The 113,529-nt window shown below is 66.1% G+C and carries 103 protein-coding genes, 3 tRNA genes and 1 riboswitch (2 of these 107 running past the window's edge); of the genes, 52 read left to right on the top strand and 54 right to left on the bottom strand.

The annotated features are described in order from the left end of the window. A protein-coding gene (locus DZC73_RS01560) for a glycoside hydrolase family 94 protein (protein WP_235834952.1) crosses the window boundary here: on the bottom strand, positions 1–1,801 show its start. It extends 6,824 nt beyond the left edge of the window; 1,801 of the gene's 8,625 nt are visible here — the first part of the coding sequence; its start codon is at positions 1,799–1,801; its stop codon lies beyond the left edge, outside the window. A gap of 248 nt (positions 1,802–2,049) precedes the next feature. Between DZC73_RS01560 and DZC73_RS01555 the strand changes: the two genes are divergently transcribed. The 3 genes from DZC73_RS01555 to yjjJ all read left to right on the top strand — a co-directional run bounded on the left by DZC73_RS01555 (position 2,050) and on the right by yjjJ (position 4,702). Beyond that, positions 2,050–2,679 carry a DJ-1/PfpI family protein gene (locus DZC73_RS01555; protein WP_124538438.1) on the top strand — a complete coding sequence of 210 codons (630 nt, stop codon included), beginning with the start codon at positions 2,050–2,052 and terminating at the stop codon, positions 2,677–2,679. Between the two features lie 255 nt (positions 2,680–2,934). Further along, entirely contained in the window at positions 2,935–3,174 is a 240-nt protein-coding gene (locus tag DZC73_RS01550; RefSeq protein WP_124538437.1) for a hypothetical protein, read from the top strand. 148 nt (positions 3,175–3,322) lie between these two features. Next, positions 3,323–4,702: a type II toxin-antitoxin system HipA family toxin YjjJ gene (gene yjjJ / locus DZC73_RS01545; RefSeq protein ID WP_124538436.1), complete on the top strand. Its 1,380-nt coding sequence runs from the start codon at positions 3,323–3,325 to the stop codon at positions 4,700–4,702. 38 nt (positions 4,703–4,740) lie between these two features. Here yjjJ and DZC73_RS01540 read toward each other — a convergent pair whose 3' ends face one another. Next, the gene (locus DZC73_RS01540) at positions 4,741–5,859 is read right to left on the bottom strand and encodes a trypsin-like serine peptidase (protein ID WP_124538435.1); all 1,119 of its coding nucleotides are present in this window, start codon (positions 5,857–5,859) and stop codon (positions 4,741–4,743) included. Positions 5,860–6,282: 423 nt separating this feature from the next. Here DZC73_RS01540 and DZC73_RS01535 point away from each other — a divergent pair, with 423 nt between their 5' ends. Continuing rightward, positions 6,283–6,969 carry a ferritin-like domain-containing protein gene (locus DZC73_RS01535; protein ID WP_124538434.1) on the top strand — a complete coding sequence of 229 codons (687 nt, stop codon included), beginning with the start codon at positions 6,283–6,285 and terminating at the stop codon, positions 6,967–6,969. A 77-nt stretch (positions 6,970–7,046) separates the two neighbouring features. Beyond that, complete coding sequence (locus DZC73_RS01530; RefSeq protein WP_124538433.1) at positions 7,047–8,858, top strand: glycosyl hydrolase family 18 protein; 1,812 nt, start codon at positions 7,047–7,049, stop codon at positions 8,856–8,858. A 112-nt stretch (positions 8,859–8,970) separates the two neighbouring features. Here DZC73_RS01530 and DZC73_RS01525 read toward each other — a convergent pair. From DZC73_RS01525 to DZC73_RS01475, 11 genes are all read right to left on the bottom strand, one after another. Beyond that, positions 8,971–9,046, bottom strand: a tRNA-Asn gene (locus DZC73_RS01525). Between the two features lie 36 nt (positions 9,047–9,082). Continuing rightward, complete coding sequence (locus DZC73_RS01520) at positions 9,083–11,260, bottom strand: TonB-dependent siderophore receptor (RefSeq protein ID WP_235834950.1); 2,178 nt, start codon at positions 11,258–11,260, stop codon at positions 9,083–9,085. Beyond that, positions 11,251–11,352: riboswitch (TPP riboswitch) on the bottom strand. Its footprint overlaps the gene before it by 10 nt. Before the next feature lie 60 nt (positions 11,353–11,412). Further along, a complete protein-coding gene (locus DZC73_RS01515) occupies positions 11,413–12,486 on the bottom strand; it encodes an NAD(P)/FAD-dependent oxidoreductase (protein WP_124538432.1) in 1,074 nt (357 codons plus the stop codon). A gap of 15 nt (positions 12,487–12,501) precedes the next feature. Next, entirely contained in the window at positions 12,502–12,825 is a 324-nt protein-coding gene (gene fdxA / locus DZC73_RS01510; RefSeq protein ID WP_124538431.1) for a ferredoxin FdxA, read from the bottom strand. Positions 12,826–12,885: 60 nt separating this feature from the next. Continuing rightward, positions 12,886–13,653 carry a uroporphyrinogen-III C-methyltransferase gene (gene cobA / locus DZC73_RS01505; protein WP_124538430.1) on the bottom strand — a complete coding sequence of 256 codons (768 nt, stop codon included), beginning with the start codon at positions 13,651–13,653 and terminating at the stop codon, positions 12,886–12,888. A 17-nt stretch (positions 13,654–13,670) separates the two neighbouring features. Next, positions 13,671–15,041, bottom strand: coding sequence for a sulfate adenylyltransferase subunit 1 (locus DZC73_RS01500; RefSeq protein ID WP_124538429.1), 1,371 nt, complete (start codon positions 15,039–15,041; stop codon positions 13,671–13,673). Continuing rightward, a complete protein-coding gene (cysD, locus tag DZC73_RS01495) occupies positions 15,042–16,001 on the bottom strand; it encodes a sulfate adenylyltransferase subunit CysD (protein ID WP_124538428.1) in 960 nt (319 codons plus the stop codon). Beyond that, positions 15,998–16,747 carry a phosphoadenylyl-sulfate reductase gene (locus DZC73_RS01490; protein ID WP_124538427.1) on the bottom strand — a complete coding sequence of 250 codons (750 nt, stop codon included), beginning with the start codon at positions 16,745–16,747 and terminating at the stop codon, positions 15,998–16,000. Before DZC73_RS01490 ends, cysD begins: the two co-directional genes overlap by 4 nt. Then, complete coding sequence (locus DZC73_RS01485) at positions 16,744–17,277, bottom strand: DUF934 domain-containing protein (protein ID WP_124538426.1); 534 nt, start codon at positions 17,275–17,277, stop codon at positions 16,744–16,746. Before DZC73_RS01485 ends, DZC73_RS01490 begins: the two co-directional genes overlap by 4 nt. A gap of 5 nt (positions 17,278–17,282) precedes the next feature. Beyond that, entirely contained in the window at positions 17,283–18,986 is a 1,704-nt protein-coding gene (locus tag DZC73_RS01480; protein WP_124538425.1) for a nitrite/sulfite reductase, read from the bottom strand. Position 18,987: 1 nt separating this feature from the next. Then, on the bottom strand, positions 18,988–19,755 hold the full coding sequence (locus DZC73_RS01475; RefSeq protein ID WP_124538424.1) for a sulfite exporter TauE/SafE family protein: 768 nt from the start codon (positions 19,753–19,755) through the stop codon (positions 18,988–18,990). 140 nt (positions 19,756–19,895) lie between these two features. Here DZC73_RS01475 and DZC73_RS01470 point away from each other — a divergent pair, with 140 nt between their 5' ends. Beyond that, positions 19,896–20,834: a patatin-like phospholipase family protein gene (locus DZC73_RS01470; RefSeq protein WP_124538423.1), complete on the top strand. Its 939-nt coding sequence runs from the start codon at positions 19,896–19,898 to the stop codon at positions 20,832–20,834. 318 nt (positions 20,835–21,152) lie between these two features. Here DZC73_RS01470 and DZC73_RS01465 read toward each other — a convergent pair whose 3' ends face one another. Further along, positions 21,153–21,713, bottom strand: coding sequence for a phasin family protein (locus tag DZC73_RS01465; protein ID WP_124538422.1), 561 nt, complete (start codon positions 21,711–21,713; stop codon positions 21,153–21,155). Positions 21,714–21,904: 191 nt separating this feature from the next. On the opposite strand from DZC73_RS01465, the gene DZC73_RS01460 reads away from it, so the two are divergent. Genes DZC73_RS01460 through DZC73_RS01430 form a run of 7 tightly spaced genes read left to right on the top strand, consistent with a single transcriptional unit; the run spans position 21,905 to position 29,097 of the window. Continuing rightward, positions 21,905–22,846 carry a histone deacetylase family protein gene (locus tag DZC73_RS01460; protein ID WP_124538421.1) on the top strand — a complete coding sequence of 314 codons (942 nt, stop codon included), beginning with the start codon at positions 21,905–21,907 and terminating at the stop codon, positions 22,844–22,846. After that, complete coding sequence (locus tag DZC73_RS01455; protein ID WP_124538420.1) at positions 22,839–23,285, top strand: acyl-CoA thioesterase; 447 nt, start codon at positions 22,839–22,841, stop codon at positions 23,283–23,285. Before DZC73_RS01460 ends, DZC73_RS01455 begins: the two co-directional genes overlap by 8 nt. Next, positions 23,282–23,974: a nitroreductase gene (locus tag DZC73_RS01450; RefSeq protein WP_124538419.1), complete on the top strand. Its 693-nt coding sequence runs from the start codon at positions 23,282–23,284 to the stop codon at positions 23,972–23,974. Before DZC73_RS01455 ends, DZC73_RS01450 begins: the two co-directional genes overlap by 4 nt. Beyond that, entirely contained in the window at positions 23,971–24,966 is a 996-nt protein-coding gene (locus tag DZC73_RS01445) for a 2-hydroxyacid dehydrogenase (RefSeq protein WP_124538418.1), read from the top strand. The genes DZC73_RS01450 and DZC73_RS01445 overlap by 4 nt, the downstream gene beginning before the upstream one ends. After that, positions 24,963–26,489: an ABC transporter permease/substrate-binding protein gene (locus DZC73_RS01440; protein WP_124538417.1), complete on the top strand. Its 1,527-nt coding sequence runs from the start codon at positions 24,963–24,965 to the stop codon at positions 26,487–26,489. Before DZC73_RS01445 ends, DZC73_RS01440 begins: the two co-directional genes overlap by 4 nt. After that, positions 26,486–27,946, top strand: coding sequence for a DNA recombination protein RmuC (locus DZC73_RS01435; RefSeq protein WP_124538416.1), 1,461 nt, complete (start codon positions 26,486–26,488; stop codon positions 27,944–27,946). The genes DZC73_RS01440 and DZC73_RS01435 overlap by 4 nt, the downstream gene beginning before the upstream one ends. Next, positions 27,943–29,097 (top strand): MFS transporter, encoded by a 1,155-nt coding sequence (locus DZC73_RS01430; RefSeq protein WP_235834949.1) that lies wholly within the window; start codon positions 27,943–27,945, stop codon positions 29,095–29,097. The genes DZC73_RS01435 and DZC73_RS01430 overlap by 4 nt, the downstream gene beginning before the upstream one ends. A 6-nt stretch (positions 29,098–29,103) precedes the next feature. Here DZC73_RS01430 and DZC73_RS01425 read toward each other — a convergent pair whose 3' ends face one another. The 5 genes from DZC73_RS01425 to DZC73_RS01405 all read right to left on the bottom strand — a co-directional run bounded on the left by DZC73_RS01425 (position 29,104) and on the right by DZC73_RS01405 (position 35,948). Next, positions 29,104–29,721 (bottom strand): glutaredoxin family protein, encoded by a 618-nt coding sequence (locus DZC73_RS01425; protein ID WP_124538415.1) that lies wholly within the window; start codon positions 29,719–29,721, stop codon positions 29,104–29,106. A gap of 68 nt (positions 29,722–29,789) precedes the next feature. Further along, complete coding sequence (locus tag DZC73_RS01420) at positions 29,790–31,823, bottom strand: M3 family metallopeptidase (protein ID WP_124538414.1); 2,034 nt, start codon at positions 31,821–31,823, stop codon at positions 29,790–29,792. A gap of 25 nt (positions 31,824–31,848) precedes the next feature. Beyond that, a complete protein-coding gene (folD, locus tag DZC73_RS01415; protein WP_124538413.1) occupies positions 31,849–32,709 on the bottom strand; it encodes a bifunctional methylenetetrahydrofolate dehydrogenase/methenyltetrahydrofolate cyclohydrolase FolD in 861 nt (286 codons plus the stop codon). 72 nt (positions 32,710–32,781) lie between these two features. Continuing rightward, entirely contained in the window at positions 32,782–33,405 is a 624-nt protein-coding gene (locus DZC73_RS01410; RefSeq protein WP_124538412.1) for a response regulator transcription factor, read from the bottom strand. Next, positions 33,402–35,948 (bottom strand): PAS domain-containing sensor histidine kinase, encoded by a 2,547-nt coding sequence (locus tag DZC73_RS01405; protein ID WP_124538411.1) that lies wholly within the window; start codon positions 35,946–35,948, stop codon positions 33,402–33,404. The genes DZC73_RS01410 and DZC73_RS01405 overlap by 4 nt, the downstream gene beginning before the upstream one ends. Before the next feature lie 173 nt (positions 35,949–36,121). On the opposite strand from DZC73_RS01405, the gene aceE reads away from it, so the two are divergent. The 4 genes from aceE to lpdA are packed head-to-tail and all read left to right on the top strand — an operon-like array spanning position 36,122 to position 42,916. Next, positions 36,122–38,830, top strand: coding sequence for a pyruvate dehydrogenase (acetyl-transferring), homodimeric type (gene aceE, locus DZC73_RS01400; protein ID WP_124538410.1), 2,709 nt, complete (start codon positions 36,122–36,124; stop codon positions 38,828–38,830). Positions 38,831–38,857: 27 nt separating this feature from the next. After that, on the top strand, positions 38,858–40,540 hold the full coding sequence (gene aceF / locus DZC73_RS01395) for a dihydrolipoyllysine-residue acetyltransferase (RefSeq protein WP_124538409.1): 1,683 nt from the start codon (positions 38,858–38,860) through the stop codon (positions 40,538–40,540). 21 nt (positions 40,541–40,561) lie between these two features. After that, positions 40,562–41,134 carry an Ntn hydrolase family protein gene (locus DZC73_RS01390; protein WP_124538408.1) on the top strand — a complete coding sequence of 191 codons (573 nt, stop codon included), beginning with the start codon at positions 40,562–40,564 and terminating at the stop codon, positions 41,132–41,134. 15 nt (positions 41,135–41,149) lie between these two features. Further along, positions 41,150–42,916 carry a dihydrolipoyl dehydrogenase gene (lpdA, locus tag DZC73_RS01385; protein ID WP_124538407.1) on the top strand — a complete coding sequence of 589 codons (1,767 nt, stop codon included), beginning with the start codon at positions 41,150–41,152 and terminating at the stop codon, positions 42,914–42,916. A 113-nt stretch (positions 42,917–43,029) separates the two neighbouring features. Here lpdA and DZC73_RS01380 read toward each other — a convergent pair whose 3' ends face one another. From DZC73_RS01380 to DZC73_RS01355, 6 genes are all read right to left on the bottom strand, one after another. After that, positions 43,030–43,551 carry a hypothetical protein gene (locus DZC73_RS01380; protein WP_124538406.1) on the bottom strand — a complete coding sequence of 174 codons (522 nt, stop codon included), beginning with the start codon at positions 43,549–43,551 and terminating at the stop codon, positions 43,030–43,032. An 81-nt stretch (positions 43,552–43,632) separates the two neighbouring features. Then, the gene (locus DZC73_RS01375; protein ID WP_124538405.1) at positions 43,633–44,643 is read right to left on the bottom strand and encodes a ComEC/Rec2 family competence protein; all 1,011 of its coding nucleotides are present in this window, start codon (positions 44,641–44,643) and stop codon (positions 43,633–43,635) included. After that, positions 44,640–45,275, bottom strand: coding sequence for a hypothetical protein (locus tag DZC73_RS01370; RefSeq protein ID WP_124538404.1), 636 nt, complete (start codon positions 45,273–45,275; stop codon positions 44,640–44,642). Before DZC73_RS01370 ends, DZC73_RS01375 begins: the two co-directional genes overlap by 4 nt. Before the next feature lie 44 nt (positions 45,276–45,319). Further along, the gene (locus tag DZC73_RS01365) at positions 45,320–47,392 is read right to left on the bottom strand and encodes a sensor histidine kinase (RefSeq protein WP_124538403.1); all 2,073 of its coding nucleotides are present in this window, start codon (positions 47,390–47,392) and stop codon (positions 45,320–45,322) included. Next, on the bottom strand, positions 47,392–48,783 hold the full coding sequence (locus DZC73_RS01360) for an Eco57I restriction-modification methylase domain-containing protein (RefSeq protein WP_124538402.1): 1,392 nt from the start codon (positions 48,781–48,783) through the stop codon (positions 47,392–47,394). The genes DZC73_RS01365 and DZC73_RS01360 overlap by 1 nt, the downstream gene beginning before the upstream one ends. A gap of 149 nt (positions 48,784–48,932) precedes the next feature. Beyond that, the gene (locus DZC73_RS01355; RefSeq protein WP_124538401.1) at positions 48,933–50,741 is read right to left on the bottom strand and encodes a glutamine--tRNA ligase/YqeY domain fusion protein; all 1,809 of its coding nucleotides are present in this window, start codon (positions 50,739–50,741) and stop codon (positions 48,933–48,935) included. Positions 50,742–50,981: 240 nt separating this feature from the next. Between DZC73_RS01355 and DZC73_RS01350 the strand changes: the two genes are divergently transcribed. Then, positions 50,982–51,425: a hypothetical protein gene (locus tag DZC73_RS01350; protein ID WP_328589467.1), complete on the top strand. Its 444-nt coding sequence runs from the start codon at positions 50,982–50,984 to the stop codon at positions 51,423–51,425. A gap of 80 nt (positions 51,426–51,505) precedes the next feature. Here the strand turns inward: DZC73_RS01350 and DZC73_RS01345 are convergent, their stop codons facing one another. The 7 genes from DZC73_RS01345 to DZC73_RS01315 all read right to left on the bottom strand — a co-directional run bounded on the left by DZC73_RS01345 (position 51,506) and on the right by DZC73_RS01315 (position 56,209). After that, complete coding sequence (locus tag DZC73_RS01345) at positions 51,506–51,796, bottom strand: 2TM domain-containing protein (protein WP_124538400.1); 291 nt, start codon at positions 51,794–51,796, stop codon at positions 51,506–51,508. A 39-nt stretch (positions 51,797–51,835) separates the two neighbouring features. Then, complete coding sequence (locus DZC73_RS01340) at positions 51,836–52,261, bottom strand: DUF2306 domain-containing protein (protein ID WP_235834948.1); 426 nt, start codon at positions 52,259–52,261, stop codon at positions 51,836–51,838. Positions 52,262–52,441: 180 nt separating this feature from the next. Continuing rightward, complete coding sequence (locus DZC73_RS01335) at positions 52,442–53,272, bottom strand: LytR/AlgR family response regulator transcription factor (RefSeq protein ID WP_124538399.1); 831 nt, start codon at positions 53,270–53,272, stop codon at positions 52,442–52,444. 27 nt (positions 53,273–53,299) lie between these two features. Further along, the gene (locus DZC73_RS01330) at positions 53,300–54,391 is read right to left on the bottom strand and encodes a sensor histidine kinase (protein ID WP_124538398.1); all 1,092 of its coding nucleotides are present in this window, start codon (positions 54,389–54,391) and stop codon (positions 53,300–53,302) included. Between the two features lie 64 nt (positions 54,392–54,455). Further along, positions 54,456–55,013 (bottom strand): DUF6622 family protein, encoded by a 558-nt coding sequence (locus DZC73_RS01325; RefSeq protein ID WP_328589481.1) that lies wholly within the window; start codon positions 55,011–55,013, stop codon positions 54,456–54,458. Between the two features lie 102 nt (positions 55,014–55,115). Further along, on the bottom strand, positions 55,116–55,577 hold the full coding sequence (locus tag DZC73_RS01320) for a cupin domain-containing protein (protein WP_161974411.1): 462 nt from the start codon (positions 55,575–55,577) through the stop codon (positions 55,116–55,118). Next, a complete protein-coding gene (locus DZC73_RS01315) occupies positions 55,574–56,209 on the bottom strand; it encodes an RNA polymerase sigma factor (RefSeq protein ID WP_235835016.1) in 636 nt (211 codons plus the stop codon). The genes DZC73_RS01320 and DZC73_RS01315 overlap by 4 nt, the downstream gene beginning before the upstream one ends. 289 nt (positions 56,210–56,498) lie before the next feature. Here DZC73_RS01315 and DZC73_RS01310 point away from each other — a divergent pair, with 289 nt between their 5' ends. Beyond that, on the top strand, positions 56,499–58,226 hold the full coding sequence (locus tag DZC73_RS01310) for a M14 family metallopeptidase (protein ID WP_235834947.1): 1,728 nt from the start codon (positions 56,499–56,501) through the stop codon (positions 58,224–58,226). Positions 58,227–58,681: 455 nt separating this feature from the next. After that, positions 58,682–59,719, top strand: a complete 1,038-nt coding sequence (locus tag DZC73_RS01305; protein WP_124538393.1) for a sigma-54 interaction domain-containing protein — start codon at positions 58,682–58,684, stop codon at positions 59,717–59,719. Between the two features lie 12 nt (positions 59,720–59,731). Here the strand turns inward: DZC73_RS01305 and DZC73_RS01300 are convergent, their stop codons facing one another. After that, complete coding sequence (locus DZC73_RS01300; protein ID WP_124538392.1) at positions 59,732–60,235, bottom strand: hypothetical protein; 504 nt, start codon at positions 60,233–60,235, stop codon at positions 59,732–59,734. Beyond that, positions 60,232–61,029, bottom strand: coding sequence for an ornithine carbamoyltransferase (locus tag DZC73_RS01295; RefSeq protein ID WP_124538391.1), 798 nt, complete (start codon positions 61,027–61,029; stop codon positions 60,232–60,234). Before DZC73_RS01295 ends, DZC73_RS01300 begins: the two co-directional genes overlap by 4 nt. A 104-nt stretch (positions 61,030–61,133) precedes the next feature. Between DZC73_RS01295 and DZC73_RS01290 the strand changes: the two genes are divergently transcribed. Beyond that, positions 61,134–61,622 (top strand): hypothetical protein, encoded by a 489-nt coding sequence (locus DZC73_RS01290; RefSeq protein WP_124538390.1) that lies wholly within the window; start codon positions 61,134–61,136, stop codon positions 61,620–61,622. An 11-nt stretch (positions 61,623–61,633) separates the two neighbouring features. On the opposite strand, the gene DZC73_RS01285 is transcribed toward DZC73_RS01290, so the two are convergent. Continuing rightward, a complete protein-coding gene (locus DZC73_RS01285; protein ID WP_124538389.1) occupies positions 61,634–62,170 on the bottom strand; it encodes a DUF4114 domain-containing protein in 537 nt (178 codons plus the stop codon). A 190-nt stretch (positions 62,171–62,360) separates the two neighbouring features. Further along, positions 62,361–63,914, bottom strand: a complete 1,554-nt coding sequence (locus DZC73_RS01280) for a helicase HerA-like domain-containing protein (RefSeq protein ID WP_124538388.1) — start codon at positions 63,912–63,914, stop codon at positions 62,361–62,363. A 138-nt stretch (positions 63,915–64,052) separates the two neighbouring features. Between DZC73_RS01280 and DZC73_RS01275 the strand changes: the two genes are divergently transcribed. From DZC73_RS01275 to rlmH, 7 genes are all read left to right on the top strand, one after another. Then, entirely contained in the window at positions 64,053–64,778 is a 726-nt protein-coding gene (locus DZC73_RS01275; protein WP_124538387.1) for a YebC/PmpR family DNA-binding transcriptional regulator, read from the top strand. After that, complete coding sequence (gene purD, locus DZC73_RS01270) at positions 64,775–66,055, top strand: phosphoribosylamine--glycine ligase (RefSeq protein WP_124538386.1); 1,281 nt, start codon at positions 64,775–64,777, stop codon at positions 66,053–66,055. The genes DZC73_RS01275 and purD overlap by 4 nt, the downstream gene beginning before the upstream one ends. Positions 66,056–66,127: 72 nt before the next feature. Next, positions 66,128–66,667, top strand: a complete 540-nt coding sequence (locus DZC73_RS01265; protein ID WP_235834946.1) for a 1-acyl-sn-glycerol-3-phosphate acyltransferase — start codon at positions 66,128–66,130, stop codon at positions 66,665–66,667. Beyond that, positions 66,664–67,578, top strand: coding sequence for an oxygen-dependent coproporphyrinogen oxidase (gene hemF, locus DZC73_RS01260; protein WP_124538385.1), 915 nt, complete (start codon positions 66,664–66,666; stop codon positions 67,576–67,578). Before DZC73_RS01265 ends, hemF begins: the two co-directional genes overlap by 4 nt. Then, on the top strand, positions 67,575–68,171 hold the full coding sequence (nadD, locus tag DZC73_RS01255) for a nicotinate-nucleotide adenylyltransferase (RefSeq protein ID WP_235834945.1): 597 nt from the start codon (positions 67,575–67,577) through the stop codon (positions 68,169–68,171). Before hemF ends, nadD begins: the two co-directional genes overlap by 4 nt. Next, positions 68,172–68,879: a ribosome silencing factor gene (gene rsfS, locus DZC73_RS01250; RefSeq protein WP_124538383.1), complete on the top strand. Its 708-nt coding sequence runs from the start codon at positions 68,172–68,174 to the stop codon at positions 68,877–68,879. A gap of 15 nt (positions 68,880–68,894) precedes the next feature. Beyond that, the gene (rlmH, locus tag DZC73_RS01245) at positions 68,895–69,362 is read left to right on the top strand and encodes a 23S rRNA (pseudouridine(1915)-N(3))-methyltransferase RlmH (RefSeq protein ID WP_124538382.1); all 468 of its coding nucleotides are present in this window, start codon (positions 68,895–68,897) and stop codon (positions 69,360–69,362) included. A 9-nt stretch (positions 69,363–69,371) separates the two neighbouring features. Here the strand turns inward: rlmH and DZC73_RS01240 are convergent, their stop codons facing one another. Continuing rightward, positions 69,372–70,292, bottom strand: a complete 921-nt coding sequence (locus tag DZC73_RS01240; protein ID WP_124538381.1) for an ankyrin repeat domain-containing protein — start codon at positions 70,290–70,292, stop codon at positions 69,372–69,374. Positions 70,293–70,393: 101 nt separating this feature from the next. Between DZC73_RS01240 and DZC73_RS01235 the strand changes: the two genes are divergently transcribed. Genes DZC73_RS01235 through DZC73_RS01220 form a run of 4 tightly spaced genes read left to right on the top strand, consistent with a single transcriptional unit; the run spans position 70,394 to position 74,896 of the window. Then, entirely contained in the window at positions 70,394–70,999 is a 606-nt protein-coding gene (locus DZC73_RS01235; protein WP_124538380.1) for a Maf family protein, read from the top strand. Continuing rightward, positions 70,996–72,480, top strand: a complete 1,485-nt coding sequence (gene rng / locus DZC73_RS01230) for a ribonuclease G (protein WP_124539452.1) — start codon at positions 70,996–70,998, stop codon at positions 72,478–72,480. Before DZC73_RS01235 ends, rng begins: the two co-directional genes overlap by 4 nt. Before the next feature lie 30 nt (positions 72,481–72,510). Further along, on the top strand, positions 72,511–74,034 hold the full coding sequence (locus DZC73_RS01225; protein WP_161974409.1) for a glycosyltransferase family 39 protein: 1,524 nt from the start codon (positions 72,511–72,513) through the stop codon (positions 74,032–74,034). Between the two features lie 19 nt (positions 74,035–74,053). Continuing rightward, positions 74,054–74,896 (top strand): glycosyltransferase family 2 protein, encoded by an 843-nt coding sequence (locus DZC73_RS01220; protein ID WP_124538378.1) that lies wholly within the window; start codon positions 74,054–74,056, stop codon positions 74,894–74,896. A gap of 12 nt (positions 74,897–74,908) precedes the next feature. On the opposite strand, the gene DZC73_RS01215 is transcribed toward DZC73_RS01220, so the two are convergent. After that, positions 74,909–75,910 (bottom strand): glycosyltransferase, encoded by a 1,002-nt coding sequence (locus DZC73_RS01215; RefSeq protein WP_124538377.1) that lies wholly within the window; start codon positions 75,908–75,910, stop codon positions 74,909–74,911. A 59-nt stretch (positions 75,911–75,969) separates the two neighbouring features. Here DZC73_RS01215 and DZC73_RS01210 point away from each other — a divergent pair, with 59 nt between their 5' ends. Further along, positions 75,970–77,031 carry a class I SAM-dependent methyltransferase gene (locus tag DZC73_RS01210; RefSeq protein ID WP_124538376.1) on the top strand — a complete coding sequence of 354 codons (1,062 nt, stop codon included), beginning with the start codon at positions 75,970–75,972 and terminating at the stop codon, positions 77,029–77,031. Positions 77,032–77,052: 21 nt separating this feature from the next. Here DZC73_RS01210 and DZC73_RS01205 read toward each other — a convergent pair whose 3' ends face one another. Both DZC73_RS01205 and msbA read right to left on the bottom strand, forming a co-directional pair. Beyond that, complete coding sequence (locus DZC73_RS01205; protein WP_124538375.1) at positions 77,053–78,135, bottom strand: glycosyltransferase family 4 protein; 1,083 nt, start codon at positions 78,133–78,135, stop codon at positions 77,053–77,055. A 6-nt stretch (positions 78,136–78,141) separates the two neighbouring features. Next, the gene (msbA, locus tag DZC73_RS01200; RefSeq protein WP_124538374.1) at positions 78,142–79,881 is read right to left on the bottom strand and encodes a lipid A export permease/ATP-binding protein MsbA; all 1,740 of its coding nucleotides are present in this window, start codon (positions 79,879–79,881) and stop codon (positions 78,142–78,144) included. A 57-nt stretch (positions 79,882–79,938) separates the two neighbouring features. On the opposite strand from msbA, the gene DZC73_RS01195 reads away from it, so the two are divergent. The 7 genes from DZC73_RS01195 to DZC73_RS01165 all read left to right on the top strand — a co-directional run bounded on the left by DZC73_RS01195 (position 79,939) and on the right by DZC73_RS01165 (position 84,507). Next, complete coding sequence (locus DZC73_RS01195) at positions 79,939–80,733, top strand: glycosyltransferase family 2 protein (RefSeq protein ID WP_161974487.1); 795 nt, start codon at positions 79,939–79,941, stop codon at positions 80,731–80,733. Between the two features lie 32 nt (positions 80,734–80,765). Next, complete coding sequence (gene tolB, locus DZC73_RS01190; protein ID WP_124538372.1) at positions 80,766–82,052, top strand: Tol-Pal system beta propeller repeat protein TolB; 1,287 nt, start codon at positions 80,766–80,768, stop codon at positions 82,050–82,052. Between the two features lie 98 nt (positions 82,053–82,150). Next, the gene (gene pal, locus DZC73_RS01185) at positions 82,151–82,699 is read left to right on the top strand and encodes a peptidoglycan-associated lipoprotein Pal (protein WP_124538371.1); all 549 of its coding nucleotides are present in this window, start codon (positions 82,151–82,153) and stop codon (positions 82,697–82,699) included. 12 nt (positions 82,700–82,711) lie between these two features. Then, positions 82,712–83,491, top strand: a complete 780-nt coding sequence (gene ybgF, locus DZC73_RS01180; RefSeq protein ID WP_124538370.1) for a tol-pal system protein YbgF — start codon at positions 82,712–82,714, stop codon at positions 83,489–83,491. A gap of 3 nt (positions 83,492–83,494) precedes the next feature. Next, positions 83,495–84,265 carry a tRNA threonylcarbamoyladenosine dehydratase gene (locus DZC73_RS01175; RefSeq protein WP_124538369.1) on the top strand — a complete coding sequence of 257 codons (771 nt, stop codon included), beginning with the start codon at positions 83,495–83,497 and terminating at the stop codon, positions 84,263–84,265. Positions 84,266–84,316: 51 nt separating this feature from the next. Continuing rightward, a tRNA-Lys gene (locus DZC73_RS01170) sits at positions 84,317–84,392 on the top strand. Between the two features lie 39 nt (positions 84,393–84,431). Beyond that, positions 84,432–84,507: transfer RNA gene (locus tag DZC73_RS01165), tRNA-Lys, on the top strand. A 70-nt stretch (positions 84,508–84,577) separates the two neighbouring features. Here DZC73_RS01165 and DZC73_RS01160 read toward each other — a convergent pair. Then, entirely contained in the window at positions 84,578–85,390 is an 813-nt protein-coding gene (locus DZC73_RS01160) for a YdcF family protein (RefSeq protein ID WP_161974408.1), read from the bottom strand. 157 nt (positions 85,391–85,547) lie between these two features. On the opposite strand from DZC73_RS01160, the gene DZC73_RS01155 reads away from it, so the two are divergent. Next, positions 85,548–86,054, top strand: a complete 507-nt coding sequence (locus DZC73_RS01155) for a cupin domain-containing protein (protein ID WP_124538367.1) — start codon at positions 85,548–85,550, stop codon at positions 86,052–86,054. Between the two features lie 294 nt (positions 86,055–86,348). Here DZC73_RS01155 and DZC73_RS01150 read toward each other — a convergent pair whose 3' ends face one another. Next, positions 86,349–87,545 (bottom strand): acyl-CoA dehydrogenase, encoded by a 1,197-nt coding sequence (locus DZC73_RS01150; RefSeq protein WP_124538366.1) that lies wholly within the window; start codon positions 87,543–87,545, stop codon positions 86,349–86,351. A gap of 115 nt (positions 87,546–87,660) precedes the next feature. On the opposite strand from DZC73_RS01150, the gene msrA reads away from it, so the two are divergent. Continuing rightward, entirely contained in the window at positions 87,661–88,203 is a 543-nt protein-coding gene (msrA, locus tag DZC73_RS01145; protein ID WP_124538365.1) for a peptide-methionine (S)-S-oxide reductase MsrA, read from the top strand. A 79-nt stretch (positions 88,204–88,282) separates the two neighbouring features. On the opposite strand, the gene pdxH is transcribed toward msrA, so the two are convergent. Next, on the bottom strand, positions 88,283–88,921 hold the full coding sequence (gene pdxH, locus DZC73_RS01140) for a pyridoxamine 5'-phosphate oxidase (protein ID WP_124538364.1): 639 nt from the start codon (positions 88,919–88,921) through the stop codon (positions 88,283–88,285). A gap of 80 nt (positions 88,922–89,001) precedes the next feature. On the opposite strand from pdxH, the gene DZC73_RS01135 reads away from it, so the two are divergent. From DZC73_RS01135 to DZC73_RS01125, 3 genes are all read left to right on the top strand, one after another. Then, positions 89,002–89,460, top strand: coding sequence for a (2Fe-2S)-binding protein (locus tag DZC73_RS01135; protein ID WP_124538363.1), 459 nt, complete (start codon positions 89,002–89,004; stop codon positions 89,458–89,460). 11 nt (positions 89,461–89,471) lie between these two features. Then, positions 89,472–91,691 carry a xanthine dehydrogenase family protein molybdopterin-binding subunit gene (locus DZC73_RS01130; RefSeq protein ID WP_235834944.1) on the top strand — a complete coding sequence of 740 codons (2,220 nt, stop codon included), beginning with the start codon at positions 89,472–89,474 and terminating at the stop codon, positions 91,689–91,691. Positions 91,692–91,836: 145 nt separating this feature from the next. Continuing rightward, the gene (locus tag DZC73_RS01125; protein ID WP_124538362.1) at positions 91,837–92,466 is read left to right on the top strand and encodes a nucleotidyltransferase family protein; all 630 of its coding nucleotides are present in this window, start codon (positions 91,837–91,839) and stop codon (positions 92,464–92,466) included. Between the two features lie 44 nt (positions 92,467–92,510). Here the strand turns inward: DZC73_RS01125 and DZC73_RS01120 are convergent, their stop codons facing one another. Beyond that, entirely contained in the window at positions 92,511–93,116 is a 606-nt protein-coding gene (locus DZC73_RS01120; protein WP_124538361.1) for a gamma-glutamylcyclotransferase, read from the bottom strand. Between the two features lie 142 nt (positions 93,117–93,258). Between DZC73_RS01120 and DZC73_RS01115 the strand changes: the two genes are divergently transcribed. The 3 genes from DZC73_RS01115 (at position 93,259) to eda (ending at position 97,060) form a co-directional block, all read left to right on the top strand. Continuing rightward, the gene (locus DZC73_RS01115) at positions 93,259–94,530 is read left to right on the top strand and encodes an AsmA family protein (protein ID WP_124538360.1); all 1,272 of its coding nucleotides are present in this window, start codon (positions 93,259–93,261) and stop codon (positions 94,528–94,530) included. Positions 94,531–94,593: 63 nt separating this feature from the next. After that, complete coding sequence (gene edd / locus DZC73_RS01110) at positions 94,594–96,408, top strand: phosphogluconate dehydratase (protein WP_124538359.1); 1,815 nt, start codon at positions 94,594–94,596, stop codon at positions 96,406–96,408. Positions 96,409–96,433: 25 nt separating this feature from the next. After that, positions 96,434–97,060, top strand: coding sequence for a bifunctional 4-hydroxy-2-oxoglutarate aldolase/2-dehydro-3-deoxy-phosphogluconate aldolase (gene eda, locus DZC73_RS01105; RefSeq protein ID WP_124538358.1), 627 nt, complete (start codon positions 96,434–96,436; stop codon positions 97,058–97,060). A 180-nt stretch (positions 97,061–97,240) separates the two neighbouring features. Here eda and gloA read toward each other — a convergent pair whose 3' ends face one another. Both gloA and DZC73_RS01095 read right to left on the bottom strand, forming a co-directional pair. Next, positions 97,241–97,645, bottom strand: coding sequence for a lactoylglutathione lyase (gene gloA, locus DZC73_RS01100; RefSeq protein WP_124538357.1), 405 nt, complete (start codon positions 97,643–97,645; stop codon positions 97,241–97,243). A 3-nt stretch (positions 97,646–97,648) separates the two neighbouring features. After that, complete coding sequence (locus DZC73_RS01095; protein ID WP_124538356.1) at positions 97,649–98,191, bottom strand: PaaI family thioesterase; 543 nt, start codon at positions 98,189–98,191, stop codon at positions 97,649–97,651. Positions 98,192–98,241: 50 nt separating this feature from the next. Here DZC73_RS01095 and DZC73_RS01090 point away from each other — a divergent pair, with 50 nt between their 5' ends. Then, positions 98,242–98,715: a MarR family winged helix-turn-helix transcriptional regulator gene (locus tag DZC73_RS01090; protein WP_124538355.1), complete on the top strand. Its 474-nt coding sequence runs from the start codon at positions 98,242–98,244 to the stop codon at positions 98,713–98,715. Next, positions 98,715–99,953, top strand: coding sequence for an MFS transporter (locus DZC73_RS01085; protein ID WP_124538354.1), 1,239 nt, complete (start codon positions 98,715–98,717; stop codon positions 99,951–99,953). The genes DZC73_RS01090 and DZC73_RS01085 overlap by 1 nt, the downstream gene beginning before the upstream one ends. A gap of 115 nt (positions 99,954–100,068) precedes the next feature. Here the strand turns inward: DZC73_RS01085 and DZC73_RS01080 are convergent, their stop codons facing one another. After that, positions 100,069–101,046, bottom strand: coding sequence for an MBL fold metallo-hydrolase (locus tag DZC73_RS01080; protein ID WP_124538353.1), 978 nt, complete (start codon positions 101,044–101,046; stop codon positions 100,069–100,071). 81 nt (positions 101,047–101,127) lie between these two features. Here DZC73_RS01080 and DZC73_RS01075 point away from each other — a divergent pair, with 81 nt between their 5' ends. Continuing rightward, the gene (locus DZC73_RS01075) at positions 101,128–101,628 is read left to right on the top strand and encodes a hypothetical protein (protein WP_124538352.1); all 501 of its coding nucleotides are present in this window, start codon (positions 101,128–101,130) and stop codon (positions 101,626–101,628) included. Next, the gene (locus DZC73_RS01070) at positions 101,625–101,987 is read left to right on the top strand and encodes an ArsC family reductase (protein WP_124538351.1); all 363 of its coding nucleotides are present in this window, start codon (positions 101,625–101,627) and stop codon (positions 101,985–101,987) included. Before DZC73_RS01075 ends, DZC73_RS01070 begins: the two co-directional genes overlap by 4 nt. A 4-nt stretch (positions 101,988–101,991) precedes the next feature. Here the strand turns inward: DZC73_RS01070 and acnA are convergent, their stop codons facing one another. The 7 genes from acnA to DZC73_RS01035 form a co-directional block, all read right to left on the bottom strand. Next, positions 101,992–104,712, bottom strand: coding sequence for an aconitate hydratase AcnA (acnA, locus tag DZC73_RS01065; RefSeq protein ID WP_124538350.1), 2,721 nt, complete (start codon positions 104,710–104,712; stop codon positions 101,992–101,994). An 83-nt stretch (positions 104,713–104,795) separates the two neighbouring features. Beyond that, on the bottom strand, positions 104,796–108,242 hold the full coding sequence (locus DZC73_RS01060; protein ID WP_124538349.1) for an ATP-binding protein: 3,447 nt from the start codon (positions 108,240–108,242) through the stop codon (positions 104,796–104,798). A gap of 384 nt (positions 108,243–108,626) precedes the next feature. After that, a complete protein-coding gene (acnB, locus tag DZC73_RS01055) occupies positions 108,627–111,212 on the bottom strand; it encodes a bifunctional aconitate hydratase 2/2-methylisocitrate dehydratase (RefSeq protein ID WP_124538348.1) in 2,586 nt (861 codons plus the stop codon). 40 nt (positions 111,213–111,252) lie between these two features. Further along, positions 111,253–111,657, bottom strand: a complete 405-nt coding sequence (locus tag DZC73_RS01050; protein WP_124538347.1) for a type II toxin-antitoxin system VapC family toxin — start codon at positions 111,655–111,657, stop codon at positions 111,253–111,255. Continuing rightward, a complete protein-coding gene (locus DZC73_RS01045) occupies positions 111,654–111,887 on the bottom strand; it encodes an AbrB/MazE/SpoVT family DNA-binding domain-containing protein (protein WP_124538346.1) in 234 nt (77 codons plus the stop codon). Before DZC73_RS01045 ends, DZC73_RS01050 begins: the two co-directional genes overlap by 4 nt. Positions 111,888–112,026: 139 nt before the next feature. Further along, positions 112,027–112,464 (bottom strand): hypothetical protein, encoded by a 438-nt coding sequence (locus DZC73_RS01040; RefSeq protein ID WP_124538345.1) that lies wholly within the window; start codon positions 112,462–112,464, stop codon positions 112,027–112,029. A gap of 294 nt (positions 112,465–112,758) precedes the next feature. Continuing rightward, a protein-coding gene (locus DZC73_RS01035) for an HpcH/HpaI aldolase/citrate lyase family protein (RefSeq protein ID WP_124538344.1) crosses the window boundary here: on the bottom strand, positions 112,759–113,529 show its 3' portion. It continues 225 nt past the right edge of the window; only the last 771 of its 996 coding nucleotides appear in the window; the start codon falls outside the window, past its right edge — the gene reads right to left on this strand; the stop codon is at positions 112,759–112,761.

The following is a 113,529-nucleotide window of genomic DNA, read 5'->3' as shown; positions in this document are numbered from 1 at the left end:
GCTTGCGCTCGTAGCCCATCCATACCTTCTCCTTCGCGTTCCACAGCCTCGGCCGGTGGAACAGGAAGAAGCGGTCGCCGCCGTTGGCATCGCTGTGAGGCTCCTTGTACTTGCGGTTCAGTTCCTCGATGCGTGTGTGCGCGGCGCGGACCAGGGACTCGTCGCTGGGCAGGTGCTCGTCGTGCGCGTCGTGGAAGTCGGTGAGCAGCGCGAAGTGCAGCTGCGCATCGCGGTTGGCGAGGAAGCGCACCTCCAGGTCCTCGGCCAGGTGGTCGATGCATTCTTCGTTGTCCAGCATGGTGGGCACCACCACCAGCGTGCGCGCGCTTTGCGGGATGCCGAAGGAATAGTCCATGCGCGGCAGCGTCTTGGGCGCCGTGAGCACCGTGGCCAGCCAGTTCGCGAGCGATACCGACAACTGGCTCATGGCGATGAGCATCGTCAGGCCGGCTGCGGCAAGCCACCATCCCGGGGCGATCCGCGAGAAGGGCTGCGTGAAGCCGTCGGACGCCCACGCCGCCAGGCCCAGCGGCAGCAGCAGGCTGGCGGCGATGATCGCCCCCGAATGCCACAACAGCGGGCGATGGGCGACGGCGCGCCGCGTGCGCTCCCACAGGCCCAGGTGCGTGTCGACCTTGCGTTCGAGCAGCGGGCGGCCCTCGTCGATGAGGTAGTGGCCCACGTGCGCCTCGTGACGCCGGCCGGCTTCGCTTCGTGCAGCGGCTTCGGTGGCGAGGTCCACGGCGGCGCGCGCCACCTCGATCTCGGAGTGCGGGCTGTGCCGCGCGATGCGCTCCACCACGTGGCGGTAGTTGTCGCGCGTGGTGAAGTCCATGCGGGCATAGACGTCGGCCGGGTCTTCGCGCAGCACATGCTCGACCTTGGACAAGGTCTCCACGAACTCTCGCCAGTCCATCGAGCCCAGCAGGCGCAGGCTGCCGATGCTGTTGCTCACCGAGACCTGCGCGGCCGCCTGGTGCTGCGCTTCGAGCTGCACCAGTTGCTCGATGTTCTGGTGGTTCTCGCTCAGCCGCTGCTCGACCCAGCTCAGGGGCAGCGCCAACGATGCGCTGCGGCCGTGCAGCCGGCGCGCCAGCTCGGCCACGAAGGGCGCGGTCATGGGCGGATCGGAGCGGGCCATGTCGGCCACGACGAGGATCAGGCCCTTCGGGTCCTTGTCCGCCACCTCCAGCATGCGGTCGGCCCATTGCCCGGCCGTGTTGCGCTCGGCCCGGCTGTTGGCCACGCGCACGGCCACGCGGCGCAGGTTCTCGATGAGCGCCAGCCTGAGCATGATGGGAATGGCCCACAGCTCGCCCAGCAGCAGCGGCTTCACGGTCTGGTAGGACGCCACGAAACGCGTGAGGGTGCCGCGTCCGAGCCGGCCGTCGCCATGCGCCACCGCATGCAGTGCCAGGTCGTACACCCGCGGCAGGCCCGCCTGCGGGCCCGCGCGCAGGCGCGGCAGCTCGCGGCTGTAGCCCGGCGGCAGGTGCCGCTTGGCGGTGCGGATCTCTTCCTCGATGAGGTAGAAGTTGTCCAGCAGCCATTCGGCGGCCGGCGTGATGCGGCGGGGGCCTTCGGCGACTTGCGCGAGCTGGGAGCAGACGGCGACCAGCGTGTTCTCGTTGTCCGCCAGCCGCGCCAGCAGGCGGTCGGGCGCGCGCCCCAGGGTGAACTCGTGGGCAGCGGCCAGGCTCTTGCCGTGCTGCTCCATCTGGTCGGCGGTGAAGAGCTCCGAGCGCAGGGGCGCTTCGTCCGCGTTGTCACCGCCGCCGGTGTCCGGCAGAAGGCCGGACATGCCGGCCATGTGGCGGACCCATGCAGGGACCGATGCTTCAAGCCAGCTCGTCGCCTTCACAAGAAAGTCCTCCGTCCGGTGGTCTTTTGCGTGGCGTCGGCCTGAGGCCGGCGGAGGGTCAGTGTAGCCACGCGGTCTTGCGCGAGTCCAGTCGCCCTGCTGCCGTCGTTGGCAGGTGCCGGCCGGGCGAGGGTGCGCCGATTGCTGCGTTGCTGCAAGGCTTCCATGAACACCAGGAGATCGGCACCATGCAACAGCAAGAGACCGTGCACCTCTTCGTCTTCGACACCCTGTCGGACTGGGAGATCGGCTACGCCATCGCGGGCATCAACAATCCCATGTACCAGAAGCGTCCCGGGCGGTACCGGGTGAAGACCGTGTCGCTGGCCAATGAGCCCATCACGACGGCTGGCGGCTTGACCGTGCTGCCGAACATGCCGCTCGGCCAGCTCACGCCCGAACAGAGCGCCATGTTCATCCTGCCGGGCGGACGGCTGTGGGACGACGGCAAGGACCTGGAGGCGGCGTCCCTCGCCAAGCGCTTCATTGCGGCGGGCGTGCCGGTGGCGGCCATCTGCGGCGCCACCGCCGGCCTGGCGCGGGTGGGCGTGCTGGACCTGATGCGTCACACCAGCAATGCGCCCGAGTACCTCAAGTTCACGGGCTACCTGGGCGCGGCGCTGTACCAGAACGAGCGGGCAGTGGCCGACGGCAAGCTCATCACCGCCGGTGCCACGGCACCGCTGGAGTTCGCCCGGGAAATCTTCAGGCAGCTCGACGTGTACGACGACGATGTGCTGGACGCCTGGTTTGGCCTGTTCCAGACGGGCAACCCGGCGTACTACAGCGTGCTGGCGTCGGCGACCCAGGGCAGTTAGCGTACGCTTCGCCTGTATTGCAGGACCGGCGGTAGGCAGGCATTGCAAGTCAGTGCGGGTCCTCCCGGGCTCGGGCACTCGCCACTCCGTGTTTTTCAAGGTGATTGACGTTCGGCAAAACGCGTGCCTGCCCTATGCGTCACAATACGGGGTGGCGCCGTGTCTGCACACCGCGGCCCGCCTGATGGCCCTGGAACTATTCGTTTCCGGCACTATCTGCCCACAAGCTGTTGTTAGAAGGAGCTGTAAGAGACCATGGCCAAAGACGAAATCAAGACGTCCATCGATTCCGACGGACTTCGCTACCGCTCCAAGCCCGCAGGCTCGCCATTCGGCTCCGCCGGGGCTTTCACGACGGCCACCATGTCGTGTTTTCTTTGCGGCAAGCACCGTCCCCGCGCCTCGCTGAAGGGCAAGAAGCTCCTGGGCCGCACGCAGTTCGTCTGCGCGCCGTCCTGCAAGGAGCTGGCGGAAGCGGAGAAGGCGAAGGGCTGAAGCCCCCACCAAACCGGATTCCACAAGGGCCACGTTGAAGAACGTGGCCCTTTTTCATTTCAGGAATCTTCTCAAAACTGGTGATTATTTGAACGGTTTACCTGGGAGAGCATTTCGTTTAATCTTCTCAAAACTCATCTCATAACCTGTGCGCCCCAGACTCCAATCAGCCCGCGACCAGTTGCCGGCCGTCCTCGGCCGCCGGTCGGTTGCGACCGCGTCCGAGCTGATGGACGCCTTGCAGGTGAGTCGCGCCACCTTGCATCGCCTGCTCAAAGAGGCTGGTGGGCAGGTGGTGGCTGCTGGCAAGGCGCAGCAGGCGCGATATGCCTTGCGGCGGGCGATCCGCGGTGAGGCGGCGGACCTGCCGCTCTATGAAGTCGATGCCCAGGGGCGGGCCGAGTTGATCGCCGTCGTCGCACCGGTGTCGCCACAGGGCTGCCATGCGTCGCTGGTCGACGCGGGTTGGCCGGTGCCCGACGAGTCAGTCACGGGCTGGTGGGACGGGCTGCCTTATCCGCTGTACGACATGCGTCCCCAGGGCTACATGGGGCGGCAGATCGCGCGCGCTGAGCACCGGGCGCTGGGCGTCTCCGAGAACCTTGAAGACTGGACCGATGACGAGGTGCTCTTCGTACTCGCCCGCGTGGGCGCTGACGTGAGCGGCAGCCTCATCCTCGGCAATGCGGCGTATGAGGGCTGGCTTGCGCGCAAGCTGTCGCCCTTGCCGGCATTGCGTGATGAGCCTGGGCCGGCCTACGAGGCCTTGGCGGAACAGGCCATCGCCGCCGGCGTGCCGGGGTCGAGTGCGGCCGGCGAGTTTCCCAAGTTCGCGGCCATGCGTGATCTGCCTGATGCCCGAACTCCGCACGTGCTCGTCAAGTTCTCCGGCAACGATGATTCGCCGGCGGTGCGCCGATGGGCCGACCTGCTCGTGTGCGAGCACCTTGCGTTGCAATGCGCCGCGGCGCTTGCGGGCGTGCGGTCGCCGCCAAGCCGAATCGTTCGGCACGGTGGGCGTACCTTCCTCGAAGTCGAGCGCTTCGACCGTCACGGCCTGCACGGCCGTAGCCGGCTGGCCAGCCTCTTCACCCTCAACGCCGCGCTGATGGGCGATCCCTCCAGCGACTGGACACGCCTGACCACCCGGTTGGCGGATCGGCACCTGCTGCCAGCCAGCGACGCGCAAGCCATCGAGCGCCTGTGGTGGTTCGGCCGCCTCATCGCCAACAGCGACATGCACACCGGCAACCTGAGCTTTGTGCCGCAGCAAGGCCGACTGTCGCTCGCCCCCTGCTACGACATGCTGCCCATGGCCTACGCCCCTCTGCCCGGCGGCGAAGTGCCGTTGCGCGAGTTCCGTCCACCTGCGCCCTTGCCCACGCAGCGCGGGCCATGGACCGAGGCCTGCGATGCGGCCAGGCGCTTCTGGTCCATGGCAGGCGATGACGATCGCATCAGCCTCGACTTCAGATCGATGTGCATCGAGAACGCGCAATCGCTGGCCCACGTGGCGATGCAGGTGTGATCGCGCTTTCCCGATGCGCTCGTCAACAGTTCAGCTGATCAGCACGCCCACGCGTAGGCCGTGCACATGTTCGTGAGCATGGTCGAGATGCGCGAGTCGAACACCGCGCCGCCCTGGTACTTCGGGTCGGTGGCAATCGGACCGTAGGACACGACCGAGACCAGCCGGTTGTCGCCGTTGTCCGAGGGCAGCGGCGTGGAGCTGGTGTAGGCCTTGCTGAAGTTCAGCACGACAGCGCCGCCGCTGGAGCCGCCCGTCATGTCGGAGCCCCACAGGCCGGTGTTGTTCGAGCCCGAGGTCGTCTGCGCATCGATGCGGTGGTTGATGGCGCCGCCGTCCAGGTTTTGCGGGTAGCCCAGCACCGTGACGTGGCGGCCGACCAGCGACGGGTACTGCCAGCCCAGCCAGCCGGTGTAGTCGCCGATGCGGTAGCCGCTGCCGTTCTTGTTGAACACGATGAGCGCGTAGTCACCGCCATTGGGCACGCCGCCGCCGCCGCTGAACCATTCGCTGGTGGTGGTGGCCGTGGCCCAGCTCGTCCACGTGCCGTAGGGCGCGGCGCCGCTGCGGTAGCCCGGCACGAACTGGAAGCTGCCGTACCACGAGCCCGTGCCCGAGGTCACGCAATGGCCCGCCGTGGCCACGATGCCCGGCTTGATCATGCTGGCCGAGCACACCCACCAGCTGCCGCTGCCGGGTACCTTCTCGAACCACAGCTTGCCGGTGGCGCGGGTGGGGTAGGTGGTGTCCGCCTGCGCGGGGAAGACCTGCGAGGACGTGAACTGCAGGCCCTGCGTGCCCACTGCCATCGGCGTGGGGCCGCTCAGGTCGTCGAGCAAGCCGCCGCCCATCAGGCCTTCGGCGATGAGCTGCTTCGACATGCCTGCCGCATCGGCCGTGCCGCCGCGGTTGCCTGCTTCGCCGGCCGTGGGCGCCACGCGTGCGGTGGCTGCTGCCGCGTTGAAGTCGAGCGCTTGCGCGGGCATCGCTGTGCTGGAGCGCAGAAGAATGGTCTGGGCGTGGCGGTAGTCAGGCGTGCTCTTGGCCTGGGTGACGGCGGCCTGGCCGGCCGGGATGGAGACGACGCCTTGCGGAGCTGCGAAGGCGGAAGTGGCTGCGACCAGAACGAGCGCGGCCGGCCAAAGGGGTTTTTGCATGATGGTCCTCTCTGATTTCGGGTTTGGTGTCTTCGCACGGCCCGATGGAGAGAGTGATGGGCGTGCGAGACCCGACCAATATGCGCGATAGGCGCGCGTGCTGCCTCCCGCGACTTAGGGAATTGGCGCCTTGGGTCCCTAGGTGTGCAGCTAGGGATGGAGCGTTGGCGCAGTGAGGCTTTGGGTTGACTTCACGCGGTCTTCATGCGGTTGCCTCGCAGGCTTCGAACCCGCTTCATCGCTGGCACCGATGGTGTCGCCTTCTCCTCCCGGATGTCTTCAGGGAGCTCGCCGTGCCCGGTTCGCGAGGGCGGCTTCATCTTTCAGAGAAGGTTCATGTCGCAGCATCATTCCAAGTTCTTTGGGTCCTCGAACCGTTGGCAGCAATGGGAAGCATTCTTCGAATCGCGCAAGGCCCGGCCCTTGGCTTCATTGGGCGGCGATGCCTGTCATGCAAGCGTGCCGCCTTCGGTGGCTCGATCGCTGGCCGTGTTCCAGTTGGGTGAGACAGGTGGCGGCACGGTGGTGGAGCAGGCACGGCGCTCGGCCTTCGCGAAGAACAACCCGGGCTATGCGAGGGCGATGGAATTGTTCGTGCAGGAGGAACATCGGCATGCGCAGGTGCTGGCAATGTGCGTGTATGCGCTGGGTGGGCAACTCATCAGGAGCAACTGGACGGACAGCCTGTTCGTGGTGGTGCGCCGCGCGATGGGGCTGCGCCTGAAGGTGCTGGTGTTGCTCGCTGCGGAGGTGGTGGGCATCAGCTACTACCAGCGGATCGCGCAGGGCCTGGAGCCATCGCCGCTGCGCGATGCGCTGGAGGAACTGTGTGCAGATGAGCAGTCGCACCTGCACTTCCACTGCGAGTTCTTGCGGGTGCAGGCGGACGGCCCGATGAAGCGGTGGCTGTTCAAGGCCGCATGGCGCACGGTGACAGCGGTGGCGCAGCTGGCCGTCTACCTGGAGCATCGCGGCGCGCTCAAGGACATGGGTGTGCCTCGCAGCGAATTGTTCGCGCGGTGGAGGAAGACCGTCGAGCAAGCGCAGGCGCTGGTGCTGCTGGATGACGGCACGAAGACGTGCATGGATGCACGCAGCGACTGCCCCTGAAGCAACAACCGCTCACGGCATGTTGACCCGCTCGTCTGCAGAATCGCGCAGCCGTCAACTTCCGATCGAGCCTTCCCATGAAGCAACGCCTTGCGCGTCTTGCCGCACTTGCGACCCTGTTCGCCGCCTTTGTCTTGCCGGACGCAAGTGCTGCGCCCTTCGTCCTGGCCTATGCCGATGGCCAGGTGGCGAGTGCCTTCACCAATCTCAAGCAGTTCGCGCCGAACCTGAGCGCTGTTGGCCTCGGCTCGACCTATGCGCTGCTGGCAGACGGCAGCGTCAGCAGCGAAGGGATGACGTCGACTACCGAATCCATCATCGCGTTTTCGAAGTCGCGCGGGCTGCCGCTGTATCCCACCGTTTCTGACTTCAGCAACGATGTGGGCGGCTTCGACCCGGCGGTGTCGGATGGCATCCTCGCGACGCCGGCCAGCCGTGCCAATGCGGTGACGAACCTGGTCAAGCTGGCCACCACGAATGGCTTTGCAGGCATCAATGCCGACTTGGAAGCGGTGCAGCCCGTCAGCAAGGCCAACTACACGGCGTTCTTGTCATCCCTGGCTGCGGCGTTGCACGTCCATGCCCTCAAGCTCATCGTGAGCGTTCCGGCCAAGACCAGCGACAGCAGTGCTTCGTACCTCAACGGTTTCGACTACGCGGGCATCGGCTCTGCGGCCGACTACGTGCAGGTGATGACCTATGACGAAGTCGGTCCGGGCTGGAGCAGCGACAGCGGCAACGGCTTCACCTGGCCGGGGCCCGTTTCGGGCCTGGATTGGCAACGCCAAGTGTTGACCTATGCATTGTCGAAGATTCCTGCGGCCAAGGTGCTCTCCGGCATCCCGTCGTACGGCAACGACTTCAGCACCGGCCAGACGGTGCGCTGGTCCGACTTCCAGAAGGTGATTGCCTCCCACGCCAGCGCGACCCGTGGGCGTGATGCGGCCGCAGCCACACCGTGGGCCAGCTGGGGCACTGTCAAGCAGCAGGCGGATGGCAAGGCCTGGAGTTCGAGCACTCGCCAGCCCGCGCTGTGGTACGAGGACGCGCAGAGCGTGCAGGCGAAGGCGGGGCTCGTGACGAGCCTGGGCTTGGCGGGCACGAGCGTCTGGGCGATGGGCTATGAGGATGCGTCGTTCTGGGCGGCCTTGAAGTCCGGGCTGGTGTCTTCGACGCCGGTGCCGTCCTTCCAGGTCGTCGCCACGGCCAACGCGGGCGGCAGCATCTCGCCCAGCGGATCGGTGTCGGTGCTGCAGGGCGAGAGCGTGAGCTTCAGCATTCAGGCGTCGTCGGGCTACACCATCGGGTCGGTCACGGTGGATGGAAAGTCGATCGGTGCGGCGTCCACTTACACCTTCGCCAACGTGCAGGCGCAGCACTCGATCGCGGCGTCGTTCATTGCGCAGTCCACGGGGGATGGCCACCTCGAGCGCAGCGGCGTCGGCTACGTGTGGTCCAGGAACACCTCCGCCAGTTCGAATGCGAATCGCAGTGCGCGTCCGCAGATCAATGATGGCGTGCTGACGGTCGGCGCTGCCATCAATGCCGCCGGCGAAGATGGCAACGTGCGCTGGCAAGCCGCCGGTGTGCTGTGGGATTCACCCAGGACGGTGACGAGCGTGCAGTTCGTGAACGGCCAGATCGACGGCTATGGCAACGGCTATTTTCAGGGGAGCGTCGGCCTTCAGTTCACCACGGATGGAACGACTTGGACCAACGCGGGATGGTCGGTTGCGCCAGCCTATCCCGGCACTGCGGCGGCTGCTGGGGCGACCTTCACCTTCACCGGGACGGCTCGCGGCGGCATCCTCGGCGTTCGTGTGGTGGGAACAACCGGCAGCGACTCGTGGAGTGCCGCGATCAGCGAGGTGCTGGTGGTGGGCCAGTAGCCCTGGGGTTTGCGCTGTTCAGGCGTGGCACTGCGTGCGATGTCACGCAGTGGTTGGAGTCCGGACGTGAAAAAGGCCTTGCATCGCTGCAAGGCCTTTTCACTACAACTTTTGGCTCCCCGACCTGGGCTCGAACCAGGGACCTACGGATTAACAGTCCGGCGCTCTACCGACTGAGCTATCGAGGAACAGAGCCTTGCATTATAGCCACAGTTTTTGGCCCTCTACAAGGCGAGCTCCAATCCGACCCGAATTGTCCGCGCGGCAAGCGGGAACAAATACACATGCCCGAACTGGTAGGGCGACTCCCGCCAGGCGCGCCGGTCCAGCAGGTTGTCGATGCCCACGCGCCAGTTGATCAGGCCGGCGCTGGTCGGCTGGGCATAGCGCAGCGAAGCATCGATGCGCGCCCAACCGGGAATGCGCAGGCTGCCGTCGGTGGGCAGGAGGGTGCGGTCGCTCTCGGCGACGAAGTCGCCCTGCAGCGACAGGCCGCGCACCGCTTGCAGGTCATGCCGGGCCTGGAGCTTGAGGGTAGCGGCGGGCACGTTGGTCGGGCGCTGGCCGTTGACGGTGGCATCCTGGCTGCCTTCGCGTCGGGCGTGCAGGAACTGCGCGCCACCTTGCACGATCCAGCGGTCGTGCTGCCATGCCGCGTTGGCCTCGATGCCGCGGTGGCGCCGGCTGCCGTCGACGAAGTAGGCCGTGCCGGTGTCGGTCGCCTCGGGCTTGTCGATGTCGAACCAGGCCAGGTTCCAGGTGCCTTCGTCGAACCGGCCTTTGAAGCCGATCTCGATCTGCCGGCTCTTGAGCGCCTTCAGCGGCTGCCCTGCCTGCGTGCCATACGCAGGCAGGCCTGGCGTCACCAGCGATTCCACCGCCTGCCCCCAACTGGCATAGGCCACTTGGCCGCCCGCGTATTCGTGGCTGAGCGCGATGCCCGGGGTGTTGATCCCCTGCGAATAGCTCGGGCCCGAGTTGCCGCTGGTGTCCACGCTGCTGCGTGACAGGTGGGTGTGGCGCAGGCCCAGCCACACGGTGGTCATCGGGTTGAGCTTGATGGCGTCGCGCACGAACAGCTCGGTGCTGGTCTCGTCGCGGTTGGTGCTGTCGGCGGTCAGGCTCGGGTCGGCCGGCGTCACCGCCGTGCCTTGCACGTTGCCGCTGCCCACGTAGTTGAAGGCCTGCTGCTGGAAGCGTGCCTTGAACTGGCTGCGCAGCACGCCGGCGCTCAGGGTGTGGGCGATGCCGCCGGTATCGAGCTTGCCGTTCAAGGCCACCTGCAGCGCGTCGGTGGTGCGCTTTTCGTTCTCGCTGCGGTAGTCGTAGAGGTCGAAGGTGCCGTCGCTGCAGTAGCGGTCGAAGTTGCCTTCGGCGCCGCAGCCATAGGGGAAGGCGATGCGGTCGTCGGTGGTCAGCCGCTGTGTGGCGGCATGGGCCACCACGCGCCAGTCGGCATTCAGGCGCTGGGTGAATCGCACCGAGGCGGTCGTGCCGTCGAACACCACTGGCAGCGACCAGGGTTGGTTGTTCAGGTTGATGCGCGGGTCCACCGGCGCGGGCACGCTGCCGCCCAGCAGGCTGAAGCCGGGCACGCTGGGCTGGCTGCGGTGGCTGGTCTCGATCTCGGCCTCCAGCAGGCTGTCGGGTGCGATGCGCCAGTCGCCCGCCACCGACAGCAGCTGGGCGTTGCCCTTGGCCTCGTTCACGCGAGGGTCCAGGTGCTCCAGCGCTGCGTTCACGCGCACGCCGAAGGCATTGGACTCGCCGAAGCGCTGGCTGATGTCCACCGCGCCGCGTACCGTGCCGGCCTGCCGCCATTCGAGAGACACCGTGCGCAGTGCATCGTTGGTCGGACGCTTCACGACGAAGTTGGCCAGGCCGCCGGGTGCGGCGGTGCCGGCCTGCAGGCCACTGGTGCCCTTGAAGATCTCCACGCTGTCCTTGTTGGCCAGGGGGATGGACGTCTCCGCATTGATGGGCAGGCCATCGCGCCGGTAGTTGTAGCGGTTGTCCAGCACGAAGCCGCGGATGGTGAGGTAGTCCCAGTAGCCCTCGGTGTTGTAGGCGTCGCTCACGGCCGGGTCCACGCGCGTCACGTCAGCCAGGCGCTGCACGCCCAGGTCGCGCATCTGCTCGCGCGAGAGGACGCTGGCCTGGAAGGGCGACTTCGACAGCGGCACGTCGCCCCAGCCGCCGACGTCGATGACGGGGTCTCCGCGGCCGGTGATCGTCACCGGCTGCAAGGTGGTGGTCTGGGCCTGCGCGGCCGTTGCGAAGGCGAGAACCGCCGCCATGGCGACGGGTGAAAGCGAGAAACGGGCAATGGAAGATGCCATCGTGGTGTCCACAAGATTCGATGGCAGGTCGGCGAACGTGAAGCCCACGGGCGTGGGTGTCATGCATGCTTCCCTGCGCGAGGATTACCTCAGTCAGGTTCAAAGGGTCTGTTCTCAGTCGAACGCTGTCGCGTTCAACACCCCTAGCGAAGAGCGGCGATGAATGGCATCGCCGCGAGGCCGGATTATCTCGTACCCGGCCGGTAACTCATGGCTCAGTCGTCGAAGGTCGGCGTTTCCACGCCCAGCACCTTGTGCAGTTTCGGGCTGGTGGTCGTGTACTGCAGGTGGATGCGCTTGTCCGGGAAGATGTAGGGCGCCGCCGCGAAGGCCGCCAGCGCCGCCTCGTGGAAGCCCGAGAGGATGAGCTTCTTCTTCCCCGGATAGGTGTTCACGTCGCCCACTGCGAAGATGCCCGGCGTGCTGGTCTCGAACTTCTCGGTGTCGACCACGATCTGCTTGCGCTCCAGGTTCAAGCCCCATTCGGCGATGGGGCCGAGCTTGGGGCTCAGGCCGAAGAACACCAGCAGCACGTCCAGCGGCATCACGCGCGTCACGCCGTCGCTGCCGGTGATCTTGATGCTCGTGAGCTTGCCGGCCGCCTCCTCGATGCCCGTGACCTGCCCGACCACGAACTGCATCTCGTAGGCCTCGCACAGCTCGCGCATGCGCGCCACGCTGGCAGGCGCCGCCTTGAAGCCATCGCGGCGGTGGATGAGGATGACGCTCTCGGCCTTGTTGGGCCCGTCCTGCACGAAGTTCAGCGTCCAGTCGAGCGCCGAGTCGCCGCCGCCGACGATGACGAGGTTCTTGCCCGCGAACTGCGCGGGGTTCTTCACGCGGTAGAAGAGCTGGGTGTCGTCATACTTGTCCAGCCCCTCGACCTTCAGGAGCCGCGGCTGGAACGATCCCACGCCGCCGGCGATGAAGATGGTCTTGGTGAGGAAGCGCGTGCCCTTGCTGGTCTCGACGTGGAAGCGGCCGTCCGCCTGCTTGTCCACCACAGTCACTTCCTGCCCGAGGTGGAAGGTCGCGCCGAAGGGCTCGATCTGCTTGAGCAGGTTGTCGGTGAGCTCGCGCCCGGTGCACACCGGCACGGCGGGGATGTCGTAGATGGGCTTGTCGGGGTACAGCTCGATGCACTGCCCACCCGGGTAGGCCAGCGAGTCGATGATGTGGGCCTTGATCTCCAGCAGGCCCAGCTCGAACACCTGGAACAGCCCCACCGGCCCCGCGCCGACGATGACGGCGTCGGTCTCGATCACGGGGGCGGTGGTAGCAGTGTCCATTCGATGCGGATGCCCTTACTTGACCAGCTCAGGCAGCTTGCCCGTCTTGTCCTTCCACTCGTCCGCATCGGGCAGCGCGGGCTTGCGCTTGGTGATGCTGGGCCAGCTCTTGGACAGCTCCAGGTTCAGCTTGATCATGTGCTGCTGGTCGCCGGGCACGTCTTCCTCCGGCATGATCGCGTTGACCGGGCACTCGGGGATGCACACGGCGCAGTCGATGCACTCGTCGGGGTCGATGGAGAGGAAGTTGGGGCCTTCGCGGAAGCAGTCGACGGGGCAGACGTCAACGCAATCGGTGTACTTGCAGCGGATGCATGCTTCGGTGACGACGTGGGTCATGGCTCTCGCTCAGTGTTGTGGTGTGGAACAGGTGTCGCGGATGCCGCGAAACCATCGAGTTTAAGGCTTGGGACAGGGCTCGCAGGTCACGGCTGCGTCAGAGGCATTCCGCTTGGCGGGTTCTTGACATGCCTCAAGCGGGCGGGCCCCGGCGCCGACCGTGACGATGGTGGGGCGCCCGGCATGCAGCAAGCTGGCACGGGGCAGGGTGGCGACGTTGTGGTCGCTGTGGAGCTGGTCGGGCCAGCCTGCGCGGGAAACCACGCTGACAGGGGTGTCGCTCGGCCAGCCGGCTTCGATCAGCCGGCGTGACAACGCGCACAGCTGCTTGCCGGCCATGTAGAAGACCTCGGTGTCGGCGGTGCGCGAGGCGTGCATGTCGCCGGTTCGCGTCATGGCTGTGGTGAAGCTCACGCTTCGGCCGTCGCCGCGGCGGGTGAGGGGGCGCTGGGTGGCGGCAGCCGCGGCAATGGCCGCGGTGACGCCCGGCACCACCTCGCATTCAATGCCGGCTCGGGCCATCGCATCCAGCTCTTCTTCGAGCCGGCCGAAAATGCTGGGGTCGCCGCCTTTCAGCCGCACGACGAGCGCCACTTCGGCAGCATGCTTGACCAGCATGGCATTGATGAGGTCTTGCCCGGTGCTGTCGGAGAAGCCGCGCTTGCCGACGTGGATCCACCGCGCGCGCGGCGCGAATTCGCGCAGGGCGGGGTCGGTGAGCGCGTCGTGCAGCACCACGTCGGCGTCGCCCAGCAGCCGCGCGCCGCGCAGCGTGATGAGGTCGGCCGACCCGGGGCCGGCTCCGATGAAGACGACGCGTCCGGCCATGGCGCCTGCGTGGCGTTTCAGGCCGCGGCCTTCACCAGCAGCGCGCCGCTGGTGCGGTTGCTGGTCGGGTCCACGATGATCAGCGAGCCGCCCACGCGGTTGGATTCATAGGCTTCCACCGGCAGCGGCTGCTGGGTTTCCACCACCACGTGGCCGATCTCATTGACGGCCAGCTGGTGCGCTTCGCGCGGCTCCAGGCTGTGAATGTCCAGCGAGCTCTCGATGGCCGCGATGCGCGCCTGCACCCAGCGGTTGCCGTGGCGCACCCAGTACTTGCGGCCGACGATGGCGGGCTCGGTGTCCAGCCAGGCGAGCGTCGCGGAGAAACGCTGCGTCTCATGGATGGTCTTGGGCGTGGCAATCCAGTCGCCGCGCGACACGTCGAGTTGGCGGTCCAGCACCACGCCGGCGGACTGGCCGGCCTCTGCCTGCTCCACCGTGTCGCCCGCCAGGCGAACCTCGGTGACGATGGCGCTCTGGCCGCTCGGGAACAACTGCACTTCATCGCCAGCCTTCACGCGGCCGTGGGCGATGCGGCCCCACAGCGTGCGCGGCTGGTTGCCGGTGCCCTCGCCTTCGCGGGCCACGTACTGCACGGGGATCAGCAGGTCGCCATCCTTGCGCTCCTGCGTGGGCGGCAGGCTTTCCAGCAACTGCAGCAGCGAGGGGCCGTCATACCAGTCGGCATCCAGCGGCTGGGTCACGTTGTCGCCGCGCAGCGCCGACACGGGGATGATCTCGGCCACTGTGATGCCGGCCTTCTCGGCGAAGTCCAGCAGCGCGGTCTTCACGGCGGCGAAGGCCTGGCCGGGGTTGTCGACCGCATCGAGCTTGTTCACCGCGAACACGATGCTGGGCACGCGCAGCAGGTGGGCCAGCAGGGCATGGCGGCGCGTTTGCGGCAGCAGCACCAGCGGCTTGGCGGAGACGTCCAGCTTGGTGATGTCCACCAGTACCACGGCGGCATCGCTGCCTGCGGCGGCGGTGACCATGTTGCGGGTGTACTGCTCATGGCCCGGCGCGTCAGCGATGATGAACTTGCGCTGCTTGGTCGCGAAGTAGCGGTAGGCCACGTCGATGGTGATGCCCTGCTCGCGCTCGGCCTCCAGGCCGTCGGTCAGCAGCGACAGGTCGATGGGCGCGCCGGCGGCCTTCTTCTCCAGCGTGTCGAGCTGGTCGGCCAGGATGGCGCGGCTGTCGTAGAGCAGGCGGCCGATGAGCGTGCTCTTGCCGTCGTCGACGCTGCCGGCGGTGAGGAAACGCAGGGCGCGGTGGTCCTTCTGGACGGGTACTGCGGTGGCTGAGCCGCCCGCCGGGCCGCTCCCAAGGGCGGCTCGCGCCCCCTCGGGGGGCAGCGAACGAACGTGAGCGTGGGGGTGGTCAGTCATTTAGAAATAGCCCTCTTTCTTGCGACGCTCCATCGAGGCGTCCGAAGTCCTGTCGTCCATGCGGGTGGCGCCGCGCTCGCTCACGGTCACGCGCAGCGTCTCGGCCACCACGTCCACCGCGTTGGCGGCGGGGCTTTCCACCGGGCAGGTGCAGGTCATGTCGCCCACGGTGCGAAAGCGCACCTCGGCGGTCTCGATCTGCTCGCCGGCCTCGGGCGGCGTCACCTCCGTCACGGGCACCAGGAGGCCCTTGCGGCGGATCACCTGACGGTCATGGCGGTAGTAGAGGCTGGGCAGCGGGATGTTCTCGCGGGCGATGTACAGCCACACGTCCAGCTCGGTCCAGTTGCTGATCGGGAAGGCGCGCATGTGCTCGCCCGGCTTGATGCGGGTGTTGAACAGCGTCCACAACTCGGGGCGCTGCTCCTTGGGCTGCCATTGGCCGAAGCTGTCGCGGTGCGAGAAGATGCGCTCCTTGGCGCGGGCCTTCTCTTCATCGCGGCGCGCGCCGCCCATCAGCACGTCGAAGCGGTGTTCCTCGATGGCTTCGAGCAAGGCCACGGTCTGGTGGCCGTTGCGCGACTCCAGCGGATGCGACAGGCGCACCGTGCCGCGCTTGATGCTGTCTTCGAGGTGGCCCACCACCAGGCGCTCGCCCATCTCGGCCACGCGCTGGTCGCGGAATTCGATCACCTCGGGGAAGTTGTGACCGGTGTCCACGTGCAGCAGCGGGAAGGGCAGGCGGCCTTTGTACTGGCCGTCGGCGCCCTTCGTCTTGAAGGCCTTCTCGGCCAGACGCAGCACCACGCACGAGTCCTTGCCGCCGGAGAACAGCAGGGCCGGGCGCTCGAAGGCGGCTGCCGTTTCGCGCAGGATGAAGATGGCTTCTTCTTCCAGCCAATCGAGGTGGGTGTGGTCCAGTTCGGGCAGCAACTGCTCGATGCTCAACGGGGCATTCATGCCTTGGCTCCAATCATCGACACGGCGGGCTCTTCATGCGTGGCATGGAGGCCGCATTCCTTCGCTTTCTCGTCTTCCCACCACCAGCGGCCGGCGCGGAAGTCCTCGCCCACGGCGATGGCACGCGTGCACGGCGCGCAGCCGATGCTGGGCATGAACTCGTCGTGCAGCGGGTTGTAGGGCACGTCGTTGGTGGCGATGTAGTGCCACACGTCGTTCCAGGTCCAGTCTGCCAAGGCATTGATCTTGGCGCGGCCCTTGTCGTCGGTCTCGCTGAACCCCACGACGCCGCGGTTGTTCGACTGCTCGCGGCGCAGGCCGGTGACCCAGGCGTCGCGGTTGGCCAGCATGCGAGACAGCGGTTCCAGCTTGCGGATGCCGCAGCAGGCCTTGCGCAGGTCGATGCTCTCGTACATCGCCTTCTCGCCGTTGGTCTTCACGAAGTGCACCACCTGCTCGGCCACCGGCTTGTACACCTCGACCTCCAGGCCGTAGCGTTCCTCGATGCGGCCGATCAGCGCCACCGTCTGCGGATGCAGCATACCGGTTTCCAGCGTGCCCACGGCAATGGGAATGCCGTGGCGGGCGATGAGGTCGGTGATGATCATGTCCTCGGCGCCCAGGCTCGTGGCTTGCACGATGCGGCCGGGGTGCTCGGCGGCGGCGCGGCGCAGCACCTCGATGGTGTGCCCGAGGCGCTCGTCGAAGCCCGCGGTCTTGCGGGCGTAGAGATCGATGGCGCTCATATGGCAGCCCCTGCGTTCACGAAGTCTTCCTGCGTGTACTCCTGCCCGGCCGGGCGGCCGAACAGCGGGCGGCGCTCGTTCACGTCGCCCTGGTAGTGGCCGGGGAAGAAGCGCAGCGCGCGCTCGGCGGCATCCAGCGACTGGTCGCCGCGCAGGGCCACGGCGTCGAAGCCGGTGCGCTGCAGCAGTTGCATCATGTCCACCAGCACCTCGCCCTGGGCGCGCACTTCACCCTGGAAGCGATAGCGGGCGCGCAGCAGGTGAGCCTGGGTGTAGGCGCGGCCGTCGGTCCACTTCGGGAACTGCAGGACGACCAGCGACAGGCGCGGCAGGTCGTCCACCAGGTCTTCGATGTCGGCATCGTTCGGATAGACCACGCCCACGGGCAGGTCAGCCGGCCAGGTGCTGCGCACGCCGTGCCATTGCGACAGCGTCAGCAGGCTGTGGGCCGAAGGGGTGACCGTCACCATCGGGCCGTCTTCGCCGATGATCGGATGCCACGTGTCCTTGGATTTGTCGATGAACTTCATGGTGCTCACTCCGCCTTCGCCGTGGTGCGACGCTGCGCGTTGGCGGCGGTCTTGAAGGGATCCAGGCCGATGCGCTTGACCGTGTCGATGAAGCGCTCGGCTGCCGAGCTGCGCTCGTGGCGGTAGGTGTCCAGCACGGCCTCGATCACGTCGCCGACTTCATCGGCGGCAAACGACGGGCCGATGACCTTGCCCGGCGTGGACGCGTGGCCGCTGATGGCCGAACCGTCCAGGCCACCCAGCGTCACTTGGTACCACTCGGTGCCATCCTTGTCCACGCCCAGGATGCCGATGTGGCCGCTGTGGTGGTGGCCGCAGGAGTTGATGCAGCCGCTGATGTGCAGGTCGATGTCGCCGATGTCGTAGAGCTCGTCGATGTCGTCGAAGCGTTCGGTGATGTCGGCTGCAATGGGCAGCGAGCGTGCATTGGCCAACGCGCAGAAGTCGCCGCCGGGGCAGGCGATCATGTCGGTCAGCAGGCCGATGTTGGGCGTGGCGAAGCTCGCGGCGCGTGCGGCCTCCCACAGCGCGAAGAGGTCGGATTCCTTCACCCAGGGCAGCACCAGGTTCTGGTCGTGCGACACGCGCAGCTCGCCGCTGCTGAACTTGTCGGCCAGGTCGGCGGCCAGTTCCATCTGCTGGTCGGTGACGTCGCCAGGCGCCTGGCCGGTGCGCTTGAGCGACAGCGTGACGGCGCGGTAGCCCTCGATCTGGTGCGGGTGCACGTTGCGCTCGGTCCAGCGCTTGAACGACACCGGCGCATCGGACGGCACGTGCAGCCTGGAGCCGCTGATGGGCGCCACGCCCTGGGGCAGCTGGAAGTGCGCCGCGACGCGGTCGAACTCGTCCTGCGTGATGATGTGCGCCGAACCGTCGAGGTCGCGTTCGAGGATGTTCTTGTATTCCTCGTTCACGTCGTCGATGAAGCGCTGGCCCTCGGCCTTCACGAGGATCTTGATGCGCGCCTTGTACAGGTTGTCGCGGCGGCCATAGCGGTTGTAGACCCGCACGATGGCTTCGATGAACACGAGGATCTGCTGCCAGGGCAGGAACTCGCTGATCACCGTGCCGATGACGGGCGTGCGGCCCATGCCGCCGCCCACGAGCACCTTGAAGCCGACCTCGCCCTTGTCGTTCTTCAGCAGCTGCAGGCCAATGTCGTGCCAGGCGATGGCCGCGCGGTCTTCCTGCGCACCGCTCACCGCAATCTTGAACTTGCGCGGCAGGTGCGCGAATTCGGGGTGCAGCGTGCTCCACTGCCGCATGATTTCGCAGTAGGGACGCGGGTCGACGATCTCGTCGGCGGCCACGCCAGCGAAGCAGTCGCTGGTGATGTTGCGAATGCAGTTGCCGCTGGTCTGGATGCCGTGCATGCTGACCGAGGCCAGGATGTCCATCACGTCGGCGCTCTTGACCAGCGGAATCCAGTTGAACTGGCAGTTCTGACGCGTGGTGAAGTGGCCGTAGCCGCGGTCGTACTCGCGGGCGATGCGGGCCAGCGCGCGCACCTGCGTGCTGCTGAGCTCGCCATAGGGCACGGCGATGCGCAGCATGGGCGCATGGCGCTGGACGTACCAGCCGTTTTGCAGCCGCAGCGGGCGGAATTCGTCATCGCTCAGGGTGCCGGCGATGTTGCGCTCGAGCTGGTCGCGAAACTGCGCCGCGCGCTGGCGGACGAAGTGCTTGTCGAAGTCGGTGTATTGGTACATGTCAGGTGATGACCTTCAGGCCTGCAGTGACGAGCGAGACGCACAGCAGGGCACGCACGAGCCGGTCAGGGAGCTTCCGCGTCAATTGGGCGCCAATCCAGATGCCCGGGATGGAGCCGATGAGAAGGGAGGCGAGCAGCGACCAGTCGACGTGGCCGAGCGTGGCGTGCCCGAGACCGGCCACCAGCGTCAGTGGCACGGCGTGGGCGATGTCCGTGCCCACGAGGCGCTTGGCCTCCAGGCGCGGGTTGAGGATGAGGATCAGCGTGGCGCCGATGGCACCTGCGCCGATCGAGCTGAGCGAGACCAGCACCCCGAGGATGATGCCCGAGGTGACGGTGAGCGCCGTCTTGCGCTGCGGTGTGATCACCCGTTCCAGTCGCACGCCAATGGCCTGCCAGGCCGCCTTGTAGGCCACGGTCACGGCGGTGAGCAGCAAGGCGATGCCCAGGGAGAAGGTGAGCGCGCTGGCCCAGGCCTTGGTCACGCCGGTGTAGTGCATCAGCGCGATGGTGGCGATGGCTGCGGGAATGCTGCCGGCCAGCAACTGGAAGAGGATGCGGTAGTCGACGTGGCCGTGCCGGTGATGGGCGATGGAGCCGGACGTCTTGGTGATGGCCGCGAAGAAAAGATCGGTGCCGATGGCCACGGCGGGCGGCAGGCGGAAGACCGTCAGCAGCAGCGGCGTCATGAGCGAACCGCCGCCCACGCCGGTGAGGCCGATGATGGCGCCGATGCCGAAGCCGCTGAGCGTTGCTGTCCAGTCCATGGAAGGGTTGTCCCTGAGGGGGTTTAGCGCGCGACTCTATAGAGCTTGTATATAGATGAGAAGAACAGTTTGAGCGAATGCTTATGTTCGAGCGGAATATGAAGGCGGTGGCTGGAGGTCGCCCTCCTAGAATCCGGGTAATGCGTCCCATCTCCCTGCAAACCGCCCGCCGTGCGGGCCTCGTGGTCCTGTTTTCACTCACCCTGGCGGCCTGCCAGACCGTGCCGGTGGCGCCCCCGTCTCCTGCCCAGCCGCCGGTCGCCCCGCCTCCTGCCGAGGTCGTCACGCCCAAGCCGGCGCCCAAGCCGCCACGCATCGGGTTGGCCCTGGGTGGTGGTGCGGCCCGGGGCTTCGCGCACATCGGCGTCATCCAGGTGCTGGAAGAGAATGGCATTCATCCAGACTTGGTAGTGGGCACCTCGGCTGGCAGCCTGGTGGCGGCGCTGTACGCCTCCGGCAAGAACGGTGCGGCGCTGGGCCAGCTGGCTGACAGCATGGACGAGGCTGCGATCACCGACTGGGGCTTCCCTGGCCGTGCACTGATTCGCGGCGAAGCGCTGGCCCGCTACGTCCGCGACGCCACAGGCAATCGTCCGATCGAGAAATTCCCCCTGCCGCTGGGCATTGTCGCCACCGACCTGGACAGCGGCCAGGCCATCCTGTTCCAGGTGGGCGATACCGGCCTGGCCGTCCGGGCCTCCAGCGCGGTGCCTGCCGTCTTCCAGCCCGTGAAGATCGGGACTCGTGAATACGTGGACGGTGGCCTGGTATCGCCGGTCCCGGTGCGCTTCGCCCGCCAGATGGGGGCGGACTTGGTCATCGCGGTGGACATCTCGGCCGCCCCGGAAGGCAACCCGACCGGCGACCCGGTCCGAATGCTCCTGCAGACCTTCGCCATCATGGGCCGCAGCATCAACACCTTCGAGCTGAAGGAGGCGGATGTCGTGCTGCGTCCGCGGCTACCCGGAGTGGGTGGCGCTGACTTCGCCGCCCGCAAGAAGTCCATCCAGGCGGGACGCGAGGCGGCCCAGGCAGCACTTGTGCAGCTCAAAGCCAACATCGCCGCCAAAACAAAATAGCAAGCGCAGCGACGCACACATCAAGCCACGCCCGCGGATCTGGCTCCGCCAGTCCGCAGGGTGGCGCCCAAGGGCCACGAAGGGGCCCCTTCGTGGCCCTCGGGGGCAGGAGCGCAGCGACTGGGGGGCCTAAAAAATAAAAAGCCCGGTCATTGACCGGGCTTGAAGGTACGTCGAATGGAGGGATTCGAGCGGTACCGAGGAGACAACCTTTCAGGGACACCACAAGCATGCTTGCGGTACTGGATCAGATGGGCCCCTGTCAGATTAGTTCAACCCTCGTACAAAAAATTACGTCGAATCCCTCTACCGCCTGAATCAGGCGGCGCGCTTGGCCTTGGCCGAAGCGGTGGCGCCTTGCGTGGCCTTCACGGCGGTGGAGGTCACGGCCTGGAAGTTGGCTTCGGCGACATCAGCGGCTTGCTTGGCAGCCTTGTGCACGGTTTCGTAGGCGTTGTTCGCAGCAGCGACAGCCGACTTCACCAGGGCAACGGCGTTCTCGGTGCCGGCCGGGGCGTTCTTGACGGCGGTGTCGACCACGTTCATGAACTTGGCCTGGGCTTCGGCAGCGGTCTGCTCGGCGACCTTGCTGACTTCGGCGTTGGTCGCGGCGGCGATGTCATACAGATGACGGCTGTAGGCGGCTGCCTTTTCAGCGGTCGGCTGCAGCAGGCCGGCTTGCAGGGACAGCAGCTCTTGCGCGTCCTTCACCGACAGGATGGCGCGGGTGGTTTCGGCGGCTTCGCCCAGGGCGGCCTTGGCCACTTGCAGGTTCAGTTCGACGAGCTTCTCGACGCCTTCGAAGGCCTTGTTGGTCAGACCGAAGAGGGTCTCGACGTTGGCCTTTTGGGCGGCAGCGAATTGTTCAGCGGTCAGCATGTAAATCTCCAGTGCAGGTTGGTTTGACGCTCAGGTGTTTCGCGGCTTTTGCTGCGCTGCACCATGAACCGAAGTATAGGGGCCTGATGTGACAAAGCAAGGGTTTGATGGTGCGGCGCAGCAATTTAGTGCGAAATTCCTAAAAAGACCGTTTTCTCCCTTGCGGAAGCAGGGATGAACACAATCGCCCGGTGCATGCCTTCACCTCCGACCATTTCGTCCTGCCCCTGCCGCAGGGGCATCGCTTCCCGATGGGCAAGTACAAGCTCCTGCGCGAGGCCGTGCAGGAGCTGCTGCCGGCCATCCGCCTGAACGAGGCGCCGGTGGCCAGCGACGGCGAACTGGCGCTGGCCCACACGCCGCTGTACGTGACCTCGGTCTGCGAAGGGCTCCTGAGCGAGGCCCAGCAGCGCGAGATCGGCTTTCCCTGGACGCCGCGCATGGTGGAGCGTTCTCGGCGTTCCGTTGGGGCGACCATCGCGGCGGCGCGGACGGCCTTGCACGAAGGGGTCGCAGCGAACCTGGCCGGCGGGACGCACCACGCCTATGCGGACAAGGGCAGCGGCTATTGCGTCTTCAACGACGTGGCGGTGGCCGCGCGGCTGATGCAGGCTGAATGGCACCGCCATCACCGCAGCCTGCTGCGCGTGGCGGTGGTGGACCTGGACGTGCACCAGGGCAACGGCACCGCGTCCATCTTCCAGGACGACCCCACGGTGTTCACGCTGTCCCTGCACGGCGAAAGGAATTTTCCCTTCCGCAAGGAGGCGAGCGACCTGGACGTCGAGTTGCCCGACGGCTGCCGCGATGCCCAGTACCTCGATGCGCTGGACGGTGCGATGCGCGCCCTCTGGCGTCACCACAGTGACAAGCCGCCCGGCCTCATCTTCTATCTGGCCGGTGCCGATCCACACGAGGGCGATCGCCTCGGACGGCTGAAGCTCAGCACCGAAGGCCTGGCCGAGCGTGACCGCCGCGTGCTCGAGGCTGCGCGCGAACGTCGCGTCCCCGTGGCCATCTCCATGGCGGGCGGCTACGGTCGCGTCATCGAAGACACCGTGGCGGTGCAGACGAACACGCTGCGCGAGGCGCTGAGAAGCTGGTCTGGATGGAACAATACGGCGCATGAGTGAACGTCCCCAAGCCGAAGGCCGCGAGGCCTACCGCCACTTCACGCAGATCGCCACGCGCTGGATGGACAACGACGTGTACGGCCACGTCAACAACGTCGTGTACTACAGCCTGTTCGACACCGCGGTGAACGGCTACCTCATCGACTCCGGTGTGCTGGACATCCACCGCGGCGCGGTCATCGGCCTCGTGGTCGAGACGCATTGCAACTACTTCGCGCCCATCGAATTTCCGAAGAAGGTCGATGCCGGCATTCGCGTGGCACGCATCGGCGGATCCAGCGTGCGCTACGAGATCGGGCTCTTCGCCGAGGGCGAGCCGATGACGGCGGCGAAGGGACACTTCATCCACGTCTATGTCGACCGCGACTCGCGGCGGCCAACGGCCTTGCCCGAACCTTTCCTTGGCGCCCTGCAACGGCTGCAGGTCAATACACCATGAGCACCATCGACAAAGCATCGGTCGACGCGGCGATCACGTCGCGCCGTTCCATCCGGGCGTTTCTTCCGACGCCGGTACCGCGCGAGACCATCGAGGAGATTCTTGCCGTCGCATCCCGCGCGCCCTCTGGCACCAACACGCAGCCGTGGAACGTCTACGTGCTCACGGGCGAGTCCAAGGCGGCGCTGTCGCGCAAGATCCTCGCGGCCTATGACGACCCCGAGGAGCTGTCGACCCACAAGGAGGAGTACGCCTACTACCCGACCGAGTGGCGTTCGCCCTTCATTGATCGCCGCCGCAAGATCGGCTGGGACCTGTACGGCCTGCTGCAGATCGGCAAGACCGACAAGGCACGCATGCACGACCAGCACGGCCGCAACTACAGCTTCTTCGACGCACCGGTGGGACTCATGTTCACCATCGACCGCGTGATGCAGCAAGGCAGCTGGCTGGACTACGGCATGTTCCTGCAAAGCATCATGGTCGCGGCGCGTGCCCGCGGGCTCGACACTTGCCCGCAAGCGGCGTTCACGCAGTTCCACCGCATCATCATGGATCACCTCGGCGCCGGCGCGAACGAGATGCTGGTGTGCGGCATGTCGATGGGATTCGCCGACCCCGATGCCATTGAAAACAAGCTGGAAACGGCCCGAGAGCCCGTCGCCGGTTTCACGAGGTTCCTGGAATGAGCAAGCCTTCCGTGCTGGTGTGCCGGGCCGTGTTCCCCGAGGTGGTGGAGCGGCTGAAGACGTGGTTCGAGGTCGAGTCGAACCCGGGTGACCGCGCCTTCACCAAACCCGAGCTGATCGAGCGGCTGAAGGGCAAGGTGGGCGCCTTCACCACCGGCAGCGTGACCATCGATGCCGAGGTGCTCGATGCCAATCCGCAGCTCAAGGTCGTGTCGAACATGGCCGTGGGCTACAACAACTTCGACGTGCCGGCCTGCACGGCGCGCGGCGTGCTGTGCACCAACACCCCGGACGTGCTGACCGAAACCACCGCGGACTTCGGCTTCGCTCTGATGATGGCCGCGGCGCGCCGCATCGCCGAGTCCGAGCACTACCTGCGCCGCGGCGAGTGGAGCAAATGGTCCTACGACATGTTCGTGGGCAGCGACATTCACGGCGCAACCATGGGCATCCTCGGCATGGGCCGCATCGGGCAGGCCATCGCGCGGCGCGGGGCGCTGGGTTTCGGCATGAAAGTGATCTATCACAACCGGTCGCGGCTGGCCGCCGATGTCGAGGCGCAATGCAAGGCGAGCTACGTCGACAAGGCCACGCTGCTGCGCGAGAGCGATCACCTCGTCATCGTGGTGCCGTATTCGAAGGAATCGCACCACGCCATCGGTGCGGCGGAGCTGGCGTTGATGAAGCCCACTGCCTCGCTGACCAACGTCGCGCGCGGCGGTGTGGTGGATGACGCAGCGCTGGCGCAGGCACTGGAGAGCCGGCAGATCGCCGCGGCCGCCCTCGACGTCTTCGAAGGCGAGCCCAAGGTGCACCCCGGCCTGCTGCGCGTGCCCAACGTCGTGCTCACGCCGCACATCGCCAGCGCCACGGTGGCCACGCGCCGCGCGATGGCCGACCTGGCGGCAGACAACCTGATCGCGGCGCTGGGCTTCGGGCCGAACGCCGGCAATCCGCCGTCTCCCATCAACCCGGAAGTGCTCCGCGCATGAGCTGGCGCCGCTGGCTGGTGTGCGCGCTGGCCCTTGGTGGTTGCGTCGCCGAGGCCGCCGCTGCACAGCACATCGTCATCGGCTCCAAGCGCTTCACGGAGTCCTACATCCTCGGCGAGATCGTGCGGCAGACCTTGCAGGACGCTGGCATCGAGGCGGAGCACAAGCAGGGGCTGGGCAACACCGGCATCCTCGAACAGGCCCTGGCCACGGGGGCGGTCGATGTGTATCCGGAGTACACCGGCACCATCGTTCGCGAGCTGCTGAAGAAGGACGGCAACCCCACCCTCGCGCAGTTGAACGAATGGCTCGCGCCGCGCGGCCTGAAGGCGGCCGTGCCCTTGGGCTTCAACAACACCTATGCGCTGGCGATGCCCGAGGCCAAGGCGGCGCAGCTGGGGGTTTCGAAGATCTCGGACCTGCTCAAGCCGCAGGCTGCGGCCCTGCGCTTCGGCCTTTCCCACGAATTCCTCGCACGGGCCGACGGATGGCCAGCATTGAAAGCGGCCTACAAGCTGCCCATGCAGCTCAGTGGCGGCATCGACCACGGCATTGCCTACGATGCGATCGCATCCGGCCGCGTGGACGTGATCGACATCTACTCGACGGATGCGAAGGTCGGCCGCTACGCCCTGCGCGTGCTCCAGGACGACCTCAACTTCTTTCCGAAGTACGACGCCGTGCTGCTGATGCGAAGCCATGTGGATCCGGCGCCGCTGCGCAAGCTGGAAGGACGCATCGACGAGAAGGCCATGATCGCGCTGAACGCGCAGGTGGAACTCGATGGACTGAGCTTTGCGGAGGCTGCCCGGCGTTTTGTGAAGGGCGATGCCTCCCTTGGCAAGAGCGTCTCCCCCGATTTCTGGCACAAGCTCTTCGCCGATGACTTCGCCCGCCTGCTCGGACAGCACCTGCTGCTGGTCTTCGGCTCGCTGCTGATCGCCGTGCTGGTCGGCGTGCCGCTGGGCATCGCCGCGTTCTGGTGGCGCCGCGCATCGCCCTGGGTGCTCGCCGTCACGGGCGTGCTCCAGACCGTGCCCTCGCTGGCGCTGCTGGCCTTCTTGATCGCCATCGTCGGCGGCATCGGCCTCGTGCCGGCCGTGCTGGCCCTGTGCCTGTATGCGCTGCTGCCCATCGTGCGCAACACCTTTGCAGGACTGCAGGGCGTGGGCCCGGCGATGCGTCATGCGGCGCTCTCGCTGGGACTGACCCGGCGCCAGAGCCTGCGCCACGTCGAACTGCCGCTGGCCCGGCCGATGGTGATGGCAGGCATCAAGACGGCGGCCGTCATCAACGTCGGGACGGCCACGGTGGCCGCCTTCATCGGCGCGGGCGGATTCGGCGAGCGCATCGTCGCGGGGCTTGCAGTCAACGACACCATCATGATGCTCGCAGGCGCCTTGCCCTCGGCGGCGCTTGCGCTCATCGTGCAGTTCGCGTTCGACCGCATCGAGCGCCAGATCGCACCGCCAGTACCCGAGTTGGGGCGTGGCATCGCGCAGGCTGAGACAATGGCGGGATGAACTGGCTGACTTGGCTGATCCTCCTCGCACTTGTCCTGAATCTGGGTTTGCTGCTGTGGATGTTGGCCAGGGTCCGGCCCACGCGGGACGAAGGTGACGCCACCCAGAAGTTGCTGAGCATCAGCCACGAACGCCTGGAGCGCGAGCTTCGCGACGAGGTGAACCGCAGTGCCCAGGGCACGCGCGTCGAGTTGAGCAACGCATTGGGCATGTTCCAGCAGACGCTGCTCAACCAGCAAGGTGACGTCGCCCGCACGCAGAACGAGCAGATCGACAGCTTCCGCACACAGCTGGCCGCCATGCAGACCGCGGTGAGCCAGGCCTTGCAGGCATCGGCCGGCGCGCAGACGGTGCAGGCGCAGGCCTCGCGCGAGGCGCAGGACCTGGCGCTCAAGCGCTTCTCGGATGCGATGTCGGAGCAGCTGCGTGCCCTGTCCGAAGCCAACGAGCGGCGCATCGGCGAAGTCCGCACGGCGGTCGAGCAACGCCTGACCACGCTGCAGCAGGGCAACGAGCAGAAGCTCGAGCAGATGCGTGCGACGGTGGACGAGAAGCTGCACGCCACGCTGGAAGCGCGCCTGGGCGAAAGCTTCAAGCAGGTGGCCGACCGGCTGGAGCAGGTGCACAAGGGCCTGGGCGAAATGCAGACGCTCGCGCGCGACGTGGGTTCGCTCTCGCGGGTGCTCAACAACGTGAAGACGCGCGGCACGCTGGGCGAGGTGCAACTGGCGGGCCTGCTTGAGCAGGTGCTCACGCCCGAGCAGTACGAGCGCAACGTCGAGACCATCCCCGGCTCGCGAACCTACGTGGACTTCGCCATCAAGCTGCCCGGCCGCCGCGACGACGGCCTGCCCGTGTGGCTGCCCATCGACTGCAAGTTCCCGCGCGACGACTACGAGCGCCTGCTCGAAGCCCATGAGCGCGCCGACAAGGAGGGCGTGGACCAGGCCGCCAAGGCGATCGAGACCCGGCTGCGTGCCGAGGCGCGGACCATCCGCGAGAAGTACATCGCCACGCCGCATACCACCGACTTCGGCATCCTCTTCGTTCCCACGGAAGGCCTGTACGCCGAGGCCCTGCGCCGTCCCGGACTCGTCGAGGCGCTGCAGCGCGAGCACCGCATCACGCTGGCGGGTCCCACCACGCTGCTGGCCACGCTCACCAGCCTGCAGATGGGCTTTCGCACCTTGGCGCTGGAAAAGCGCAGCGCCGAGGTGTGGGAGGTGCTGGGCGCGGTGAAGACCGAATTCGCCAAGTTTGGCGACGTGCTTGCCAAGACCAAGAAGAAGCTGGACGAGACCACCAAGACCATCGAGCAGGCGGAGGTCCGCACCCGCGCGATGGCACGCAGCCTGCGCGGCGTGGAGGCCTTGCCCGAATCGCGCGCGCAGGTGCTGCTGCCGGGGATCGGCGCCGATGCATCCGAACTCGCGCAGGATGATGAGGAGACGGCTTGAGGTTTTCGCGTCCGCTGCTGGCACTCATCCTCGGGCAGATCAGCCTTCATTCCTGCATGGCCGGGGTGCGGATGTCCGCACCGCTGCAGGCCTTGCACCAGAAGCTCGGGCCCGGCGCCGTCGGTGTGCTGATGGCCTTGTTTGCCGCTGGCCCCGTCTTGCTCGCGCTGCCGGCCGGGCGCATGGCAGATCGTTACGGATACCACCGGCCCTTGTACCTCGCAGTGGGGCTGTCTGTGAGCGGCGGCCTGATCGCTGCGCTCTCCAGCCAGTACCTCGCGATGTGCGCCGCTGCGATGCTCACCGGGGCCGGCACCAACTTCGGCCTCATCACCATCCAGCGCACCGCGGGCCGCATGGCGGTGGACAGCACCGAGCGCATGCGGGTGTTCAGCTGGCTCGGCCTGGCGCCGGCACTGGCCAACTTCCTCGGCCCGGTGACGGCAGGCGCCGTGATCGACCATGTCGGCTTCCGCGCCGCGTTCGGCGTCCTGATGCTGATGCCCCTGGCCTCGCTGCTGTTCTCGCGCTTCGTGCCGCGCGAGACACCGGTGCAAACAGTGCAAGCTCAACGGGCAGGCACCTCGTGGGACCTGCTGCGCTCACCCGCCTTGCGTCATCTGTTGCTCGTGAACTGGCTGCATTCGGCGAGCTGGGATGTGCACACCTTCTTGCTGCCCATCCTCGGCCACGAACGCGGGCTGAGCGCCTCGGCCATCGGCGGCATCCTGGGGGTGTTCGCGGTGTCGGTGGCCAGCGTTCGCTTCGTCATCCCCTTCATTGCCCACCGCCTGACCGAAGCGCAAGTCGTTGCAGGCGCCATGCTCTCGGTGGCAGCCATCTTCGCGGTGTACCCGTTCGTTCACTCGGCGTGGTTGATGGCCGGCTGTGCCGGGCTGCTGGGACTCGCGCTGGGGTCGGTTCAGCCGATGGTGATGTCCATGCTGCATCACATCACGCCGGAGCACCGGCATGGCGAGGCGATCGCGTTCCGCTCGATGGCACTCAACATGTCCAGCACCTTGATGCCCTTGCTGTTCGGTCTTGCCGGGACAGCCATTGGCGCAGCCACGCTGTTCTGGGTGATGGGCGCGGCCGTGGGTGCGGGCAGCGTGCCGGCGCGGCGCCTGGCGCCGACCTCCGGCCACTGAAGCCGATCAGAACTTGATGTTGCCCGGCGTGGGCTGCTGCACCGGCTGGACCGGTTGCGGTTGCTGCTGCACAGCGGGCTTGGCCGTCTTCTTCTCAGGCGGCGGCGCCGGCTCGGTCAGCGGCGTTGCGTCGGGGAACTGGTAGTTCGTCGGCAGCTTCGACTCACGCGGGTAGCCGGCGTTGTCGAGGTAGGAACCCCAGTTGTCGGCGGAGAAGCCGCGCAGCACCTGCGCACCGATGGAGATGGTCGGCGCATCGCGCCCGCCGGTGATGCGCTGCATCGCCTCGCCGTCTTCTCCGGTGATGACCAGCTTCTCGACGAAGGGCACGCCACGGCCGCGCAGGTAGGCACGCCCGGCATCGCACGGGTCGCAGGTCTTGAGCGCGTAGAGGGTGACCGGGTACTTCTGGGCGACCTGGCGCAGTTCGTAGGGCAGCGAGGCCTGCGACACCACGCTCGGGTTCTCGCCCAGGCGGGTGATCTTCGACCCCGAGTTCAGCGGCGGCGGCGTGTCGGTGTAGGTCACCTTGCCGTCCGGCCCGATGACCTTGTACTGGGCCAGGGCCGCCGTGCAGGCCGCGGCGGACAGCACGGCGACAAGGGTTCGGGCAGTCTTGTTCATGGTCAGCTCCAAAACCTCGGAATCTAAGCGACGAATCCGGTAAGCGAACGTGCAGTTCGAGAACAAAGTCACGCCATGCCTTGATGCCGCAGCAGCGCATCGATGGTGGGCTCGCGGCCGCGAAAGGCCTTGAAGCTTTCCATCGCGGTGCGGCTGCCACCGGCTTCGAGCACGGCCTGACGATAGCGGCGGCCAGTGGCCACGTCCAGCACGGTGCCGCCCTTCTCTGCGGACTCCTCGAAGGCGCCCCACGCATCGGCGCTCAGCACCTCCGCCCACTTGTAGCTGTAGTAGCCGGCCGCGTAGCCGCCGCCGAAGATGTGCGAGAAGGTGTTCTGGAAGCGGTTGAAGGCCGGCGGCGGGAACACGGAGACCTCGGCGCGCACTTCATCGAGCACTTGCTGGATGCGATCTTCGCTGCCGGGCTCCGAATGCAGCCGCATGTCGAAGAGCGCGAACTCCACCTGGCGCAGCGTCTGCAGGCCGCTCTGGAAGTTCTTCGCCGCAAGCATGCGGTCGAACAGTTCGCGCGGCAGCGGCTGGCCAGTGTCCACGTGGGCGGTGAGGCGCTTGACCACGTCCCACTCCCAGCAGAAGTTCTCCATGAACTGGCTGGGCAGCTCCACCGCATCCCACTCGACGCCGGAGATGCCGGCCACGCCCACGTCGCTCACCTGCGTGAGCATGTGGTGCAGGCCATGGCCGAACTCGTGGAAGAGGGTGGTGACTTCGTCGTGCGTGAGAAGGGCGGGCTTGCCCTCCAGCGGCGGCGTGAAGTTGCACACCAGGTGGGCGACGGGTGTCTGCAGCTGGCCTTCGGGGCGAGCCCAGCGGCCCTTCACGTCGTCCATCCACGCACCAGGCCGCTTGCCCGTCCGGGCGTAGGGGTCGAGGTAGAACTGGCCCACCAGCTCGCCGGCGCGCTCGATGCGGAAGAAGCGCACGTTCGGGTTCCACACCGGCGCGGTGTCGGGGCGGATCGCCACTTCGAACAGCGTCTCGATGATGCGGAACAGGCCATCGAGCACCTTGGGCTCGGTGAAGTATTGCTTCACCTCCTGGTCGCTGAAGGCATAGCGGGCTTCCTTGAGCTTCTCGCCGGCGTAGGCCATGTCCCAGGCCTGGAGGTCGGGCAGGTTCAGCTCGTCGCGGGCGAAGTCTCGCAGCTCCTTCAGGTCGCGCTCGGCGAAGGGCCTGGCGCGGCGGGCAAGGTCGCGCAGGAAGTCCAGCACCTGCCTGGGCGTGTCGGCCATCTTGGGCACGAGCGAGACCTCGGCGAAGTTGGCGTAACCCAGGAGCCTGGCTTCCTCCTGCCGCAGCTTGAGCAGCTCGCGCATGACGCTGGAGTTGTCCAGCTCGGGCTTGCCGAATTCGCTGGCGCGCGTGACGTTGGCGCGGTACAGCGTCTCGCGCAGGGCGCGGTTGTCGCCGTACTGCAGCACCGGGAAGTAGCTCGGGAAGTGCAGGGTGATGCGGTAGCCGTCCTTGCCAGCCGCTTGCGCCGCGGCGCGGGCCGCCTGCTTCACGTCGTCGGGCACGCCGGCCATCTCGGCCTCGGTGGCGTCGCAGGTGTAGCTGTCGGTGGCGTCCAGTACGTGCTCGGAGAACTTCTGCGACAGGTCCGCCTGCAGCTCCTGCAATTGCTGGAAGCGCTGTTTGGCCTCGCCTTGCAGCTCGGCGCCGGCCAGCACGAAGTCGCGCATGGCATTGGACAAGGCCTTCTTGCGCGGCGCGCTGAGCTGGGCGGCGCTGGGGGCGTTGTGCACGGCCTTGTACTTCGCGTACAGCCGCTCGTCGGCGGCGTGGCGGCTCATGGTCTCGGTGACCTTGGGCAGCGCCGCGGTGTAGGCGGCGCGCAGTTCGGGCGTGTCGGCGACGGCGTTGAGGTGGCCCACCGCGCCCCAGGCGGTCTTGAGGCGCTCGCCAGGCACGTCCAGCACGGCAGACAGGGCGTCGTAGTCAGCCGGTGTGTCTGCGCCGACGGCGCGTTCCAGCGCCTCGTCGGCCTGCTTGAGCAGAAGCTCGACGGCGGGCTCCACGTGTTCGGGACGGATCTGGTCGAAGGCCGGCAGGCCGTCGGTGTTCAGCAGCGGGTTGGACATCAGCTCACCTCCTTGAGTCGCAGGGTCAGACCGCGCCGGACGCTGCGCGTTCCGCAGCTTCGATGGTATTCACGAGCAGCATCGCACGGGTCATGGGCCCCACGCCGCCGGGGACAGGCGTGATCCAGCCGGCCACTTCGGAAACGCCGGCGAAGTCCACGTCGCCGCACAGCTTGCCTTCGTCATTGCGGTTCATGCCCACGTCGATCACCACCGCGCCGGGCTTGACCATGTCCGCGCGCAGCACGTTGCGTCGGCCCACCGCGGCCACCACCACGTCGGCTTGGCGCGTGTACTGGCCGATGTCGGCGGTGTTGCTGTGGCAGATGGTGACGGTGGCGTTGGCCTGCAAGAGCAGCATGGCCATGGGCTTGCCCACCGTGTTGCTGCGGCCGATGACGACCGCGTTCTTGCCCTTGAGGCTCAGGCCGGTGGTCTCGATGAGCTTCATGCAGCCGTAGGGCGTGCAGGGCAGGAAGCCCGCGCGGCCCACCATCAGCGCGCCGGCGCTTTGCACGTGGAAGCCGTCCACGTCCTTCAGCGGCGAGATGGTCTCGATGACCTTCTGCGGGTCGATGTGCCTGGGCAGCGGCATCTGCACCAGGATGCCGTGGATGGTCGGGTCGTTGTTCAGCTCCTCGATGCGTGCCAGCAGCGCCGCTTCGGAGAGCGTGGCCTCGTACTTGTCGAGCACCGAGCGCACGCCGCTGGTCTCGCAGTCGTTGACCTTGTGCTTGACGTAGACCTGCGAGGCCGGGTCGTCGCCCACCAGGATGACCGCCAGGCCCGGCTGCTTGCCGCGGGCGGTGAGGGCGGCGGCGCGCTCGGCGACTTCGGCGCGGATCTTCTTGGCCAGGGCGTTGCCGTCGATGAGTTGGGCAGTCATGCGGGTGTCCTTCGATGCAAAGTCAGAAAAGCAAAAGGCCGCTCTTGGCGGCCTTTTGCGTGGGAGATCGAATCAAGCCTTGGCCTGGGCGCCAAGCGCGATTTTGAGCAGATCTGCCACCGTGTTGGCGTTCAACTTCTCCATGATGTTGGCGCGGTGCGCCTCCACCGTCTTGATGCTGATGCCCAGGTCGTCGGCGATCTGCTTGTTCAGGCGGCCGGCGACGATGCGCTCCAGCACCTGCGCTTCGCGGGTCGTCAGGCGCGACAGCAGGGCGTCGCGGCTGGCGGCTTCCTGGTGCTGGCTGAAGGCGGCACGGGCCTGGTCGAGCATGCGCTCCACCAGGTTCAGGAGTTCTTCTTCCTTGAAGGGCTTCTCGATGAAGTCCATCGCGCCCTTCTTCATGGTGCTCACCGCCATGGGCACGTCGCCGTGGCCGGTGATGAAGACGATGGGCAGCGGGGAGCGGCGTTCTAGGAGGCGGTCTTGCAGTTCCAGGCCGCTCATGCCGTCCATGCGGATGTCCGCGATCAGGCAGGCGACTTCACGCGGGTCGAAACGGGAGAGGAAGGATTCCGAGGAGTCGAAGCACTTGACCCGGTAGTCCTTGCCTTCGAGCAGCCATTGCAGGGAATCGCGAACCGCCTCGTCGTCATCGACGACATAGACCGTGCCTTTCTTCGGGATCAAGCTCATGAAGTGACAGCAGAGTTAGAGGTTGAAAGAGGATCGGTCCGGGTGGTCTCGACAGGCAGCGTGAAGGTGAAACTGCAGCCCACGACGGAGGCGCCATTGTAGAGGTTCTGCGCCCTGATACGCCCCCGGTGGGATTCGATGATGGACCGGCACAGACTGAGGCCGATCCCCAGGCCTTCGGCCTTGGTCGAGAAGAAGGCTTCGTACAGCCGGGAGATGACTTCTTCCTTGATGCCCGGGCCCATGTCGGTGACGGAAAACTCGATCACGCCGCCTTCTTCCGGGGTATGCCTCGGTACCACCCGCAGCTCGATGTTGCGGCGTGCCGGCGGCATGTGCGCCATGTCGATCGCCTCGGCCGCGTTCTTGAGCAGGTTGAGCACCACCTGCTCGATGAGGATGGGGTCCACCATCAGCGTGGGCAGCCGCTGCGCGACGTAGGTGTGGATGGCCACGTTGCGCCGGCGCAGCTCGATGCTGGCCAGCTCCACCGCGTCTTCCACGATGGTGCGTGCCTGCGAGGGCTGGCGCTGTGGCTCGCTCTTCTTCACGAAGTTGCGGATGCGGTGGATGATCTGCCCGGCGCGCTGCGCCTGCTTGGAGGTCTTCTCCAGCGCGGCGATCAGGTCTTCCTTCTTGATCGCGTCGTTGTTGACGCGCGTGACCATGCCGTTGCAGTAGTTGGTGATGGCCGTCAGCGGCTGGTTCAGCTCGTGCGCGACGGAGGAGGCCATCTCGCCCATGGTGACCAGGCGGCTGGTGACCTGCGCCTTCTCGGCCTGGCTGGCGGCGATGGCTTCGGCCTGGCGACGGGCGGTGATGTCGGTGGCGATGAGCATCTGCGCCAGGCGGCCGTCGGTCCATTGCAGGTAGCGCGAGCGCACGTCGAACCACTTCTTCAGCGACTCGACGTAGACCTCGCGCGGGTCGGAGCCGGCCTCGGTCAGTTCCTGCGCGGGCAGGCCGCCGAAGCTGTCGACGTTGTCGTCGCTCTCGGTGAGGCGCGGCAGGCCGGGGTCTTCGCCGGCCAGCAGGTTGTGGCCGTTGGCATCGGCGCCGAACCACAGCCGGTACGAGCGGTTGGCGAACAGCAGTTCGCCTTGCTGCACCGACAGCACCGACACCGCCGCATCCAACCCTTCCAGCACCGTGGTGAAGCGCTCGTGCGAGGCCGAGAGCTGGTCGCGGATGCGCTTGGCCTCGGTGATGTTGGTCATCGAGGTCATCCAGCCGGTCTGCTGGCCCTTGGGGTCGATCAGCGGCGAGACGTACATGCGTGCATCGAACAGCGAGCCGTCCTTGCGCATCACCTTCACCTCGATGCCGCCGGCCGGGCTGCGGCCCTGCAGTTCCTGCTGGAAGAGGCGGTTGTTCTCTTCGTAGCGGTCGGGCGGCCAATGCGGGAAGGGCGGCTGGCGACCGATGAGCTCGGCTTCGGAGAACCCGGTCATGGCGCAGAAGGCGGGGTTCACGTAGGTGATGCGGCCTTCCATGTCCATGGCGCGCATGCCGGTGAGCATGGAGTTTTCCATCGCGCGGCGGAAGTTGGCTTCCGAGACCAGCGCGCTTTGCATCTGCAGCCGCCGGCCCATGTGGCGCCAGGTGCCCAGCAGCATCCACACGGTGAGCACGCTCAGCGCGGACACCATCCAGAACAGCGTGTTGCTGATGAGGCCGATGGACGTGCGGTAACCCTGGCCGCGCAGGATGAGTCCGTCCCCCGCCGGCGCCACCGGCACGTCGTGGACGATGGACGCCGGCTTGGTCTTCTGTCCCGGCATGGGCGTGACGGTGCTGGCCAGCACGTGCTCCTGCCCGTCGACCAGGCTGATGGCGTGCCGGTTCGAGACCTCCGCCGGCACGAAGTAGCGCATCAGCGCCTCGACCGAGTACTCCGCCACCAGCGTGCCGCTGAAGGCGCTGCGGTCGATGAGCGGAATCTGCACCTGGATGACGGGCATGCCGTAGGTGTCGGTGAAGGGCCGCGTGTAGACGGGCTGACGCAGCGTGCGTGCTGCGAGGAAGGCCACTTCCGGTTCGCTGGACTTGCCCTCCTTGGGCAGCGACGCCGCGTACTCCTCGCCGGTGAGGCCGGTCTCGGGGTGGAAGCTGATCGCCGAGTAGGCCGCCTTTCGGTTGCGCCCCTGGGTGATCCAGAAGAGGTGGTTGATCTCCGGCCGCTCGCGCGTGAAGCTGGCCGCCTGGCCGAGGAATTCATCCTGGTCGATGGCGCGGGTGACGATCTCGCGCGCGATGCGAACCAGTTGTTCCTGGTTCTCGATCAGCCGCAGCCGGATCTGCTGCTGCGCGATCTCGGTGTCGCGCTTGACCGACTCCTGCTCGCGCTCGAACTCCTCGTTTCGCAGGTACCAGAAGGCCGAAATGATGGCCGCCAGGAACAGCAGCACCGATACCAGCGGGCCCAGCGTGGCGAAGCGGTCCTGCTGGGCGGGCGACTGGCGCCGCCACCAGCGGCCGAACAGCCGACGCGGCAGTGTGGGTGTCCTCGACTGCGTCGCGGCGAACTTCGGGCTTGGTGGCATGGTCTCGGGATTATCGATTGCTGGCGAAGATGTCCACCGCGCAGCGTGTCACGAGGTGCGCAACTCCAGAGAGAAAATTCATAATGTGAAATCAACTCGCACTATTTGAAAAACCATAAAAGTTGTGCGAGACTTCGCGCCATTCGCCAAAACCACCCCATAGGAGACAAGCCATGGCCGCCATGCCCGAACCCTTCCTCGGCGCCGCAGCGAACGACACCGATGCCCAGGAAACCCGCGAATGGCTGGACGCCTTGTCGGCGGTCATCGGCAATGAGGGCGGCGAGCGCGCCCATTTCCTGCTCGAAACGCTGATCGACCATGCCCGCCAGGCCGGCATCGACGTGCCGTTCTCGGCCAACACCGCGTACGTCAACACCATCCCTGCCGAGCAGGAAGAGCGCTGCCCCGGCAACCTGGAAATCGAAGAGCGCCTGCGCGCCTACATGCGCTGGAACGCGATGGCCATGGTGGTCAAGGCCAACCGCCTGCACCCGGCCGACGGCGGCGACCTGGGCGGCCACATCTCCTCCTTCGCCTCGCTGGCCACGATGTTCGGCGCGGGCTTCAACCATTTCTGGCATGCAGAGAGCGAAGGTCACGGTGGTGACCTTCTTTACATCCAGGGTCACTCGTCGCCCGGCGTCTACGCCCGCGCCTTCATGGAAGGCCGCATCACCGAAGAGCAACTGCTGAACTTCCGCCAGGAAGTCGACGGCAAGGGCCTGTCCAGCTACCCGCACCCGAAGCTGATGCCCGAGTTCTGGCAGTTCCCGACGGTGTCCATGGGCCTGGGCCCCTTGATGGCCATCTACCAGGCACGCTTCCTGAAGTACCTGCATGCCCGCGGCATCGCCAACACCGAGAACCGCAAGGTGTGGGTCTTCTGCGGCGACGGCGAGATGGACGAGCCGGAATCGCTGGGCGCGATCGGCCTGGCCGCGCGCGAGAAGCTCGACAACCTCATCTTCGTCGTCAACTGCAACCTGCAGCGCCTGGACGGCCCGGTGCGCGGCAACGGCAAGATCATCCAGGAGCTTGAAGGCGAGTTCCGCGGCGCAGGCTGGAACGTCATCAAGCTGCTGTGGGGCAGCTACTGGGACCCGCTGCTGGCGCGCGACAAGGAAGAAGTCCTGCGCAAGATCATGATGGACACCGTCGACGGCGACTACCAGGCCATGAAGGCCAACGACGGCGCCTTCGTCCGCAAGAACTTCTTCGGCCGCCACCCCAAGGCGCTGGAGATGGTCGCCAAGATGAGCGACGACGACATCTGGCGCCTGCAGCGCGGCGGCCACGACCCGCAGAAGGTGTACGCGGCGTATCACAAGGCGGTGAACACCAAGGGCCAGCCGACCGTCCTGCTGATCAAGACCGTCAAGGGCTTCGGCATGGGCAAGAGCGGCGAAGGCAAGAACACCGCCCACCAGACCAAGAAGCTGACGGACGACGACATCAAGAGCTTCCGCGACCGCTTCAACATTCCCGTGAGCGACGCGCAGATCGACGCCGGCATTCCGTTCTACAAGCCCGCCGACGACACGGTGGAGATGAAGTACCTGCACGAGCGCCGCAAGGCCTTGGGCGGCTACCTGCCGCATCGCCGCGCCAAGGCCGACGAGCAGCTCAAGGTGCCCGACCTCGACACCTTCAAGGCCGTGCTGGAGCCGACCGCCGAAGGCCGCGAGATCTCGACCACGCAAGCCTACGTGCGCTTCCTCACGCAGCTGCTGCGCGACAAGGACCTCGGGCCGCGCGCCGTGCCCATCCTCGTCGACGAGGCACGTACCTTCGGCATGGAAGGCCTCTTCCGCCAGATCGGCATCTACAACCCCGCAGGTCAGCAGTACACCCCGGTCGACAAGGACCAGGTCATGTACTACAAGGAAGACAAGGCCGGCCAGATCCTGCAGGAAGGCATCAACGAAGCGGGCGGCATGAGCTCGTGGATCGCCGCGGCGACCTCGTACTCGACGAACAACCGCATCATGGTGCCGTTCTACGTGTACTACTCGATGTTCGGCTTCCAGCGCATCGGCGACCTGGCCTGGGCGGCGGGCGACATGCAGGCGCGTGGCTTCCTGCTGGGCGGCACCTCGGGCCGCACCACGCTGAACGGCGAAGGCCTGCAGCACGAAGACGGCCACAGCCACATCCTGGCGGGCACGATCCCGAACTGCATCAGCTATGACCCGACCTTCGCGCACGAAGTGGGCGTGATCCTCCACCATGGCCTCAAGCGCATGGTCGAGAAGCAGGACAACGTCTACTTCTACCTCACCCTGCTCAACGAGAACTACGCCATGCCGGGTCTCAAGCCGGGCACCGAAGAGCAGATCATCAAGGGCATGTACCTGCTGGAAGAAGGCGCCAAGAAGACGCCGCGCGTGAACCTGCTGGGCTCGGGCACCATCCTGCGCGAGAGCATCGCTGCAAAGGAACTGCTGGAGAAGGACTGGGGCGTGGCGGCCAACATCTGGAGCTGCCCGAGCTTCAACGAACTGGCGCGCGAAGGCCAGGACTGCGAGCGCTGGAACATGCTGCACCCGGGCGAGCGCCAGCGCGTGCCCTTCGTGACGCAACAGCTCGACCCGTTCGTCGGCCCGGTCATCGCATCCACCGACTACATGAAGAACTACGCCGAGCAGATCCGCCCCTTCATGCCCAAGGGCCGCGTCTACAAGGTCCTGGGCACCGATGGCTTCGGACGCAGCGACTTCCGCAGCCGGCTGCGCGAACACTTCGAGGTGAATCGCCACTACATTGTGGTGGCCGCGCTCAAGTCGCTGGCCGACGAAGGCTCGCTGCCCATCACGAAGGTGGCCGAGGCCATCAAGAAGTACGGCATCAATGCCGACAAGATCAACCCGCTGTACGCCTGAGCAAGAAGAAACGCGGAGACACACAACATGGCATTGGTGGAAGTGAAGGTCCCGGACATTGGCGACTTCAAGGACGTGGAGATCATCGAACTGCTGGTCAAGCCCGGCGACACGGTGAAGACCGAGCAGTCGCTCATCACCGTCGAGAGCGACAAGGCGTCGATGGAGATTCCGTCCACGGCTTCGGGCGTGGTGAAGGAGCTGAAGGTCAAGATCGGCGACAAGGTGAGCGAAGGCTCGTTGCTGCTGATGCTGGAGGCTGAAGGGGGCGCTGGTGCTTCGGCGCCTGCCGCTGCACCGGCCCAGGCACCCGCCGCCGCTGCGCCGGTCGCTGCGCCTGCGGCACCTGCTGCTGCACCCGTGGCGGCTGCGGCCCCCGCCAGCGGTGGTCCGGTCAACGTGGTGGTGCCCGACATCGGTGACTTCGACGAAGTCGCCGTGATCGAGATCTTCATCAAGCCGGGCGACACCATCAAGGCCGAGCAGAGCCTGATCACCGTCGAGAGCGACAAGGCCTCGATGGAGATCCCGTCTTCGCATGCCGGCGTGGTCAAGGAAGTGAAGGTCAAGGTCGGCGACAAGGTCAGCAAGGGTTCGCTGGTCGCGGTCGTTGAAGCCGCTGGTGGCGCTGCTGCGCCTGCACCTGCTGCAGCGGCCCCCGCACAGGCTGCTCCGGCGCCCCAGGCGGCTGTTGCTGCCAGTCCGGCGCCTGCCGCCGACAAGCAAGTGCCGACCGCCGCATTGCCTCCGCATGAGCCCTCTGCACCCAAGGGCAACCTGCCGCACGCATCGCCCACCATCCGCAAGCTCGCCCGCGAACTGGGTGTGCCGCTGGAGGAAGTGAAGGGCTCCGGTCCCAAGGGCCGCATCACGCTGGACGACGTGAACGGCTTCGTCAAGGGCGTGATGGCCGGCAGCGTGCAGACCAAGGCACAGGCATCGAAGGCTCCGGCGGCGGCTGCTGCGGGCGGCGCCTTCCCGGGCCTGCTGCCCTGGCCGCAGGTCGACTTCACCAAGTTCGGCCCGGTCGAGCGCCGTGATCTCTCGCGCATCAAGAAGATCAGCGGCGCGAACCTGCACCGCAACTGGGTGGTCATCCCGCACGTCACCAACCATGACGACGCCGACATCACCGAGCTGGAAGCCTTCCGCGTGCAGCTCAACAAGGAGAACGAGAAGTCCGGCGTCAAGGTGACCATGCTGGCCTTCCTGATCAAGGCCTGCGTGGCCGCGCTCAAGAAGTTCCCCGAGTTCAATGCCTCGCTGGACGGCGAGCAGATCGTGCTCAAGCAGTACTTCCACATCGGCTTCGCGGCGGACACGCCCAACGGCCTCGTGGTGCCGGTGATCAAGGACGCCGACAAGAAGGGCATCCTGCAGATCTCGCAGGAGATGAGCGATCTCGCCAAGAAGGCACGCGACGGCAAGCTTGGGCCCGCCGACATGACCGGCGGCTGCTTCTCCATCTCGTCGCTGGGTGGCATCGGCGGGCGCTACTTCACGCCCATCATCAATGCGCCGGAAGTCGCCATCCTGGGCGTGTGCAAGTCGGCCACCGAACCCAAGTGGGACGGAAAGACCTTCCAGCCGCGATTGATGCTGCCTTTGTCGCTAAGCTGGGACCACCGCGTGATCGACGGTGCCGCGGCGGCTCGTTTCAATGCCTATCTGGTGCAGATTCTGGGTGACTTCCGCCGCGTGCTTCTCTAACTCCAACAGGAAGGAGAAGGCATGACGACGGTAGTGGTTGTTCGAAAGGGCGGCCAGGTGGCGATCGCTGGAGACAGCCTCGTCACCTTCGGCGACACCAGGCTGGCGCACGGCTACGAGGCCAACGAGAAGCTCTTCAAGGTGGGCGACTCGTGGTTCGGCATGTCGGGCACCACCGCGCACTTCCCGGTGCTGCGGCGAGCGCTCAACGGCCTCACGCCCGACGAACTGCGGCTGAACTCGCGCGACGAGGTGTTCGACACCTTCTTGCGCCTGCACCCGAAGCTCAAGGACACCTTCTTCCTCAACACCAAGGAAGACGACTCCGACCCCTACGAGTCTTCGCAGTTCACCGCGCTCATCGCCAACCCGGCGGGCATCTTCGGCGTGTACTCGTACCGCGAGGTGTTCGAGTTCGACCGCTTCTGGGGCATCGGCACCGGACGCGGCTTTGCACTGGGCGCGATGTACGCGGCCTACGACAAGGCCAAGACCGCCAAGGAAATCGCGGAGATCGGCGTGAAGGCCGGCTGCGAATTCGACAAGAACTCGAGTGGGCCGGTGCGTGTCCACACGATCAAACTCAAAGACTGACGACTGAGACAACACATGGCTTCCATCGACATCAAGGTTCCGGACATCGGCGACTTCAAGGACGTGGCGATCATCGAAGTGCTGGTGAAGCCCGGCGACACGGTGAAGGCCGAGCAGTCGCTCATCACCGTCGAAAGCGACAAGGCATCGATGGAGATTCCTTCGTCGCACGCGGGCGTGGTGAAGGAAGTGAAGGTCAAGCTGGGGGACACGGTCAATCAAGGCACCGTGATCCTGTCGCTGGAGGCGGATGGCGCTGCGGCGGCCGCGCCGGCGCCTGCTGCTCCCGCGCCCCAGGCGGCACCGGCACCCCAGCCTGCTGCTGCGCCGGTCGCGGCGCCCGTGGCCGCCAGCTACGCCGGCGGTGCCGACCTCGAATGCGACATGCTCGTCCTCGGCGCCGGCCCGGGCGGTTACTCCGCCGCCTTCCGTGCGGCCGACCTCGGCCTGAAGACCGTGCTGGTCGAGCGCTTCGCGACGCTGGGTGGCGTGTGCCTGAACGTGGGTTGCATCCCTTCCAAGGCCCTGCTGCACGTGGCTGCCGTGATGGACGAAGTGAAGCACTTCGACACCTACGGCATCACCTTCACCGAGCCCACCGTCGACCTCGACAAGCTGCGCAAGCACAAGGAAAAGGTCATCGGCAAGCTCACCGGCGGCCTCTCGGCGATGGCCAAGATGCGCAAGGTGACCGTGGTGCAGGGCAATGGCGAGTTCGCCGACCCGCATCACCTCCAGGTCACGATGGCCGATGGCAAGGTGCAGACCATCAAGTTCGCGCAGGCCATCATCGCCGCCGGCTCCGAGGCGGTGAAGCTGCCGTTCTTCCCGAAGGACGATCCGCGCATCGTCACCTCCACCGGCGCGCTCGAACTGCGCCAGCGGCCCAAGCGCATGCTGGTGGTGGGCGGCGGCATCATCGGCCTGGAGATGGGCACGGTGTACTCGACGCTCGGCGCGCGGCTGGACGTGGTCGAGATGCTCGACGGCCTGATGCAGGGCGCCGATCGCGACCTCGTGAAGGTGTGGCAGAAGATGAACACGCCGCGCTTCGACAACATCATGCTGAAGACCAAGACCGTGGGTGCCGAAGCCACGGCCGACGGCATCCGCGTGATGTTCGAAGGCGAGGGTGCGCCCAAGGAACCGCAGCTCTATGACCTGGTGCTGCAGGCCGTGGGCCGCGTGCCCAACGGCAAGCGCATCGGCGCGGACAAGGCCGGCGTGGTCGTGGGCGACCGCGGCTTCATCCCGGTGGACATCCAGATGCGCACCAACGTGCCGCACATCTTCGCCATCGGCGACATCGTGGGCCAGCCCATGCTGGCGCACAAGGCGGTGCACGAGGCCCACGTGGCAGCGGAGGTGGCTGCGGGTCACAAGGCCGCGTTCGACGCACGCGTGATTCCGAGCGTGGCCTACACCGACCCCGAGGTGGCCTGGGTGGGCGTGACCGAAGACGAAGCCAAGGCCAAGGGCCTGAAGGTGAAGAAGGGCCTGTTCCCGTGGACGGCCTCCGGCCGCGCCATCGCCAACGGCCGCGACGAAGGCTTCACCAAGCTGCTGTTCGACGAAGAGTCGCACCGCATCGTGGGCGGCGGCATCGTCGGCACGCATGCCGGCGACATGATCGGAGAGATCGCGCTGGCCATCGAGATGGGCGCGGATGCAGTGGACATCGGCAAGACGATCCATCCGCACCCGACGCTGGGCGAGAGCATCGGCTTGGCGGCGGAAGCCTTCGAGGGCGCCTGCACGGATTTGCCGCCAGTCAAGCGCTGATGAGCGTCGAGTTTCGCGGTGGGAGCGGGCAAACCTGCGAACCTCTTGGTTCGTAGCCAAGTCCTCTTGCTTGCTCAACTCGCGATCTGCCTCGGGGCAGTCGCGGATGACTGTCAACGGACCTTCTTGGTTCTGATGGGCTTTGCCACTCCAAGCGCCACGCCAATTTTGGTGTCCTTCACCGCCGCATCAATTTGAGAGCGTCTGACGGCTGGGGTACTCAACACAAGGCGCTTGTTGCGGCTCCCGTTAGCGGCTTCCTCGGGAATGACAACGCCGAAAGCTTCGGCCCTTCTCCGCGCATGACGAGCACCTTTCCCCTGTGCCGCAGCGAGTTGACGCGGCTTCGGCGTCAGCGGCCGCTCGGAAGTGACCGAGAACGCCAGAGCTTTAGGTTGCGCGTCATCTAAAAATGTTGCGCCACGAGTTGCGCGACCGGTTGGTAGAGCCTCAATCGACAAGCTGTCGACGGGCAGCGCACCGTGCTGGGTGATAGAGAGGTTTCGCGAGCATTTCACGCCGCCACTGTACGCCGCGTGACGAATTAGCTGGTGGTCGATCAGGAGCCGCCTATGGCTGGCAGCCCAACTCACGTGCCCTTCCTCGGGTATGGCGACGCAGAACGATTCGCCCATTTCCGTTCGCGGCAAACACCTTTAGCCAAGGCTGAGGCGAGCTGGCGAAGCCTCGGCGAGTGGTGGGGGTGGCAATTCAATCTAGTGCAGCACTTTTATAGGAATCTGGAGAGTCGCTTGGTTACTTGTTTTTTGACACATTGGCGACTCCAGTGTCTGTACAAATGCTACGTGTATTTCTTCCTGCTTCTTGTGGACCCGGCCTGTACACAGGTCAATTTCAATGGTGCCCGCGCAGGATTTCCCATCATCGGCGCCGGCAGATAATCCCAAATTCCCAGCCGTCTGCTTTAAGGATTTGCTGTGGCAGTTCTTTGATATTTGTGTGCAAGCAATATGACTGGCGCCAAATTTCGCAACCTCCTCCAAAACTTCCGGCTTAGGATTGTCATGTTTATCTCGTCCATTCGAAAATATCACTGAGGTGGGTTTTACGGCGCGGAGTATCTTGGCGGAGAACTTTTCTGGATTTGCCTTGCCTGGAAGACCTCCATGATGAGGAAATACAAGCACATTTGCCGCTAAGTCACAACCGCTGCGGAGCATTTCCTCCAACGTGAGTTCCTCCATATCAGCAGCGAGAAGTGCGCTGTTACCAGACGAATGTGTGGCACGAAGGACAATGCTGCCCGAATTCGACGAAATTCTTTTTCCGTCCGTGTCTGTCCCTCCCGGGCCACTAAGCGCAATTGAGAGTGATGGTGCGAGCACCCTGATCTGAATATTCTCTGTGCTCCATGATGAGCCACCGCGAAATATTCCGATGGTTATCTTGACCTTGCCGCGATTATGAAGTGATTCCAACGTTTTTCGTACATCGCGCCAAATCTTGGTATCTTTTTCGGCATCTGAATTTAGTGCGACCTCTTTAACATCAAATTGCTCTGAGCTCAATAGTCCAATAATTCCGGCCAGATGATCCTCATCTGCATGCGAAATAATTATGAGATCAATGGCTTTTATGCCCACTTGTTCCAAATACTTGGTTGCAAAGGGGCCCCTACCTGCGTCAACGACCGCCACTTGCTCGCCATCGCGAACAATCGAGCAATTTCCATGTCCGACATCTAAGATCGTCAACGTGCCGGTCATAACAATTTCCAATTTACAAAAAATAGATCGCTACGTTCTTGAGCCCCGGTGTTTACTTCTGCGGTCAATCGCGCCTCCCCCGTCTCATGAAGACTTTTTTCAAGTTGATCAAGGTTTGGAATGCTATCTAAATCAACTCGAATTTGTACGCCTGAATGAGGATCCCAATTTGGTACTACAACATTGAGTTGGCAACTCTGACCATTGCGCTCTAAACCTTCAATGCGGACCAATGTTCTGACGGGGCACCGATGGATGGTGAATTTTCCGACGTACTCCTGGATGCATAGCTCAAATGCTTCCGTGACAGAGTCTGGCTCAAGATGATCGATATGCACCGCTTTAGGTATGAAGCGACGCCTTCCCTCCATTGATAGTGGCTGGAAATGGCTTGATATTATAAACGGTATATTGCGCTCGTAAGCGGCCATCCCGTAGATGTCGCCATTGTATCGAGAGTATTTTGTGCTGTTGAGTTGATAATCAAGAATTATGCCGTCATTTGCAAAATCGATTTTTGAAAAGAGCGAGTCAACGTCAGGAATGGGGTCTGTTACAGCGACCCCGGCGATACCCATATCAGTAACGGTTTCCAGATAAGATTCACGAACTCGTGGGTCATCGTCAATCACATGTATTCGTCGAATCTCCCTGCCACATATGACTCGAGACATTTTTATCTCCCTAGTATTGGTAGATCAATCTGAAACTCTGCTCCGCCTAGACGTCCATTTGCGATCGCCGACACATTTCCACCTAAGTCACGCACCGTATCGCGGACTATGGTTAGTCCTAGCCCGGTGCCGTCAGCGGATGTTGTAACGCCTGGCAGCCAGATTTCATTCAACTTCACGCCTACTATTCCGGGCCCGGAATCTGAGACGCTAATAGTGCAGCGAGACTCGCTGATAGTCGTTTCAATCTTTATGCTGCGAGCCTGTGTGCCTTGTCGGCGGAATGAATCAAGTGAGTTATTGATTAGATTTGCTAGAATTGATTCAAATGCGGCTTCACTGGCATATATAAAAGGCTGTTCCTGCGTGAGTGCCAAATCTACAGTCGTCTCTCGGCCCTCTAGAAATGGTTTCATCAGTGTCACTAGTGATTTGATTACCAAATGAAGGTCTACTTTTCCAATTTTCCGTTTCTCTGCTTTTATCAGTCCTAAGGTCGCGGCGCCCAGCGTGCTTAAGGCTCCAGCCGACACCGCGATGTGCTCAACCAATCGAAGTAGTTGGGGGGCTTCTTCGATGGGCAACAGCGCTGGAATTCGTCGCTGCAGGGACTTCACATTCAAGGTGATGACTTTTAGCGGATTCCCCTGACTCTCGTGGGCGAAAGTGGCTGCGGTGATGCCAGCAGTACTAAGTGTGCGGTATAGCTGGATTTCAGCTCGCAGCGCTTCTGCCTCACGATCCCTTGTTGAGGCGTATTTCTTAAGCGCCACCTCCACGGCAGCTCTCGCTTCTTGCGGCACCGAGAGAAGGGCCGCGTTTAGGGATTCTTGTTCCCCTTTGGCTGCTTCTTGAGCCTGAACTCGCTCGGTAACGCGACGCGACTCCGCCTGCTCTAGCCTCCATTTGGCGAGCCATTCCAGCGAGTCCAATGTGAAGGCAGTCAATTGAACGAAGTTCTCGTCCTCGATAAAGCCGGATCGATCCGTCTTTTGAGTGAGACGATACTCACTCTTGCCGTTCATACGCACACGGCCAATGGAATTATTTGTACTCGGTCGCTCCTCCGGGCTCCGTGCCCGCGCAAGGTTCAGTTGGAGCCAGTCATTGCCCAAATCTCCGTACGGCGCGACTCTGACATTATCTTGGTAGACGTGAACTCCTCCGAAGCTTCGCAGCCATTGGCGTATTTCACCAACTCGAGACTTTCTGCCTTGCAAAAAATCTCCTGCTTTCAATAAGAAGGTCCAAAGATCAAAGGTGCAGGCAGGGGCTAGATAGGGCTTTTCAGGTTCGGAACGCTTAAGTTCATCATGCGACGCTGCGGCGAGCTGTTCGCCTCTCCAGTCTAGAAGGCGGACATTTGCTAGGCCCTGTGCATCAATCGAGGCTTCCAGGTGAAAATCCGCTTCGTCAAAATATTTTTTTCGGACGAGTTCTTCGATGTCTGAGAATTCTGAGCTGGCAAGCTCAACCTGAAATCCAGAAGCTTGATCTGCGAACGGATCTGTAAGGAGGATGAGGGACCGTGCAAGCTTTTTGACCTCGTCAATCCTTACTGCACTACGTAGGGATTTTAATTCGATGACGGTGCCATGCCCACCTTTTGCCTTTCTTCTTGTTTCGATTGACAATAGTACGTCTTCCACCGCGGACGCTTTTTCAAATTCATCCCAATTGATATGAAGACTATTTATTTTCCCTGTTGATTCTGCGGTCACTGATGCCAGAAAGACCGAATAACCTAGTCTGAGTGCTGCGAGACGTCCAAGTCCCTTGCTGCCGGCAGGCGTTCTACCAAGTTTCTTGGTAGTTGTTTCGGAGCTTTTCTCTGATTTTCCAAGGACAAGCCATGAATTTCTGATGGCATCTGCGTCCATGCCAACGCCGTCATCTGAAACTCGAATAATTCCGCCGGGCCTTGTGGTGTCGAAGAGCTCAATCCTGCAGGTGGATGCATCTGCGTCGTATGCATTTTTTACTAACTCAAGTATGCTCTGATCGAAGGTCTGATTTAGCTCTTCTCCTAAGCGAGCCAAAATCCGTGGTGAGAAGCGAAAGGTCGCTTTCTCCATTACACGTCCTTCCAATCATCGATAGGGATAGCACTTACTACTCCGGTCGTTAGATGGCGACACCGCAGTTTGCTATTTACAAAGCTCTTCGAATTCTCACTTAACAATAGCTTGGCTAGCTTTCTGCAATCTTCGATATCCTTGCTTCGAGGTATTGCAACTAACAGATGATTTTCTACTGCAACCTCAGTGTTTCCTGATATGACGGTGTAGATTATTCGATGACTATCTGCGGGATTGGATGTACGCCGGATGGCTACGAATGGCGGTTTTATCACGGTGCCGGAAAAACGCCTACGCTTACTGATAGTTGTTTCCGAGTTTGCAGGAGCATTTCCGACCGTCAAATATGGCCACCATGGCCCTTTTTGAGGATGCCTGTGCGGGACAAGCGGACCTACGCGCACTTCAAAGAAGTCCCCAATGGTTTGTCCGCTACTTTTTGATGGGGCTGGCAACGCTTGAGTATTCAAAAACTTCTTGCGTTCAAGGCGGCATAAGAATACATCAACATCTGTACGCTTTTCAAAGCGTCCGTATATGTTGGTGTGTGTAATGGCCATATTTTGCATTACCCAATTTCGCCATCGCCCGTATCGACTTCCTCCCCGCAGAACGTCTGGCAGTATTGCGACGATGATCTGCCCTTCACTGCTGTTCTGGACTATCTTCTCGATAAAGAGGGCTGCAAGTTGAGTTCTTCCACTACTCCAGGAGCAATCACTCGGAGCTCGGCGATGTCCGAATGGCGGATTTGTTAACAAGCACTCGAAGCCATTGCTTACTTCAGGGTTCGTTAAGTAATTTTGCTTCTGAATGAAAGGAAATATATTTTTGCGGTCCAAGTTGGTCACTTCATCTAGAAGGCCATGTCTCTCCTTGGCAAGGAGCACTAGACGCAACTTGGCGGCGTCGACAAAGGATTGGTGAAGATCTGTGCCACCAATTCTTTCTCCCCAATTTTTTAGTGTTGCAATTAGATTGCCTTGCAGCGGTAACAGTCGAGCTGCGGCAAGTAAAAGGTCTCCCGCGCCGCAAGATGGATCAAATATCTTGGCGCCTGTATCGATTTTTTTCTGTACTAGGGTTGCTGCCTCGGCAGCGAGTTCTCGCCCACTAAAAAATATTCCATCGCTGCTTCGAATGGCTCGTGGTATTTTTTTGTGAACTTCATCAGCAGCAGCTCCATTCAGAAAGTGCTCTGCCTGATTCGCTGTTGCATGGCCACGAATAGATAACTCGAGTTGCTTGACGAAGTCGCCATAGAAGCTGTCAGGGATTTGCGATGTTGTTGACATTCGATGACCGGGGTTTGCTATGGCAACGACTGAAATGATCAGTAGGCTGTCCGCGAAAACTGAATTTGGGGTGAATAAGGCTGCTGAAAGCATGGTGCCGCCCCTGCGACGTCAGCGCGATTGGCGAAATCGGGCATCAGTTCGTCTTGGAGTCTTTGCGGTGAGTCTTCTTGGAATTTAGGACATTGCTCCTCTTGAGGTGTCATTCTGCTGCGATTTGCTCAATCTATATATTTGGCTTCCTACTTCGCCCAGGAGTCCTTTAACCCCGTGACCCGATTCAATACCGGCTTGCCTTTGGCATGATCCACCTGATCGCAAACGAAGTATCCGTGCCGCTCGAACTGGAACTTCGCGTCCTTGTCGGCTGACAGCAGAGAAGGCTCTACAAATCCTTGCGTCACCTTCTTGCTAGCGGGATTCAGGACGGACAGGAAATCCCGCCCTCCGGCATCCGGCTGTCCTTCCGTGAACAAGCGGTCATACAAGCGAATCTCCGCCGCGATCGCGTCGTGCACACCCAGCCAAGTGATGGTGCCCTTGACCTTCACCGCATCCGCGCCCGGCGTGCCGCTCTTGGTGTCCGGCACGAGTTTGGCGAGCACGGCGGTGACATGGCCCGAAGCATCCTTCTCCGCGCCCGTGCACTCCACCACATAGCCGTACTTCAAGCGCACCTTGTTGCCAGGGAACAAGCGGAAGAATCCCTTCGGCGGCACCTCCGCAAAGTCATCCCGCTCGATCCACACCTCAGGCCCCAGACTGAACTGCCGCACGCCCAGCTCCGGCACATGCGGATGCGCCGGCGCCGAGCAAGCCTCGCGATGCGACTCGCTGCCGAACACCTCCGCCCAGTTGGTGAGCTTGAGCTTCACTGGGTCCAGCACCGCCATCGCGCGCGGCGCCTTGCCTTCGAGGTCGTCACGCAGCGCGATGTCCAGCGATGAATAGTCGATCCATCCGCCCGCCTTGCTCACGCCGCTGCGCTCGGCCATCAGCTTCAGGCTCTCGGGCGTGTAGCCGCGGCGGCGCAGGCCCACCAGCGTCGGCATGCGCGGGTCGTCCCAGCCGCTCACGTGGCCTTCGTCCACCAGTTGCTTGAGCTTGCGCTTGCTGGTCACGATGTAGGTGAGGTTCAGCCGCGCGAACTCGTACTGCTTGGGCAGCGGATGCTTCAGCAGCTTCAACTCGGCCAGCCGCTCCAGCAGCCAGTCGTAGAACGGCCGCTGGTCTTCGAATTCCAGGGTGCAGATGCTGTGGGTGATGTTCTCCAGCGCGTCCTCGATGGGATGCGCGTAGGTGTACATCGGATAGATGCACCACTTGTTGCCCGTGTTGTGGTGCTCCGCATGCTTGATGCGGTAGATGGCCGGGTCCCGCAGGTTGATGTTGGGGCTGGCCATGTCGATCTTCGCGCGCAGCACCATGGCGCCATCGGCGTGCTTGCCATCGCGCATCTCGCGGAAGCGCTCGAGGTTCTCGGCCGGTGATCGGTCGCGGAAGGGGCTGTTGGTGCCAGGCGTGGTGAAGTCGCCACGGTTGGCGCGCATCTCGTCGGGCGTCTGCTCGTCCACGTAGGCCAGGCCCGCGTTGATGAGCGCCTCGGCCGCCTCGTACATGAAGTCGAAGTAGTTGCTGGCGTAGTAGAGGTGGCTGGTGCCGTTCACGTCCCAGTCGTAGCCCAGCCACTTCACCACGTCGATGATGCCGTCGACGTACTCCTGCTCTTCCTTCTCGGGGTTGGTGTCGTCGAAGCGCAGGTGGCCGATGCCGCCGTACTCCTTGGCCAAGCCGAAGTTCAGCCAGATGCTCTTGGCGTGGCCGATGTGCAGGTAACCATTCGGCTCAGGAGGGAATCGGGTGCGGATCTTGGCCGGATCGGGCTGGCCGGCTTCATGGTGCGGTGCATCACCGGGCGTGCCGCCCCACTTCCGGCTGGCGTAGGTGCCCTGGGCCATGTCGCGCTCGATGACCTGCCGCAGGAAGTTGCTGGGCTTGTGGTCGGTGTCTTCGGCGTTGGCGTCGGGGGCGGTGTTCTTGGGTGAATTCATGAGGGAAATCAATGGTCTGGGGCGGGCAGGGATGGCCGCCCCGGGGTGCGGGTCATTCTATCGGCGCACCAGGGTGGGAACGGGCCGCGCGGTGTTCGCTCCAATGGCTTTGCGAAGCGCATCGCCCGGCCACGATTGAAACCTACCTTTACGTTGTCACAGGGGTGCGGCCGTCAACGGCATGGACCCGGCCGGGGTTTTGGGCTGAGGCGCCCCGTGCGCCCGAACAGGAGCTGACCCGTGAAAAAGCAGATCGCCCTCGTCTTCGCCGCCCTGGCCTCGGCCATGGCCGGCACCTCCGCCCAGGCGGGCAGCCACGTGTCGTGGTCCGTCGGCATCAACCTTCCCCCTGTGGCCACCGTGGTGAGCAACGGCCCCGTGTATGCACCGGCGCCGGTGGTCTATGCGCCGCCGCCGGTCTACGTCGAGGAGCCCGTGGTCTACGCGCCGCCGCCCGTGATCTACCGGCCGGTGCCGGTGGTGGTCCGGTCGGGCTACTACTACCGCCCGGCGCCGGTCGTCTATGCCGGCGGCTATTACCGCAACGGCTGGTATGGCGGCCGGGGCTGGCACCACGACCAAGGTTGGCATGGTGATGGCCAGTGGCACGGCGACGGCCAATGGCACGACCATGGTGGCCAGTCCGGCCCGGTGCCGCGCGACGACACGCGTCGCCGCCACTGAGTTCATCGATCGACTTTGATCAAGCAGCCTGGCCCGGGATCACCGGGCCAGGCTGCTTTTTTTGTTGGATTGAAACAAGCTCACGCGCGGCGACGCAGCCGCTCGATCTCCGCTTGCATCATCTGCTCGCGCAGGCCGTCGCCGCTCAGCGACAAGAAGGTCACCGCACCGTGGATGGCCAGGCCCAGGCCCCAGCCCCACAGCGGGAAGACGTGCCAGTTGCCGCCGCCCATGATGTTGTTCAGCACGAACAGGCCGCCGTTCACGCACAGGAACACGAAGGCGTGGATGAAGAATCCCATCTTGCGCTTCACGCGGCGGTAGGCGCGGGCTTCGATGCTCTGGTCCTGGTGGTCGTAGCGACGGCTCATGGTGGTCTCCTTGGATGAAAACAGGGGGGTGAACGGCAATCAGTGAACGAGGCCCAGGGCCTGCTTCCACAGCAGGTCGCCGAGGATTCGGCCGGGCACGAGGGTGAAGAGTCCGGCGACGATGCAGCCGCCGATGAACAGGCCCTTCATCAGGCCGCGATGCGCGGCGACATTGCCCTGGCGGATGTGGTGGATGCCGCGCGGCAGCGAGACGAGGGCGAACAGCGTGAGGGCGTGGATGGGCGTGTAGCCCGCGATGTTGGGCATGCCGTGGTCGCGGATGAAGACGCTGGTGACGGCCACGGCGGTCATCAGCGCCACCCAGAACCAGCCCAGGCGCTTGTGGTTGATGGTGCCCTTGCGGCGGGCCATCACCACGCCGCCGACCACCAGCGCAAGCATCGCGGCGCCCAGGTGCAGGGCAATCAGCGGCCGCTGCTGGATGAGGTGCGTGAGGTGTTCCATGGGCTGCATCTTCTGCGTCGCTGCCGTGCCGGTGAACGCACGCGCGACGGACGGAAGGCAGCGCCGATGAAACCGCGGCTTCGCGCCGCGAAATGCAGACTCAAGGAAGCGCCGGGCCGCCCCAAGCTTCCTTGACCCCCGCGGGGGGCGGACCGGGGCATGCCCCGGTCTTGGGGGCTGTCACATCGCCTTGAACAGGTGGGCGTACATGCGGCTCACCACCAGCTTGTCGCCGTGGCCGCGCAGCGTGAGCGTGACCTTGCCGGCTTCATCGCGCGTGGCGGTGGCAATCGCGTCGCAGCGCACGATGGTGCCGCGGTGGATCTGCCAGAAGATGTTCGCATCCAGCTGCGGCTGCAGCTCGCGCAATGAGGTGCGGATGAGGTGCTCGCGCTCTGCGGTGATGACGCGCACGTACTTGTCGGCCGCCTCGAAGTACAGCACCTGCTCGACGGGCACCATGTGGATGGCCGTTCCCACGCCGGCCTGGATGACCTTGAGCGGCGGCTGCTGCGCCGCCGGCCCGGCCACGGTGCCCACGCCGCCTTGCGACACCAGGCCGCGCAGCTGCTGCATCACGTCGTCCAGCGAGGGCGTGGCGGCTGCGGCCTGGGGCTGCGAGCGCTGCTTCAGCGCCGCCTGCAGCCGCTGGCAGGTCTGCGCGAGGCGGTCGGGCAGCACCGGCTTGAGCACGTAGTCCACCGCGGCGCGCTCGAAGGCCTGCAGGGCGTACTGGTCGTAGGCGGTGACGAAGACGATGAGGGGGAAGGGCGCGGCCTCGTCGTCGGGCCAGTCCTCGGCGAGCGCCTGGGCGGCTTCCAGGCCCGTCATGCCGGGCATGCGGATGTCCAGGAACAGCAGGTCGGGCTGGTGCGCCAGGGCCAGCTGAACGGCCGCCTCGCCGTGGCCCACGGTGGCCACGATCTTCAGCTCAGGCCACAGGCGCTGGAGCTCGGCTTGCAGGTTGGCGGCGAGCAGCGGCTCGTCTTCGGCGATGAGGGCGGTGGGCATGGGGTGGCATTGTGAGGGCGAACGGCCTCACTTCGCCGGCAGCCTCACCGTGGCCACCACCCCGCCGTCGGCATCGTCCGCATCGGCCAGTTCCAGCATGGCCTTGCCGTCGTGCAGCGTCGCCAGCCGCTCGCGCACCTGCTTGAGCCCGAAGTGCGTTCCGTCCGCGCCGCTCTTGCCCAGGCCGGCGCCGGTGTCGCGCACCTTCAGCAGCAGCATGTCGCCCTCGCGCTCGGCGCTGACGATCAGCCGCCCCCCGTCCACGTGCGGCTCCAGGCCGTGCTTGATGGCGTTCTCCACCAGCGGCTGCAGGAGCAGCGGCGGCACCGGCTGGTCGGCCAGCTCGGGCGGCAGCTTCAGCACCGGCTGCAGGCGCTCGCCCATGCGGATCTTCATCAGCTCCAGGTAGTCGCCGATGCGCGCGAACTCCGATGACAGGGGGTGCGAGCCGCGGCGCGAGGCTTCCAGCGTGGCGCGCAGGAAGGCGATGAGCCGGTCCAGCATGGCCTGGGCGCGCACCGGGTCCAGCCCGATGAGCACGCGCAGGTTGGCCAGCGTGTTGAACAGCATGTGCGGTTCGAGCTGCGACTCCAGCAGCTTGAGCTGCGTCTCCGCCGCCTGCCGGCGCGCCGTCTGCGCCTGCGCCTCGCTCAGCGCCAGGCGTTCCTTGGTGTAGAAGAAGTAGGTGGCGAAGGAACCCGGCACCAGCGAGAACAGCAGCACGCCCAGCGCCTGGCGCATGTTGTGGGTGTTGATGAAGCTGGGGTTGTCGTAGCCGGTGAGGAGGTTGCCCAGTTCGTTGCCTGCGATGGCACCCACCAGGGTACCGACAAGTACCACGACGATCATCAGTTTCCAGCCCGGCCAGTTGCCGAAGGCGATGTTGCCCGGGTCGTGGCGGTGCACGAAGCGGCTGGCGAGGATGCGGCCGGCGTCGATGAAGAACCAGCAACCCAGCGTGTAGCTCATGGCGTAGACCGTGGTGGGCATGACCTTCGTTCCGTAGATGCCCGAGAACAGGAGCGAGATGACGGCCGCGATGGTCACGCTGCGAAGCCCGCGCACGGCGAAGCGGCGCTGCCTGGAGTTGTAGGGGGTCACGGGGTCGAAAAAAGCCATCGCCGATTCTGTCTCAGCCCCACGCCCCGGGCATTCCCTGAGCGTGGGGCGGCAAGTCTTGTGTTCAGGCCAGGCTGGTGGCGCGGGCGATGCCGGCTTGTGCCGCCTTCCACAGCGCCGTGCCGCGGCCCAGGAACACGCCGCTGAAGGCGCCGTAGACGAGGCCGACGCTGGTGGCGAAGGCCGAGTCGCGGGCGAAGTCCGGGTGCAGGGCCAGGGTGACGCCCACGGCGAACTTGGTGATGAAGATGCCGAGGATGACCACCAGCGGCCACCAGCTGCCGGGTACGCGCAGCAGGCGGGTCTCGGGGACCCATGCCGCACCGCGGCCGATGCCCATGCCGATGGCGATCGAGGCGCTGACGGCCAGGCCGACGGCCCAGGCCCCGAGCGCCAGGGGCTGGTGCGAGAAGACGGACGCGACGCCGTACAGCGACAGGCCCACCATGGCCAGCGGCATGATGGTGGCGCGGCGCAGGGTGATCTCGCGGGTGAAGGCCATCGACGTGCCCAGGGCGATCAGGCCGGCCAGCAGGCCCCAGACCCAGACGGGGGTGTATTGGAGGATGGAGGTGATCATGGTGCGTGTCCCTTGGTTGGTGAGTGGATCGAGTGAGCGCACTGTGCCCAAGGGGTTTGCCGGCCGCGACAGGCCTGCGACGAAGCGCCACCGGGAGGCGCGAGATGTCGGGAATCGGCGCGAAATGCCGGCGCCGGGGCCGGTTCAGATCAGCTGCTCGACCTTCGGCGCCGCCCCGCGCAGGAAGATCACCGCGCCGTCCACCGTGCGCAGCGGCGGGTGCAAGGTACCGGCGCGTTCCATGAGGTAGCCGCCCGGGCCCATGCTCACCTCGCCCATCTGCACCCTGCCTTCGACCACCACGCACTCCTCGTCGTGCGGATGCCGGTGGTTGGGCAGCTCCGAGCCCGGTGCCATGCGCAGCAGGTAGGACATGACGCCCTCGTGCTTGTGCAGCACCTTGATTTCCACCCCCGGCCCGAACGGCCGCCACTTGCCGCCCTCGGGCGCGATGGCGACCTGCGCGGCCTCGGTGTCGGCGATGCGGTTGAACAGCCGGCTCTTGATGCGCGCCGACACCTCGTCGGGCACGGGCTGCACCGCCTGCGCGGCGTCGAAGGCGGCGAGGATGTCCTCGTCCAGGCGGATCAGGTCGTCGTCGTTCACTCGGCGACCTCCGCCAGCAGGGCGCGCAGCTTGGCCTGCGCGCGAAGGATGAGCGATTTCACCGTGCCCAGCGGCATGCCGGTCTGCTCGCAGACCTCGCGGTGGCTGAGTTCGCGGTAGTAGGCCAGGGCCAGCACCCAGCGCTCCTGCGGCGAGAGCGTCAACAGCGCGGCGTGCAGCCGGGTGCGTGACTCGATGGTCTGCAGCAGGTCCAGCGGGCCGGGGCTGTCCGCATCCGTCGATGCATGAGCGTCGGCATCGTCCGCAGGCTGCTCGGGCGATGCCCGGCGCCTGCGCAGCAGGTCCAGCGCGCGGCTGCGCACGATGGTGAGCAGCCAGGTGACCGGACTGCCGCGCTCGGGGTCGAAGCTGCGGCTGTCGCGCCAGGCCTGGAAGTAGGCGTCAGCCACCACGTCTTCCACGTCGGCGGCGTTCAGCATGCGGCGCGCCAGGGTCTGTGCATAGCAGGTGGTGAGGTCGTAGAAGCGCTCGAAGGCGTTGGCGTTGCCGGCGGCGGCCGATTGCAGCAGCGCCACCAGCTCGGCGTCGCGGTGAGCGCGCCGGCCCGTGGCCGACGCAGCATCGGCTGCATCCAGCACAGCGGCGTTGGCGGCATCGGCAATGGCGGGCACCGTGGACAAGGCGGTCGTTTTCCAGGCTGGCTCCGGCGCCGCCCCCTGCGGCCCGGGCGAGGGTGAACTTAGCAGATCGCCATGGCGCCCGCTATCCGCACACATCCTCGGTGGCGGCATGGGCAGGGCGACGGCTTGGGGTGGGAACAAGGGCGGACTCCGGGCTGGCTTTGCGCTTACGGATGTCTGGTCGGTTCGGATGCATCGCCGGTGCGAGGAACGGACGCGAGCCGTCGGATGCCGGGCTTATATTTGCCGTCCCGCAAGGGAGCGGGATTGGGAGCACGTGATGTCGCAAAGCTGGGTGGTCGCAGGTGGACGCTGGTGGATGACGATGGCCTTGTCGGCCAGCCTGCTGGCCTGCGCCACGACCTCGGGGCGGGCGGTATCGGCGACATCGGCCGAGCCGGTACGGGTCGCGCAGACGCCGGTGTCTGCGTCCTCGTCTTCGAGCGCACCTGCCACGGCGTCCAAGCTTCCCTATGCCGAGGCCGTCGCCGCGCGTTTCCCTGATCCGCTCGTCCAGCTGCCGACACCGGCCTTCGCGCCTGGCCGCAGCGACTTCACCAGCAACGACGAACTGCGTGCGCTGATCCGCGGCCTGGAGCGCAGCGGCGGCGCCGGGCGCGCCACCATCCAGCTGCTGAGCCTGGGCCGCTCGCAGGCCGACCAGCCCATCGAGGGACTGCTCTTCACCAAGCTGCCCGACACCGACCCGGCTTCCATCGTGAAGTCCGGCCGCATCACCGTGATGCTCGTGGGCCAGCAGCATGGCGACGAGCCCGCCGGCAGCGAGGCCTTGCTGGTGATTGCGCAGGAGCTGGCCGGCGGCAAGCTGGAGCCGCTGCTGGACCGCATCAACGTGGTGATGCTGCCGCGCGCCAACCCCGATGGTGCGCACGACAGCAACCGCGTTACCGCCAGCGGCGTCGACATGAACCGCGACCACCTGCTGCTCAAGACGCCCGAGGCGCAGGCGCAAGCCCAGCTCGCTCGCGAGTTCAAGCCGGCGGTCATCGTCGACTCGCACGAGTACTCCGTGGTGGGCCGCTACGTGCAGAAGTTCGACGCAGTGCAGAAGTTCGATGCCCTGGTGCAGTACGCGATGACGGCCAACGAGCCGCCTTTCATCACCAAGGCGGCGGAGGAGTGGTTCCGCCAGCCGCTCCTGGCCAGCTTCAAGGCCGAGGGCATCAGCACCGAGTGGTACTACACGACCTCGACCGACCTGTCGGACAAGAAGGTGTCCATGGGCGGCGTGCAGCCCGACACCGGCCGCAACGTGAACGGCCTGAAGAACGCGGTGAGCTTCCTCATCGAGACGCGCGGCGTGGGCATCGGCCGGCTGCATCTGAAGCGGCGCGTGTTCACGCACGTCACGGCGCTGCACAGCATCCTCAACAGCGCCGCCACGCGCGCGGCCGACCTGGCCAAGGTGAAGGGCTTCGTCGAGCAGGAGGTGAGTTCGCAGGCCTGCCAGGGCGAAGCCGTGGTCGAGGCCGCCGCCACGACGGGCCAGTACGTGCTGCAGATGATCGACCCCGTGACCGGCGCGGACAAGCCGATCAACGTCGTGTGGGATTCATCGCTGGATCTGCGGCCCGTGAAGACGCGGGTGCGGCCTTGCGGCTACTGGCTGTCCAACGACCAGACCGATGCGGTGCTCAAGCTGCGCGGCCTGGGCGTGACGGTGATGCAGCTGGGCGAGCTTGGCGACATGCGCGCCGAGACCTACCGCGAACTCTCGCGCGAGACCACGGCGCGGCCCGACGTGCGCGGCACGGTGGCCGACATCAACGGCATCGTGAAGGTGCAGGTTCAGACCGTGCCTTCGCTCATCGACGTGAAGGCCGGCAGCTATTACGTGCCGCTGGACCAGCCGCTGGCCAACCTGGTCATCGCGGCCATGGAGCCCGACACGCAGAACAGCTACTTCGCCAACGGCGTGGTCACGAGCCTGGATGCCCAGGCCCGCGTGATGTCGCGGCCCGTCGCGAAGATGAGCGTGCTTCCATGACCGCGATGCCCTGAGGGCCTTGCGCGAATTGCGTTGCCAACTCCGGCTTGGAAGCGTTTCTGTTGCGACTCGCTTACGACACGAAAGCTGCGCGTCGATCAACTTACAAAGTGTTTGTGTCGAGCATCGACTCTGATACGGGTTCGCCCTGACACTCGGTCGCCTCGACTCGCTGTGCAGCGTCTTGCTCTTGCATTCGTGACGCAGCGATGACCGCGATTAACCCGCGTGTCCCCTGATTGTCTAGTGGCTTGAGGAATGGGAGGGCTTCTTGCTCGTATGCTCGCCCACCCTCTGTCGATCGGCCTTTGGCGCCGATCGCGAAGAGCCCAATTTCCAGAATCTTCTATGCGCTCAGAAGTACAGGCTACATCGGAGAACGGATGGAAACGATAGAAGCAGCATCGCGGCGTGACACCGAACGTGTGCTGGCTGTCAGAGCACGACCTCCGCTGATGGCAGCGGCCGACGCCGCCCCCGATTTCCTCTGCCAGGACCCGGCCTGGTCGAGCCTGCTCGACCGGCTGGACCGCATCGCACGCAGCCAGGCGGTGGTGCTGGTGAATGGCGAAACCGGCACCGGCAAGGAAGTGATCGCCAGGCACATCCATGCGCGCAGCGCCCGCAAGGGGCCGTTCGTGGCGGTGAATTGCGGTGCCTTGAGCGAGTCGCTCATCGACGCCGAGCTGTTCGGCCATGAATCGGGTGCCTTCACCGGCGCATCGCGTTCGCGCGCGGGCTGGTTCGAGGAGGCCGCCGGCGGCACCCTGCTGCTCGACGAGATCGGCGAGCTGTCGCTGCACCTGCAGGTCAAGCTGCTGCGCGTGCTGCAAGAACGACAGGTGGTACGCCTTGGTTCCCGAAAGCCCGTCGCACTGGACGTGCGCCTGGTCGCGGCCACCCACGTGGACCTGGCAGAGGCCGTGAAGGCGCAGCGCTTTCGTGCCGACCTGTACTACCGGCTGAATGTCGCGCCCGTGCGGCTGCCGGCCTTGCGCAACCGCCGGGGGGACATCCTGCCCCTTGCGCGGCACTTCATGGACCAGTACGGCGCCCAGCTGGGCCTGACCGCCGTGGCCCTGGCCGATGATGCACGCCAGGCCTTGCTGGCTCACCCGTGGCCCGGCAACGTGCGCGAGCTGGAGAACGCCATCCACCGGGCGATGATCACCTGCGACGGGGAGGTCCTGCGTGCGGACGACCTGTGCCTGGACCATGCAGGCTGCGAGGCGCCCGTGCCGGCGCCGGCTGCCGCGGCGGCCCCGGCGGTGTCGCCAGAAGCTGAGGACAACGCCGGCGAGGACCATGCGCTGGTGCGCGTCATCCGCCGCCTGCTCAGCGTGAATGCGCCCAGCCTGTTCACCAGCGTGGAATCGACGCTGGTGCAGGAGGCCTATGCCCGATGCTCAGGCAACCAGGTCCACACCGCCAAGCTGCTGGGCATTCCGCGGCATGCGCTGCGGACCCTGCTGAAGCGGCACTGCCTGCTGTAAGGCGCGAATCGTTCAACGGGGCGACAGCTCCTGCACCAGGCGGAAGAAGTCGTTGGGCGAGTGCTCCAGGTTGACCTCGGGTTGCCCGATGCAGGGCATCTGCACCACGCGCTTGCCCATCGTGACTTCGATACCGTAGAAGCGGGTTTCCGATTCCACGTGGACCAGCGCGTAGTCCACGTTCTTCCTGTTGAACGACAAACCGTAGTAGAAGCCGTGGTAGGGGTGGTGGTACTCGCCGGTGAACTGCTCGACGGACCCGGCACGGGCCTGTGGAAAGGCCAGCTCGACCTTCCCCGGCGCGCCGTACCGGTATTGGAGCCAGGTGCTCGCGCGCCGCTCGTTGGTGGCCGGGTCGAAGAGTTCGTTGCCGCACAAGGCCACGACCTTGCCGGTCGAGCCGATGGTGCATTGGAAATACGTCACCTCGTCCGTTTTGCAATGCCCGGCCGCGACGGCTTGGCTGGTCGCGAGGAGGGCGGCCGACAGCAAGGTTCCCGGAGCGAGGCGTTTCATGGGCGTGACATGGCTTGTTGCAGGATGGCCCTGTGCACTGGCAGGAGCAGCTCCTTTTGCGCATAGCCGGTGAAGCCAGGCCAGGCCAGGGGATCGAACGCCAGTTCCCGGCCGATGGAGAAGGGCGGTGTGGGCAGCAACCGCGGCTGGCCCATGAGGGCCAGGTGCGCCGTTGTCAGTGACCAGGCGGCATCGTCTGCTCCGGCGGGCCACGCGTCGGTGATGACCACGTCCATCGGTTGTTCACAGTACGCCGTGAACTGCACGTTCGCCTTGGCCTCGTGCCAGCGCGGGTCGCAGGCATGGATGACCGTGAAGCCCATCACCTGGGCCAGCTCGTGCCATGACCGCATCACGTTGGTGGGCGGACCCCACAGGCAGATGCGGGCTTCCTCGAGGGGCTTGATGCTGCTGTCGATGAAGTACGCGTCCGTCAGCACCTCGCAGGGGTGCCCTTCGCTGGACATGGCGTTGACCACCGGCCGTTTCGACGCCGCAGCGAATTCCGCCAGCCGCGCATGGTTCGATTCGCGGATCACGTACACGTCGTAGAACGGGTCCAGGTAGCCCGCCAGGTCGCGGGCTCGCTCGCCGGTCTTGAGGAAGTTGGGCAGTTCGACGAACGACAGCCCCAGCTCGCGGAACGCCTGGATGAAGGTGGTCCGCGTGCGGATGCCATTGCCTTCGAAGGACCAGGCCACGTTGCCGCCCAGGGGCACGGCTGGCGAGCGCACAGACGCCCAGAGGTCGCGAACATCCTGGCGGGTCAAGTCGGCGAGTCCGATCAAGTTCATCGATGGATGGGCATCCAGCCCCGGGACCAAGGGGGGCCAGTATGCCGGCGCATCCGGTCTGGCGATCGGCGCGTATACGCCCTGACAGAAACCCGGAGGCACCCATGACCCGATTCGTCGAAGTGAGCCATGAAGAACTCATCGCCGCCCCGCTGAACAGCGTGCGGGCGCAGTTCGCCGACCTGCGGCACCACATCGCGGCCAACGTGCATCCCAAGCTGCGCTTCGAGATCCTGTCGGTGTCGGAGCGCAGCGCGCGCTACGTGCAGGAGGTGAAGCTGCTGGGCATCGTCCAGCGCGACGTCTTCGTCCGCGAGATCGATGCGGACGGGATGCGCATGGTGGACCGCTCGGTGGAGGGTTTCAACCAGGGCGGCTCGCTGGACTTCCGCTTCCGGTCCGGGCGCACCCCGGATGGCCGCGACGCGACGGTGGTGGGCATCACCATCCGCCTGCCGGTGCCGCGCTTCCTCGGCTTCCTGGGCGGCGTGCTGAAGGGCCAGGTGCGGCGTGAACTTCTCGCCGCAGTCGCCGAGGACAAGCACGATCTGGAAGTGCGGGGCTACCCGGCCCCGCAGCGCATGGCGGCCTGATCAGAGGAAGATCATCGATCGTCCCGGTGCAGGCGCGACGCAAGGAACCCCAGCACGCCCAGCCCTGCGAGCAGCAGCGCGATGGAGGTGGGCTCCGGCACCGGGCTCGTGACGCCCAGGAACGAGAACATGTGGTCGTTGTAGTCGCGGTCACCGCCGCCCACGAGGTCCTCGAAGCTCACGAAGGTGCGGCCGGTGGCGTCGGTGGTCACCCAGGCATGCGCCAGGCCGTCCACGTTGCCGGCGCCGCTGCCCGAATGGAATACGGCGCCGGTGTTCAGCACATGCAGCACCACGTCGATGGCGGTGCCCGCCGCGAAGGTGCCCAGGTCCCACTCCGTGCCCACGAGCGTGGCATGGTTCGGGAAGATCTCGGCCGACCCATTGACGCTGATGAGGCTGTCATAGCCGGCATCCGATCCCTCGAAGCGGATGACGACGTCGCCGCCCGAGGCGACCAGGCTGTCGCCCAATGCCGCATGCGCCTGCGGCAGGAAAAGGCTGGCCGCGAGCGCCAATGCGGGCGCGAATTTCTCTGCGAATGTCATGAACGGAACTCCCAAGGACGAAAGGTTGCTTGCTTGGACGCGCTGACTGCCGGTGGTCCACCGATGAAGGCGAACGCTTTCGGCAACGAGCGTGCCTGCCCCGCAACACGAGGTGTCGTCCAGGGGAATCCGGCTGTGGCCGGGGTGGCGCAGAAGTTTTTTCCGAGGCCCGGTTCCGGCCTCGGAAAACTTAGCGGCGGCGCGAGTTTCCGCCCCCCAGGATGCTTCCCAGCACGCCGCGGATGATCTCGCGGCCCACGGTGGAGCCGATGGAGCGCGCGGCCGACTTGGCCACCGTCTCCAGCACTGAGTCCTTGCGGCCGGAGCCGCGCAACAGGCCGCCGGCGATATCGCTCAGCCAGCTCCCGGCACCCGATGAAGGCGCCGGTGCGGCGGCCGGCGCACCTGGGCCCGCCGGCTGGGACGGTGCGGCCTGCGGGGCCGGCGCGGGTGCCGCTTCGGGCGCAGCCGCAGCCCGCCCCTTGAGCTTCTCGTAAGCCGATTCGCGGTCCACCACCTTCTCGTACACGCCGGCCACCAGCGAGTTCGCGACCAAGGCCTTGCGTTGCTCACCGGTGATCGGCCCGATCTGGCTGCCCGGCGGCAGCACGAACAGCCGCTCGGTCACGCTGGGCCGGCCCTTGTCGTCGAGGAAGCTCACCAGCGCTTCGCCCACGGCCAGCTCGGTGATGGCCGTCTCGATGTCGATCTTCGGATTGGCCCGCATGGTGCTGGCCGCCGCCTTCACCGCCTTCTGGTCGCGCGGCGTGAACGCGCGCAGGGCATGCTGGACGCGGTTGCCCAACTGGGCCAGCACCGAGTCGGGAATGTCCAGCGGGTTCTGCGTCACGAAGTACACGCCCACGCCCTTGCTGCGCACCAGGCGCACCACCAGCTCGATGCGTTCGACCAGTGCCTTGGGCGCCTCGTTGAACAAGAGGTGCGCTTCGTCGAAGAAGAAGGCGAGCTTGGGCTGGTCCAGGTCGCCCACTTCGGGCAACTGCTCGAACAGCTCGGAGAGCATCCACAGCAAGAAGGTGGCGTACAAGCGCGGCGAGTTCATGAGCTTGTCGGCGGCGAGGATGTTGATCACGCCCTTGCCGCTGTCGGTCTGCATGAAGTCGGCGATGTTGAGCATGGGCTCGCCGAAGAACTTGTCGCCGCCTTGCTCCTGGATCTGCAGCAGCCCGCGCTGGATGGCGCCGATGCTGGCGGCGCTCACGTTGCCGTACTCGGTGGTGAAGTCCGCCGCGTTGTCGCCCACGTGCTGGAGCATCGCGCGCAGGTCCTTCAGGTCCAGCAGCAAGAGGCCGTGGTCGTCAGCGATCTTGAACACGAGTTGCAGCACGCCTTGCTGCGTCTCGTTGAGCGCCAGCATGCGCGACAGCAGCAGCGGGCCCATGTCGCTCACGGTGGCGCGCACCGGGTGGCCCTGCTCGCCGAACACGTCCCACAGCGTGGCGGGGCAGGCGGCGGATTCGGGCGCGTCCAGCCCGCGCTCCTTGAGGATGCCCGCGAGCTTGTCGCTGAGCTTGCCCGCCTGCGTGATGCCGGTGAGGTCGCCCTTCACGTCGGCCATGAACACCGGCACGCCGATGCGGCTCAGGTTCTCGGCCAGCGTCTGCAAGGTGATGGTCTTGCCGGTGCCGGTCGCACCGGTGATGAGCCCGTGGCGGTTGGCCAGCGAAGGCAGCAGGAAGGCTTCGGTCTTGTCGTGCTTGGCGATGAGGATCGGCTCGGCCATCGGGGAACTCCGGGTGTGGATGGCCGAGTGTAGGGTGGGGCTGCAGGGGCGTGGTGCGAGGCTAAAATCAACCCTTTCCCCGTTTCTTCCCCCACAACAGGTGGCCGCGCAAAGCGGACGCACGAGGAGCTCTCTTCCATGGCCGGACATTCCAAATGGGCCAACATCCAGCATCGCAAAGGCCGCCAGGACGAGAAGCGCGGCAAGGTCTGGACGCGCATCATCCGTGAAATCATGGTGGCGGCCCGCCAGGGTGGCGGCGACGCGAACATGAACCCGCGGCTGCGCCTGGCCATCGACAAGGCCAAGGCGGCCAACATGCCGGCCGACACGATCAAGAAGAACGTGGACAAGGCCACCGGCAACCTCGAAGGCGTGAACTACGAGGAAATCCGCTATGAGGGCTACGGCATCGGCGGCGCGGCGATCATCGTCGACTGCATGACCGACAACCGCGTGCGCACCGTGGCCGAAGTGCGCCACGCCTTCAGCAAGTACGGCGGCAACCTGGGCACCGAAGGCTCGGTGGCCTTCCAGTTCAAGCACGTGGGCCAGCTCATCTTCGCGCCGGGCACGAGCGAGGACAAGGTGATGGAAGTGGCACTCGAAGCCGGCGCCGAGGACGTGGTGACCGATGGCGACGGCGCCATCGAGGTGCTCACCGCACCGCCCGAGTTCGAGGCCGTGAAGAACGCGCTGGAAGCAGCCGGCCTCAAGCCCGAAGTGGCCGAGGTGACCATGCGCGCCGAGAACACCATCGAGCTGGCCGGCGAAGACGCCCAGCGCATGCAGAAACTGCTGGATGTCATCGAGGACCTCGATGATGTGCAGGACGTCTATCACAACGCAGAGATCTCGGAATGAAAGTATTGGTCATTGGCTCAGGCGGCCGCGAACACGCGCTGGCGTGGAAGCTGTTGCAGTCGCCCAAGGTGCAGACGGTCTACGTGGCGCCCGGCAACGGGGGCACCGCCATCGACAACCGGCTGCACAACGTGCCGCTGACCGACTTCAACGAACTGGCTGACTTTGTCGTCAAGGAAAAGATCGTTCTGACGGTGGTGGGCCCCGAGGCCCCGCTGGCCGGCGGCGTGGTGGATGTGTTCCGTTCACGCAACCTGCGGGTGTTCGGCCCCACCAAATCGGCCGCGCAACTTGAAAGCTCCAAGGCCTTCGCCAAGGAGTTCATGAAGCGGCACAAGATTCCGACCGCTGACTACGAGACCTTCAGCGACGCGAAGAAGGCGCATGCCTACGTCGAGAAGAACGGCGCGCCCATCGTCATCAAGGCCGACGGCCTGGCCGCGGGCAAGGGCGTGGTGGTGGCCACCACGCTGGAGCAGGCGCACGAAGCCATCGACTGGATGCTGCTGGACAACAAGCTGGGCGTGACCCACAACGCAGGCGGCGCGCGCGTGGTGATCGAGCAGTTCCTCGAAGGCGAGGAAGCCAGCTTCATCGTGCTGTGCGACGGCAAGAACGTGGTGTCGCTGGCCACCAGCCAGGACCACAAGCGCCTGCAGGACGACGACCAGGGCCCCAACACCGGCGGCATGGGGGCCTACTCGCCCGCGCCGGTGGTCACGCCCAACGTGCATGCCAAGGTGATGCACGAGATCATCATGCCCACCATCCAGGGCATGTCGCGCGACGGCATTCCGTTCACCGGCTTCCTCTATGCCGGCCTGATGATCGATTCGAACGGCGATCCGCGCACGGTGGAATTCAACTGCCGCATGGGCGATCCGGAAACGCAGCCGATCATGATGCGCCTGAAGAGCGATCTCTTCGACGTGCTGATGCATGCGACCGATGGCACGCTCGACCAGGTCGAGCTGCAATGGGACCGCCGCGTGGCGCTGGGCGTGGTGATGGCCGCGGCCGGCTACCCGCTGAACCCGCGCAAGGGCGATGCGGTGACGGGCATCCCGGCCGAGTCGGCCGATGCGGTGGTGTTCCATGCCGGCACGACGCTCCAGGACGAGACGCTGGTCACCTCCGGCGGCCGCGTGCTGTGCGTGACGGCGCTGGGCGACTCGACCAAGATGGCGCAGCAGCGGGCGTACGAAGTGCTGCAGGGCATCCACTTCGATGGCGCGCAGTACCGGCAGGACATCGGTCATCGGGCTGTGAAGCGTTGATTGTTGGTGGTTGATCTGACTGAACGCCCCGTGCAGTTGCGGGGCAGCGCGCTGGCCAGAGCAGCGCTTCGAATGGCCGGCTGGCAGGTGCGCTTCGATGGCCTGCCCGCGGCGCAGGGCGTGGCCATCGTCTACCCGCACACCTCGAACTGGGATTTCCCGGTGGGCATGCTGGCCAAGTGGTCCATCGGCATTCCCGTCACCTTCTGGGGCAAGGACAGCCTGTTCAAGATCCCGTTGTTCGGGCGCTGGCTGCGCTGGTTGGGCGGGCATCCGGTGGACCGCTCATCGGCCAGCGGGATCGTGGGCCAGATGGCGAGTGAACTGGCCGAAGCCAAGGCCCGCGGCGAGTTCATGTGGCTGGCCCTGGCGCCCGAAGGAACGCGCAAGTACCGCGACAGCTGGCGCTCGGGCTTCTACCATGTGGCCCTGAACGCACAGGTGCCTCTGGCCCTGGTGTATTTCGATTTCGCCGAGCGCGTGGTGAGCGTGGAGAAGTTCATCATGCTCAGCGGCAACCTGGATGAAGACATCCGCCTCGTGGCCGGGTACCTGGCGCATCGCACCGGCAAGCGGCCACAGGATGCGGCACCCGTGAAGTGGAAAGCATGAACACCCAACAAGTTCGCGACTACCTGCTGGACCTGCAAGACCGCATCGTCACCGCGATGGAGGCGCTGGACGGCGGCCGCTTCATCACCGACGCCTGGACCCGCGAGCCCGGCGGCAAGCTCGAAGGCGAAGGGCGCTCGCGCCTGCTCGAAGACGGTGCCTTCCTGGAGCGCGGCGGCTGCAGCTTCTCGCACGTGAAAGGCAAGACGCTGCCGCCGTCTGCCACGCAACACCGGCCCGAGCTGTCGGGTGCGCCCTTCGAGGCCCTGGGCGTGTCGCTGGTGTTCCACCCGCGCAACCCCTACGTGCCGACCGTGCACATGAACGTGCGCATGCTGGCTGCCACACCGGCCAACGGCGAGCCGGTGACCTGGTTCGGCGGCGGCATGGACCTCACGCCCTACTACGGCTTCGAGGAAGATGCGGCGCACTTCCACCGCACCAACCGCGACGCACTCGTCCCGTTTGGTAACGACAAGTACCCGCGCTTCAAGCAGTGGTGCGATGAGTACTTCTTCCTCAAGCACCGCAACGAGCCGCGCGGCGTGGGCGGCGTGTTCTTCGACGACTTTTCCGAGCTGGGCTTCGAGGGCAGCTTCGCGATGATGCGTGCCGTGGGCGATGCCTTCCTCGCCGCCTACCTGCCCATTGCCGAGCGCCGCAAGGCCATGGTCTTCGGCGAGCGCGAGCGCGACTTCCAGGCGTATCGCCGCGGCCGCTATGTCGAGTTCAACCTGGTGTTCGACCGCGGCACGCTGTTCGGCCTGCAGTCGGGCGGGCGCACCGAATCGATCCTGATGTCCATGCCGCCCATTGTGAAGTGGCGCTATGACTGGCATCCGGAGCCGGGCACGCCGGAGGCGAAGCTCTACACCGACTTCCTCAAGCCGCGGGACTGGGCATCGGCGTGAAGCGCATCGGTCTCCTGGGCGGCAGCTTCGACCCGCCGCACAACGCGCACCTCGCGCTGGCCCGCACGGCGCTGGAGCACTTGCGCCTGGACGAGCTGTGGTGGCTGCCGCAAGGCCATGCCTACCAGAAGACCCGCGCGCTTTCGAGCAAGGCCGACCGGCGCGCGATGCTCGAACTGGCCATCGCCGGCGAGCCGCGCTTCCGTCTCGAGGACTGCGAGCTCGAACGCGACGGGCCGACCTACAGCATTGACACTGTCCGCGAGCTGTCAGCCCGTGAACCCGCCGACTGGTTCTTCATCATCGGCCAGGATCAGTACGCCAACCTCCACACTTGGCGCGACTGGCCGGAGTTGTTGCAGCGTGTGACGCTGGCGGTGGCTGCCCGCGAAGGCACCCCCGTCGTGGCCACCCCCGAAATTGCCGCTGTGCCGCACCGCGTGGCCCTGCTGCCCCTGCCGCGAATGGACGTCTCGTCCACTGCCATCCGCACCGCCGCCACCGAAGGCCGGGATTACACCGACATGGTGCCCGGCCCGGTCGCGCGCTATATTGACCAACACCACCTCTACCGAGGCATCCCCAGGAGCTGAATGGACATCCGTAAACTGCAACGCGCCATCGTCGATGGTCTGGAAGACGTGAAGGGCCAGAACATCGTGGTCTTCAACACCGAGCACCTGTCGCCGCTCTTCGAGCGCGTCGTCATCGCCTCGGGCACGAGCAACCGGCAGACGAAGGCGCTGGCCTTCAGCGTGCGCGACGCGGTCAAGAAAAAGGGCTTCCCGGTGATGCGCACCGAAGGCGAGGACAACGGCGAATGGATCATCGTGGACTGCGGCGCGGCCGTGGTGCACGTGATGCAGCCGGCCATCCGCGACTACTACCACCTGGAAGAGATCTGGGGCGAGAAGCCGGTCAAGCTCAAGCTGGACGGCAAGGCCACGCGACTCGTGAAGGCCGAGGGCTCGGACGACGACGAGGACGACGAACCCGCGCCGGCGGCCAAGAAGGCGCCGGCCAAGAAGGTGGCTGCGAAGAAGGCCGCCCCTGCCAAGCCGGCCGCTGCCAAGCCGACCGCTGCGAAGGCACCGGCGGCCAAGGCACCGGCCAAGACTGCGGCGAAGAAGGTCGTGGCCAGGAAGGCACCGGCGAAGAAGGCTGCTGCACCCAGGGCCGGCGTGACCCGCACGGTGGGCGTGAAGAGCGCGGCCGCGAAGACCACGGCGGCCAAGAAGGCGCCCGCCAAGAAAGCACCGGCCAAGAAGGCCGCGGCGAAGAAGACCTCGTCGCGTGCCTGATCTGACCCGCGCTTCGTGAAGCTCATCCTCGCCGCTGTCGGCCAGCGCCAGCCGGCGTGGGCCGACACGGCCTATGAGGACTTCGCCAAGCGCTTCCCGCCGGAGATGCGGCTGGAGCTGAAAGCCGTGAAGGCCGAGCCTCGTGGATCGAAGACGGCCGAACAGCTCATGGCCGCGGAGGCGTCCCGCCTGGAAGCAGCCATTCCCAAGGGTGCCCGCCGCATCGTTCTCGACGAGCGCGGCACGCGGCTGACCACCGTGCAACTGGCCGAGCGCATGAAGGCCTGGATGAACGATGGCCGCGATGCGGTCCTGCTGATCGGCGGCCCGGATGGTCTCGACGCGAAACTCAAGGCCACGGCCGACGAGACGATGCGCCTGTCCGACCTCACCTTGCCCCATGCCTTCGTGCGCGTGCTGCTGGCCGAAGCCCTCTACCGCGCCTGGACGGTGATGGTGAACCACCCCTACCACCGCGAATAGGGCGGCGCATCAGCGCGCGCAGCGGAAGTCCGGGTCGGCCTTGTAGCGCAGCAGCAGCGCCGCCAGCGCTTCGTCGTGCCCCCATCGCGCCATGTCCAGCGGCGTGATGCAATCGCCGCCGGCCTGGGCGCGGCCGTTGGGATCGGCGCCATGCGCCATCATGAACTCGATGATTCGAAGCGTGTCGGCGGTGCAAGGCCGGTGCTGGCCGCAGCCGGACACCAGGTGCATGAGGCTGCTGGGCTCCGTGGAGCTTCTGGGTGCGTTCGGATCCGCACCCAGCTGCACGAGCAGCTCAGCCGTGGCGAGGTTGTGCGTGCGCACCGCTTCGATCAACGGCGGGTCGCCGTCGCGGTCGCGCTGGTTCGGATCGGCGCCGTGTTCCACCAGCAGCCGCAGCACCTGCGGGCCGTCCTCACCCCAGCCGATGGTGCGCTCTGCGAGGGACACCCCGCGTGCCGACAGGCCGCGGCTGAACCACAGGTTCAAGGTCTCGATGCGGCGGGGCCGCTGGCCGGCGGCGACGGTCTGCAGCATCGGCGCCATGCGTTTGTCGTCCTTGGCCACATCCCGGTCCAGCAGGAACGCAAACATTGCCAGGCGATCGTCCAGGGACTTGGCCTGGGCATCGGGAACTTGCGAAGGCATGTTCCCGACGGCCAGCACCAGCAGGTTCATCGCATCGGCCTTGTCCGGGTGGGCCTGCACCAGCTGCCGCAGTTCGTCGGCCTTGCCGGCTGTCGCTGCCTTCTCCATGCGCTCGGTCCAGGACAGGGGGCGCAAGGCATCGGCGGCCATCAGGCTCCCACACAGCAGCACGCCGAGCGGGTTCTCGCAGAGCTGGCCGTCGTTGGACGCGTCGGCATGCGGCGCAGCGAGGGCGATGGCGAATGCGGCGAGAAAGGCGTGGAAGGGGCGCGAGCGGGTCATGGAACGCAAGCGTACCGCGAGCCGCTCCGGGAAAGCCGGCGAGGCAGGAACCCGCCTGCGCGGTCACAATGCGCGACCACAGCCAATGCGCCGAATCGTTCATGCCTCATGACTTCGTCTACCTTGCGTCCCAGAGCCCGCGCCGCCGGCAATTGCTGACTCAGCTGGGCGTCAGGCACGAGCTGCTGCTGGCCGATGCGCACGAGGATGCCGAATCGCTGGAAGCCGAGATCAAGGGCGAGGCGCCGCACGACTACGTGCACCGCGTGACGCTGGCCAAGCTGGACGCCGCGAAGAAGAGGCGCAAGCACCGCGGACTGGCGCCGTCACCCATCCTCTGCTCCGACACCACCGTGGCCATCGGCCGGCGCATCCTCGGCAAGCCCGCGGATGCGGACGATGCCTTCAACACCTTGTCCATGCTGTCGGGCCGCACGCACCGCGTCATCACCGGCGTGGCCGTGGCATGGGGGCGCCGACAGGAGATCCTGGTCAATGTCTCCAAGGTCCACTTCGCTCCCGTGAGCGAGCAGGAGATCCGCCGCTACATCGACGGCGGTGAGCCCTTCGGCAAGGCCGGCGCCTATGCGATCCAGAGCACGGCATCGGCATGGATCAGCCGCATCGAGGGAAGCTACTCCGGTATCATGGGTTTGCCCTTGTACGAGACCGCGCAGTTGATGAAACAGGCCAAGGTTCGCTTCTGATGCAAGACATCCTCATCAACTGGGCCCCCCAGGAAACGCGTGTCGCCGTCGTCGAGAACGGCGCGGTGCAGGAGCTTCACGTCGAGCGCACGCTGGAGCGCGGGCTGGTGGGCAACATCTATGCGGGCCGCGTGGCGCGCGTGCTGCCCGGCATGCAGTCGGCCTTCATCGACATCGGCCTCGAACGTGCGGCCTTCCTCCACGTGGCCGATGTGCACGTCAACGGCGGCACCGCGCGCAGCAGCGAGCAGAACAGCGCGCCGCAGACACCCATCGAGCGCCTGGTCTTCGAAGGCCAAACGCTCACGGTGCAGGTCATCAAGGACCCCATCGGCACCAAGGGTGCGCGGCTGTCCACGCAGATCAGCATCGCCGGCCGGCTGCTGGTGTTCCTGCCGCAGGACGACCACATCGGCATCTCGCAGAAGATCGGCTCGCCCGAGCTGCGCGAGCAGCTTCGTGCACGCATGGCCGTGCTGGTGGGCAAGCCTGAAGAAGGCGGCGGGGGCGGCTTCATCCTGCGCACGAACGCCGAGGAAGCCACCGACGACGAGCTGGCCGACGACATCGCCTACCTGCGCAAGACCTGGACGTCCATCCGCGAGCGCAGCTTCAAGTCGCCCGCGGGCACGCTGCTGCACCAGGACCTGAGCCTGGCCGAGCGCGTGCTGCGCGACCTGGCGCACGACACCACGCAGTCCATCCGCATCGACTCGCGCATGCAGTTCGATGCGCTCAAGGCCTTCGGCGTGGACTTCACGCCCACGTCGGTGAGCAAGCTGGAGCTGTACAAGGGCGAGCGGCCCATCTTCGACCTCTACAACATCGACGAGGAGATCGAGAAGGCGCTGGCGCGGCGGGTGGACCTGAAGTCGGGCGGCTACCTCATCATCGACCAGACCGAGGCGCTCACCACCATCGACGTGAACACCGGCGGCTACGTCGGCGCGCGCAACTTCGACGACACCATCTTCAAGACCAACCTGGAAGCGGCCGGCGCCATCGCGCGGCAGCTGCGGCTGCGCAACCTGGGCGGCATCATCATCGTCGACTTCATCGACATGGCGCGCGAGGAGCACCAGAACTCGGTGCTCGGCGAGTTCCGCAAGCAGCTCGCGCGCGACCGCACCAAGATCACGGTGAGCGGCTTCACCCAGCTCGGCCTGGTGGAGATGACCCGCAAGCGCACGCGCGAGTCGCTGGCCCACATGCTGTGCGAGCCGTGCCCGACCTGCCAGGGCAAGGGCCAGGTGAAGACGCCACGCAGCGTCTGCTACGACATCCTTCGTGAAATCCTGCGCGAAGCGCGGCAGTTCAATCCGAAGGAATTCCGGGTGATTGCCGCACCATCCGTGGTTGAGATGCTGCTGGACGAGGAAAGCCAGCATCTGGCGGGCCTGAGCGATTTCATCGGCAAGCCCATTTCATTGCAGGCGGAGGCGACCGGGTCGCCGGAACACTACGACATCGTCCTGCTGTAGAGACCGCACACACCGAGGGCGAGAGGAATCGTGGAGATTGCACATGCAGGGGCGGCGGATCGCCCGGCCCTGGGAACCAACGCCGGCAATGGCTGGCTGTTCGCCCTGTTCGTGGTGACGGCACTGGCCTTGTGGATCGGCTCGTCCGCCTACACCAACACCGCCTTGTTCCCCGACGTGACCGAGCAGTTCATCTGGTCGAAGTCGCTGGAATGGGGCTACTACAAGCACCCGCCGCTGACGACCTGGCTCTTCGCCGGCGCGACCGCGGTGTTCGGGCTCAACACCTGGGTGCCCGGCGTGCTGTCGGGCGCATGCCTGGCCGTCACCGGCCTGCTGACCTGGCTGATCGCCGCGCGCGTGCTGGGCCGCCGCGCGGCGTTCTACTGCCTGCTGCTGTGGAGCCTGCAGCAGCAGTTCAGCCTGCGTGCCTACATGTACAACCACAATGTGCCGCTGCTGATGTGCGTCGCATTGAGCGTCTGGGCCTTGCTGGAGGCCTGTGCCCGTCCTGAACGCACGCGGGGTTGGGTGCTGGTGGGTGTTGCCGTCGGGTTGGCGATGATGTCCAAGTACCAGGCCGCCATCCCCCTGACCGGCGCCCTGTGGGCCCTGTGGCGCACCGGCCAATTGGCCCGGCCCGAGGTTCGGCGCGGGCTGCTGTGGGCGCTGGGTGCGGCGTTCATCGTCTGCCTGCCTCACCTGGTCTGGCTGCAGACCAGCCACGGGCTGCCTTTCCAGTACGCCTCCAAGCACCTTGAGCACCATGATCTGCCCGCCCGGCTCTCGAATGCGAGCAAGTTCGCGGTGCTGCAACTGCGCACCGTCTGGGTGGCCATCCTGTGCGGCCTGCTGTGGGCTGCCGTTGCATGGCGGAGTCGGTCGCCGGTCGCTCACGATGTGAGCGACCGCCCAGGCATGGACGCGCGGGCGCGCCGCGCCTGGATCCAGGGGCTGGTCCTCCTGCCCTTGGCGGCGGTGCTGTGCACTGCGGTGATCGGCGGCGCGCACCTGCAGGGGCAGTGGGGCGTGCAGACCCTGCAGTTCGCATCGCTGGCGCTGGTGGCCTGGTTCACCGCCCGCTGGCGCTTTCCCTCGCTGGGCACGGCCCTGGGCATCGCCTTCGCGCTTCACGTGCTGGGCGTGGCGCTGGTGACGGTCGAGGGGGTGAAGCAGTCCAAGGGCACTGCGCTCACCGGGCATGTCATCCAGTTCGGACAAGGGCAGGTGATCGCAGATTCGATCAGCCGCGACTGGCACCGCGTGACCGGCTGTCCGTTGCGCTACGTCGTGGGTGACGCGCACCTGGCCGGGCTGGTGTCGGCGTACTCGCCGGAGCATCCGTCGGCGCTCGAAGACGGCGAGTTCTGGAAGAACCCGTGGATCACGCCGGAGAAGCTGAGCGCGGCGGGGTCGGTCATCATCGCCACCCGTGCCGACCTGCTGCCGGCCAATGCGATCCACACGCCGGAGATGGTCTTGCCCGCCGTGGTGTGGCGCCGTGAAATGGCCTTGGTGTGGGGGATCGTGCCGCCGACCGAAGCCTGCCGCTGACGGTCCACAATCGGCCCCCATGTTCTCGATCATCATCCCCAGCTGGAACAACCTCGACTACCTGCGCCTGTGCGTGCAGAGCATCCGCAAAAACTCGGCGCATGCGCACCAGATCATCATCCACGTCAACGACGGCAGCGACGGCACGCGTGACTGGGTGAAGCAAGCCGGCGTGGACGCGACCTTCTCCGACGGCAACGTCGGCATCTGCTGGGCCGTCAACGAAGCGGCCATGCATGCGAGGTTCGATCATGTCCTTTACCTCAATGACGACATGTATTGCCTGCCGGGCTGGGACACCGCGCTGCTGGCGCGGGCTGAGCGCATGCCCTCGGACCTGTTCATGCTCTCGGGCACGATGATCGAGCCCCGCGACACCGGCAACCCCTGCGTGGTGGTGGGCGACTTCGGCGACACCGTGGGCAGCTTCCGCGAAGCCGACTTGCTGGCCGCGGCTCCCGGCCTGCGGCGAGGCGACTGGGCCGGTGCCACCTGGCCGCCGACGCTGGTGCATCGCCGCTGGTGGTTCAAGTGCGGCGGCTACAGCACCGAACTCTCGCCGGGCATGAGCAGCGACAACGACTTCTCCATGAAGCTGTGGCAGGCGGGCTGCCGGCATTTCATCGGCGTGGGCGACTCGCTGGTCTATCACTTCCAGTGCAAGTCCACCGGCAAGGTGGTGAAGAACGACGGCAGGCGCCAGTTCCTCGACAAGTGGCGCATGACGCAGTCCACCTTCGACAAGTTCTACCTGCGGCGGGGCCAGGTGTCCGACGGGAATGCCCTGCCGGAGCCGCAGGACACGCCAGCCCTGCGATGGGCATTGCGCAAGGCGGACCTCAAGCGGCGGCTCAGCCGCTGAGGTGCGCGCTGCTCAGCGCGACACGCGCCGCTTGAGCCAGAACCACGGTGCCAGCAGCCACGGGCACGCCGCATACACGCCCAGCCGGATGCGCAGCGACCACGGGACCGAGGATGCACCGCACAGCACGGCGAGGCGGCCCCCCAGGGTCTTCGCATCGAACAGGTCCCGGATGAAGGTCTCCCGCGCGAGCCGCGTTTCAAGCGTGGCCTGGACGGCATCGAGCTGCCCCATCGTGCGTGCATCCGCCAGCAGCAGCGGCAGCTCCACCAGGGCATGTCGGTTGTTCTTCAATAGCCGGGCGACCACGTCGCTCGCATGCAGCGTGCGCACGCGGCGCGAGATGCCGCCGCGCCGGTAGCGCACCAGCGGTTCCGGCAGCGACATCGCACCGCCCGAGCCGATGGCGCGGAACACCATCACCAGGTCCTCCGCGACCACGCCTTCCGGCAGGGGGCCGAAGCGGTCCAGGAGCCGGCGCGTCCAGGCCTGCGCGGCGCCCACCACATGCGGGGGCTGTGCGAGCCAGTCGCGCAGGTCGCGATAGCGGCCCAGGTCTGACGGCGAGATGACCGAGTGGGTGCGGCCCTGTGCATCGATGTCCTCCAGCGATGCCGCGATCAGGTCGACCTTCCTGCCGGTGGCCAGCCAGGCTTGCACGGTGCGCGAGCAGCGGTGCGGCAGCGAGACATCGTCGCCGGCCGTCACGAACAGGAGCTGTGCCTCCGGGCACAAGGAGGCCGCATGGCTCAGGTGCGCACCGATGCCCAGGTTGCGCGGATTGCGGTTGAGCACGATGCGGTGCGGACCCTGGTAGTCGTCCACCAGCCGCTGCATGAGATCGAAGCTGCCGTCGCTGGAGGCATCGTCGGACACGACGATCGTCAGCGGCGAGTAGTCCTGCGCCAGCGCGGCCTCGATGGCGGCGCCGATGGTGTGCACCTGGTTGTAGGCGATCAGGAGCATCGCCACCTCGGGCTTGTCGTCGTCGGCGGTGGGCAGGGTGTGGGGCATCGGAGGAACTGGGTGGCTGCTGCTTATGATTCTCGTATGAACTTGCGACCGTGCCGCCCATGAGCTTGCCCATCCAGGAGGACGCCTGGCCAGACCAGGACCTCGAACCCGTCGGGCGGTGCCCCGTGTGCGGTGACGGCCGGCGCGCGGTGTGGCGCGAGCAGGTCACCGACGCAGCATTTCGCGCGGCACCCGGCCGCTGGACCTTGTGGCGTTGCCAGGCTTGCGAGACGGCCTATCTCGACCCGCGGCCGACGGCGGCGTCCATCGGCCGGGCGTACAGCCGCTACTACACCCATGCCGAGCCCGCGAAGAACTTCCTCGTGCCCGGTGACAGGCCGGACCTGCGCTTCAAGCGCGCGATTCACCTGAGCCACTACCGGCGCGACTATGGACACCCGTCGGATGAAGCGTTCCCCCTGGGATGGCTGGCGTTCGCGTGGAGTCCCTGGCGCCGCGCACGGGCCGGGCAGTTCATCCGGCATCTGCCGGCGCCGTCCACGCGGGCCGATGTGCTGCTGGACGTCGGCTGCGGCGATGGCGGCTTCCTTCGTGTGGCGAGGGCGCTGGGGTACCAGGCGCGCGGCATTGAATTCGATCCGGTCGCAGCGGCCACGGCGCAGCGCGAGGGTTTCGAGGTGTTCGTGGGCGGGGTCGATGATGCACCCCTGCCCGATGCCGGACTGGCGCAGGTGAGCTTGAGCCACGTGATCGAGCACCTGCATGATCCGGTCGCGGCACTGCGGCGCCTGCACCAGGCCTTGCGTCCCGGCGGACGCATCTGGCTGCAGACGCCCAACATCGATTCGCGCGGCGCCGAGCGTTTCGGCGTGGCGTGGCGCGGGCTGGAGGCACCGCGCCACCTCGTCATGTTCAATGCCGCCAGCCTGATGACGGCATTGCGGCACGCGGGCTTCGTGGACATGCGCCTGATGCCGCCGCAGCTGGACGCGGCGTTCTACATCGAGCAGAGCACGGCGATGGCAGCCGGCCTGGATCCTTACCAGGGCGACCGCGGTCGCCGCCGTGCGGCACGCCGCGAAGGCAAGGCCTGGGACAGGGACGCGCTGAAGCATCCGGAGCACGCGGAGTCGATCACGGTCGTGGCCCGCAGGCCTTGAACGCGTGCTGGGTCGAGGCGGTCAGGACGCAGTCTTCACGCTGCCCGGCGCGATGGCTTCGGCATGCCGCAGCAAGGCATCGAGGTGGGCATCGACGCCTGGGTCGTAGCTGAGGGCGGCCAGCGGGGCGGCGATGCGGTGGGTGCCCGCACGCCAGCGGTCGACGGCCTGCGCGATCGCACGGCCGAACGACGACGGATCGTCCCGCGTGAAGCTCATCGCTGCCGAACTGCGGACCACCTCGGCACAACCTACCGTGTCGGCCACGACGATGGGCGTGCCGCACAGCACCGACTCGACGCCCACCAGCCCGAAGGGTTCAAACCGTGATGCGATGACGGTGAAGTCGGCCGCCCGGTAAGCGTCCTCGATGTCGCTGCGATAGCCCAGGTAGCGGATGTTGGGTGACTGCACGTCGATGGGCCGACCGGCGACGGCGAGTGACACGGGCAGGGTGGTCGCGCGGAAGAACTCCACCAGTTGATCGAGCCCCTTGCGCTTGTGGCCGGTGGAGACCAGCAAGAACGTGGCCCGGTCGGCGGGCAGTTGCAGCGCCTGACGCAGTTGCTCGCGCCGCGCCGTGTCGACAGTGTGGAAGCGATCGGTGTCCACCGGCGGATACAGCACGTCGATCTTCGCCGCAGGAATGCCGTAGAAGCGCTGCACCTGCTCGGCCATCAGCCGCGAGTGCGCCACGATGACTTGCGAGCGTTCGAGGTGCGCGCGTTCCAGCGAAATCTTCCAGCGGTCGATCGTCCGCGTCGGCAACTGCATCGCTTCGAGGAAGCCCGGGTGCGTGCTGCCGCAGATGGCGATGTCCGCGGCGCCGGTCTGGTTGCAGGCGATGAGCGGGTGCAGGTTCAGGCGCTTCTTGAGGCGCCGCAGCCGCCAGTCGAACCACATGTCGCGCAGCTTGCCCGGCACGAAACCCGTGGGCACTTGCACCGCGTCGACCCACTGGGCCTCGGGCAGCGAGGGATCGATCTTCTTGGCGACCAGCACCGGCCGCACGCCGCGCTGGTGCAGGCCGCGCACCAGCGTCAGCGCGTAGCGTTCGATGCCGCCGCTCATGCGCAGCGCGTGGTTGGAGATCGCCAGTGGCATGCGTCGTCAGGTCTTGAACTGCAGTGCATGCAGCCGGGCGTAGAGGCCCGCGCTGGCCAGCAGTTCGGCGTGAGTTCCCTGCTCGACGACGCGGCCGTCTTCCAGCGCCACGATGCGGTCTGCGCGCTCGATGGTCGACAGGCGGTGCGCGATGACGAGGCTGGTGCGGCCCGCCATCAGCCGCTCCAGGGCTTCCTGCACGAGGCGTTCCGATTCCGAGTCGAGCGCCGAGGTGGCTTCGTCGAGGATCAGGATGGGCGCGTCCTTGTAGATCGCGCGGGCGATGGCCAGGCGCTGGCGCTGGCCGCCGGACAACTGGCTGCCGTTGTGGCCGATGACCGTGTGCACGCCCTGGGGCAGCGACTCCACGAAGTCCAGCAGGTTGGCGGCGCGCAGCGCGTCGGTCACGCGCTTCGGGTCGGCGTCTCCACCCAGCACCACGTTGGCTTCGACGGTGTCGTTGAAGAGGACGACGTCCTGGCTCACCAGGGCGAACTGGCGGCGCAGGGCGTGCATGTCCCACTCGCGCAGTGGCATGCCGTCGAGCAGGATGCTGCCTGCGCTGGGTTCGAGGAATCGGGGCAGCAGGTTCACCAGCGTCGTCTTGCCCGCACCCGAGGGGCCGACGAGCGCCACGGTTTCACCGGCCTCGATGCGCATCGTGACCCGATCGAGTGCGGCCGCCTGGTCGTCGCGGTATTGCAGCGACACGTCGCGCAGTTCGATGACCCCTGCCGGACGCGCCGGCACGAAGCTGCCGCCGGTTTCGGTCGGCGACTGCTCGATGAGATGCACGCCGCGCTCCAGGGCCGCCAGGCCGCGGGTGACCGGACCGGACACTTCGGACAAATGCTTGATGGGCGCCACCAGCTGCAGCATGGCCACCACGAAGGCCACGAAGTCGCCGACCGTCCTGCCGCTGGCGTGCCCGCTTTGCCACAGCGCCGCCATGATGACGGCCGACAGCACGATCGCGGCGACGACCTGTGTGATCGGCGTCATCGTCGCCGCTGCCACCGTGGCCTTGATGGACAGGCGGCGCAGTGAATCGCTGACGCGATGGAAGCGCGATGCCTGGCCGGCCTGCGCGGCGTGCAGGCGCACGATGCGCCAGGCCTGGACGTTTTCCTCGACCACGTAGGCCAGCTCGTCGGTGGCCTGCTGGGTCTCCAGTGTCAGCCGGTGAAGCCGCTTGCTGAGCACGCGCATGACCAGCGCGACGGGAGGAAAGAGCAGTGCGACGAACAGGGTGAGCTGCCAGTTGAGGACCAGCAGGTACACCATCAATGCGACCAGTGTCAGCGCGTCGCGCACCAGGGTCTGCAGCGAGTTCACCAGGTGGACGGCGCCGGTCTGCACCTCGAAGGTCAGCGTGTTGACGAGGCTGCTCGCCGAGTGCCGCGAGAAGAGCGCGGGCTGCGCGTTCAGCAGCCGCGCGAACATGGCGGCGCGCATGTCCAGCATGCCGCGGTTGGCGGCCCACGACAGCCCGTACTGGGCGAGAAAGCCAGCCAGCCCGCGCAGGCCGAACAGGCCGATGATCGCGACCGGCACCTGCCACAGTGGAAGTGCGTTCTTCGCGAACCCGCGGTCCAGCAGCAGCTTGAGGAAGGCGGCGATCATGGGCTCCGTCGCGGCGCCGATGATGGATCCGGCCAGTGCGATCAGCAGCCCCGACCGGCTGGCCCGGAAGAACGGCGCGATGCGTGCGATGCGCAGCTTCAGGGGCAGGTCTGGAGACGTCATGGGGCGGCATTATCGTTGCCTACAATGCGCGGGCTTCGCGCGAGCCCTATGCCAGCCATCCAACTCTCGGTCATCCTCATCACCCGCAATGAAGAGCGCAACATCGCGGGCTGCCTCGAATCCGTGGCGTTTGCCGATGAATGGATCGTCGTCGACTCCGGCAGCACCGACCGCACCCGCGACATCGCCGAGCAATTCGGGGCAAAGGTCGTCGTCACCACCGACTGGCCGGGCTTCGGCAAGCAAAAGGGCCGCGCGCTCGCGCTGGCCACGGGGCGCTGGGTGCTCAGCATCGATGCGGACGAGCGGGTCAGCGAGGAGCTCGCCCGCAGCATCCGCGCGGTGGTGGACGGGGACACATCCGGACATGAACCACACGCTTCCTCGCAAGTCGCCGGTGGCGGCACGGTAGGTTTCGAGCTTTCACGCCTGTCGAGCTTCTGCGGCCAGTGGATGCGCCACGGGGATTGGTACCCCGACCGTGTGCTGCGGCTGGTCCGCCGTGACCGCGGACGCTTCTCCGACGACCTCGTGCACGAACGGCTCATCGTCGATGGCCCGGTCGGCCGCCTGAAGGGCGAGTTGCTGCACGACAGCATGCCGACGCTGGACAATGCGATCGAGAAGATGAACCGCTACACGAGCGGCCGTGCGGTGGACAAGCTGCGCTCGGGGAAGTCGGGCGGCCTGGCATCGGCGTTGCTCCATGGTGTGTGGGCGTTCGTGCGCTGCTATTTCCTTCGTCGCGGCTTCCTGGACGGGCGCCTGGGCTTCGTCCTGGCGGTCTACGTGGCCGAAGGAACGTACTACCGCTACTTGAAGATGGGCCTGCTCGCGAAGCAGGGTGGTTGAACCAAGTTGTAAAAGCAGGGTCATGACATCCCATGGTGAATCGACGACAGATCTTCCTTGCCGCTGGCCTCCTCCTGGCCAGCCTTCCTTCGTTGGCCCAGTTCCGCGTCGAAATCTCCGGCGTCGGCGCCGTGCAGGTGCCCATCGCGGTGGCGAAGTTCCGCGACGAGGACCGCGCCACGCAGCAGCTGTCCACCATCATTCGTGACGACCTCAAGCGCAGCGGCCTGTTCCGCGATGTCGAGACGTCCGCCATCGTCGACGAAGCGGCGCAGCCCGCCATGGCCGATTGGCGCAACAAGGCGGCCGATGCGCTGCTGGGCGGCTCGGCCACGCGCCTGGCCGACGGCCGCTACGACGTGCGCTCGCGGCTGTGGGATGTGGTCAAGGGCAGCGAGATCGGCACGCTGAACACGGTGGTGCATCCCAACGACCTGCGCCTGGCAGCCCACCGCATCGCCGACTTCGTGCACGAGAAGCTCACCGGCGAGAAGGGCGTGTTCTCCACCCGCATCGCCTACGTGGCCAAGAGCCGCCGCAGCTTCTCGCTGCGCGTGGCCGATGCCGACGGCTATGACCCCAGCGGCAAGCCCGAAGGCGAGAGCGTGCTCAACAGCCCCGAGCCCATCATCTCGCCGGCCTGGTCGCCCGACGGCAAGGAGCTGGCCTACGTGTCCTTCGAAGAGCAGAAGGCGGTGGTCTACACCCAGAACATGGCGAGCGGCAATCGGCGTGCCGTGGCCAATTTCCGCGGGTCCAACAGCGCCCCGGCCTGGTCGCCCGACGGGCAGACGCTGGCCGTGACGCTGTCGCGCGAAGGCGGCTCGCAGCTGTACGTGATGCCGCGCACCGGCGGCACCCCGCGCCGGCTGACCAACAGCGGCGCCATCGACACCGAACCCTGTTTCTCCCCTGACGGCCGCAGCCTGTACTTCGTGAGTGATCGCGGCGGCAGCCCCCAGGTCTACCGCATGCCGGTGGCCGGCGGTGCGGCCGAGCGCGTCACCTTCAACGGCAGCTACAACATCAGCCCGAGCATCAGCCCGGACGGCCGCACGCTGGCCTACATCACTCGCCAGGGCAATGCCTTCAAGCTGCAGACGCTGGACCTGCAAAGCGGCACCGTCGCCTCGCTGACCGCCACGACCGACGACGAGAGCCCGAGCTTCTCGCCCAATGGCCGGCTCATCATCTACGCCACCCGGGACGCCGGCCGCGACGTGTTGATGACCACCACGCTCGATGGCAAGATCAAGGCGCGCCTGCCGTCCCCCTCGGCGGACTTGCGCGAACCGGTGTGGGGCCCCTACGGACGTTGAGGGGCGATAGAGTCCGGGAACAAATCGTTGGGTCGAAAGACTCTGAAGCAAGGCGCCGGCAGGAAAGAGCGGCGTCACATCACTGAGAGGAAACAGCCATGAAACTGATTCGTATCGCTCAAACGGGCTTGCTGGCGGTGGCGGCGTCGGCCCTGGTGGCGGGCTGCTCGAGCGTCAAGCTCGACGACAAGCCGGTCGAGGTCAAGACGGCCACGCCCAAGCCGGTGGACCCGAATGCGGGCGCGGATGCAGGCAAGGCCTCGCAATCGGCCGTGACCACGGTGGAGGCGGGCAACAACCGCGCCGCGCAGGATACGAACATCCCCCGCGTCGTCTACTTCGACTTCGACAGCTTCGTGGTGAAGGACGAGTTCCGTCCGACCATCGACGCCAACGCCAAGGTGCTCAGCGTCGACCGCAAGCGCAAGGTGGCGGTCGAGGGCCACACCGACGAGCGCGGCGGCAGCGAATACAACCTGGCGCTCGGCCAGAAGCGCGCCGAGGCTGTCGCCAAGTCGCTCACCTTGCTGGGGGCTGACGACAAGCAGGTGGAAGCGGTGAGCTTCGGCAAGGAACGCCCGGCAGCGCAGGGCAACGATGAAGCGGCCTGGGCGAAGAATCGCCGCGCCGAGATCGTCAACCGCTGACCTGAACGCATCATGACTGTCCAACGATGGGCCGGTGCCGGGGCGTTGGCCTTGGCACTGTTCGCGCCTGCCGCCCAAGCGGGTCTCTTCGACGACGACGAGGCCCGCAAGGCCATCCTCGACCTGCGCCAGAAGCTGGAGCAAAGCAACGAGGCGCAGCGCCAGCGCCAGGCCGAGTTGAACAACCAGATGGCCGAGCAGATTGCGCAGCTCAAGAAGAGCCTGCTCGACTTGAACGCACAGCTCGAGATGCTTCGCGCCGACAACGCCCGCTTGCGCGGGCAAGATGAGCAGCTCACGCGCGACGTCGCCGAGCTCCAGCGCAAGGTCAAGGACACCCAGCAGGGCGTGGACGACCGCATGCGCAAGCTGGAGCCGCAGAAGGTGACGGTGGACGGCCGCGAGTTCATGGCCGATCCGGAAGAGAAGCGCCAGTACGAGGAGGCGATGAACGTCTTCCGCCGTGGCGAATTCGACCCGGCCGCGCAGGCCCTGTCGGGCTTCGTCAAGCGCTTCCCGTCCAGCGGCTACAGCGAAGCGGCCACCTTCTGGCTGGGCAATGCCTACTTCGGCAAGCGCGACTTCAAGAACGCGATCAGCACCTTCCGGTCCTTCGTGAGTGCCCATGCTGACGCCACGCGTGCGCCCGAAGCGCTGCTGGCCATCGCCAATTGCGAGGCAGAGCTGAAGGACAATAAGGCGGCTCGCAAGACCATCGGTGAGCTGATCAAGGCTTACCCGAAGTCCGAAGCCGCGCAGGCCGGCCGCGAGCGCCTCGCCTCTTTGAAGTAAGCATTGCTCGACGACTCTCCCGACCTCGAACGCCGTTTCGGCGGCCTGCGTCGCCTGTACGGTGACGCAGGCTACGCGCGCCTGCGCTCGCTGCGCGTGGCGGTGGTCGGGCTGGGCGGCGTGGGCTCGTGGGCGGTGGAGGCGTTGGCGCGCAGCGGCGTGGCCTCGCTCACGCTGATCGACCTGGACCACGTGGCCGAGTCCAACGTGAACCGGCAGGTGCAGGCGCTGGGCGCGACGCTGGGCAAGTCCAAGGCCGAGGCCTTGCGCGAGCGCATCGCCGACATCCATCCGGGCTGCGTGGTGCATGCGGTGGAAGAGTTCGTCGATGAGAAGAACTGGCCGTCGCTGCTGGCGCAGCCTGTGGATGCAGTCATCGATGCTTGCGACCAGGTGCGTGCGAAGGCGGCCATGGCTGCGTGGTCGCTGGCCACGGGCACACCGCTCGTGCTGTCAGGCGCGGCCGGCGGCAAGCAGCGCGCGCAGGACGTGCTCGTCGACGACATGGCCGACGTGACGCATGACCCGCTCATCGCGTCGCTGCGCCAGCGCTTGCGCAAGCAGCATGGCGCGGCGCGCAAGGGGCGCATCGGCGTGCGCTGTGTCTTCTCCCGCGAGGAAGTGAAGCCGCCGCAGGACGCGGCCTCTTGCGACGTGGATGGCACGCTCAACTGCCACGGCTATGGCTCGTCGGTGGCGGTCACGGCGACCTTCGGCATGGTCGCGGCGAGCGAGGTCATCGCCCTGTTGCTCGCGATAAAGAACAAAAGTTGAAAGGGGCTCTTGCAGACCCTGATTTTTCCAGGCTATACTCTTAGGCTTACTGGGTCGTTAGCTCAGTCGGTAGAGCAGCGGACTTTTAATCCGTTGGTCGCGCGTTCGAGTCGCGCACGACCCACCAACGGCCCAGTTAGAATATTGGTTTGTTGAAAAGAATTCAGGGCTCTTAGCTCAGTTGGTAGAGCAGCGGACTCTTAATCCGTTGGTCGTAGGTTCGAATCCTACAGGGCCCACCAACTAAAACGGCTTGATCGTCTATCGCGATCAAGCCGTTTTTCTTTGCGCTGAACTTTGGTGCCGTGCCGTTCAGGCACCCATCAGCAGCCCCAGCATCTCGCGCAGGTCATTGCGCGATTTCCAGTAGCCCAGGCCGGTGGGAAACCAGTCCAGCGCCGCACCTTCCACCCGCTGCGCCAGGCCCATGGGCGCCACTTCGATCGTGATGCCCTGGCCCTGGGCGGCCTCCTCGAACGCGCGCTTGGCGCGAGGCATGTGATAGCCGTGAGTCACCAGCACGATGTGCGAGATGCCGGCCTTCTTCAGCAAGGGAATGGAGTGGGTCGCGTTCTCGTGGGTGTCGCGCGATTGATCCTCCAGCCACTTGATCGGCCGGTTGAAGTCCTGCGTGGCCATGCGCGCCGCGATCTCCGCCTCCGCCGCACCTTGCCCGGCGGCCAGGCCCACGCCGCCGGTGAAGGCCAGCGGGATGCCGGTTTCGCGCGACAGGTAGTTGCCGTAGCGCAGGCGTTCCGCCGAGAACGCCGTCAGGTTGCTCACGCCGTACTCTGGTGCGAAGCTCTCGGCGCCGCTGCCCAGGACCAGGATCGCGTAGTTGTTCTTGCCCTTGGCGTCGGCTTTCAGTTGAGCGAGGCGGTCCGTCTTGATCGCAGACGGCACCTTGAGCACGAACTGCTCGCAAAAGCGCGAGAAGCCGGTGGTGGAGGTCACCCAGATCCCGGCGACGCCGAGTACCACGATCGTCCAACCCAGGCCGCGGCGGGGAAGGATGAGCCGGGCACCCAGGAGCAGCAGCAGAAGGAAGGGCACGGGCGGCAGCAGCAGTGCGGCCAGCACGGGCTTCCAGGTTTCGATGCCCAACAAGGTGAACAGGCTATTCACGTGGCGTTCCCGACTATTTGGCTGTGTGCGATGGGTCGCGATTGTGCCGGAGCGTGACCGTGTGTTTCAAATTCCTGCAGAGGGTTTTTCGTGCGGGATGCCTCGTCAACCCGCGCGCCTGGGCATGATGCGCGCTCCAATCAAGGAGGAGCCCGCCATGGGAGACCGCGTCGACGAGCTGCGCCAGCGGCTGATCCGCAACCACCAGGACATCGAGCGCAAGCGCGACGTGCGCCCGCCGCTGTACGACTCGACCGGTGCCCGCCTGGCACAAGGCACGGCGGCCACCAAGCTGGGCATCAGCGTGGACACCGTGCAGCCGGGCATGCGTTCATGCCCCTATCACTTCCACTACGCGCAGGAAGAGGCCTTCGTGGTGCTGCGCGGCGAGGGCACGCTGCGGGTGGCCGGCGAGATGATTCCCATCCGCGCCGGCGACACCATCTTCATTCCACCTGGCCCGGAGTATCCGCACCAGATCATCAACACCTCGGATGCGCCGCTCGAGTACCTGTCCATCAGCACCAAGGAGAACCCGGAGGTGGTGGAGTACCCGGACTCGGGCAAGTACCTGGCGTCGGCCTCCCGCGATGGCAATCCGTTTGGCTTTGCCCGGATGCACCGCGAGAAGGACGACCTGGACTACTGGGACGGCGAGCCGTGAGGTGACGATTGGATCGGGTTGTGGCAAAGGTGCGAGCGGGGTGGGCGCGCTGCTGCGCTCATGTCCCCGGGTCCGGGCTTCGCCCGGCCCTCCTCCTTGACTTCGCTACGCAGCACGCCCACCCCGCCCGCACCTTTGCAAGCGGCACCGGTTTTTCTCGTCGAGTGCACCCATCGGTGTGAGCAGCGCAGCGAAGTCGGCCGCAGGCCGACCGCCACAGTCGGAGCCTCTGGCCCATGCCGCCTGCCGCGGCCCCACCGGACAGAGGCGAAAGCAACGCCCCTCAAAGGCCGATCAGGAAAACGCTTGAATCCCCGTCTGCGCGCGGCCCAGGATCAGGGCATGCACGTCGTGCGTGCCTTCGTAGGTGTTGACCGTTTCCAGGTTGATCATGTGGCGGATGACGTGGAACTCGTCATGGATGCCATTGCCGCCGTGCATGTCGCGCGCGGTGCGTGCGATGTCCAGCGACTTGCCGCAGCTGTTGCGCTTGATGAGCGAGATCATCTCCGGCGCGGCCTTTCCTTCATCCAGCAGGCGGCCCACGCGCAGGCAGCCTTGCAGGCCCAGCGTGATCTCGGTCTGCATGTCGGCCAGCTTCTTCTGGATGAGCTGGTTGGCTGCGAGCGGCCGACCGAACTGCACGCGGTCCAGCGTGTACTGGCGTGCCGCATGCCAGCAGAATTCAGCGGCGCCCAGGGCCCCCCAGGCGATGCCGTAGCGTGCCTTGTTCAGGCAGCCGAACGGACCCTTCAGACCGCTCACGTTGGGCAGCAGGTTCTCGGCCGGGACGAACACGTCGTCCATCACGATCTCGCCGGTGATGGACGCACGCAGGCTCATCTTTCCTTCGATCTTGGGCGCCGACAGGCCTTGCATGCCCTTGTCGAGGATGAAGCCGCGGATGGCTTCCTGGCCGCCGACGGTGCCGTCGGCGTTCTCCAGCTTCGCCCACACGACGAACACATCGGCGATGGGCGAGTTGGTGATCCACATCTTGCTGCCCTTGAGGCGGTAGCCGCCGTCCACCGGCTTGGCTCGGCTGAGCATGCTGGCCGGATCGCTGCCGTGGTTGGGTTCGGTCAGGCCGAAGCAGCCGACCCATTCGCCGGTGGCCAGGCGCGGCAGGTACTTCTGGCGCTGCGCCTCGTTGCCGTAGGCATGGATGGGATGCATCACGAGCGAGCTCTGCACGCTCATCGCGCTGCGGTAGCCGCTGTCCACACGTTCCACTTCACGGGCCACGAGGCCGTAGCTCACGTGGTTCACGCCCGGGCAACCGTAGCCTTCAATGGTGGAACCCAGCATGCCCAGTTCGCCCAGCTCGTTCATGATCTCGCGGTCGAACTTCTCATGGCGCGCGGCCATCAGCACACGGGGCTGCAGGCGTTCCTGGCAATATTGGTGAGCGGCATCGCGCACGGCGCGCTCTTCGTCGTTCAACTGGTCATCCAGGCGGAACGCGTCGTCCCATTGAAAAGCGGTCTTCATGGTGTAAGTCTCGTGTGCCGGGGATCGACTGATGATAAGCGTGTGGGGGCTTGACGCCCGGCGGGAGAATCCCCGTTTCACACTCTTCAAACCGAACAAAATCCGGAGCACTTCGATGTCTGCGACGACTGAAATCATCACCCTGGGCGGCGGCTGTTTCTGGTGCCTGGAAGCCGTGTACGAGCAGGTCGAAGGCGTCAGTGCCGTCGAGTCGGGCTACAGCAACGGGCACGTGGAGCGGCCCAGCTACGAGCAGGTGTGCACCGGCAACACCGGGCATGCGGAAGTGGTGCGGGTCAGCTACGACCCGAAGGTGATCAGCCTGCGCGAGATCCTGGAGATCTTCTTCGTCATCCACGATCCGACCACGCTGAACCGGCAGGGCAATGACGTCGGCACGCAGTACCGCTCGGGCATCTACGTCGAGAAGCCCGAGCAGGAACAGGTGGCGCGCGAGGTGCTGGCCGAGGTGAACGCGCACCACGGCGGCAAGGCGGTGACCGAGCTCAAGCCGCTGGCCAACTACAGCCGTGCCGAGGCCTACCACCAGCACTACTTCGCCAACAACCCGGGGCAGGGCTATTGCGCGTTCGTGGTGGCGCCGAAGGTGGAGAAGTTCAAGAAGACCTTCGCGGCTCGGGTGCGCAAGGGCGCCTGACGGGGCGCGTCACGGCGGGCACACCTGGCGACCCGCGGGCCGCACACGCGTTGCGCTGTCGTGGCGCTGCACCGAAAGTTCACGGCGCCAGGCGTTCGCGGATCCAGGCGCCGTCTTCCGCAAGGCGGTAGCGCAGCCGGTCGTGCAGCCGCGACTTGCGGCCCTGCCAGAACTCCCAGGTGTCGGGCACCAGCCGATAGCCGCCCCAGTGTGGTGGACGCGGCGGGTTCAGCAGGTACATCGCACCGTATTTCGCCGCGTTGGCCACCAGCACTGCGCGCGACGCGATCACCTCGCTTTGAGGCGAGGCCCAGGCGCCGATGCGCGAATCGAGCGGGCGCGACTTGAAGTACTCGTCGGACTCCTGCGCGCTGACCTTCTCCACCTTGCCCTCGATGCGCACCACGCGTTCGAGTTCGACCCAGTGGAACTGCAAGGCGGCGAACTGGTCGGCCTCCAGCTCGCGGCCCTTGCGGCTCCTGTAGTTGGTGTACCAGGTCAGGCCGCGTTCGTCGAAGCCCTTGACCAGCACGATGCGCGTGGAGGGCCGGTTGTTCTCGCCCACGGTCGCCAGCGTCATGGCGTTGGGCTCGGGCACCTTCGCATCCAGCGCCTGCTGGAACCAGGTGCCGAACTGCTTCAGCGGCGAGGCGTCGGAAGCCTGCTCGTCCAGTTCGGCGCGTTCGTAGCTCTTGCGGAGGTCGGCGATGTTGTCCATCGGACAAGTATAGGAACGTGCGCTGCAAAGTTTTCGGAACGGCGGTATACCAGCGCCTTCGTCCACGTTGCGAGACCCGCATGACCACCTTCACCGTGAATGGCAAGACGGTCAACGTCGATGCCGATCCGTCCACGCCCGTGCTGTGGGCGCTCAGAGACCATCTCCAGCTCACCGGTACCAAGTTCGGCTGCGGCGCGGCCCTGTGCGGCGCCTGCACGGTGCACCTGAACGGCGCGCCGGTGCGCAGCTGCATCACGCCGATCTCGGCCGTTGCCGGCCAGAAGATCACCACCATCGAAGCCGTGGCCGACGACAAGGTCGGCAAGGCCGTGCAGGCCGCCTGGGTGAAGCACGACGTGGCGCAATGCGGCTACTGCCAGAGCGGGCAGATCATGAGCGCCACCGCACTGCTGCGCGGCAACAGGAAGCCCACCGATGCCGACATCGACGGCGCCATGGCCGGCAACATCTGCCGCTGTGGCACCTATGCCCGCATTCGCGTGGCCATCAAGGACGCCGCCAAGGCGCTGGCCTGAGGAGCACCACCATGAGCTATGAGCAACTGATGACTCGGGTGGGTGCTATCACGCAGGAGCCGGTGGCGAGCGGGCTGGATCGCCGCTCCTTTCTGAAGCTCGGCGCGGCCTCCGGTTTCAGCCTCGGGCTGTTCACCGTGTCCGCGTCTGCAGCGGACGCGCCTGCCGCCGCTCTCAAGCCCTTCCAGAACCCGGCCGCCTTCATCACCATCGACAAGTCCGGTCTCGTCACCGTGATGGTCAACCGCCTGGACTTCGGCCAGGGCGTGATCACCGGCCTGCCCATGCTGGTGGCCGAGGAACTCGATGCCGACTGGGCCAAGGTGCGCGGTGAACTCGCGCCGGCAGGCGACGCCTACAAGGACCCGGGCTTCGGCATCCAGATGACCGGCGGCTCCAGCGCGCTGCACAACTCCTGGCAGCAATACCGCGAACTCGGCGCCCGCGCCCGGGCCATGCTGGTCGCGACTGCGGCGCAGCGTTTCGGTGTGGATGCATCGGCCTGCAAGGTCGCCAACGGCGTTGTGTCCGCGGGCGCCAAGCGCGCCACCTTCGGTGAGCTTGCCGCCGATGCGATGAAGCAGCCCGTGCCCGACAAGGTTGCGCTCAAGGATGCGAAGAACTTCAAGATCATCGGCAAGCGCACGGGGCGCCTGGATGCTGCCGCCAAGAGCAGCGGCCGCCAGTCCTTCGGCATGGATGCACGCGTGCCCGGCATGAAGACCGTGCTGCTGATGCACCCGCCGGTGTTCGGCGGCAAGGCTGCGAGCTTCGACGCGTCGCGTGCGAAGGCGATCAAGGGCGTGGTCGACGTGCTGGAGGTCAAGCTCGACCGCGGCGCCACCGGCGTGGCTGTCATCGCCGATGGCTACTGGCCGGCCAAGATGGGCCGCGACGCCGTGCAGGTGCTGTGGAACACCGACGCGGTAGAGAAGGCCGACAGCGACAAGCTGCTCGCGCAATACCGCGAGCTCGCGACCCAGCCCGGCGTGAAGGTTCGCGAGGCCGACACCTCGAAGATCGCGAGCGCGCCGAAGAAGATCATCGCCGAGTACACCTTCCCCTACCTGGCGCATGCGCCGATGGAGCCGCTGAACTGCCTCATCGAGTTCGACGGCAGCCAGTGCAAGGTGTCGGCCGGTTCGCAGTTCCAGACCATCGACCAGGCCAACATCGCCGCCACGCTGGGCATCACGCCCGACAAGGTGCAGCTCGCCACGATGATGGCCGGCGGCGGCTTCGGCCGGCGCGCCGTGCCGTCGAGCGACTACCTCGTCGAGGCCGCGAACGTGATGAAGGCCTGGCGTGCTGCAGGCCAGTCGGCACCGCTGAAGATCATCTGGAGCCGCGAGGACGACATCCGCGGCGGCTACTACCGCCCGATGCACGTGCACCGTGCGGAGATCGGTTTCGACGAGCGGGGCAAGGTGCTGGGCTGGAAGCACACCATCGTGGGCCAGTCCATCCTCATGGGCACGCCCTTCGAGCAGTTCATGGTGAAGAACGGCGTGGACTCGGTGATGGTCGAGGGCGTGGCAGACACGCCGTACGAGGTGCCGCTGTCGCTGGACATTCACCACCCCAAGGTCAACGTGCCGGTGCTGTGGTGGCGCTCGGTGGGCCACTCGCACACCGGCTTCGTGATGGAGACGCTGGTCGACGAGATCGCCCGCACGAGTGGCCAGGACCCGGTGGCCTATCGCCGCTCGCTGCTGTCGGAAAAGCACACGCGCCATCGCGCCGCGCTGGACCTGGCCGTCGCCAAGTCAGGCTATGGCAAGAAGACGCTGCCCAAGGGACAGGCCTTCGGCGTGGCGGTGCACGAGTCCTTCAACAGCGTGGTGGCCTACGTGGTGGAAGCCTCGATGAAGGACGGCCAGCCCGTGCTGCACAAGGTCACGGCCGGTGTCCACTGCAACACCGCGGTGAATCCGCTGTCGGTGGAAGCACAGGTGCAAGGCGCTGCGTTGATGGCGCTGGGCACGACCTTGCCCGGCTCGGCCATCACCTTGAAGGATGGCGTGGTGCAGCAGAGCAACTTCGGCGACTACACCGTCGCCCGCATGCCGCAGATGCCGGCGATCGACGTGTTCATCGTGCCCAGCAGCGACCCGCCCACCGGCATGGGCGAGCCGGGTGTGCCGCCCCTGGCGCCGGCATTTGCCAACGCCATCGCGAAACTCACGGGTAACCCCATTCGCGACTTGCCCTTCAAGTTCTCCAATGGGTGAAATCCCTTCCCACGAAAAAACGCTTACGGAGAAAGCCTTAAGTAGACGCCCTCTGGCTGAATGGTCACTCACATCCCATCCTTGATGGTGCGGGGTTCGCGCGAAGCGCATGTGAAACAGTGGACAAGCAGTACTTGGAGGGACGATGAAATCGCGGCCTGCGGTGATCGTGCTGGCAGCTGGAACGGGTTCCCGTTTCGGCGCACCCGGTCACAAGCTCACCCAGAAGCTGGGAGCGTCGACCGTGCTGGGCACCACGCTTCGCCACGCCATCGCGAGCCATCTGCCGGTGGTGGTGGTGACCACCGACGCGCTCGCGGACACGGCGCGCCGGTATGTGGCGTCGCGCGACGTGGTCATCCTGCCCGCCGTGGGAAGCGACGGCACGCGGCCACTGGGCATGGGCTTCTCGATTGCCACGGGCGTGGCGTCGCGACCCGATGCGACCGGCTGGCTCGTGCTGCCGGGCGACATGCCCATGGTGCAGCCAGCCAGCATCCTCGCAGTGGCATCGGCGCTTGAACATCATCCGGTGGCGTATGCGCAGCATCGCGGCCGGCGCGGACATCCGGTGGGCTTCGCGGCCGAGCTCTACTCAGAACTGGCAACCCTCTCGGGGGACGAGGGCGCACGACGCCTGGTGGCCCGTTACCCCGCCCACGGCGTGGAGGTGAGCGACCCGGGCGTGCTCATCGACGTGGACACCGAAGCCGACCTCGAACGCGTGCGGCAATCCCACGCCGATCCGCAGTCGGCCTCGCCGGTCTCTCGTTGACTGCCTCTCGCTGACGCCTCTCGCTGACGTCTCTCGCTGAGCGGTCACGCCGCCAGCGCGTGCTCCCGCGCCAGCGCCACCAGGCGCTCGATCTCTCGGTCCACGATGCCGCATCCGCGCAGGGATGCGGCCGTGCCCAGCAGGTAGTCCAGCGTCGTGCCGTACTTGCCGCAGGCGTTGCGAAAGATGTCAATCAGCGTGTCGTCAGGCAGCGGACCGACGTGGCTCGGGCTCTTGCGGCTGAGCGTGAAGGCCAGCGCCTGCACCGTGCCTTGCGGCGTGCGGCAGGGCAGCCATTTCGGGTCGTAGACGCCGGTGGGCATCTCGCGGTCCCACAGTCGGTCCAGCTCGTCGTTGGCCCGCTCAGGGTCCATGCGGTAGGCCATGCCCCGGCATGAGCCTCCGGACACCAGTGCGAACACCAGCCCGGAGCATTCGGGCGTGCCGCGGTTGATGGTGGAGCGCATCTCGAGCGCGCGGTGATAGCCGTAGACGGTGGCCGGCCGCTGCTCCACCGCATCGAACTCCGGCCGCCAGATGAGCGAGGCGTAGCCGAAGATCCACAGCTCGCGTGCGCCACCCCATTCGGCGCGGACCTTGGCCAGTTGGTTGGCAGGATGACGGGGATGATTCGCAGGATGCGATGTCATGAGCGCCAACTCTATCCGCCCCCGGGATTCCTTGCCGGTAGGAGCATGCCCACAGCACCAGGAGGCCATGGCCGATGTCGCGCTCGCCCCACGGCGCCCAACATGTCAGACTGCACCTTGACGAGACCGCCGCGAGTCAGCCTTGAGCACCGCCATCCTTGCGATCGTCCCCCGCTACCGCCGCTGGCCGGCGGTGCTGGGAAGTCTTGCGGCCGTGCTGGCCGTGGTGGTGGTGTGCCTGGAAGTGCTGGGCTGGCCCTTCCTGGCCGAGCCCATGCAGCGCTGGCTGTCCGGCTCGCTGCATCGACGCGTGAGCTTCGCCATCGACGGCCAGACCCCCGCTTCGGTGGTGGTGCGCGTGCTGGGGCGGGTGAGGGTGGAGGCGCCCCAACTGGTGATCGGCCCGCCGGCCTGGAGCAAGACGCAGCACATGATCCGCGCGAGCGATGCGGTGGTGTCCTTCCACTACAGCGACCTGTGGAACGCCTGGCGCGGCGAGCCCTTGCGCATCCGCATGCTGGAGGCCGACGAGCTGGAGGCGGACATCGAGCGCCTGGCCGATGGACGTGCCTCGTGGCAGGTCGGCACCGGTGCCGATGAGCACGGCCTGCAACTGCCGCTTTTCGATGAACTGAAGGTCCGCAACGGCAGCCTGCGCTGGCGTGATGCGGTGGCTGACCTGCGCCTGGTTGTCGAATGCAAGACATCGGACGCATCGGCGGATGCCATGCCTTCGGCAGCATCGGCCAGTGCGGCGACCCTCTCCGGTGGCCTGGCCTGCAATGCCCATGGCCAGTGGCACAAGCAGCCGGTGGGCATCGTGCTGCAGACGGCGGCGCCGCTGGCCTGGGTGAACCGCGACCCGGCCGGCGAGCGGGTGCCGCTGCTGCTGAACGCGAGCATCGGCGACACCCACGCCACGGTGCAAGGCAGCGCGGTGGATGCGCTGGGCCTGCGCGGGCTGAAGGCGCGCTTCGAGGCCGAAGGCACTTCGCTGGCCGACATGGCGCAAGTGATGGACGTCCGCCTCATCCCGCGGGCGGCCTTCCGGGCGGCCGGCAGTTTCACCGCCGACGACCTCCATTGGCGTCTCGACCTGGACAAGCTCCTGCTGGGCACCAGCACGCTCAGCGGCAGCATCGAGGCCGATCGCGGACGCACGCCGCCGCAGCTGACCGGCCGCATCGACGGCGCGTGGCTGGCATGGCGCGACATCGCCGAAGCGCCGTCGGTGTCACTGGCTTCACGCACCCGCACCGACCTGGGCGCATTCCGCACACTCGATGCGGACCTGTCCATCGACATCGCCCAGGTCGACTTCGGCGATGCCTTCCCGCGCCAGCCGCTGAAGGGCCGCTGGCGATTGCTCAACGGGCACTCGGAATGGCTGCCGGGAGCCGGCACAAAGTTTTGACGATGTAATCAAGTTACTTCACAATCGGCCATCGAGTTACATCGACCTTCATCCAAGAATCCCATGAAATCCACCGTCACCGACGTCACCCGGCGCATCCGTGATCGAAGCGCCAAGACCCGCGAGGCCTACCTGGCCCGCGTCGAGCAAGGCATCAACCGGCCCCGTGGCAGCGACCGCATGGGCTGCGCCAACGTGGCCCACGCCTTCGCGGCCCTGCCAGCCAACGACAAGCTGCGCATCGTGGCCGAGCGTGCACCCAACATCGGCATCGTCACGGCCTACAACGACATGCTGTCGGCCCACCAGCCCTACGAGGGCTACCCGGCACTCATCCGCGAAGAAGCCCACAAGCTGGGCGCCACCGCGCAAGTGGCCGGCGGCACGCCCGCCATGTGCGACGGCGTGACGCAAGGCCTGCCGGGCATGGAGATGAGCCTCTTCTCGCGCGACACCATCGCCATGAGCACGGCCATCGGGCTCACGCACGACGTGTTCGATGCGGCGCTGCTGCTGGGCATCTGCGACAAGATCGTGCCGGGCCTCCTGATCGGCGCCCTGCATTTCGGTCACCTGCCGTGCGTGTTCGTGCCGGCCGGTCCCATGAGCAGCGGCCTGTCCAACAACGACAAGGCCAAGGTGCGCGAGCAGTTCGCGCAAGGCCTGGTGGGCCGCGACAAGCTGCTGGAAGCCGAGTCAGCGGCCTATCACGGCCCGGGCACCTGCACCTTCTATGGCACGGCCAACAGCAATCAGATGCTGCTCGAAGCCATGGGCCTGCACGTGCCGGGCGCGGCCTTCGTGCACCCTCACGACGGCTTGCGCGATGCGCTCACGCGCGAGGCGGTGCGAACCGTGCTGTCCATCACCAAGGGCCAGCGCTTCACGCCCATCGGCAAGCTGGTGGACGAAAAGGTCATCGTCAACGCGATGGTCGCGCTGCTGGCCACCGGCGGCTCGACCAACCACCTCATCCACTGGGTGGCGGTGGCGCGTGCGGCGGGCATCCTCATCGACTGGACGGACTTCTCCGAGCTCTCGCACGTCACGCCGCTGCTGGCGCGCGTGTACCCCAACGGCAGCGCCGACGTGAACCAGTTCCAGGCCGCGGGCGGCCCGGGCTTCGTGATCCGCGAGCTGCTGAAGTCGGGCGTGATGCACGAGGACGTGGCCGCCGTGGCCGAGTCGGGCATCTCGGCCTATGCACGTGTGCCGCATGCCCAAGGGCAGGGCGTCGCCTGGGCCAACCTGCCGGCCAGGAGCGGCGACGAGTCCGTGGTGCGTCCGGCGGACGCGCCCTTCAGCGACAGCGGTGGCCTCAAGCTGCTGACCGGCAACCTCGGCCGCTCGGTGATCAAGGTCTCCGCGGTGCCGGAAGATCGTCACGTCATCGAAGCCCCGGCCATCGTGTTCGAGACGCAGGAGCAACTGCTTGCAGCCTTCAAGGCCGGCGAGCTGGAACGCGACCTCGTTGCCGTGGTTCGCTTCCAGGGACCGCGTGCCGACGGCATGCCTGAGCTGCACAAGCTCACGCCGCCGCTGGCGGTGCTGCAGGGCAAGGGCTTCAAGGTGGCGCTTGTCACCGATGGCCGCATGAGTGGTGCATCGGGCAAGGTGCCGGCGGCCATCCACGTGAGCCCCGAGGTGCTGGCGGGCGGACCGCTGGGCAAGGTGCGCACGGGCGACGTGATCCGCCTGGATGCCGTCACCGGCACGCTGGATGCGCTGGTCGACGCCGCCGAGTGGGCCAGGCGCGAAGTGGCCACGCTCAGCGCCGAGCAGCGCGAGATCAACGCCCATGGCCTGGGCCGCGAACTCTTCGGCGGCATGCGGCGCAATGTGCTCACCGCCGAAGAAGGCGCAGTGACCTGGCTTTGAACGACATCAAGGAATCGACGACCTCATGAACACGCTTGAACTTGCCACCTTCGGCCCGGTCATCCCGGTCATCGTCATCCAGCGCCTCGAAGACGCCGTGCCGCTCGCGCAGGCGCTGGTGGACGGCGGCGTGAAGGTGCTCGAAGTGACGCTGCGCACGCCCGTCGCGCTGCGGGCCATGGAAGAGATCGCCCGCAAGGTGCCGGGTGCCATCGTCGGTGCCGGCACCGTGCGCAACGTCGCTGATGCGCAAGCCGCCAAGGACGCCGGCTGTCAGTTCGCCGTCAGCCCGGGCTACGTGCACGACGTGGGCATCGCCTGCCACAACATCGGGCTGCCCCTGCTGCCGGGCGTGTCCACCGGCAGCGAGGTGATGCAGGCCAACATCGACGGCTACTACTTCCTCAAGTTCTTCCCCGCGATCGCGGCCGGCGGCATCCCCATGCTCAAGGCGCTGGCCGGGCCTTTCCACGACGTGGTGTTCTGCCCGACCGGCGGCATCACGCTGGAGACGGCGCCGCAGTTCCTCGCGTTGCCCAACGTGAAGGTCTGCGGCGGTTCCTGGCTCACGCCGGCCGATGCGGTGGAGGGCAAGGACTGGAAGCGAATCACCCAGCTGGCCCGCGAAACATTTGATCTGCGGCGTGCGTGATCTATGCACACCACGAGCGTTGCGCTTCCCGCACATGAGGGGTGCAAGGCTTTGAGTTGACCCTGAGAATGCGGCCTGTCCGGTGGACTTCGGGCACGTGGGTCGGGAGTTTGAGAAATGACACAGGGGCGCCATTGGGCGCCCCTGTTGTCTTTGTGCGGTTCGAATGAGTGATTGTCGCTACGCCGACAGTCGCTGTTCGATCAGCTCGATCTTGTAGCCGTCCGGATCGGTGATGAATGCGATCACCGTGCTGCCGCCCTTCACGGGGCCGGGCTCGCGCGTGATCGCGCCGCCGAGCGCCTGGGCCTTGTCGCGCACCGCGGCACACGTGGCCGCGACGTCAGGCACGCCGATGGCGATGTGCCCGTAGGCCGTGCCCAGCTCGTACTTTTCCACGCCGTAGTTGTAGGTCAGCTCGATCTCAGCATGCTCCGGGTTGCGGCCGTAGCCGAGGAAGGCGAGGTCGTACTGCTGCTCGGGCCGTTCGGTGGTGCGCAGCAGTTGCATGCCCATCACCTCGGTGTAGAAGCGGATGGAGCGCTGCATGTCGCCGACGCGCAGCATGGTGTGGAGAAGTCTCATCGGCTATTTGGCATCCAGGATGATGCAGGTGGTCGTGGCGTGGGCGAACAGTGTGCCATCGGCACCGACCAGCTTGCCCTGCGCGGTGCCGATGCGCCCACCGCTGTAGATGATTTCGCCCACCGCACGCACCAGCGGCACGCGCTCGGTCAGTGCCTTCACGTAGTTCACCTTGAGCTCCAGCGTGGTGTAGGTCTTGCCCACGGGCAGCAGCGTGTGCACGGCGCAAGCCAGGGCCGAGTCCAGCAGGGTGGCGATCCATCCGCCGTGCACGGTGCCCAGCGGGTTGTAGTGCGCGAACTGCGGCCGGCCCTGGAATTGCACGCGGCCAGGCTGCGCCTCCACAAGGATGAAATCCAGCGCCTGGCTGATGGGCGGAGCGGGAATCTCGCCAGCCAGCAGGGCCTCGAAGATCTGCATGCCGGTCTTGCCGGCGAACTGCTCCGGCCTGCCGACGCCCACGTGCTTCAACCGCTCGCGCATCAGTGCATCGGCGGCCTGCCATTGGGCGAGGGTGTCGTCAGCGGGATTGGCCTGCGTGCTCATGGGGTTTCCTAAAGGTTGCATATGCAATGATTGTAGATACAATCTTTCGCATGCGTCAAAAGACCGCCACCGACACGGTGGCAGCCGTCCCCAAGGGCTGCACCAACCTGAAGCTGCGCCAGCTCAGCCGCGCGGTCACGCGCCACTACGACGCCTACGTCGCGCCGACGGGCCTGAAGAACACGCAGTACTCGCTGCTGTCGCACGTCGTGCTGCTCGGACCTCTCAAGCCGTCGGAGCTGGCAGCCCGCATGCGGGTCGACGCCTCCACCCTGACGCGCAACCTGCAGCCGCTGGTCGCGCAAGGGTGGGTCACGCAAGGGCCCGGCGAGGATGCACGCAGCCGGCTCGTCGAGGCGACCCAGGCCGGGCGCGACAAGCGCGCCGAAGCGCAGCGGGCCTGGAAGCAGGCGCAGCTCGCCTTGAACGCCAGGCTGGGCGACGAGCGCATCGTGGCGCTTCACCAATTGATCGATGACTGCATGGCCGTGCTCGACGCGGCCGATGACGAAGAGGAGTTGTGATGAGCAGCGTGCCCGCGTTTTCCACCCCCGCGCAGCGAAGCGTGCCCACCTTGTTCTGGGTGCTGCTCGCCGCGGCCGGCACCTTCGCCCTGACCATGGGTGCGCGCCAGTCGATGGGCCTGTTCGTCGGCACGCTCAACACCAACACCGGGTTGGGCATCGCGAGCATCAGCCTGGCCTTCGCGTTCGGGCAGTTGTGGTGGGGCCTCACGCAGCCGATCGCCGGCATGGTGGCCGACCGCATCGGTGCCGGCCGCGTGCTGGTGCTTGGCGTGCTGCTGGTGGGCCTGGGCACGGCGCTCGTGCCGTACATGCACACCACGCTCGGGCTGATCCTCGCCATCGGCGTGCTCGCTGCGGGCGGCGCGGGCATGGCGGGGCCGTCGGTGCTCATGGCGGCGACCACGCGGCTGGTGCCGGTCGACAAGCGCGGCATGGCCACGGGTATCGTCAACGCGGGCGGGTCGTTCGGGCAGTTCGTGTTCGCGCCGATCGCTGGTGCCGTCACGCAGGCGGCAGGGTGGGTGGCCTCGCTGCAGACCTTGGCGGCCTTGTCGCTGCTGGCCTTGCCGGCGGCCTGGGTCCTGCGTGGCTCGTCGAATGCGGCGGCAGGCGCAGGCGCTGTCGTGGAAAGCACCGGCACCGTGGTCCGCCGTGCGCTGGCCACGCCGAGCTATCGCTACCTCTGCGCCGGCTTCTTCGTCTGCGGCTTCCACGTGGCCTTCATCGCCACGCACCTGCCGGGCGTGGTGGCAGCCTGCCAGCTGCCTGCCAACCTCGGGCCGTGGTCGCTGTCGATGATCGGCCTGTTCAACATCGTGGGCAGCTTCAGCATGGGCTGGGCCGTGAGCCGCTGGCGCATGAAGTCCCTGCTGTCACTCGTCTACGCTTCGCGTGCGCTGGGCGTGCTGGTGTTCGTGCTCGCGCCCAAGACGCCGGCGGTGATGCTGGTCTTCGCTGCCTTCATCGGGCTGACCTTCCTCTCCACCGTGCCGCCCACGGCGGGCCTCGTCGCCAAGCTGTTCGGCCCGGCGAACATGGGCACGCTGTTCGGCATCGTGATGGTGTCGCACCAGATCGGCGGCTTCTTCGGTGCCTGGCTGGGCGGCAAGTCCTTCGAATGGACGGGCAGCTACAACTGGATGTGGTACGCCGACATCGTGCTGGCCCTGGGCGCGGCGCTGGTGCACCTGCCGATCCGCGAGGCGAAGTTGCCCGCGCGTGCGGTGGCGGCGTAGCACAGCGGCGTGCCGCAGTGGTTGCAGAAGCCTCGTCGCGCGATCTTCGACGAGACGTAGCCCACGTGGCCGCACAGGCAGCCGCCGGTCCGTGCAGGCAGGGCGTTGGCTTCGCTCATGAGGCCTCCTTGACGGCGTCGCGGGCGAGGCGGTCGAGCCAGATCGCCATGCCTTGCGCGTTGAGTTCGACGTCCAGTGCCAGCAGTTCCTGTACCTGCGCGTCGGGCAGCGTCACGCCATGGGCACGGACGCGGTCCAGGTACAGCGTGGACAGTCCGTGGCGCAGGCTCGCGTCACGGTCGGCTTGCCCCGCTGCGGCGTGGCCCAGCGCCACCATGGCATCCAGCGTGGACAGGAACTGGCGGCCGAGTGCCGGCACGCCGTCCACCGGGCCGTAGTGCGTGAGGTACATCCAGGCGGGGTCGAACGAGAGCATGCGCTCGACCGATGCCTTCAGCGGATCCGGCTCGAACTGCACCGGGGTGGTGGTGGGGATGATGAACGCGCCGGCGTCCGTGTCGAACTCGCGGTAGGACAGCCCGAAGGTGTCGCCGGTGAAGAAGCCGCGGCTGCGCGCGTCCCAGATGCAGTGGTGGTGGCGGGCATGGCCCGGCGTGTCGATGAACAAGAGCGCACGGCCGGCGAAGTCCAGCGCGAAGCCGTCGTGTGTGCTGATGACGCGCGACTCGTCCACACCCACGACCTGGCCGTAGGAGCGGTCCAGCTCTTCCTGCCCGTAGACCGCGAGTGCCCCGGCCATCAGTGCGGCCGGGTCGATGAGGTGCCGTGCACCACGCGGATGCACCACCAGCCTCGCGTTCGGCAGCGATTGCATCAGCAGGCCGACGCCGCCCGCATGGTCCAGGTGCACGTGGGTGGCGATGACGTAGTCCACCGCATCCACGCCCAGGCCCAGCGCGGACAGCGCGCCCAGCAGCCGCGGAACCGAATGGTTGGTGCCGGTGTCGATGAAGGCAGCGCGGCCGCGCTCGACCACCAGGTAAGCCGCATCGAACCGGGGCCGGTGAAAGCCCGTGTCGATGACGTGGATGCCCTCTTCGTGGGCGCTGAGGTAGGCGTCGGGGGAGAGCATGATTCGAGGCGGCTGTGGCCAAAGGCGTTGGGCATTCTAGGAAAGGCGGTCCCCATGACACCTCGCGCAAACCCCCGAAGCGTGTCCACCCTGCTGATCGCAATGGCCGCAATGGCCACCGTGTCGCTCGCGGCCTGCACCACCGCCTATGGCCCGCAGGGCCTGCGCAGCGGCGCGTCGATCGACGAGGTGACCGCCTCCCTCGGCAAACCGACTGCGCGCTATCCGCGCGGCGGCGGCGAGCGGGTCGAATACGCCCGCGGCCCCTACGGCAAGCACACCTACATGCTCGACTTCGACACCCAGGGCCGGCTGCTGAAATGGGAGCAGGTGCTGACCGAACCCCGCTTCGATGCCCTGCGCCTGGGCACCTCGCGCGAAGACCTGCTGTTCACACTCGGTCACCCATCCGAAGCGAAACCGCTTCCACACCAGAGCAGAATCCTGTGGTCCTACCGGTACGAAGGGCCATTCTGCAAGTGGTTCCAGGTCGGGCTGGACGGTACGGGCCAGGTGGTCGACACCGGCTACGGCCCGGACCCCTTGTGTGACGACTACCAGACCAGCATCAGCGCGAAATGAGCAGCCCTCCCACCCTCTACGGCATCCCCAACTGCGACAGCGTCAAGCGCGCCCGCGCCTGGCTGGAAGACCGGGGCATCGAGCACCGTTTCCACGACTTCAAGAAGCATGGTGTGCCGGCGGACCACATGGACCAATGGCTCAAGAAGGTGAGCTGGGAGACCTTGCTCAACCGCCAGGGCACCACCTGGCGCAAGCTCGACGACGCCGAGAAGTCCAAGGTGACCGACTCCGCCTCGGCGCGCGAGGCGATGCTGGCGCACTCCAGCCTCATCAAGCGGCCGGTGGTGGAGTGGCCGGACGGGACGGTGACGGTGGGCTTCACTGCCGACACCTTCAAGGCCCATCCGGTGGACTGATCGATCAGGCGGCCATCAACTGGCGCAGCACGAACGGCAGGATGCCGCCGTGCTTGTAGTAGTCCACCTCGATCGGCGTGTCGATCCGCAGCGTCAGCGTCACCCGCTTCTGCGAGCCGTCCGCCGAGGTGATGACCAAGGTTGCATCCTGCTGCGGCTTGATGTGCGCATCGAGTTCGATGTCGAACACTTCGTCGCCCTTGATGCCCAGCGATTGCCAGCTGTCGCTGCCCTTGAACTGCAGCGGCAGCACGCCCATGCCCACCAGGTTGCTGCGGTGGATGCGCTCGAAGCTGCGCGCCACCACGGCCTTCACCCCCAGCAGCTGGGTGCCCTTGGCCGCCCAGTCGCGCGAGGAGCCGGTGCCGTACTCCTCGCCGCCGAAGATCACCGTGGGCACGCCCGCGGCGATGTACTTCATCGCGGCGTCGTAGATGAACATCTTGTCGCCACCGGGCTGGTACAGCGTCACACCGCCTTCCTCCCGGCTGCCGTCGGCACCGGGCGGGATCATCAGGTTCTTGATGCGTACGTTGGCGAAGGTGCCGCGCATCATCACCTCGTGGTGGCCGCGGCGCGAGCCGTAGGAGTTGAAGTCGGCCTTCATCACGCCGTGTTCTTTCAGCCACTGGCCCGCGGGCGATGCTTCCTTGATGGAGCCGGCCGGCGAGATGTGGTCGGTGGTGATGGAGTCGCCGAACAGCGCCATCGCCCGCGCGCCCTTCACGCCCACCTCGTGCACCGGCGGCTCCATGGTGAAGCCCTCGAAGAACGGCGGCCGGGCGATGTAGGTGGATGACGGCCACGTGTAGACGTTGCCGTTCACGCCGTTGATCTTCTTCCACAGCTTGCCGGGGTCGCTGTCCACCTTCTCGTAGTTGGCCTTGAAGGTCTTGGGGTTCATCGCGTACTTCATCAGCGCGTAGATCTCGTCGCTGTTCGGCCAGATGTCGCCCAGGTAGATGTCGCGGCCGCCCTTGCCCTTGCCCACCGGCTCGGTCATCAGGTCGCGCGTGACGTTGCCGGCAATGGCATAGGCCACCACCAGCGGCGGGCTGGCGAGGAAGTTGGCCTTCAGGTTCGGATGGATGCGTGCCTCGAAGTTGCGGTTGCCCGAGAGCACCGCCGCGCACACCAGGTCGTTCTTGACAATGGCTTCGTTGATCCCCGTCGTGAGGTCGCCCGCGTTGCCGATGCAGGTCGTGCAGCCATAGGCCGCCACTGTGAAGCCCAGCTTCTCCAGGTAGGGCAACAGCCCGGCCTTCTCCAGATAGTCGGTGACGATGCGCGACCCCGGGGCGAGCGAGGTCTTGATGTGCTTCTTGACCGTGAGCCCGGCCTCCACCGCCTTCTTCGCGAGCAGGCCCGCCGCCAGCAGCACGCCCGGGTTGGAGGTGTTGGTGCAGGAGGTGATGGCCGCGATCAGCACGTCGCCGTTCTTGATCTCGATGCCGTCGCTGGTGGTGAAGGGCTGCGCCAGCTTGTCCGCCGGCTGGTTGAAGCCGTTGTCAGCCACCGACTTGGAGAACAGGCTGGTGAACTGCGACTTCACGTTGCCGATCTCGATGCGGTCCTGCGGGCGCTTGGGGCCGGCCAGGCTGGGTGCCACCGTGCCCAGGTCGAGCTTGACCACCTGCGTGTAGTCGATGTCGCCGGCGCGCGGAACGCCGAACAGGCCCTGCGCGCGGAAGTAGGCTTCGAAGGCCTCGATCTCCGTGGCGGTGCGGCCTGTGCCCTTGAAGTACTCGATGGTCTTCTCGTCCACCGGGAAGAAGCCCATGGTCGCGCCATATTCGGGCGCCATGTTGGCGATGGTGGCGCGGTCGGGCAGCGCCAGGCTCTGCGTGCCTTCGCCGAAGAACTCGACGAACTTGCCCACCACCTTTTCCTTGCGCAGGATCTCGGTGACGGTGAGCACCAGGTCGGTGGCCGTCACGCCTTCGCGCAGGCGCCCGCTCAGCTCGAAGCCCACCACGTCGGGCGTGAGGAAGTACACCGGCTGGCCCAGCATGCCGGCCTCGGCCTCGATGCCGCCCACGCCCCAGCCCACCACGCCGATGCCGTTGATCATCGTGGTGTGGCTGTCGGTGCCCACCAGCGTGTCGGGGTAGTACACCTTGTCCTCGGTCTTGTGCACGCCGCGCGCCAGGTATTCGAGGTTCACCTGGTGCACGATGCCGAAGCCCGGAGGCACGACGCCAAAGGTGTCGAAGGCCTGCATGCCCCACTTCATGAACTCGTAGCGCTCCTGGTTGCGCTGGAATTCCAGCTTCATGTTCAGGTCCAGCGCGTTCTTGGTGCCGTAGTAGTCGACCATGACCGAGTGGTCCACCACCAGGTCCACGGGCACCAGCGGCTCGATGGTCTTGGGATCCTTCTTCATCTCCGCGGCCACGTTGCGCATGGCGCCCAGGTCGGCCAGCAGGGGCACGCCGGTGAAGTCCTGCAGCACCACGCGTGCGACGACGAAGGGAATCTCATCGGTGCGCGCCGCCTTGGGCTTCCAGTGGGCCAGCTCGGCCACGTGCTCGGAGGTCACCTTCTTGCCGTCGCAGTTGCGCAGCACGCTTTCCAGCACGATGCGGATGGACACCGGCAACCGCGATACGTTCGGGTAGGTCTTGGCCAGTTCCGGCAGGGAAAAGAGCTGCCCCTCGCGCCCGGAGGCGGTGGAGAAGGTCTTGAGCGTGGTCGCGAAGGCGTGCTTGGAGAGGTTGTTAGGCATGGGCGCGGACCTTTTGAAATGGGGTGGTCGATGACAGCGGGATGATTATTGTGTGAAGCGAATGTGCCAGTGCAACGACAGGTTCATTCATTGGGCACGAGGCGCGCGATCTCGCTCAGCACCGAGGCCAGGTCGGCCTTGACCCTGGGCAGCAGGTCGCTCACCGCCAGCCGGTCGCGGCTGGCCAGCGCCGCCTGCAGGGCCTGCGAGGAGTTGTGCAGGCCATGCGCCCCGATGGTGCCGGCCAGCCCCTTGAGGTCGTGCGTGCGCCGCACGGCATCGTCCCAGTGGCCATCGGCATAGGCGCGGGCCACCTGCGAGGTGTAGTCATGGTTCGCATCCCGGAAGCCCGTGAGGATGCGCCGGTACAGGTGTGCCTTGCCCATGCAGCGGGCAAGGCCATCCTCTGTGTCGATGGGGCCTTCGGAGGGCAGGGGCGCCCAGTCGGTGGCGGGGCCGGCTTCGACCGTGCTGGGTACGGTGCGCCGCGAGCTGATCCACTCGGCCATGGTCGCCAGCATCTGCGCCACGTTCAGCGGCTTGGCGATGTGCGCGTTCATGCCGCTGGCCAGTGCACGGTCGCGGTCTTCCGACAAGGCGCTGGCCGTCATGGCGATGACCGGCAGTTTGGTGTGGGCCGGATCGGCACGCAGCCGCCGGGTGGCGGTGTAGCCGTCCATCACCGGCATCTGGCAGTCCATCAGCACGCCGTCGAAAGGGCCTTCGGTGGCCAGCTTCGTGAGTGCGTCCTTGCCGTTCTCCGCCAGCACCACCTCCATCGACGCACGCCGCAGCAGTTCGGCCGCCAGCTCCTGGTTCAGCGGATGGTCTTCCACCAGCAGGATGCGCGCGCCGGCCAGGCGCTGCTTGATCTTCTCCGAGACCACCGGCATGGCGGCGCGCTGGCGCGGCGCCGATGCCCGGTTGCCGGTGCGCTGCGCGAGCACCGGCTGCCCCTGGCTCTCCAGCATCTTCGCCAGCAGGCCCTGCACCTCGCCCAGCGTTTCGCTGCGACCGAATCGGGCCGTGAAGTGGAAAGTGCTGCCCCGGCCCGGCTCGCTGTCCACCCACAGCCGCCCGCCCATCTTTTCCACCAATTGCCGGCAGATCACCAGGCCCAGGCCGGTGCCGCCATAGCGCCGGGTGGTGGAGCTGTCGGCCTGCATGAAGGGCTGGAACAGGCGCGACAGCTGTTCGGTGCTCAGGCCCATGCCGGTGTCGCGCACGAAGCAGTGCAGCTCCAGGCCCTGGGCGTCGTCATCGGAGAGCTCCAGGCGCACCAGCACCTCGCCGGAATCGGTGAACTTGATCGCGTTGCTGCCCAGGTTCACCAGCACCTGCCGCAGCCGCGTCGGATCGCCCACGAGGCGCGTGGGCAGGCCGGGGCCGGCGCTGAACAGCAGCTGCAGGCCTTTCTCGTCGGCCTTCAGGCCCAGCACGTCGGCCATCTCGCCCACCACCGCCTCCAGGTCGAACTCCACCTGCTCGATGTCCATGTGGCCGGCTTCGATCTTGGACACGTCCAGGATGTCGTTGAGGATCTGCAGCAGGTTGCGCGCCGAATCGTGCGCCTTCTCCACGAAGTCGCGCTGGCGCGGCGGCAGGCCGTCTTCCAGGGCGAGGTGCGTCATTCCGATGATCGCGTTCATCGGCGTGCGCAGCTCGTGCGACATGTTGGCCAGGAAGGTCGACTTGGTCTGGCTGGCGGCCTCGGCGGTGGCGCGTGCCTGCTGCATCGCCTCCTCGGACTGCTTGTGCGCGGTGATGTCGCGCACCACCGCGCAGAACTGCGGCTCGCCTTCCCAGTCCAGGGCGACGATGGTCACGTCTGCATCGAAGGTGGATCCGTCGATGCGCCTGAAGCGCCACTCGGTGTTCTGCACCCGCTGGTGCGACTTCATGTGCTGTTCCATCTGGGCCAGCGCCTTGGTGCGGCTGGGCTGGCCATCGGGCTGCATGGGCGGCGACAGGCCGGCGAACCACACATGGCGTCCGAGCATGCCCTTGGGGTCGCTGATGCCGAACAGGCTCAGGCTGGCCGGGTTGCAGTGCGTGACGCCACGCTTGCGGTCGAAGAAGAGGTAGCCGGTGGGCGCATGCTCGAACAGGGCGGCGAAGCGCAGTTCCGCCTCGCGCCGGGCGGAGATGTCCAGCCAGTAGCCGTTGTAGACCATGCCGCCATCGCCTTGCGGAAACGGCGTGCTGTGCGCCAGCACCCAGACGGTGCGGTCGTCCTGCCGGACGGGGAACTCGGTGGGCTGCGTGGGCGGCGCGCTTTGATGCATGGCCAGGCGCCAGGGCAGGACGGGGTCGTTTTCCAGCGTGGTCTTCTCCACGCCGAACAGCTCGCGCACGCCACGGCCGATGAACGAGAAGCGGCCCGGGCCTGAAGGCGGCTGGTGGTAGCGAAAGACGGTGAGCGGCAGGGCATTGGCCATGTCCAGCAGCTCGCGCCGCGCCTGCAAGGCGGTGTTGACCAGCTCCACGCGCCGCCACCCCAGCCAGATGAACACACAGCCCAGCAGCCAGATGCCTGCGGCGATGCCCAGCGCGTTGGTGATGACACCGACTTCGGTATCCAGCGGGCTGAAGATCCACACCTTGAAGGGCCGGTCGCCCAGCGGCGCGGCGATGGCCAGGTGGCGGATGTTGCGCCACTCCGCGGTCATCGCCTCCTGGTTGCCGATGCGTGTGCTGGCGATCGTCCAGCGCAGCGTGTCGGGCACGCGCTGGTAGATCGACTGCCAGTCCTTGGGCGTCTGGACGGAAGCGTCGGGCATGCGCTGCAGCAGCAGGTTGGCACGGTTGCCCAGCACCACCACGCCATAGGCATCGGTGACGAGGACCAGGCTGCTTTCGCTGTCGGACAGCAGGCGGTTGAGCGACTCGGTGTCCTGCTTGATGACTGCCACGCCGATGGTCTTGTGGTCCAGATCGATGCGGTGCGCGAAGTAGAACCCCGGGACGCGGCTGGAGCGGCCCAGCAGGAACTGCGATGAACTGCCGTCCTTCATTGCGCCTTCGAAGTACTCACGGGTCTTGAGGCTGCTGCCGACGGAGCTGGGCAGGCCGCGCTTGTCGGCGATGCCATTGGCCAAGGTGGTGCCGTTGGCATCGATGAGGATCACGAGCTGCAGGCCGAAGTCCTCCACGGTGCGGTCGAGCAGCGCGTTCATCTGCTGGACGGCAGGGTCGGCGAGCTGTGCATCGCGGACGCGGTTGCGCTCCGCCTCGGACATGGCGCTGGTGTCGGGCACCTTGTGGCGGGTGAGGAACTCCAGCACGCTGGGCCGGCTGGCCAGGTTCCTGGGCAAGGCGGCGAGCTGGCGGAAGGTGAGGTTCAGTGCGTCGCGCACCCCAGACAGGCGCACGGTGCTGGTCTGCAGGATTTGAGCGCGGTGTTCGCGCACGCGGTCGGCGGCCACCAGTGCCGCGCAGGCGATGACAAGCGCCGTCCACAGTCCGGCGACGAGCCACAGCACCCGCAGACGTTGGCGTCGGCTCGGATCAGCCGGCAACCGCGACTTCATCTTGAAGGCCCCCTGCATCGACCCGCCGCTGTCGTGCGGCGTGTTTGTGCCAGAACGTTGTACCAGAAAGCCCCTGGGGCAGGGCTTCGGGGATTCAGGGTGGTGGGGGTGCTATCGCATCGTTCTGGCCCATGCCGCCTCCCGCTCAAGTGGCGTGGGGTTTGCTCGACGAAACGGCCCGATGCCACTTTGCAAAGGTGCGGGTGGGTGGGGCGTGCTGCGTAGTGAAGTAAAGGAGGAGGGCCGGGCGAAGCCCGGTCCGGGGGACATGAACGGAGCAGCACGCCCCACCCACCCGCGCCTTTGCCACAACCCGACTGAGGCACAAGCACAAAGCAAAAGGGGCGCCATCCCGGCGCCCCCCATCAGATCACGCAACAGCCATCAAGCCGTCACGGTCGCCGCCACGCTGGCGAAGTCCTTGATCTGGTCGAAGTTCATGTACTTGTAGATCTTGTCGCCATCCTTGTTGATGACGCCGATGTCCGCCAGGTACTCATCCTTCGTCGGGATGCGGCCCAGGCGCGAGCAGATCGCGGCCAGTTCGGCGGAGCCGAGGTAGACGTTGCTGTTCTTGCCCAGGCGGTTCGGGAAGTTGCGGGTCGAGGTGGAGAACACCGTCGCGCCTTCCTTCACCTGCGCCTGGTTGCCCATGCACAGCGAGCAGCCCGGCATTTCCATGCGGGCGCCGGCCGTGCCCAGCACGCCGTAGTGGCCTTCTTCGGTCAGCTGCTTCTGGTCCATCTTGGTGGGCGGTGCCACCCACAGCTTCACCGGGATGTCGCGCTTGCCTTCGAGCAGCTTGGACGCTGCGCGGAAGTGGCCGATGTTGGTCATGCACGAACCGATGAACACCTCGTCGATCTTGGCGCCGGCCACGTCCGACAGCGTCTTCACGTCGTCGGGGTCGTTCGGGCAGGCCACGATGGGCTCGGTGATCTCGGCCAGGTCGATGTCGATGACCGCGGCGTACTCCGCGTCGGCATCACCCTTGAGCAGCTGCGGATCCTTCAGCCAGGCTTCCTGCGCGGCGATGCGGCGTTGCAGCGTGCGGGCATCCGAGTAGCCGTTGGCGATCATCCACTTCATCAGCGTGATGTTGCTGTTGATGTACTCGATGATCGGTTCCTTGTTCAGGTGCACCGTGCAGCCGGCAGCCGAGCGCTCGGCCGAAGCGTCGCTCAGCTCGAAGGCCTGCTCCACCTTCAGCTCGGGCAGGCCTTCGATCTCGAGGATGCGGCCGGAGAAGATGTTCTTCTTGCCCTTCTTCTCGACCGTCAGCAGGCCCGACTTGATCGCGTACAGCGGAATCGCGTTCACCAGATCACGCAGCGTGACGCCGGGCTGCATCTTGCCCTTGAAGCGCACCAGCACGCTCTCGGGCATGTCCAGCGGCATCACGCCGGTCGCCGCGGCGAAGGCCACCAGGCCCGAGCCTGCCGGGAAGCTGATGCCGATCGGGAAGCGGGTGTGGCTGTCGCCACCCGTGCCCACGGTGTCGGGCAGCAGGAAGCGGTTGAGCCAGCTGTGGATCACGCCGTCGCCCGGGCGCAGTGCGATGCCGCCGCGGGTGCTGATGAACTCGGGCAGCTCGTGGTGCATCTTCACGTCCACGGGCTTCGGGTAGGCGGCGGTGTGGCAGAAGGACTGCATCACGAGGTCGGCCGAGAAGCCCAGGCAGGCCAGGTCCTTCAGCTCGTCGCGCGTCATCGGGCCGGTGGTGTCTTGCGAACCCACCGAGGTCATGCGCGGCTCGCAGTACGTGCCGGGGCGAACGCCCTGGCCGGCGGGCAGGCCGCAGGCGCGGCCGACCATCTTCTGCGCGAGGCTGAAGCCCTTCTTGGTGTCGGCCGGGTTCTGCGGCAGGCGAAAGAGGGTGGAGGGCGGCAGGCCCAGCGCTTCGCGCGCCTTGGCGGTGAGGCCGCGGCCGATGATCAGCGGAATGCGGCCGCCGGCGCGCACTTCGTCGAACAGCACGTCGCTCTTGACCTTGAACTCGGCGATGACCTCGCCGTTCTTCAGCGCCTTGCCTTCATAGGGGCGCAGCTCGACCACGTCGCCCATGTCCATCTTGCTCACGTCCAGCTCGATGGGCAGGGCGCCGGCGTCTTCCATGGTGTTGTAGAAGATCGGGGCGATCTTGGCGCCCAGGCACACGCCGCCGAAGCGCTTGTTCGGGATGAAGGGAATGTCTTCGCCCGTGAACCACAGCACCGAGTTGGTGGCCGACTTGCGGCTCGAGCCCGTGCCCACCACGTCGCCCACGTAGGCCACGAGGTTGCCCTTGGCGCGCAGCGATTCGATGAACTTCACCGGGCCGCGCTTGCCGTCTTCCTCGGGCGTGATGCCGGGGCGGGTGTTCTTGAGCATGGCCAGCGCATGCAGCGGGATGTCGGGGCGGCTCCAGGCGTCCGGTGCGGGCGACAGGTCGTCGGTGTTGGTCTCGCCGGTCACCTTGAGGATGGTGACGGTGAGGCTTTGCGGCACTTCGGGGCGGGTGGTGAACCACTCGGCATCGGCCCAGCTCTGGATCACGGCCTTGGCATTCGCGTTGCCCTTGTCGGCGAGTTCCTTCACGTCGTGGAACTGGTCGAACATCAGCAGCGTCTTCTTCAGGCCTTCGGCGGCCACAGCACCCACGGAGGCGTCGGCCAGCAGCTCGATCAGCGGGCTGATGTTGTAGCCGCCCAGCATGGTACCGAGCAGTTCCGTGGCCTTGGTGCGGCTGATCAGCGGCGAGGACTCGGTGCCGTGCGCCACAGCGGCGAGGTAGCTCGCCTTGACCTTGGCGGCATCGTCCACGCCGGCGGGCACGCGGTTGGTGATGAGGTCGACGAGCACGGCTTCTTCACCGGCCGGCGGGTTCTTCAGCAGCTCGATCAGCTCACCGGTTTGCTGGGCAGACAAGGGCAGCGGCGGGATGCCGAGCGCGGCGCGTTCGGCGACATGTTGGCGGTAGGCGTTGAGCATGGTGAGCTTTCTGTGAAACGCGGGTGGGTTGGTGAACAGTTCAGGCCGCCGAGGGGACGATGACCTTGAGACCTTTGAAGTAGTCGCGGAAGAAGCCGGCGTCGTGGGTGATCAGCGCGTTGCACTGAAGCAAGGCGTGGGCCCCGACGATGAAGTCCTGTGCAGAGCGCGAGCGCTCGCCCGTCTTGGTGCGAAAGCGCCGCTGCATCTCGCCGGCGCGCAGGGCCGACTTCTGCTCGACGGGGCTGTAGCTGATGCCCATGTCTTCCAGCGCCTGCATGGCCTGGTCGCCGTCGCGCAGCACACTGCAGATCTCGGAGACGACCACGTCGCACACGACGACAGGGCCCTGTGCCAATGCATCGCGCAGCGCGGCTTCGCTCGCGTCGGCATGCTCGGTATCGGCCAGCAGCTCGACGATGACGGAGGAGTCGACTGCGATCACTTCGTCTCCGTGCGGCCGCGGGCGACGCGCACGGCGTCGTCGGCATTGTCGAAGCCGTCGAGCTTGAACTTGCCGCGGGCGCGGGAGATGGCGTCGTCGACGTTCTTGCGCAGGATGATGCGGCTGCCGTCGAGCTCGACTTTCAAGAGCGTGCCCTTGGTCAATCCGAGGGCATCACGCACCGCCTTGGGAAGGGTGATCTGGCCGCGCTCGGCGACGGTGGCTTCCATGGTGCGTGACTCCGTTCAGGTATGCATGAAGTATACATACCGAACTCGTCATACTCAAGGAGAAAGGGGTGACGAACTTTCGTTCGTCACCCCTTTTCAGGAAGGACTGCACGCCTGTCGGCGTGCCTTGACGCCGGGATCAGGTGCGCTGTGCGGCAGCCTGGCAGGAATCGACCATGCGCTGGCCGATCTTGCTGTTGAGCAGCATGGACTTGGATGGGATCTGCACCCACACCACGCCCGCCTTCTTGTCTTCCAGGCGGACGGCGCCGGTGGTGGTTTCCTCCGGCGTCATGATGTAGTTGACGTTCTTGAAGCCGAGCTTGAAGTAACCGGGCTTGCCGTCGATGGGTTGCAGGTTGACGTGCTGGTTCATCTCGCACTGCACGTCGCCGGTGTGCACGCGCTGGGCGATGTCCAGCTGGGTCTGGCTGACGGGCGTGTTGGTGTCAGCGGCTTCGGTGGCGGCCGGCTGGGCCTTGGGGGCTTGCTTGGCCTTGGTGGCGGCGAACGATGCGGACGCGCACAGGGACAGAACAACCGCCGCGATGGCGGTCCCGACGACTTGACGATTCATGGGAGTGGCTCCTCGATGGTGTGGCAACAGGTCTCCTCTTCAGGAGGACCGTGCCCGCGAGTGTTTCGCGTCGGGGCCTGGCGCTTGAAACAGGTTGCGTAGGGCTTGCACTGGTCGAATGAGGAGGCAGGCCTCGGTGGTGGTCCGCGGCGCGTGAACGAAGTCACGCCGGCTTCCATCGCGGATTCGGGGGAACCCTTGGTTTGTCACGAGGAACGACAAAGACTGCAACGCCGTCCCGACAAAGTCTCGAAACACTTTCGCGGCCCGTTCGTGGGCCGGCCGCGACATCTGTCACTCGAAGAACGCTTCTCGCACAGAGGCGGGCAGCGCCTGGCCGGTGCGCTGCGCGCGTTCGAGCACATGCCAGAAGTAGCGGAAGCTCGCGCGGTCGTGCAGCGTGTCGCGGTGGCGGATGGGCGCCCAGTCCGCCGCCTGGGCCTGGGTGATGATCTCCATCGCCAGGTCCACCTCGGCGGCCGTTGGCGCGAAGGCATCGACGATGGGCTCGATCTGGTTCGGATGGATGCTCCACATGCGTGTGTAGCCCAGCTCGCTAGACGCCTTGGTGGCGGCTTCCTGGATGGCGCGCTGGTCGCTGAATTCGGTGACCACGCAGTGCGATGGCGTCTTGCGGTGTGCGTGGCAGGCTGCGGCAATTTCGAGCTTGGCGCGCAGTACCAGCGGATGGGTGAACTGTCCCTTCGCACTCATGCCCTGCGAGGGGATGGCGCCGCGGTGGGCGGACACGAAGTCCATCAGGCCGAACGACAGCGACTCCACGCGGGGGTGCGCTGCGATCGAGTCCACGTCACGCAAGGCGCCGTGCGTCTCGATGAGGAAATGGATCGGCAGATGCCGGGCGCCGGGATGCACGCGCACGAAGTGGTCGATCTCGTCGCAGGCGCGCTTCACGTCGGCGAAGTGGCGCGGCTTGGGCACCATCAGGTAGGCCAGCCGCGAGCCGGCGCGGCCGATGAGCGTGTCGAGTTCGCGCTCGAAGGCGGGGTGGTCCACCGGATGCACGCGCGCGCCGACGCGGCCGAACCTGTTCGCGTCCGACAT

The sequence above is a fragment of the Rhizobacter terrae genome (assembly GCF_003852895.1).
Lineage (GTDB): Bacteria > Pseudomonadota > Gammaproteobacteria > Burkholderiales > Burkholderiaceae_C > Albitalea > Albitalea terrae.
Note: the sequence above shows the minus strand (reverse complement) of the source record. Positions and strands in the feature narration are given on the sequence as shown.

Excerpts from the sequence above, each read along its gene's own strand:
- DZC73_RS01405 (WP_124538411.1), bottom strand. The coding sequence starts at position 35,948 with ATGCCACCAAGCCCGAAGTTCGCCGCGACGCAGTCGAGGACACCCACA.
- purD (WP_124538386.1), top strand. The coding sequence starts at position 64,775 with ATGAAAGTATTGGTCATTGGCTCAGGCGGCCGCGAACACGCGCTGGCG.
- DZC73_RS01470 (WP_124538423.1), top strand. The coding sequence starts at position 19,896 with ATGCGTCCCATCTCCCTGCAAACCGCCCGCCGTGCGGGCCTCGTGGTC.
- DZC73_RS01285 (WP_124538389.1), bottom strand. The coding sequence starts at position 62,170 with ATGACATTCGCAGAGAAATTCGCGCCCGCATTGGCGCTCGCGGCCAGC.
- fdxA (WP_124538431.1), bottom strand. The coding sequence starts at position 12,825 with ATGACCCACGTCGTCACCGAAGCATGCATCCGCTGCAAGTACACCGAT.
- DZC73_RS01090 (WP_124538355.1), top strand. The coding sequence starts at position 98,242 with ATGCGTCAAAAGACCGCCACCGACACGGTGGCAGCCGTCCCCAAGGGC.
- DZC73_RS01080 (WP_124538353.1), bottom strand. The coding sequence starts at position 101,046 with ATGCTCTCCCCCGACGCCTACCTCAGCGCCCACGAAGAGGGCATCCAC.
- lpdA (WP_124538407.1), top strand. The coding sequence starts at position 41,150 with ATGGCTTCCATCGACATCAAGGTTCCGGACATCGGCGACTTCAAGGAC.
- DZC73_RS01410 (WP_124538412.1), bottom strand. The coding sequence starts at position 33,405 with ATGAGCTTGATCCCGAAGAAAGGCACGGTCTATGTCGTCGATGACGAC.
- DZC73_RS01390 (WP_124538408.1), top strand. The coding sequence starts at position 40,562 with ATGACGACGGTAGTGGTTGTTCGAAAGGGCGGCCAGGTGGCGATCGCT.
- acnB (WP_124538348.1), bottom strand. The coding sequence starts at position 111,212 with ATGCTCAACGCCTACCGCCAACATGTCGCCGAACGCGCCGCGCTCGGC.
- DZC73_RS01085 (WP_124538354.1), top strand. The coding sequence starts at position 98,715 with ATGAGCAGCGTGCCCGCGTTTTCCACCCCCGCGCAGCGAAGCGTGCCC.
- DZC73_RS01300 (WP_124538392.1), bottom strand. The coding sequence starts at position 60,235 with ATGAAACGCCTCGCTCCGGGAACCTTGCTGTCGGCCGCCCTCCTCGCG.
- DZC73_RS01135 (WP_124538363.1), top strand. The coding sequence starts at position 89,002 with ATGACCACCTTCACCGTGAATGGCAAGACGGTCAACGTCGATGCCGAT.
- gloA (WP_124538357.1), bottom strand. The coding sequence starts at position 97,645 with ATGAGACTTCTCCACACCATGCTGCGCGTCGGCGACATGCAGCGCTCC.
- DZC73_RS01465 (WP_124538422.1), bottom strand. The coding sequence starts at position 21,713 with ATGCTGACCGCTGAACAATTCGCTGCCGCCCAAAAGGCCAACGTCGAG.
- DZC73_RS01440 (WP_124538417.1), top strand. The coding sequence starts at position 24,963 with ATGAGCTGGCGCCGCTGGCTGGTGTGCGCGCTGGCCCTTGGTGGTTGC.
- pdxH (WP_124538364.1), bottom strand. The coding sequence starts at position 88,921 with ATGGACAACATCGCCGACCTCCGCAAGAGCTACGAACGCGCCGAACTG.
- DZC73_RS01355 (WP_124538401.1), bottom strand. The coding sequence starts at position 50,741 with ATGAATTCACCCAAGAACACCGCCCCCGACGCCAACGCCGAAGACACC.
- tolB (WP_124538372.1), top strand. The coding sequence starts at position 80,766 with ATGGTGAATCGACGACAGATCTTCCTTGCCGCTGGCCTCCTCCTGGCC.
- DZC73_RS01420 (WP_124538414.1), bottom strand. The coding sequence starts at position 31,823 with ATGTCCAACCCGCTGCTGAACACCGACGGCCTGCCGGCCTTCGACCAG.
- DZC73_RS01445 (WP_124538418.1), top strand. The coding sequence starts at position 23,971 with ATGAGCAAGCCTTCCGTGCTGGTGTGCCGGGCCGTGTTCCCCGAGGTG.
- DZC73_RS01365 (WP_124538403.1), bottom strand. The coding sequence starts at position 47,392 with ATGGAGAAAGCGACCTTTCGCTTCTCACCACGGATTTTGGCTCGCTTA.
- ybgF (WP_124538370.1), top strand. The coding sequence starts at position 82,712 with ATGACTGTCCAACGATGGGCCGGTGCCGGGGCGTTGGCCTTGGCACTG.
- rsfS (WP_124538383.1), top strand. The coding sequence starts at position 68,172 with ATGGACATCCGTAAACTGCAACGCGCCATCGTCGATGGTCTGGAAGAC.
- pal (WP_124538371.1), top strand. The coding sequence starts at position 82,151 with ATGAAACTGATTCGTATCGCTCAAACGGGCTTGCTGGCGGTGGCGGCG.
- DZC73_RS01360 (WP_124538402.1), bottom strand. The coding sequence starts at position 48,783 with ATGCTTTCAGCAGCCTTATTCACCCCAAATTCAGTTTTCGCGGACAGC.
- DZC73_RS01530 (WP_124538433.1), top strand. The coding sequence starts at position 7,047 with ATGAAGCAACGCCTTGCGCGTCTTGCCGCACTTGCGACCCTGTTCGCC.
- DZC73_RS01345 (WP_124538400.1), bottom strand. The coding sequence starts at position 51,796 with ATGAGCCGTCGCTACGACCACCAGGACCAGAGCATCGAAGCCCGCGCC.
- DZC73_RS01155 (WP_124538367.1), top strand. The coding sequence starts at position 85,548 with ATGGGAGACCGCGTCGACGAGCTGCGCCAGCGGCTGATCCGCAACCAC.
- DZC73_RS01265 (WP_235834946.1), top strand. The coding sequence starts at position 66,128 with ATGGCCGGCTGGCAGGTGCGCTTCGATGGCCTGCCCGCGGCGCAGGGC.
- DZC73_RS01500 (WP_124538429.1), bottom strand. The coding sequence starts at position 15,041 with ATGACTGACCACCCCCACGCTCACGTTCGTTCGCTGCCCCCCGAGGGG.
- edd (WP_124538359.1), top strand. The coding sequence starts at position 94,594 with ATGAAATCCACCGTCACCGACGTCACCCGGCGCATCCGTGATCGAAGC.
- folD (WP_124538413.1), bottom strand. The coding sequence starts at position 32,709 with ATGACTGCCCAACTCATCGACGGCAACGCCCTGGCCAAGAAGATCCGC.
- DZC73_RS01540 (WP_124538435.1), bottom strand. The coding sequence starts at position 5,859 with ATGCAAAAACCCCTTTGGCCGGCCGCGCTCGTTCTGGTCGCAGCCACT.
- DZC73_RS01380 (WP_124538406.1), bottom strand. The coding sequence starts at position 43,551 with ATGGGCGAATCGTTCTGCGTCGCCATACCCGAGGAAGGGCACGTGAGT.
- DZC73_RS01205 (WP_124538375.1), bottom strand. The coding sequence starts at position 78,135 with ATGCCACTGGCGATCTCCAACCACGCGCTGCGCATGAGCGGCGGCATC.
- DZC73_RS01130 (WP_235834944.1), top strand. The coding sequence starts at position 89,472 with ATGAGCTATGAGCAACTGATGACTCGGGTGGGTGCTATCACGCAGGAG.
- cysD (WP_124538428.1), bottom strand. The coding sequence starts at position 16,001 with ATGAATGCCCCGTTGAGCATCGAGCAGTTGCTGCCCGAACTGGACCAC.
- DZC73_RS01425 (WP_124538415.1), bottom strand. The coding sequence starts at position 29,721 with ATGAACAAGACTGCCCGAACCCTTGTCGCCGTGCTGTCCGCCGCGGCC.
- DZC73_RS01330 (WP_124538398.1), bottom strand. The coding sequence starts at position 54,391 with ATGGCTTTTTTCGACCCCGTGACCCCCTACAACTCCAGGCAGCGCCGC.
- DZC73_RS01120 (WP_124538361.1), bottom strand. The coding sequence starts at position 93,116 with ATGACATCGCATCCTGCGAATCATCCCCGTCATCCTGCCAACCAACTG.
- DZC73_RS01555 (WP_124538438.1), top strand. The coding sequence starts at position 2,050 with ATGCAACAGCAAGAGACCGTGCACCTCTTCGTCTTCGACACCCTGTCG.
- DZC73_RS01220 (WP_124538378.1), top strand. The coding sequence starts at position 74,054 with ATGTTCTCGATCATCATCCCCAGCTGGAACAACCTCGACTACCTGCGC.
- cobA (WP_124538430.1), bottom strand. The coding sequence starts at position 13,653 with ATGGCCGGACGCGTCGTCTTCATCGGAGCCGGCCCCGGGTCGGCCGAC.
- DZC73_RS01305 (WP_124538393.1), top strand. The coding sequence starts at position 58,682 with ATGGCAGCGGCCGACGCCGCCCCCGATTTCCTCTGCCAGGACCCGGCC.
- aceF (WP_124538409.1), top strand. The coding sequence starts at position 38,858 with ATGGCATTGGTGGAAGTGAAGGTCCCGGACATTGGCGACTTCAAGGAC.
- DZC73_RS01210 (WP_124538376.1), top strand. The coding sequence starts at position 75,970 with ATGAGCTTGCCCATCCAGGAGGACGCCTGGCCAGACCAGGACCTCGAA.
- hemF (WP_124538385.1), top strand. The coding sequence starts at position 66,664 with ATGAACACCCAACAAGTTCGCGACTACCTGCTGGACCTGCAAGACCGC.
- DZC73_RS01450 (WP_124538419.1), top strand. The coding sequence starts at position 23,282 with ATGAGCACCATCGACAAAGCATCGGTCGACGCGGCGATCACGTCGCGC.
- DZC73_RS01235 (WP_124538380.1), top strand. The coding sequence starts at position 70,394 with ATGCCTCATGACTTCGTCTACCTTGCGTCCCAGAGCCCGCGCCGCCGG.
- DZC73_RS01310 (WP_235834947.1), top strand. The coding sequence starts at position 56,499 with ATGTCGCAAAGCTGGGTGGTCGCAGGTGGACGCTGGTGGATGACGATG.
- DZC73_RS01550 (WP_124538437.1), top strand. The coding sequence starts at position 2,935 with ATGGCCAAAGACGAAATCAAGACGTCCATCGATTCCGACGGACTTCGC.
- DZC73_RS01485 (WP_124538426.1), bottom strand. The coding sequence starts at position 17,277 with ATGAAGTTCATCGACAAATCCAAGGACACGTGGCATCCGATCATCGGC.
- DZC73_RS01475 (WP_124538424.1), bottom strand. The coding sequence starts at position 19,755 with ATGGACTGGACAGCAACGCTCAGCGGCTTCGGCATCGGCGCCATCATC.
- DZC73_RS01275 (WP_124538387.1), top strand. The coding sequence starts at position 64,053 with ATGGCCGGACATTCCAAATGGGCCAACATCCAGCATCGCAAAGGCCGC.
- DZC73_RS01060 (WP_124538349.1), bottom strand. The coding sequence starts at position 108,242 with ATGAAGTCGCGGTTGCCGGCTGATCCGAGCCGACGCCAACGTCTGCGG.
- DZC73_RS01040 (WP_124538345.1), bottom strand. The coding sequence starts at position 112,464 with ATGAATCGTCAAGTCGTCGGGACCGCCATCGCGGCGGTTGTTCTGTCC.
- DZC73_RS01045 (WP_124538346.1), bottom strand. The coding sequence starts at position 111,887 with ATGGAAGCCACCGTCGCCGAGCGCGGCCAGATCACCCTTCCCAAGGCG.
- acnA (WP_124538350.1), bottom strand. The coding sequence starts at position 104,712 with ATGCCTAACAACCTCTCCAAGCACGCCTTCGCGACCACGCTCAAGACC.
- DZC73_RS01070 (WP_124538351.1), top strand. The coding sequence starts at position 101,625 with ATGAGCAGCCCTCCCACCCTCTACGGCATCCCCAACTGCGACAGCGTC.
- DZC73_RS01375 (WP_124538405.1), bottom strand. The coding sequence starts at position 44,643 with ATGACCGGCACGTTGACGATCTTAGATGTCGGACATGGAAATTGCTCG.
- DZC73_RS01280 (WP_124538388.1), bottom strand. The coding sequence starts at position 63,914 with ATGGCCGAGCCGATCCTCATCGCCAAGCACGACAAGACCGAAGCCTTC.
- DZC73_RS01490 (WP_124538427.1), bottom strand. The coding sequence starts at position 16,747 with ATGAGCGCCATCGATCTCTACGCCCGCAAGACCGCGGGCTTCGACGAG.
- DZC73_RS01125 (WP_124538362.1), top strand. The coding sequence starts at position 91,837 with ATGAAATCGCGGCCTGCGGTGATCGTGCTGGCAGCTGGAACGGGTTCC.
- DZC73_RS01095 (WP_124538356.1), bottom strand. The coding sequence starts at position 98,191 with ATGAGCACGCAGGCCAATCCCGCTGACGACACCCTCGCCCAATGGCAG.
- DZC73_RS01455 (WP_124538420.1), top strand. The coding sequence starts at position 22,839 with ATGAGTGAACGTCCCCAAGCCGAAGGCCGCGAGGCCTACCGCCACTTC.
- DZC73_RS01290 (WP_124538390.1), top strand. The coding sequence starts at position 61,134 with ATGACCCGATTCGTCGAAGTGAGCCATGAAGAACTCATCGCCGCCCCG.
- DZC73_RS01295 (WP_124538391.1), bottom strand. The coding sequence starts at position 61,029 with ATGAACTTGATCGGACTCGCCGACTTGACCCGCCAGGATGTTCGCGAC.
- DZC73_RS01150 (WP_124538366.1), bottom strand. The coding sequence starts at position 87,545 with ATGAAGACCGCTTTTCAATGGGACGACGCGTTCCGCCTGGATGACCAG.
- aceE (WP_124538410.1), top strand. The coding sequence starts at position 36,122 with ATGGCCGCCATGCCCGAACCCTTCCTCGGCGCCGCAGCGAACGACACC.
- DZC73_RS01240 (WP_124538381.1), bottom strand. The coding sequence starts at position 70,292 with ATGACCCGCTCGCGCCCCTTCCACGCCTTTCTCGCCGCATTCGCCATC.
- DZC73_RS01520 (WP_235834950.1), bottom strand. The coding sequence starts at position 11,260 with ATGACACCCACGCCCGTGGGCTTCACGTTCGCCGACCTGCCATCGAAT.
- DZC73_RS01335 (WP_124538399.1), bottom strand. The coding sequence starts at position 53,272 with ATGCCCACCGCCCTCATCGCCGAAGACGAGCCGCTGCTCGCCGCCAAC.
- eda (WP_124538358.1), top strand. The coding sequence starts at position 96,434 with ATGAACACGCTTGAACTTGCCACCTTCGGCCCGGTCATCCCGGTCATC.
- DZC73_RS01215 (WP_124538377.1), bottom strand. The coding sequence starts at position 75,910 with ATGCCCCACACCCTGCCCACCGCCGACGACGACAAGCCCGAGGTGGCG.
- DZC73_RS01340 (WP_235834948.1), bottom strand. The coding sequence starts at position 52,261 with ATGGAACACCTCACGCACCTCATCCAGCAGCGGCCGCTGATTGCCCTG.
- DZC73_RS01480 (WP_124538425.1), bottom strand. The coding sequence starts at position 18,986 with ATGTACCAATACACCGACTTCGACAAGCACTTCGTCCGCCAGCGCGCG.
- DZC73_RS01515 (WP_124538432.1), bottom strand. The coding sequence starts at position 12,486 with ATGGACACTGCTACCACCGCCCCCGTGATCGAGACCGACGCCGTCATC.
- msrA (WP_124538365.1), top strand. The coding sequence starts at position 87,661 with ATGTCTGCGACGACTGAAATCATCACCCTGGGCGGCGGCTGTTTCTGG.
- DZC73_RS01435 (WP_124538416.1), top strand. The coding sequence starts at position 26,486 with ATGAACTGGCTGACTTGGCTGATCCTCCTCGCACTTGTCCTGAATCTG.
- msbA (WP_124538374.1), bottom strand. The coding sequence starts at position 79,881 with ATGACGTCTCCAGACCTGCCCCTGAAGCTGCGCATCGCACGCATCGCG.